The organism is Natronomonas amylolytica (assembly GCF_037031205.1).
Lineage (GTDB): Archaea > Halobacteriota > Halobacteria > Halobacteriales > Haloarculaceae > Natronomonas > Natronomonas amylolytica.
On the sequence record NZ_JAYEZM010000002.1, the window covers coordinates 1 to 115,343 of the forward strand.

Annotated in this window: 102 protein-coding genes, 1 other RNA gene and 1 pseudogene (1 of these 104 running past the window's edge); 51 read left to right on the plus strand and 53 right to left on the minus strand. The window is 62.0% G+C overall.

Annotation, left to right across the window (positions count from 1 at the left end):
• A pseudogene (locus U5914_RS03030) lies at positions 1-115 on the plus strand (IS6 family transposase); the annotation flags it as partial.
• Between the two features lie 183 nt (positions 116-298).
• The gene (locus U5914_RS03035; protein WP_336134072.1) at positions 299-2,659 is read left to right on the plus strand and encodes a DUF2298 domain-containing protein; all 2,361 of its coding nucleotides are present in this window, start codon (positions 299-301) and stop codon (positions 2,657-2,659) included.
• Positions 2,660-2,687: 28 nt separating this feature from the next.
• On the opposite strand, the gene U5914_RS03040 is transcribed toward U5914_RS03035, so the two are convergent.
• From U5914_RS03040 to U5914_RS03055, 4 genes are all read right to left on the minus strand, one after another.
• Positions 2,688-3,392 carry an SWIM zinc finger family protein gene (locus tag U5914_RS03040; RefSeq protein WP_336134074.1) on the minus strand — a complete coding sequence of 235 codons (705 nt, stop codon included), beginning with the start codon at positions 3,390-3,392 and terminating at the stop codon, positions 2,688-2,690.
• A 305-nt stretch (positions 3,393-3,697) separates the two neighbouring features.
• Positions 3,698-6,637, minus strand: a complete 2,940-nt coding sequence (gene uvrA / locus U5914_RS03045; protein ID WP_336134076.1) for an excinuclease ABC subunit UvrA — start codon at positions 6,635-6,637, stop codon at positions 3,698-3,700.
• 44 nt (positions 6,638-6,681) lie between these two features.
• Complete coding sequence (locus tag U5914_RS03050) at positions 6,682-7,731, minus strand: DUF7261 family protein (protein ID WP_336134078.1); 1,050 nt, start codon at positions 7,729-7,731, stop codon at positions 6,682-6,684.
• Positions 7,732-7,876: 145 nt separating this feature from the next.
• Positions 7,877-8,614: an SDR family NAD(P)-dependent oxidoreductase gene (locus U5914_RS03055; RefSeq protein ID WP_336134079.1), complete on the minus strand. Its 738-nt coding sequence runs from the start codon at positions 8,612-8,614 to the stop codon at positions 7,877-7,879.
• Between the two features lie 84 nt (positions 8,615-8,698).
• Between U5914_RS03055 and U5914_RS03060 the strand changes: the two genes are divergently transcribed.
• Positions 8,699-10,063: an LVIVD repeat-containing protein gene (locus U5914_RS03060; protein WP_336134081.1), complete on the plus strand. Its 1,365-nt coding sequence runs from the start codon at positions 8,699-8,701 to the stop codon at positions 10,061-10,063.
• Between the two features lie 64 nt (positions 10,064-10,127).
• Positions 10,128-10,519: RNase P RNA component (gene rnpB / locus U5914_RS03065), an RNA gene on the plus strand.
• Between the two features lie 48 nt (positions 10,520-10,567).
• On the opposite strand, the gene U5914_RS03070 is transcribed toward rnpB, so the two are convergent.
• The 4 genes from U5914_RS03070 to U5914_RS03085 all read right to left on the minus strand — a co-directional run bounded on the left by U5914_RS03070 (position 10,568) and on the right by U5914_RS03085 (position 14,795).
• Entirely contained in the window at positions 10,568-10,930 is a 363-nt protein-coding gene (locus U5914_RS03070) for a hypothetical protein (RefSeq protein WP_336134083.1), read from the minus strand.
• Positions 10,931-11,103: 173 nt separating this feature from the next.
• A complete protein-coding gene (locus U5914_RS03075; RefSeq protein WP_336134084.1) occupies positions 11,104-12,216 on the minus strand; it encodes an aminopeptidase in 1,113 nt (370 codons plus the stop codon).
• 381 nt (positions 12,217-12,597) lie between these two features.
• On the minus strand, positions 12,598-14,334 hold the full coding sequence (locus tag U5914_RS03080; RefSeq protein ID WP_336134085.1) for a nitrite/sulfite reductase: 1,737 nt from the start codon (positions 14,332-14,334) through the stop codon (positions 12,598-12,600).
• 116 nt (positions 14,335-14,450) lie between these two features.
• Positions 14,451-14,795 (minus strand): DUF8134 family protein, encoded by a 345-nt coding sequence (locus U5914_RS03085; RefSeq protein WP_336134087.1) that lies wholly within the window; start codon positions 14,793-14,795, stop codon positions 14,451-14,453.
• 305 nt (positions 14,796-15,100) lie between these two features.
• On the opposite strand from U5914_RS03085, the gene U5914_RS03090 reads away from it, so the two are divergent.
• The gene (locus tag U5914_RS03090) at positions 15,101-15,226 is read left to right on the plus strand and encodes a hypothetical protein (protein ID WP_336134089.1); all 126 of its coding nucleotides are present in this window, start codon (positions 15,101-15,103) and stop codon (positions 15,224-15,226) included.
• Positions 15,227-15,324: 98 nt separating this feature from the next.
• The gene (locus U5914_RS03095; RefSeq protein ID WP_336134091.1) at positions 15,325-15,981 is read left to right on the plus strand and encodes a DUF7119 family protein; all 657 of its coding nucleotides are present in this window, start codon (positions 15,325-15,327) and stop codon (positions 15,979-15,981) included.
• A 272-nt stretch (positions 15,982-16,253) separates the two neighbouring features.
• Here the strand turns inward: U5914_RS03095 and U5914_RS03100 are convergent, their stop codons facing one another.
• Entirely contained in the window at positions 16,254-16,421 is a 168-nt protein-coding gene (locus U5914_RS03100) for a DUF7331 family protein (protein ID WP_336134093.1), read from the minus strand.
• A 124-nt stretch (positions 16,422-16,545) separates the two neighbouring features.
• Between U5914_RS03100 and U5914_RS03105 the strand changes: the two genes are divergently transcribed.
• Positions 16,546-16,788, plus strand: a complete 243-nt coding sequence (locus U5914_RS03105) for a DUF8001 family protein (RefSeq protein WP_336134094.1) — start codon at positions 16,546-16,548, stop codon at positions 16,786-16,788.
• 77 nt (positions 16,789-16,865) lie between these two features.
• Complete coding sequence (thrC, locus tag U5914_RS03110) at positions 16,866-18,128, plus strand: threonine synthase (protein ID WP_336134095.1); 1,263 nt, start codon at positions 16,866-16,868, stop codon at positions 18,126-18,128.
• A 4-nt stretch (positions 18,129-18,132) separates the two neighbouring features.
• On the opposite strand, the gene mnhG is transcribed toward thrC, so the two are convergent.
• From mnhG to U5914_RS03160, 10 genes are all read right to left on the minus strand, one after another.
• Positions 18,133-18,528 (minus strand): monovalent cation/H(+) antiporter subunit G, encoded by a 396-nt coding sequence (gene mnhG / locus U5914_RS03115; RefSeq protein WP_336134096.1) that lies wholly within the window; start codon positions 18,526-18,528, stop codon positions 18,133-18,135.
• A gap of 61 nt (positions 18,529-18,589) precedes the next feature.
• Positions 18,590-18,880 carry an MrpF/PhaF family protein gene (locus tag U5914_RS03120; protein ID WP_336134097.1) on the minus strand — a complete coding sequence of 97 codons (291 nt, stop codon included), beginning with the start codon at positions 18,878-18,880 and terminating at the stop codon, positions 18,590-18,592.
• Positions 18,873-19,517 carry a Na+/H+ antiporter subunit E gene (locus tag U5914_RS03125; protein WP_336134099.1) on the minus strand — a complete coding sequence of 215 codons (645 nt, stop codon included), beginning with the start codon at positions 19,515-19,517 and terminating at the stop codon, positions 18,873-18,875. The genes U5914_RS03120 and U5914_RS03125 overlap by 8 nt, the downstream gene beginning before the upstream one ends.
• Entirely contained in the window at positions 19,514-21,103 is a 1,590-nt protein-coding gene (locus U5914_RS03130; protein ID WP_336134101.1) for a complex I subunit 5 family protein, read from the minus strand. Before U5914_RS03130 ends, U5914_RS03125 begins: the two co-directional genes overlap by 4 nt.
• The gene (locus tag U5914_RS03135; protein WP_336134103.1) at positions 21,104-21,445 is read right to left on the minus strand and encodes a sodium:proton antiporter; all 342 of its coding nucleotides are present in this window, start codon (positions 21,443-21,445) and stop codon (positions 21,104-21,106) included. It abuts the gene before it with no gap.
• Entirely contained in the window at positions 21,442-21,906 is a 465-nt protein-coding gene (locus U5914_RS03140; protein WP_336134105.1) for an MnhB domain-containing protein, read from the minus strand. Before U5914_RS03140 ends, U5914_RS03135 begins: the two co-directional genes overlap by 4 nt.
• Positions 21,903-24,245, minus strand: coding sequence for a hydrogen gas-evolving membrane-bound hydrogenase subunit E (gene mbhE, locus U5914_RS03145; RefSeq protein ID WP_336134106.1), 2,343 nt, complete (start codon positions 24,243-24,245; stop codon positions 21,903-21,905). The genes U5914_RS03140 and mbhE overlap by 4 nt, the downstream gene beginning before the upstream one ends.
• 85 nt (positions 24,246-24,330) lie before the next feature.
• A complete protein-coding gene (locus tag U5914_RS03150) occupies positions 24,331-26,706 on the minus strand; it encodes an alpha/beta hydrolase (protein WP_336134107.1) in 2,376 nt (791 codons plus the stop codon).
• Positions 26,707-26,838: 132 nt separating this feature from the next.
• Entirely contained in the window at positions 26,839-27,126 is a 288-nt protein-coding gene (locus tag U5914_RS03155; RefSeq protein WP_336134108.1) for a DUF7509 family protein, read from the minus strand.
• A gap of 54 nt (positions 27,127-27,180) precedes the next feature.
• Positions 27,181-29,682: an alpha/beta hydrolase-fold protein gene (locus U5914_RS03160; protein WP_336134109.1), complete on the minus strand. Its 2,502-nt coding sequence runs from the start codon at positions 29,680-29,682 to the stop codon at positions 27,181-27,183.
• Between the two features lie 182 nt (positions 29,683-29,864).
• Between U5914_RS03160 and U5914_RS03165 the strand changes: the two genes are divergently transcribed.
• Entirely contained in the window at positions 29,865-30,143 is a 279-nt protein-coding gene (locus tag U5914_RS03165) for a hypothetical protein (protein WP_336134110.1), read from the plus strand.
• Positions 30,144-30,241: 98 nt separating this feature from the next.
• Here U5914_RS03165 and serA read toward each other — a convergent pair whose 3' ends face one another.
• A complete protein-coding gene (gene serA, locus U5914_RS03170) occupies positions 30,242-31,825 on the minus strand; it encodes a phosphoglycerate dehydrogenase (RefSeq protein ID WP_336134111.1) in 1,584 nt (527 codons plus the stop codon).
• Between the two features lie 307 nt (positions 31,826-32,132).
• Between serA and U5914_RS03175 the strand changes: the two genes are divergently transcribed.
• On the plus strand, positions 32,133-34,751 hold the full coding sequence (locus U5914_RS03175) for an efflux RND transporter permease subunit (RefSeq protein WP_336134113.1): 2,619 nt from the start codon (positions 32,133-32,135) through the stop codon (positions 34,749-34,751).
• Between the two features lie 41 nt (positions 34,752-34,792).
• Positions 34,793-36,049: a hemolysin family protein gene (locus tag U5914_RS03180; RefSeq protein WP_336134114.1), complete on the plus strand. Its 1,257-nt coding sequence runs from the start codon at positions 34,793-34,795 to the stop codon at positions 36,047-36,049.
• Between the two features lie 2 nt (positions 36,050-36,051).
• Here the strand turns inward: U5914_RS03180 and mutS (U5914_RS03185) are convergent, their stop codons facing one another.
• Positions 36,052-38,646: a DNA mismatch repair protein MutS gene (gene mutS, locus U5914_RS03185; RefSeq protein WP_336134116.1), complete on the minus strand. Its 2,595-nt coding sequence runs from the start codon at positions 38,644-38,646 to the stop codon at positions 36,052-36,054.
• Between the two features lie 235 nt (positions 38,647-38,881).
• Here mutS (U5914_RS03185) and U5914_RS03190 point away from each other — a divergent pair, with 235 nt between their 5' ends.
• From U5914_RS03190 to U5914_RS03205, 4 genes are all read left to right on the plus strand, one after another.
• Positions 38,882-40,510, plus strand: coding sequence for a BCCT family transporter (locus U5914_RS03190; protein WP_336134118.1), 1,629 nt, complete (start codon positions 38,882-38,884; stop codon positions 40,508-40,510).
• A 75-nt stretch (positions 40,511-40,585) separates the two neighbouring features.
• Positions 40,586-40,885, plus strand: coding sequence for a hypothetical protein (locus U5914_RS03195; protein ID WP_336134120.1), 300 nt, complete (start codon positions 40,586-40,588; stop codon positions 40,883-40,885).
• Positions 40,886-40,936: 51 nt separating this feature from the next.
• Positions 40,937-41,512: a magnesium transporter gene (locus tag U5914_RS03200; RefSeq protein ID WP_336134121.1), complete on the plus strand. Its 576-nt coding sequence runs from the start codon at positions 40,937-40,939 to the stop codon at positions 41,510-41,512.
• A gap of 44 nt (positions 41,513-41,556) precedes the next feature.
• Positions 41,557-42,075 (plus strand): magnesium transporter, encoded by a 519-nt coding sequence (locus U5914_RS03205; protein WP_336134631.1) that lies wholly within the window; start codon positions 41,557-41,559, stop codon positions 42,073-42,075.
• Positions 42,076-42,095: 20 nt separating this feature from the next.
• Here the strand turns inward: U5914_RS03205 and U5914_RS03210 are convergent, their stop codons facing one another.
• From U5914_RS03210 to U5914_RS03220, 3 genes are all read right to left on the minus strand, one after another.
• Positions 42,096-42,251, minus strand: coding sequence for a hypothetical protein (locus tag U5914_RS03210; RefSeq protein WP_336134122.1), 156 nt, complete (start codon positions 42,249-42,251; stop codon positions 42,096-42,098).
• Positions 42,252-42,401: 150 nt separating this feature from the next.
• Entirely contained in the window at positions 42,402-43,067 is a 666-nt protein-coding gene (locus tag U5914_RS03215) for a hypothetical protein (protein ID WP_336134124.1), read from the minus strand.
• A gap of 241 nt (positions 43,068-43,308) precedes the next feature.
• Positions 43,309-44,517, minus strand: a complete 1,209-nt coding sequence (locus U5914_RS03220; protein ID WP_336134125.1) for a potassium channel family protein — start codon at positions 44,515-44,517, stop codon at positions 43,309-43,311.
• 111 nt (positions 44,518-44,628) lie between these two features.
• Here U5914_RS03220 and U5914_RS03225 point away from each other — a divergent pair, with 111 nt between their 5' ends.
• Positions 44,629-45,384: a PHP domain-containing protein gene (locus U5914_RS03225; RefSeq protein WP_336134126.1), complete on the plus strand. Its 756-nt coding sequence runs from the start codon at positions 44,629-44,631 to the stop codon at positions 45,382-45,384.
• A gap of 28 nt (positions 45,385-45,412) precedes the next feature.
• Here U5914_RS03225 and U5914_RS03230 read toward each other — a convergent pair whose 3' ends face one another.
• Positions 45,413-46,408: an ornithine cyclodeaminase family protein gene (locus U5914_RS03230; RefSeq protein ID WP_336134128.1), complete on the minus strand. Its 996-nt coding sequence runs from the start codon at positions 46,406-46,408 to the stop codon at positions 45,413-45,415.
• Positions 46,409-46,541: 133 nt separating this feature from the next.
• Here U5914_RS03230 and U5914_RS03235 point away from each other — a divergent pair, with 133 nt between their 5' ends.
• From U5914_RS03235 to U5914_RS03245, 3 genes are read left to right on the plus strand one after another with little or no spacing between them, the layout of a single operon-like run.
• The gene (locus tag U5914_RS03235; RefSeq protein ID WP_336134129.1) at positions 46,542-47,294 is read left to right on the plus strand and encodes a hypothetical protein; all 753 of its coding nucleotides are present in this window, start codon (positions 46,542-46,544) and stop codon (positions 47,292-47,294) included.
• 47 nt (positions 47,295-47,341) lie between these two features.
• On the plus strand, positions 47,342-48,457 hold the full coding sequence (locus U5914_RS03240) for a 60S ribosomal export protein NMD3 (protein WP_336134130.1): 1,116 nt from the start codon (positions 47,342-47,344) through the stop codon (positions 48,455-48,457).
• Position 48,458: 1 nt separating this feature from the next.
• Positions 48,459-49,523 (plus strand): class I SAM-dependent methyltransferase, encoded by a 1,065-nt coding sequence (locus U5914_RS03245; protein ID WP_336134131.1) that lies wholly within the window; start codon positions 48,459-48,461, stop codon positions 49,521-49,523.
• 174 nt (positions 49,524-49,697) lie between these two features.
• Here U5914_RS03245 and U5914_RS03250 read toward each other — a convergent pair whose 3' ends face one another.
• Positions 49,698-51,452 (minus strand): ATP-dependent DNA helicase, encoded by a 1,755-nt coding sequence (locus U5914_RS03250; protein ID WP_336134132.1) that lies wholly within the window; start codon positions 51,450-51,452, stop codon positions 49,698-49,700.
• A 139-nt stretch (positions 51,453-51,591) separates the two neighbouring features.
• On the opposite strand from U5914_RS03250, the gene U5914_RS03255 reads away from it, so the two are divergent.
• From U5914_RS03255 to U5914_RS03270, 4 genes are all read left to right on the plus strand, one after another.
• Positions 51,592-51,846, plus strand: a complete 255-nt coding sequence (locus tag U5914_RS03255) for a hypothetical protein (protein ID WP_336134134.1) — start codon at positions 51,592-51,594, stop codon at positions 51,844-51,846.
• On the plus strand, positions 51,843-51,989 hold the full coding sequence (locus U5914_RS03260) for a hypothetical protein (protein ID WP_336134136.1): 147 nt from the start codon (positions 51,843-51,845) through the stop codon (positions 51,987-51,989). Before U5914_RS03255 ends, U5914_RS03260 begins: the two co-directional genes overlap by 4 nt.
• The gene (locus U5914_RS03265) at positions 51,986-52,318 is read left to right on the plus strand and encodes a hypothetical protein (RefSeq protein ID WP_336134137.1); all 333 of its coding nucleotides are present in this window, start codon (positions 51,986-51,988) and stop codon (positions 52,316-52,318) included. Before U5914_RS03260 ends, U5914_RS03265 begins: the two co-directional genes overlap by 4 nt.
• Before the next feature lie 71 nt (positions 52,319-52,389).
• Positions 52,390-52,527, plus strand: coding sequence for a hypothetical protein (locus U5914_RS03270; protein ID WP_336134138.1), 138 nt, complete (start codon positions 52,390-52,392; stop codon positions 52,525-52,527).
• Positions 52,528-52,533: 6 nt separating this feature from the next.
• Here U5914_RS03270 and U5914_RS03275 read toward each other — a convergent pair whose 3' ends face one another.
• Entirely contained in the window at positions 52,534-53,766 is a 1,233-nt protein-coding gene (locus tag U5914_RS03275; RefSeq protein ID WP_336134139.1) for a DUF7405 family protein, read from the minus strand.
• A gap of 136 nt (positions 53,767-53,902) precedes the next feature.
• Here U5914_RS03275 and U5914_RS03280 point away from each other — a divergent pair, with 136 nt between their 5' ends.
• Genes U5914_RS03280 through U5914_RS03290 form a run of 3 tightly spaced genes read left to right on the plus strand, consistent with a single transcriptional unit; the run spans position 53,903 to position 54,521 of the window.
• The gene (locus U5914_RS03280; RefSeq protein ID WP_336134141.1) at positions 53,903-54,031 is read left to right on the plus strand and encodes a hypothetical protein; all 129 of its coding nucleotides are present in this window, start codon (positions 53,903-53,905) and stop codon (positions 54,029-54,031) included.
• A 3-nt stretch (positions 54,032-54,034) separates the two neighbouring features.
• Positions 54,035-54,307: a hypothetical protein gene (locus tag U5914_RS03285; RefSeq protein WP_336134143.1), complete on the plus strand. Its 273-nt coding sequence runs from the start codon at positions 54,035-54,037 to the stop codon at positions 54,305-54,307.
• Positions 54,300-54,521 (plus strand): hypothetical protein, encoded by a 222-nt coding sequence (locus tag U5914_RS03290; protein WP_336134145.1) that lies wholly within the window; start codon positions 54,300-54,302, stop codon positions 54,519-54,521. The genes U5914_RS03285 and U5914_RS03290 overlap by 8 nt, the downstream gene beginning before the upstream one ends.
• On the opposite strand, the gene U5914_RS03295 is transcribed toward U5914_RS03290, so the two are convergent.
• Entirely contained in the window at positions 54,514-55,161 is a 648-nt protein-coding gene (locus U5914_RS03295; protein WP_336134147.1) for a TorD/DmsD family molecular chaperone, read from the minus strand. The two genes, U5914_RS03290 and U5914_RS03295, sit on opposite strands and share 8 nt — an antisense overlap.
• Positions 55,161-57,305 (minus strand): hydrogenase iron-sulfur subunit, encoded by a 2,145-nt coding sequence (locus U5914_RS03300; RefSeq protein WP_336134149.1) that lies wholly within the window; start codon positions 57,303-57,305, stop codon positions 55,161-55,163. The genes U5914_RS03295 and U5914_RS03300 overlap by 1 nt, the downstream gene beginning before the upstream one ends.
• Positions 57,306-57,503: 198 nt before the next feature.
• Between U5914_RS03300 and U5914_RS03305 the strand changes: the two genes are divergently transcribed.
• From U5914_RS03305 to U5914_RS03320, 4 genes are read left to right on the plus strand one after another with little or no spacing between them, the layout of a single operon-like run.
• Complete coding sequence (locus tag U5914_RS03305; RefSeq protein ID WP_336134150.1) at positions 57,504-60,875, plus strand: molybdopterin-dependent oxidoreductase; 3,372 nt, start codon at positions 57,504-57,506, stop codon at positions 60,873-60,875.
• 12 nt (positions 60,876-60,887) lie between these two features.
• Complete coding sequence (locus tag U5914_RS03310) at positions 60,888-61,544, plus strand: 4Fe-4S dicluster domain-containing protein (protein WP_336134151.1); 657 nt, start codon at positions 60,888-60,890, stop codon at positions 61,542-61,544.
• Entirely contained in the window at positions 61,541-61,930 is a 390-nt protein-coding gene (locus tag U5914_RS03315) for a hypothetical protein (RefSeq protein WP_336134152.1), read from the plus strand. Before U5914_RS03310 ends, U5914_RS03315 begins: the two co-directional genes overlap by 4 nt.
• A complete protein-coding gene (locus U5914_RS03320; protein WP_336134153.1) occupies positions 61,927-62,937 on the plus strand; it encodes a cytochrome b/b6 domain-containing protein in 1,011 nt (336 codons plus the stop codon). Before U5914_RS03315 ends, U5914_RS03320 begins: the two co-directional genes overlap by 4 nt.
• 28 nt (positions 62,938-62,965) lie before the next feature.
• On the opposite strand, the gene U5914_RS03325 is transcribed toward U5914_RS03320, so the two are convergent.
• The gene (locus U5914_RS03325) at positions 62,966-63,367 is read right to left on the minus strand and encodes a hypothetical protein (protein WP_336134154.1); all 402 of its coding nucleotides are present in this window, start codon (positions 63,365-63,367) and stop codon (positions 62,966-62,968) included.
• 77 nt (positions 63,368-63,444) lie between these two features.
• On the opposite strand from U5914_RS03325, the gene U5914_RS03330 reads away from it, so the two are divergent.
• Both U5914_RS03330 and U5914_RS03335 read left to right on the plus strand, forming a co-directional pair.
• The gene (locus U5914_RS03330; RefSeq protein WP_336134155.1) at positions 63,445-63,627 is read left to right on the plus strand and encodes a hypothetical protein; all 183 of its coding nucleotides are present in this window, start codon (positions 63,445-63,447) and stop codon (positions 63,625-63,627) included.
• Positions 63,628-63,844: 217 nt separating this feature from the next.
• A complete protein-coding gene (locus tag U5914_RS03335; protein ID WP_336134156.1) occupies positions 63,845-64,909 on the plus strand; it encodes a DoxX family protein in 1,065 nt (354 codons plus the stop codon).
• A gap of 7 nt (positions 64,910-64,916) precedes the next feature.
• Here U5914_RS03335 and U5914_RS03340 read toward each other — a convergent pair whose 3' ends face one another.
• From U5914_RS03340 to U5914_RS03355, 4 genes are read right to left on the minus strand one after another with little or no spacing between them, the layout of a single operon-like run.
• Complete coding sequence (locus U5914_RS03340) at positions 64,917-65,606, minus strand: DUF7124 domain-containing protein (protein WP_336134157.1); 690 nt, start codon at positions 65,604-65,606, stop codon at positions 64,917-64,919.
• A complete protein-coding gene (locus tag U5914_RS03345) occupies positions 65,599-67,416 on the minus strand; it encodes an aldehyde ferredoxin oxidoreductase family protein (protein ID WP_336134158.1) in 1,818 nt (605 codons plus the stop codon). The genes U5914_RS03340 and U5914_RS03345 overlap by 8 nt, the downstream gene beginning before the upstream one ends.
• 55 nt (positions 67,417-67,471) lie before the next feature.
• Complete coding sequence (locus U5914_RS03350) at positions 67,472-67,678, minus strand: DUF7561 family protein (protein ID WP_336134161.1); 207 nt, start codon at positions 67,676-67,678, stop codon at positions 67,472-67,474.
• A 38-nt stretch (positions 67,679-67,716) separates the two neighbouring features.
• Complete coding sequence (locus U5914_RS03355; protein WP_336134162.1) at positions 67,717-67,983, minus strand: DUF8015 family protein; 267 nt, start codon at positions 67,981-67,983, stop codon at positions 67,717-67,719.
• 166 nt (positions 67,984-68,149) lie between these two features.
• Here U5914_RS03355 and U5914_RS03360 point away from each other — a divergent pair, with 166 nt between their 5' ends.
• The 3 genes from U5914_RS03360 to U5914_RS03370 all read left to right on the plus strand — a co-directional run bounded on the left by U5914_RS03360 (position 68,150) and on the right by U5914_RS03370 (position 70,729).
• The gene (locus U5914_RS03360; protein WP_336134163.1) at positions 68,150-69,013 is read left to right on the plus strand and encodes a YkgJ family cysteine cluster protein; all 864 of its coding nucleotides are present in this window, start codon (positions 68,150-68,152) and stop codon (positions 69,011-69,013) included.
• A 106-nt stretch (positions 69,014-69,119) separates the two neighbouring features.
• Positions 69,120-70,034: an NAD(P)H-binding protein gene (locus U5914_RS03365; RefSeq protein ID WP_336134165.1), complete on the plus strand. Its 915-nt coding sequence runs from the start codon at positions 69,120-69,122 to the stop codon at positions 70,032-70,034.
• The gene (locus U5914_RS03370; protein WP_336134167.1) at positions 70,031-70,729 is read left to right on the plus strand and encodes a DUF7530 family protein; all 699 of its coding nucleotides are present in this window, start codon (positions 70,031-70,033) and stop codon (positions 70,727-70,729) included. Before U5914_RS03365 ends, U5914_RS03370 begins: the two co-directional genes overlap by 4 nt.
• A 2-nt stretch (positions 70,730-70,731) precedes the next feature.
• Here U5914_RS03370 and U5914_RS03375 read toward each other — a convergent pair whose 3' ends face one another.
• Positions 70,732-70,905, minus strand: a complete 174-nt coding sequence (locus U5914_RS03375) for a DUF5786 family protein (RefSeq protein ID WP_336134168.1) — start codon at positions 70,903-70,905, stop codon at positions 70,732-70,734.
• A gap of 134 nt (positions 70,906-71,039) precedes the next feature.
• Between U5914_RS03375 and U5914_RS03380 the strand changes: the two genes are divergently transcribed.
• Positions 71,040-72,035, plus strand: coding sequence for a DUF5784 family protein (locus tag U5914_RS03380; RefSeq protein WP_336134169.1), 996 nt, complete (start codon positions 71,040-71,042; stop codon positions 72,033-72,035).
• A 347-nt stretch (positions 72,036-72,382) separates the two neighbouring features.
• On the opposite strand, the gene mutL is transcribed toward U5914_RS03380, so the two are convergent.
• Entirely contained in the window at positions 72,383-74,440 is a 2,058-nt protein-coding gene (gene mutL, locus U5914_RS03385) for a DNA mismatch repair endonuclease MutL (protein WP_336134171.1), read from the minus strand.
• A 150-nt stretch (positions 74,441-74,590) separates the two neighbouring features.
• On the opposite strand from mutL, the gene U5914_RS03390 reads away from it, so the two are divergent.
• Complete coding sequence (locus U5914_RS03390) at positions 74,591-74,893, plus strand: putative quinol monooxygenase (RefSeq protein WP_336134172.1); 303 nt, start codon at positions 74,591-74,593, stop codon at positions 74,891-74,893.
• 51 nt (positions 74,894-74,944) lie between these two features.
• On the opposite strand, the gene U5914_RS03395 is transcribed toward U5914_RS03390, so the two are convergent.
• From U5914_RS03395 to mutS (U5914_RS03410), 4 genes are all read right to left on the minus strand, one after another.
• Positions 74,945-75,535, minus strand: coding sequence for a DJ-1/PfpI family protein (locus tag U5914_RS03395; protein ID WP_336134173.1), 591 nt, complete (start codon positions 75,533-75,535; stop codon positions 74,945-74,947).
• A 113-nt stretch (positions 75,536-75,648) separates the two neighbouring features.
• Positions 75,649-75,894 (minus strand): helix-turn-helix domain-containing protein, encoded by a 246-nt coding sequence (locus U5914_RS03400; protein WP_336134174.1) that lies wholly within the window; start codon positions 75,892-75,894, stop codon positions 75,649-75,651.
• A gap of 118 nt (positions 75,895-76,012) precedes the next feature.
• Positions 76,013-77,362, minus strand: a complete 1,350-nt coding sequence (locus U5914_RS03405) for a DolP-mannose mannosyltransferase (RefSeq protein WP_336134175.1) — start codon at positions 77,360-77,362, stop codon at positions 76,013-76,015.
• Positions 77,359-80,001 (minus strand): DNA mismatch repair protein MutS, encoded by a 2,643-nt coding sequence (gene mutS, locus U5914_RS03410; RefSeq protein WP_336134177.1) that lies wholly within the window; start codon positions 79,999-80,001, stop codon positions 77,359-77,361. Before mutS (U5914_RS03410) ends, U5914_RS03405 begins: the two co-directional genes overlap by 4 nt.
• Before the next feature lie 190 nt (positions 80,002-80,191).
• Here mutS (U5914_RS03410) and U5914_RS03415 point away from each other — a divergent pair, with 190 nt between their 5' ends.
• Positions 80,192-81,292 (plus strand): sulfite exporter TauE/SafE family protein, encoded by a 1,101-nt coding sequence (locus tag U5914_RS03415; protein ID WP_336134179.1) that lies wholly within the window; start codon positions 80,192-80,194, stop codon positions 81,290-81,292.
• A 183-nt stretch (positions 81,293-81,475) separates the two neighbouring features.
• Here the strand turns inward: U5914_RS03415 and U5914_RS03420 are convergent, their stop codons facing one another.
• Positions 81,476-82,051 (minus strand): helix-turn-helix domain-containing protein, encoded by a 576-nt coding sequence (locus tag U5914_RS03420; RefSeq protein ID WP_336134181.1) that lies wholly within the window; start codon positions 82,049-82,051, stop codon positions 81,476-81,478.
• A gap of 161 nt (positions 82,052-82,212) precedes the next feature.
• Between U5914_RS03420 and U5914_RS03425 the strand changes: the two genes are divergently transcribed.
• The 5 genes from U5914_RS03425 to U5914_RS03445 all read left to right on the plus strand — a co-directional run bounded on the left by U5914_RS03425 (position 82,213) and on the right by U5914_RS03445 (position 85,038).
• Positions 82,213-82,572, plus strand: a complete 360-nt coding sequence (locus tag U5914_RS03425) for a hypothetical protein (protein WP_336134182.1) — start codon at positions 82,213-82,215, stop codon at positions 82,570-82,572.
• Positions 82,565-83,017, plus strand: coding sequence for a hypothetical protein (locus tag U5914_RS03430; RefSeq protein WP_336134183.1), 453 nt, complete (start codon positions 82,565-82,567; stop codon positions 83,015-83,017). Before U5914_RS03425 ends, U5914_RS03430 begins: the two co-directional genes overlap by 8 nt.
• The gene (locus U5914_RS03435) at positions 83,014-83,487 is read left to right on the plus strand and encodes a hypothetical protein (protein ID WP_336134184.1); all 474 of its coding nucleotides are present in this window, start codon (positions 83,014-83,016) and stop codon (positions 83,485-83,487) included. The genes U5914_RS03430 and U5914_RS03435 overlap by 4 nt, the downstream gene beginning before the upstream one ends.
• The gene (locus U5914_RS03440; protein ID WP_336134186.1) at positions 83,487-84,611 is read left to right on the plus strand and encodes a tyrosine-type recombinase/integrase; all 1,125 of its coding nucleotides are present in this window, start codon (positions 83,487-83,489) and stop codon (positions 84,609-84,611) included. Before U5914_RS03435 ends, U5914_RS03440 begins: the two co-directional genes overlap by 1 nt.
• Before the next feature lie 178 nt (positions 84,612-84,789).
• A complete protein-coding gene (locus tag U5914_RS03445; RefSeq protein WP_336134188.1) occupies positions 84,790-85,038 on the plus strand; it encodes a hypothetical protein in 249 nt (82 codons plus the stop codon).
• 197 nt (positions 85,039-85,235) lie between these two features.
• Here U5914_RS03445 and U5914_RS03450 read toward each other — a convergent pair whose 3' ends face one another.
• Together U5914_RS03450 and U5914_RS03455 are read right to left on the minus strand one after the other, a co-directional pair.
• Positions 85,236-85,871, minus strand: a complete 636-nt coding sequence (locus tag U5914_RS03450; protein WP_336134189.1) for a DsbA family oxidoreductase — start codon at positions 85,869-85,871, stop codon at positions 85,236-85,238.
• Positions 85,872-86,012: 141 nt separating this feature from the next.
• Positions 86,013-87,008: a hypothetical protein gene (locus U5914_RS03455; RefSeq protein ID WP_336134190.1), complete on the minus strand. Its 996-nt coding sequence runs from the start codon at positions 87,006-87,008 to the stop codon at positions 86,013-86,015.
• A gap of 172 nt (positions 87,009-87,180) precedes the next feature.
• Here U5914_RS03455 and U5914_RS03460 point away from each other — a divergent pair, with 172 nt between their 5' ends.
• The gene (locus tag U5914_RS03460; RefSeq protein WP_336134192.1) at positions 87,181-89,655 is read left to right on the plus strand and encodes a DUF262 domain-containing protein; all 2,475 of its coding nucleotides are present in this window, start codon (positions 87,181-87,183) and stop codon (positions 89,653-89,655) included.
• Positions 89,656-89,871: 216 nt separating this feature from the next.
• On the opposite strand, the gene U5914_RS03465 is transcribed toward U5914_RS03460, so the two are convergent.
• Both U5914_RS03465 and U5914_RS03470 read right to left on the minus strand, forming a co-directional pair.
• On the minus strand, positions 89,872-90,852 hold the full coding sequence (locus U5914_RS03465) for a PD-(D/E)XK nuclease family protein (RefSeq protein ID WP_336134194.1): 981 nt from the start codon (positions 90,850-90,852) through the stop codon (positions 89,872-89,874).
• Between the two features lie 394 nt (positions 90,853-91,246).
• A complete protein-coding gene (locus U5914_RS03470; protein WP_336134196.1) occupies positions 91,247-92,209 on the minus strand; it encodes a hypothetical protein in 963 nt (320 codons plus the stop codon).
• 488 nt (positions 92,210-92,697) lie between these two features.
• Between U5914_RS03470 and U5914_RS03475 the strand changes: the two genes are divergently transcribed.
• From U5914_RS03475 to U5914_RS16845, 6 genes are all read left to right on the plus strand, one after another.
• Complete coding sequence (locus U5914_RS03475; RefSeq protein ID WP_336134197.1) at positions 92,698-93,819, plus strand: hypothetical protein; 1,122 nt, start codon at positions 92,698-92,700, stop codon at positions 93,817-93,819.
• 6 nt (positions 93,820-93,825) lie between these two features.
• Positions 93,826-94,980 carry a hypothetical protein gene (locus tag U5914_RS03480; protein ID WP_336134199.1) on the plus strand — a complete coding sequence of 385 codons (1,155 nt, stop codon included), beginning with the start codon at positions 93,826-93,828 and terminating at the stop codon, positions 94,978-94,980.
• A gap of 5 nt (positions 94,981-94,985) precedes the next feature.
• Positions 94,986-95,630, plus strand: coding sequence for a hypothetical protein (locus U5914_RS03485; protein WP_336134200.1), 645 nt, complete (start codon positions 94,986-94,988; stop codon positions 95,628-95,630).
• A 439-nt stretch (positions 95,631-96,069) separates the two neighbouring features.
• Positions 96,070-96,486, plus strand: coding sequence for a hypothetical protein (locus U5914_RS03490; protein ID WP_336134201.1), 417 nt, complete (start codon positions 96,070-96,072; stop codon positions 96,484-96,486).
• A gap of 2,031 nt (positions 96,487-98,517) precedes the next feature.
• Positions 98,518-98,898 carry a hypothetical protein gene (locus tag U5914_RS03495; RefSeq protein WP_336134202.1) on the plus strand — a complete coding sequence of 127 codons (381 nt, stop codon included), beginning with the start codon at positions 98,518-98,520 and terminating at the stop codon, positions 98,896-98,898.
• Positions 98,899-99,059: 161 nt separating this feature from the next.
• The gene (locus tag U5914_RS16845; protein WP_418766738.1) at positions 99,060-99,698 is read left to right on the plus strand and encodes a tyrosine-type recombinase/integrase; all 639 of its coding nucleotides are present in this window, start codon (positions 99,060-99,062) and stop codon (positions 99,696-99,698) included.
• A 635-nt stretch (positions 99,699-100,333) separates the two neighbouring features.
• Here the strand turns inward: U5914_RS16845 and brxL are convergent.
• The 3 genes from brxL to U5914_RS03510 all read right to left on the minus strand — a co-directional run bounded on the left by brxL (position 100,334) and on the right by U5914_RS03510 (position 105,264).
• Positions 100,334-102,361 carry a protease Lon-related BREX system protein BrxL gene (brxL, locus tag U5914_RS03500; protein ID WP_336134204.1) on the minus strand — a complete coding sequence of 676 codons (2,028 nt, stop codon included), beginning with the start codon at positions 102,359-102,361 and terminating at the stop codon, positions 100,334-100,336.
• A gap of 105 nt (positions 102,362-102,466) precedes the next feature.
• Positions 102,467-102,754, minus strand: a complete 288-nt coding sequence (locus tag U5914_RS03505) for a hypothetical protein (protein WP_336134206.1) — start codon at positions 102,752-102,754, stop codon at positions 102,467-102,469.
• An 83-nt stretch (positions 102,755-102,837) separates the two neighbouring features.
• Positions 102,838-105,264 (minus strand): PglZ domain-containing protein, encoded by a 2,427-nt coding sequence (locus U5914_RS03510; RefSeq protein WP_336134207.1) that lies wholly within the window; start codon positions 105,262-105,264, stop codon positions 102,838-102,840.
• 138 nt (positions 105,265-105,402) lie between these two features.
• Here U5914_RS03510 and U5914_RS03515 point away from each other — a divergent pair, with 138 nt between their 5' ends.
• Positions 105,403-105,942 carry a TATA-box-binding protein gene (locus tag U5914_RS03515; protein ID WP_336134208.1) on the plus strand — a complete coding sequence of 180 codons (540 nt, stop codon included), beginning with the start codon at positions 105,403-105,405 and terminating at the stop codon, positions 105,940-105,942.
• 37 nt (positions 105,943-105,979) lie between these two features.
• Here the strand turns inward: U5914_RS03515 and pglX are convergent, their stop codons facing one another.
• The 5 genes from pglX to U5914_RS03540 form a co-directional block, all read right to left on the minus strand.
• A complete protein-coding gene (gene pglX, locus U5914_RS03520) occupies positions 105,980-109,690 on the minus strand; it encodes a BREX-1 system adenine-specific DNA-methyltransferase PglX (protein ID WP_336134210.1) in 3,711 nt (1,236 codons plus the stop codon).
• Positions 109,691-109,860: 170 nt separating this feature from the next.
• Positions 109,861-110,814 (minus strand): endonuclease NucS domain-containing protein, encoded by a 954-nt coding sequence (locus U5914_RS03525; protein ID WP_336134211.1) that lies wholly within the window; start codon positions 110,812-110,814, stop codon positions 109,861-109,863.
• Between the two features lie 116 nt (positions 110,815-110,930).
• Positions 110,931-114,575 carry a BREX system P-loop protein BrxC gene (gene brxC / locus U5914_RS03530; RefSeq protein ID WP_336134212.1) on the minus strand — a complete coding sequence of 1,215 codons (3,645 nt, stop codon included), beginning with the start codon at positions 114,573-114,575 and terminating at the stop codon, positions 110,931-110,933.
• Complete coding sequence (locus U5914_RS03535; RefSeq protein WP_336134214.1) at positions 114,568-115,137, minus strand: BREX protein BrxB domain-containing protein; 570 nt, start codon at positions 115,135-115,137, stop codon at positions 114,568-114,570. Before U5914_RS03535 ends, brxC begins: the two co-directional genes overlap by 8 nt.
• A protein-coding gene (locus U5914_RS03540; protein ID WP_336134216.1) for a BrxA family protein crosses the window boundary here: on the minus strand, positions 115,127-115,343 show its 3' portion. It continues 596 nt past the right edge of the window; the window shows 217 of its 813 coding nt (coding positions 597-813); its start codon lies off the right edge, out of view; the stop codon is at positions 115,127-115,129. Before U5914_RS03540 ends, U5914_RS03535 begins: the two co-directional genes overlap by 11 nt.

A 115,343-nucleotide genomic window follows, 5' to 3' on the forward strand; every position in this document is an offset into this window, starting at 1 on the left:
CTTTAGAGAAGTAAAACGGCGTACCTCTTCGTTTTCAAATACGTTCAGCCACGTGAAGCCGACGACTGCAGAATCGTGGCTTCAAGCCTTCGCTGTCTGGTGGAATCATGCCTAACTTAACACGACCAGCTGTTTATCCATTTCATGTGACGGCTTCCGCTTTCGGACGGCCACGTTTCGGGGGATGGAGCGCGGACGGTTCCTCGGCGGCCCACCGCGGTCGCCGTCGCCCCGCTTTGCCGACGCTCGCCCGAGCGTTCACAAAACACTTACCCGCAACTCGACATTCCCGGCAGACATGGAGTGGCTCCCCGTCCTCGTGTACCTCCTCGCGCCGGCGGCGCTGACGGTGCTCGGCGCGCCCATCGCCGCCCTCCTCTTTCGGTCCCTCCCCCGGAAGGGTGCCGCGTTCGCCCTCCCGACGGCGCTCGTCCCGTTCACGATTACCGTCTTCTGGGTCGGTCAACTCACCTTCGGCCTTCACACGCTCGTCGTCGGCCTGGGCGTCCTCGTCGCCGGCGCGATAGCCGCGACTCGCCTCGGCGCCGCCCCGGAGTGGCGGTCGGTCGCCGCGATGTACGGCGTCTTCGGCGTCGGCTTCCTCGTGATGGTCGCCTTTCGGGCGGCCGACCCCGGCGTCACGGCCGCCGGCGGCGAGCAGTTCCTCCATTTCGCCCTCGTCAACGCGCTCGAACGCGCGAACACGCTCCCGCCGGAGGACATGTGGTTCGCCGAAAAGCGCCTCAAGTACTACTACGGCACCCAACTGCAGGTCACCAGCCTCTCGATGCTCACCGGCACGCCGCTCCGCTACGGCTTCAACCTCGGCATCGCCGCCTTCTACGGCCTGCTGTTCGTCGTCGCCTACGGCGTCGCCGGCGCCATCGTCCACCGTCAGGGCTACTCCTACCGGCTCGGCGGCGCCTTCGGCGCGTTCTTCGTTGCCCTCGCGGGCCCGACGACGACGGCCATCCGCCTCGCGACGCCGTACCTGCCCGAACCCCTCGCCGACCCCATCGAACCGGCCGCCTTCGGTTTCGTCGCCGCCCGATTCAACGGTGGCGACCTCGCACGGACCGTCGCGGACCTCTCGAACCCCCTCGACTGGGGCTGGTGGTACACCCGCTATGTCGTCCCCGGGACGATTCAGGAGGTGCCGCTGTACTCCTTCGTCAAGGCCGACCTGCACGGCCACACCTTCGCCAACGGCTACGTCCTCTTCGCCGGCGCGCTCGCGCTCGCCTACTACGCGACGCCCGCCGGCGAGCGCACCCGCCGCCGCGCCATCGTCTTCGGCGGCCTCGGCGCCGTCGCCGGCCTCTTCGGCTTCATGAACACGTGGTCGCTCCCGACGGCGGCCGGCCTGACCGTACTGGCCGTCGCCGCGGCCGACTCGCATCCGGCGACCCTGCTTCCGGACCCGTTGGCCGAGCGCCTGCAGGGCTCGCCTGCCTCGCCCGAGGACCGAACCGCGTGGCTCGCCCGCGAACTCTGGCGGCTGGTCCTTGCCGCGTTCACCGGCGTCGCCGTGCTCGCCGTCGGCGTCGTCATCGCCGCCCCGTTCCTCGTCTTCGGGCAGGTGCCGACGAACGACGGCATCGGCTTCCTCCCGCCTCGGAGCCCGCTCGGACCCTTCCTCGTCATCTACGCCGGGCTGGTGGCCGTCTTCGCGCTCTACGTCGCGGCACGCGGGTGGCCGGCCATCGAAGACGTCTCGAAGCCGAAGGTGGTCGCCGGCGGCTTCGCCCTCCTCGCCGTGATGGCTGCGACCACCGGTATCCTCGATTTCGCCGTGTTGGCGGTACTCGGCCCGCTTATCGTCGCCGGGTGGCTACTGGTACGCTCCGGCCGGGGGGATTTTGCCCTCGTGTTGCTCGTCGCCGGTGCGGGACTGCTGCTCTCCTTCGAACTCGTCCACGCCAAGCTTCCGCTGGTCGCCAACCCCCGCTGGAATACGTCCCTGAAGGTGGCCGTCCAGGGGTGGACGCTCGGCGCGGCCGGCGCGGGCGCGGCGATAGCCGTCCTCCTCGCCCGCAGTTACGAGCGATTGGGCGAGGCGTTCGATTCGCGAGTGGCCGGAGGTGGTCCCCCATCGAACGGCGTCGACACGGCACGACTCCGGGCGCTGGCGCCCGCCGCCTTCATCGTCGTCGTTCTCCTCGCCAGCGCGGTGTTCCCGACGATGATGTTCGCGACCGAAATCGGCTCGGAAATCGACGGGAACCGATACAACCCCTCGATAGACGCCCATCAGGCCGCCGACCGGTTCCACCACGAGGAGTACGAGGCCCTGCGGTGGCTCGAGGACCGCCCGGGTCGGCCGACCATCGTCGAAGCGCCCGGCGACTCCTACGACTGGACCAGCCCTGCCGCCACCTTCTCCGGCTTGCCGAGCGTGGTCGGCTGGGACCACGAGGCCGAATACCGCAGTCCCGAGGCCTACGAGCGCCGCGTCGACCACGTCGACGAGATGTATACCGGCGAGTGGGCCACGGCGGCCGCCCATCTCGACCGCTACGACGTCACCTACGTCTACGTCGGCCCGAACGAACGCGAACGCTACGGGGAGGAGATGCGGGCCTTCGACCGCGAGGCGTTCACCGTCGCCTTCGAAGGCGGTGAGGTGACGATATACGAGGTCGACCGCTCCGAGCTGTAGTCAGTCGGCAAAACAGGCGCTTTTCGGCCTACTCGATGAGCATCTCGTCGCGTACCGCCAGCCGCGAGTAGGGGAAGGCATAGCGCGGGCGCTCGTCGAGGTCCGCGTCGGCGTCCGCTCGCGGGTCGGTCGCCTCCCCGCTCGCGCCTTCCGCGGCGCTCCGCGCCGCGCTACCCGAAAAGGGGTAAACCACTTCGACGACGGGGTCGTCGCTCGGGTAGCCCTCGTTCTTCGGGTAGTCGGCGACCGTCGAGTCGGCGGCCTCGATGTAGCGCTCGTGGGCCAGTTCCTCGGTCAGTCGGTAGACGACGACGGTGTCGCCGGTCTCCCTGTCGGTCGCGAGGTCGCCGCGTTCGAGCCAGCAGTCCCCGCAGAGTTCCGGGCCCGTTTCGGGGACGAACGACTCGTGGCCGCAGATGGTACAGTCGGCGCGCTTCTTGCCGGGCGGGGGGACCCGTCCCTCCGTCACCTCGATGGCGACTCGCCGGAGGTGTTTGCAGCGCTCGCCGCGGATTTCGTGGTCCGGGCAGGTGCAGTCGCTCCGCGGAAGGTTCACCATGTAGGTCGCCCCGGACTGGCTTTCGACCGCGTATCGACCGGCCCCGAGCGAGCGGACGGCCATCGCTTCGGTCCACGCGCGGGCCGAGCGGTCGTCGAGACGGCTGGTATCGGGTGCCAGCGGCCGCCGAGCGTCGGAGTCCGATGACGCGGATGTGTGTGCAGGATGCGTCATATTCCAGTTGAAACGTAGGTGTTCGACGCTTATGAGTCGTTCGGCGATTCAGGGTTTAAACGGGTTAAAAACGGCGTATAAAGGGTGTTTCAGGTCGGAATTAGTATCCGCCGAGCGGGGCGTTCGAAGAACGCCCCCGAGGCGGTTCCCGGCGACGAGGCGCGAAGCGCCGAGTCGCCGTAGCGCGCACGGACTGGAGGCGACCTGAAGGGTCGCCGGAAGGAGTACGCGCGCATATTTTCCCCATGTTTTTGCCCGACTGAGCGTGCCGAAGGCGCGCGAAGGAGGTGCAAAAAGTGGGTGGTCTAGTCGTCGTCGGCGCCAGCGGCCTTGCTTCGTCCGCTCCGCGGCCCTTCCAGTTCGACGGCGGGCAGCAGGTCACGGAGGTAGCGGCCGGTGTGGGAGGCGTCGGTCTGAGCGACGTGCTCGGGAGTGCCCTCGGCGACCAACTGGCCGCCCTTCTCGCCGCCCTCGGGGCCGAGGTCGACGATGTGGTCGGCGTTCTTCACGAGGTCGAGTTCGTGTTCGACGACGACGACGGTGTTGCCGTCGTCGGTCAGGCGGTGGAGGACGTCGATGAGTTTGCGTTCGTCCTCGCTGTGGAGGCCGGTGGTGGGTTCGTCGAGCAGGTAGAGCGTCTCGCCGGAGTCCTTCTTGCCGAGTTCCTCGGCGAGTTTGATGCGCTGGGCCTCCCCGCCGGAGAGGGTCGTCGAGGGCTGGCCGAGGCGCATGTATCCCAATCCGACGTCCTTGAGCAGTTCGAGGCGGCGGCGAATGCCGGAGTGGCCCTCGAAGAAGTCGTAGGCCTCGTCGACCTCCATATCGAGGACGTCCGAGATGGTCGCGCCTTTATAAGTGACGTCGAGGGTCTCGTCGTTGTAGCGGGCGCCGTCGCACTCCTCGCAGGGGACGTAGACGTCGCTGAGGAAGTTCATGTCGATTTTGACGGTCCCCTGGCCGCCACAGGACTCACAGCGGCCGCCCTTGACGTTGAACGAGAAGCGGCCCTTCTTGTAGCCGCGCTGCTTCGAGAGTTTGGTCTCGGCGAAGAGTTCGCGGATGTGGTCGAAGACGTTGGTGTAGGTGGCTGGGTTCGAACGGGGCGTCCGGCCGATGGGCGACTGGTCGATGAGCCGGACCGTCTCGATGTTCTCGATGCCCTCGATGTCGTCGTGCTCACCGGGGAAGACGTCGGTGTCGTTCATTCGCTTGACGAGACCCTTATAAAGAATCTCGTGCAGGAGCGTCGACTTGCCGGACCCCGAGACGCCGGTAATCGCGGTGAAACTGCCCAGCGGGAAGTCGACGTCGAGGTCCTTGAGATTGTGTTGGCGCGCGCCACGAACCGTGAGGTAGCCGTCGGCGTCGCGGCGGGTCTCGGGCACCGGAATCTGCCGTTCGCCCGAGAGGTAATCGCCCGTCACCGATTCCTCGGCGGCCATCACGTCCTCGACGTCGCCGTTGGCGACGACCTCGCCGCCGCGCTTGCCGGGGCCGGGGCCCATGTCGATGACGTTGTCGGCACGCCACATCGTCTCCTCATCGTGTTCGACGACGACGAGGGTGTTGCCCAGATCGCGGAGGCCTTCGAGGGTGTCCAGCAGTTTGTCGTTGTCTCGCTGGTGGAGGCCGATGGAAGGTTCGTCAAGCACGTAGAGGACGCCGACGAGCCCCGAGCCGACCTGTGTCGCGAGCCGTATTCGCTGGCTTTCGCCGCCGGAGAGGGTCGAGGCTTCCCTGTCGAGGGTCAGGTATTCGAGGCCGACCTCCTCCATGAAGCCGAGGCGGGCGCGAATCTCCTTGAGTATCTCCTCGGCGATTTTGCGCTCGCGGGCATCGAGGTCCGCATCGAGGTTCTCGAAGTGTTCGAGGGCGTCGCCGATAGAGAGTTGGTTGACTGCCGTAATCGAAGTGCCGGCGACGAGCACGGCGCGGGATTCGGGCTTGAGGCGCGTCCCCTCGCAGGCGGGACAGGTCGTCGTCGCCATGTAGTCCTCGATGTGCTCGCGGGTGGACTCCGAGTCCGTCTCGATGTACCGGCGGTCGAGGTTCGGGATGACGCCCTCGAAGCGCTTCTCCTTGCGTCGGGTGCCGTTCTTGGTCTGTCGCTTGAAGACGACTTCCTCGTCGGTGCCGTAGAGGAACTGCTCCTGTACCTCGGCGTCGAGGTCCTCGAAGGGGGTGTCGACGCTGACGCCGAAGTGCTCGGCGACGCTGTCGAGGCGCGTCCGGTAGTACGACCGGTTGTAACTCCACGGCTCGAAGACGTTCTTGATGGGCTTGCTCGGGTCTTTGATGACGAGGTCCTCGTCGACCTCCTTCGTCTCGCCGATGCCCTCACACTCCGGGCAGGCACCGTGCGGCGAGTTGAACGAAAAGGAGCGGGTCTCGATTTCCGGCAGGTCGATGCCGCAGTGGGTACAGGCCAACTCCTCGGAGAACTCGGCGACGAGGCGGTCGTCATCGTTGCCTGCGAGGTCGCCCGTGCTTCGGGATTGGGTCCCGATATCGGCGTCTTCGGGTGGGTCCGGGAGGATGACCTTCAGGACGCCCTCGGCCTCTTCGAGTGCGGTTTCGACGGAGTCGGTGATTCGGGAGCGAGCGTCGTCTTCGAGTTTGACGCGGTCGACGACGACGTCGATGGTGTGGTCGTAGTTGTCGTCGAGGTCCGGCGTCTCGACCGAGAGGTCGTACTCCTCGCCGTCGACCTCGACGCGGGTGTACCCCTCCGAGACGAGTTCGTCGAAGAGGTCCTCGAAGGCGCCCTTCTGGTCGCGGACGACGGGTGCGCCGATTTTCGCGCGGGTACCCTCCGGCAGTTCCAGCAGGCGGCGGACCATCTGCTGGGCCGATTGCTCGCCGACTTCGCGACCACACTCGGGACAGTGCGGCGTTCCGACGCGGGCATACAGCAGGCGGAGGTAGTCATGGAGTTCGGTGACGGTCCCGACCGTCGAGCGGGGGTTGTTGGCGGCGTTCTTCTGGTCGATGGAGATGGCCGGCGAGAGGCCCTCGACGTTCTCGACCTGCGGTTTGTCCATCTGCCCGAGGAAGTTACGCGCGTAGGCGGACAGCGATTCGATGTAGCGGCGCTGGCCCTCGGCGTAGACGGTTTCGAACGCGAGCGACGATTTCCCCGACCCCGAGAGGCCGGTGACGACGGTGAACTCCTCGCGCGGGATGGACACGTCGATGTCCTTCAGGTTGTGCTCGGAGGCACCGCGGACGACGATGTCGTCGGTCATTATCGGTTCGAGGAACTGGCCGAGTGAAACCCTGTCGGTTGCGGCTACGAGGTGTCTACTTCGGTCCCGGGGTGGACGCGCACGACCCGACTGTGGGTGATGTCGTCCCGCGAGTAGTGGCTCTCGACGCGGGCGTCGTAGATGATATTAGTGGCGTAAGGGGACTGGTCGTCGCTGGCGTCGTGGAAGTACTGGTCCTCGTAACTGGTGGTGCCGATGGCGAGTTCGTAGGTGCCGCCGCTGCGGGAACCGCTGTCGTCGTCGTCGGCGTTCTCATACCGGATGTCGACGGCGCTGTCGAGGACTTCCTCAAATGAGAGGGCTTCGCAGTCGTCTCCGTTCACTGTGTTATTAGTGATGTTTACGACGACCTCCTCGGTGTCGGTCGCGACATCGACCGAACAGCTATCCTTCGTCAGGTCGTCGAACCCACTCGCTCCGTCTATCTCTGCCTCCTGTCCGCCAAAAACAGTGACGTCATCGTCGCTCGATTCGTGGTATATATACACTTCCCAGACCACGCTGTTTCCGCCGGCGTCTTCGCCTTGAAACCGTATCCGGAACGTCTGATTGACGAGAGTGCCGAAGTCGGATTCCGATCCTTCATGGAGGAATCCACGCTGTGTAGCAATAGTGTACCCTCGGAGCTTCGGTATGTCCCGGGCGAGCGTCCAGTTGCCCTGCCCGGAATTCGTGCCACCGGCGACGAAGCTCTTCGAACTGTTGGTGTGTTTGAGGTGAGTGCCGTTGGTCCGGTCGGTCACCGTGAACTGATAGGCAGCCCCGCGTTTGGCGTGCTGGTCGGTGGTGCTGTTGCCGATGTCGCTGACGATGTCGTCGAAGGCTCGGTTCGCCTCGTCGTGCGAGGCGTTGTTGTGGCGGTTGACGTGGCGGATGGCCCGTTGGACTTCGGCCTCCCCGCCCCCGAGGGTGGTCGTCACCTCGGCGCTGTCGGTGCTTTGGCGGGTCGAGAGGTTCTCCGTGTAGATCGCCGAATTAAGCACTAACGCCAATCCGACCAGGATGATGGCGAGTGCGAGCGCCGTGATGATAAGCAGTTGGCCCCGCTCGTCCGCGGGGCGGTCACCGAGCATGTACGATAGCTGATTCGCTATCGGGACTAATCAATGTATTCGCCGGTTCACACCTCGTAGGGGTATCGTAGCCAACCGACCACTTCGAGGTCCGTCCTTCGGCGGCGTATCTCGGGGCCACATCTCCGAGGGGGGAGACTCCCTCTCAGACCGATTCGGGGAGCCACCCGCCGTCGATTTCGACGTTCTCGCCGCTGATGTACTCGGTCGATTCGTCGACGAAGAACAGCAGCGCGGCGACGATGTCGTCGGGTTTGGCCCACCGGCCGCGCGGGGCCTCCTCGGGGAACTCGTCGCTGGTCTCGACGACGTACGGCGACACCGCGTTAACCGTGATGCCGTCGTCCTGTGTGTCGGCGGCGAGCATCCGCGTGAACATGAGCACGCCCGTCTTGGCGACGAAGTAGGGGAAGTTGGTCGGCGAGACGGAGGCTCGTTCGGCCGAGGCGTAGCCGACGTTGACGATACGGCCCCATCCGGCCTCGCGCATCGGGCCCAGCGCGCGCTTCGAACAGAGCATCGTCCCCGTCAGGTTCGTGTCCATGACCATCCGCCACGCGTCGAGGTCGATGTCAGCCCAGTGGTCGGGCGCGAAGTTGCCGACGTTGTTGACGAGGATGTCGACGCTCCCGAGTTCGGCCTCTATCGTTTCGAACGCGTCATCGACGGAGTCGGGGTCGGTCACGTCGGCCTGGACGGTGATGGCGTCGACGCCGCGGTCGCGGGCCTCCTCGGCGGTGGCTTCAGCCTCCGCGTCGCTGCTGCGGTAGTGGACGGTCACGTCAGCGCCGGCGTCGGCCAACGCGAGAACGAACGCGCGGCCGACGCCCTTCGCGCTGCCGGTGACCAGTGCGACCCGGCCCGAACAGTCCGGTCGAATCATACCCCAGTTTCGGGTTGGTACGGGCAAATAGCTGTCCCGCGAGGGCCGGAAAGCATAGGCACTCCCACTCCTAACTTCGGCCGAATGCATCGTCGGTCGCTGCTGAAGGCCGGTGTCGCCGGAGCATCGAGTTTCGCCTTCACAGGCAACAGCGCCGCCCACGAGGGCCACGGCGGCGGCGAGGCCGCCGAGGACGGCGGTTTCGAACCGCTCGATAGCCTCTCGCTTCCCGGCGCCAAGGAACTCGTCGTCGACGACGGCGTCGCCTACGTCGCCACGACCGACGGCTTCGCGACCGTCGACGTGTCGGACCCGACCGACCTCACGGTGCTCGCCGAACGAGACGGCCTTCTTGCCGACCACCCTGACGGCCCCCTCGAAGGCATCTACGACGGCAAGGTGGGCGGCGAGTACTACGCCATCGGCGGCCCGCCGAACGGCCGTTCGGACGTTCCCTACGCCGCCGTCGTCTTCGACGTCTCGGACCCTGCGGCCCCCGAACACGTCCTGACCTACGAGACGGACTTCTACCACCACAACCTCGCAACCAACGGCGAGACGCTGTACCTCTGCGGCAACGACGGCGAGGGCAACCCGCTGGTCTGTGTCGACATCGAATCCGGCGAGGAGGTGGGCAGGTGGTCGATTCTCGACGCGGACGACCGCTGGGACGACGTCTACTGGAAGATGTACGAACTCCACGACGTGTGGGTCGAAGGCGGGGTCGCGTACCTCTCCTACTGGGACGCCGGCACGTGGCTCGTCGACGTCTCCGACCCCAGCGACCCGACGCCCATCGTCGACCTCCGGGGACAGGACCCGGCGGAACGCGCCCGACTCAGTGACTCAGAGGCGCTCGAACGGCGGCTCTATCTGCCCGGCAACGACCACTTCGCGATGCCCCAGCGGGGCGTCGATAGCGACCTCGTCGCACTCAATCAGGAGGCGTGGGGCGAGGAGGGCGACGCCCCGACGAGCGACCTCGGCGGCGTCGAGTTGTGGAACGCCGCCGACGAGGAGCGACTGGCTCGCATCGAGGCACCGGAGACGAGCGACGCTCGCTTTCGCGGGGGCGTCTGGACCACCTCGCACAACTTCGCGTTCGTCGGCGACCGACTCTACACCTCGTGGTATCGCGGCGGCCTGAAGGTCCACGACGTCTCGGACCCGACCGACCCCGAGGAACTGGCCCACTGGCGGGACGCGGATTCGACCAGTTTCTGGACGGCCCAGCAGGCCGGTGACGCCGTCATCGGGTGTAGCTGGCAGGACCACACGCTCGATTCGCCGGCGGAGGGGGCGGGACTCTACGCGCTTCCGGACCCCGGCGGGCCGCTTGATTCGTCGGGGACGGCCGGCGAGACTGACGGTGTCGGGGCTGGCCTCGGCGCGGCCACAGGGCTGTTTGGGCTCGGCGTGGCCGGGCTCTATCGATGGCTTCGGGACTGAGGACGAACGTCGGTCGTCCTCCGCCACCGAACGCCTTAAAAGCGCGACTCGTCTATTTATCAACGGAAGAGGATGCCCGGTCCCCGTGCCCCGCTTTCGACGGCGTTGCCGTCGCAGCGCGTGCATGAGGAAAGTCCCCCCACCGTCCGGGCAGGCGACCGGGCGCAAGCCCGGAGCGGGAGACCGCTGGCTCTGGAACAGAAACGAGACCACCCACTCCGACCGATGAGGCGCGTGGGCCGCCGATGGCGGCCCGCGGCGCTTGCGGTTTCGCCGCAAGCGCGCGAACCGACCCGCAAGGGAAGGGAGCTAACCCGCGGAGGGCAGACGAGTGGGAACGGATGGAACGGCGAATCCTCGCCGGTGCAAGCTCGTCGACCAAGGTAGCCCGGACACACAGACGAGTGCTCAGCCGAATGCCGGGTGGAAACAGAAGGGGGCTTACTATCCTCAGCCGATTTCGACCGCCCAGCGGCGCGTTTTGCCGTCGGCGCGTTCGGTTCCTCACTCCTCGGCAGACGGACAGACGCTGTCGACGGATTCGTCGACGAACTCGGCGTAGGTAGCCGACAACTGTCCCGTCGAGAGCAACGCCCGGAAGAACCGGTCTTCGGCCCGTTCGCTGGCGTTCTCGACGGCGTCGAAGCCGTCGTCGATGGCGCCGTGTGCGCGGTGGGAGGTGATACCCGTCGTCTCCTCGGCCGAGCTGAGGTTGAGATGTGTCATCGCCCGTGCCGCCGCGAGCGTCTCGTGGTGCATCGTCGAACCGGTCGAAACCAGTTCGAAGGCGGCGCTGCTGAGTTCCTGCTGGGCCTCGACCGCACTCGGGAGCGGGGAGAACCGCCCGCCGGGGAGTATGCATTGCATGGTGGCATCCCGTGAGTGTCGAACCGTCGCCGAGCCCGTGTTAACTTGGGCGGCGTTCAAAGTTGTATTCGGACTCGCGCTGATACGGCCTACCAGCGCGCCCTGTTTAGTAGTTGTGGTGATTGATGGTTCTCGATACCATTTATTACCAAGGAGTATCGGTCGGTCGTCAGTTATCCCTCGAAGCCGTCCTCGAAGCGGAACGTCCCGTTCCGCTGTACCACGTCGCCGTCGACCTCCATGCGGGAGGCTTCGGACATGTCCGTAATCATGTCGACGTGGACGGCCGACTGGTTGCCCTCCTCGCCGTCGGGCATGTTGGCGTCGTAGGCCCGGCCGACCGCCATGTGGACGGTGTCGCCCATCTTCTCGTCGAAGAGGATGTTGTCGGTAAAGCGGTCGATACCGCGGTTCATCCCGATACCCAACTCGCCCAGTCGGCGGGCACCCGCGTCGGTGTTCAGGATGGTTTCGAGTTCGTCCTCGCCCGTCTCCGCCGAGAAGTCGACGACCTCGCCGTCCTTGAAGGTGAGGTGGACGTTCCGCACGCGGCGAGCGTTGAGCGTCATCGGCACGTCGAAGAACACCTCGCCCTCCGTCGCATGAGGTGCGGTGAAGACCTCGCCGGACGGCAGGTTGTGGGAGTCGTAGGCAACCGAGGCCGCGGAGTTGACTGCCGTGCGACCCTCGATGGACATCGTGATGTCCGTCTTCGGTTGGTCGTCGCGTTCCTTGACGATGCGGACCTCCGCGCCGTCGTCGAGGATTTCCTTCATGTTGGCCATCTTCTCGGCCAGCGATTCCCAGTCGCGCAGGACGGCGTTGTAGACGAAGTCCTGATACTCCTCGTAGGCCATGCTGGCCTGCTGGGCGAGACTCCGGGTCGGGTGGACCGTCGACACCCAGTCGGTGTCCATCCGGGCCTCCCGAATCCCCTCGCGGGACTTCGAGTAGGCCTGACGCACGTCGCTGTCGAGGTCCGCGGTCGCCGTGGTGTTGCGGCCGCCGCCGATTCGCAGCACCGAGTCGGCGTTCTCGTAGAGGGCCAGTTCGTGGCTCGGGTCCGCCTCGAAATCGCCGTCGTGAGCCTTTAAATACGCCCGAGACACTTCGTCGGAGCCGTAGGTCGTCACGACGTTGGCGCCGACCTCGCCCAGTTTCTCCGCCACGGCAACCCCGAGTTCGTGGGCGTCCTCGGCGACCGACAGCACCACGTCGTCGCCTGCCTCGGTTCGTGCGCTCCACTCGACCAGTACCGCCGCGTGCTCGCGTACGCGCTCGTCCATCGCCCACCCATTCGCCGCGCGAGGGTTTATAAGTCGGCATTCGAGGTGAAACGGGGGGCGTCGCTATTCCAGACGAAGCAGAGGTTCCTCTACAGGGGTGGTGTTTCGGGTGGAGCTCACAGAAAGTGACCAACCGACTACCGAGGGTAGATATTAAACAACTTATAAAGAAAGCATCCGCCGAGTGGGGCGTTCGGAGAACGCCCCCGAGGCGGTTCGCCGGACGAGGCGCGAAGCGCCGAGTCCGGTAGCGCGCACGGACTGGAGGCGGCCGAAGGCCGCCGGAAGGAGTACGCGCGCATATTTTCCCCAAGTTTTTGCCGAGAACCGGGGTCGCGCCCGCTGCGGGCGCGACCCGTGTTCTCGTGCAAAAAGTGGGTGTTAGTCGTCAGCGGGAGTCGGCGACGCGTCCATCTCGGTGTCCTCGGCGTATGGATACCACGTCATCTTCGTGTTGCCGAGGTAGGGGTCCTCGTAGGAGGTTTCCTCGGGTTCGGCGAGGCCGTTGAGGTACTCCTCGTCGTGGCGCTCGATGTAGTCGCGGAAGGACTCGCCCTCGTTGCTCTCCTCATCGTAAATCTCCAGCAGGTTCTCGATGTAGCCGGGCACCTCGTCGGCGGCGACGCGCATCTCGATCCAGTCGGCGAAGCGGGGGTTCTCCCCCAATCCGCCGCCGAGGCCGATGTCGAAGGCCTCGACGGGTTCGCCGTCCTTGCGGGTCTTCATGCCGCGCAGGGAGATGTCGGCGATCTGGGGCTGGGCACACGAGGCGGTACAGCCCGACAGGTGGATGTGGAAGTCCTCGACGCCGCTGGGGAGTTCGACGTTGTTCTTGAGCCAGCGGGCGTAGCGGACCATCCGGTTTTTCGTCTCGACGATGGAGAGCGAACAGTACTCGGTGCCCGTACAGGCGATGGAACCCCGCATGAACGGGTGGGGGTCCGGCGAGTAGGTCTCCAAAAGCGGTTCGTCGAGGAAGTCGTCGAGGTCCGCCTCGGCGATGTCGGAGACGATGAGGTTCTGTCGCTGGGTGATGCCGACGATATCGGAGCCGTACGCCTCGGCGAGGTCGGCGAGTTCGATGACGTCGTCGGCACCCATCCGGCCGACGAGGACCGAGAGGCCGACGAAGTAGTCGCCGTCGACCTGTTCGTGGACGCCGACGTAGTCGCCGGTCTCGTCGTTGCGGCCCGAGTTGTAGGTGTACTGCTCGCGGAGGTCTTCGCCCGCGGTGGGGAGTTCGAAGTCGACGTAGTCCTCCTGGAGGACGCGGCGGAGTTTGTCGGTGCCCCACTCGTCGACGAGGAACTTGATGCGGGCGTTGAAGCGGTCCTCGCGGTCGCCGTGGTCGCGGAAGAGCGCGGAGATGCCGCCGGCGACGTCGGCGATGGTCTCGGTGGTGACGAAGACGTCGATGCTGCGGGCCATGCGGGGCTCCTTGCGGGAGAGGCCGCCGCCGACCTTCACGTTGAAGCCCTTCTGTCCGTCCTTGATGGCGGGCTCGAAGCCGAGGTCGTTGATCTCGGCCTGCCCGGAACCGCGGGTGTCGCCGGTGACGGCGACCTTCCATTTCCGGGGGAGGTTCGAGTGGTCGTCGTTGCCCTTGAAGGTGTCATTGAGTTCCTTGATGACCGGCCACGCGTCGATGTGTTCCTTCGCGTCCTTGCCGGCCATCGGCGAGCCGACGATGTTCCGCCAGGAGTCGCCGCAGGCCTGAATGGTAGAGAGGTCGTGTTCCTCGAGCGCCTCGAAGATGTCCGGAACGTCCTGCAGTTGAATCCAGTGCAGTTGGATGGACTGGCGGGTCGTCCAGTCACAGTAAGCGCCGCCGAACTCGGGGTTCTCGACCGGTCCGGTGGCGTACTCCTTGGCAACTTCGCCGACGACCCGGAGCTGTTCGGGCGTCAGGCGACCGTTCGGCGTCCCGATGCGCATCATGAAGTAGGATTCCTGGCCCTTCCGCTGGTGGTACAGTCCCCACCATTTGAACCGCTCGAACCAGGCGTCGCGTTCGTCCTCGGGGATGGAACTCCACCCCTCCTCGGCGAACTCCATGAGGTGGTCCCGGATTTCCGCACCGTAGACCTCGTCCTTCCAGCCTTCGACCTTGCTCGGCATACACGGATGCTACAGTCCGATACATATACGGCCGCTCTTGTCGTCAATCCTCCCCGCGGGTCACCTCTAGCGGAGAATAGTGCCTCTTTCTCTCGGACGGACGACCTCCGTCGATGTCAGTCCCCGTCGGCCTCGGCCAATCGGGTGCGCCGTTCGGGGACGTGGACGCTCGATGGGTCGACGGCGTAGAACTCGCCCTCGTCGGGGTCGACGACGCGGCCGAGGGTCAGCCAGTCGGTGACGCCGCTTTCGCCGCAGTCGATACACTGGCCGGCGATGCGGCCCTCGATGTTCGGGTGGTCGACGCCGATGGAGACGAACCCCTCCGCGAGGAAGTCGGCCATCTCGCAGTCGCAGAAATCGTGGCGTGCGAGCCACCAGAGGTCGCTGACGTTGACCTGTCGGCTGTCGTTGACGCTGAGCCACGCGCCGTCGTCCAGTTGGTGTACCGAGGTGGGCATACCCGCTCTCGACCCGCCGGCGGGGTAAGGCCGTCGGCGGGGACAGCGGTTGCCGGTCGTCACGGGATTCGGTGACGGCCGTCGCCGGTCGTCCCGACTTCCGTCGGCGGGTTCGGCTGAATTCCGGCGTCTCAGAAAGGGGAAAGCAGTTCCTGCAAACGGGAGCATGGGTAGGGATTACAGCAGAGGGCGGCGTTATACGGGTACGGCGGATACGGGTGAGTGATGACAGACCGTCAGCCGGTGGGCACCCGCCAGCATGCGCCTGCGGACGTCGCCCCCGAACTGTACGAGGAGGACGGACGATGAGTCGGACGGGTAACGAGCCGGACGAGGACATCGACACCAGCCATCTCGATGGCGTCGAGGACGGCTGCGGTTGTACCGAGATCTGGGAGCACATGTCGGACGAGCGAGACGCCGACGACTAACGCGATGGCGTCGCCATCGTCCCGCGCTCGGCCCGCTCCGTCGACGAACGCACACTGCGCCGAGACGCTTTTCACTTCGGTCGCCGTATCGGGATTCAATGACCCAGCGCCCTGACGGTGACGAACCGCCGGCGGACCGCGAGTCGCCGGTCGGCGAACCCGTCATTCGTGGCGACCCGCGGGTCGCCGGCGAGAGCGCGGTCCAGTTCGACCCGGACGACCCCGAAAGCCTCGCGCAGGCCGCCGACACCGTCCGGCGCTTCGCCTCGAACACCGTCGGGAGCGAGGACAACGTCTACATGCTCCGGGGAGCGGCCGCCTGTGCCGCGCTCGTCCGGGGTACCGGCTCGTATAAGGCCGCCGCCGAACGCGCCGACGGCGAGGCGACGGTTTCGTTCATCCGCAAGTGGGCACGGGTCCACGACCTGCCGCGCTCCATCCGTCGACACGTCGCCCTGGGCGAAATCGCGCCCACCGCGGCCAAACACATCGCCCGCGTCTCCGGGGAATCGCGCTTCCTGCTGGCGTGGGCGGCGCTGGACCACGACCTCACCGTCCGGGAGGTCCGGTCTATCGCCTCCCGCGTCAACGAGGGCATGAGCGTCGAGGACGCGCTGGCCGCCGAAAGCATCGACCTCGGGCAGGTGTCGCTGTCCCTGCCACCCGAGACGTATCGAGAGCTTCGGCGCCACGCCGCTTTAGAGGACACCGACCCCGAGAACGTCGTGGCCGACGCACTTGAGGAGTTTTTATAAAACATCCACACCACTCGGTCGGGAGGATGGGCCGGCCGCACGGCCGGCCATCCGACCCGGGGAAGGGCAGGGCTGTGCGGTTGTTGTTCCTGGTGGAATGAAAGGGCGAGGCCCGCTGGCGTTTATATAGTCATTAATCAGGCCCTATCCGAGCGAGCGGAGCGAGCGAGGATATCCTGATTAACGACCGCCAGCGGGCCGAGGGCTTTCCGGCTGTTCGTGGTCGAGTCGTCGCTAGGCTATACTAAAAAAGAATGCAGCATCACGCACGCCTAGGCCGCCGCTTCGAGGTCTACGGCGTCGTCGGATTGTATCCACGCCCGGTGGTTGTTCTGGTCGTAGATGACGACCTCGCCGGATTCGAGTTCCATCTCGACACACCGGTCCCCGCGGACCGGGGGGCTGACCTCGCTGCCGTCGTCTTCGAGCGGCGGTGACATTGGTGGTTCACGGGCGGTCTCGCCCTACACGAGGAGGTTGTCGGCCAATATTGATAAATGTTACCACGGCTCATGATTGATGGCTTTGCAAGCGGTGAAGTACCGCGGGTCCGTTCGAACGGGTATGAGTGGCCCGACGGTCATCGAATCCGGCGAATACACGGCGGGGGAACTGCTGGACCGGCTGCGGGAGGGCGAGCGGCTCGTCGTCCAGACGAAGGTGCTCGGCAATCCCGAGGAGATGACGCTCCGCTACGACGGGACGACCTATTACTGCGATTCGCCGACGACGCTCCACAAACACGACTCCCCCGAGGAGATGCGGAAGTGTATGCGCCACTACGGCTACGTCCGTGAGGGGCAGTAGCCGCCGGGTCGTTCCGGATGCCAGCAGCATCGGCGTGAAACGGCCCCTTTTTGCGACTCCGTACCGCAGGGCCACTAATGGCTGACCTCGCGCTCCCCGACGAGCCGACGGCGCCCGACGTCGCGACCGACGGCGTCTGGCTCCACTGCATCGAATGCGGCGAACAGTTCGCCCCCTTCGAGGACATCATCTACACCTGTAGCGACTGTGGCGGCCTGCTGGAGGCCCGCTACGACCGCTATCCGACCTTCGATGACTTCGAGGGGTCGGGCGTCTGGCGGTACGCCGAGTCGCTGCCCTTCGAGGAGGGCGTCACCCTCCCCGAGGGCGACACGCCGCTCCATCGCGTGCCCCGCCTCGAAGACGAGATCGGCGTCGAGGCGCTTCGGGTCAAACACGAGGGGATGAACCCCACCGGCTCCTTCAAGGACCGCGGCATGACCGTCGGCGTCCGCGTCGCCGAGGAACTCGGCGTCGGCCGTCTCGCCTGTGCCTCGACGGGCAACACCTCCGCGGCGCTCGCGGCCTACGGCGCGCGTGCGGCCCTCGAAACGCTCGTGTTGCTTCCGGCCGGCAAGGTCGCGGCGGGCAAAATCGCACAGGCGAGCCTCCACGGCGCGCGCATCCTCGAAGTCGACGGCAACTTCGATTCGTGTCTCGACATCGTCCAGGACCTCGCCGACCGCGGGGAGGCCTACCTCCTCAACTCGCTGAACCCCTTCCGGCTGGAGGGCCAGAAGACCATCGGCTTCGAAATCTTAGAGGAGTTCCACGCCGACTACGGCCGGTTCCCGGACCGCATCGTTCTCCCGGTCGGCAACGCCGGCAACACCGCCGCCCTTTATAAGTGCTTCCGGGAGATGGTCGCGGCGGGCGAACTCGACGAGGACGAGGTGCCCAAACTCACCGGCGTGCAGGCCGAGGGCGCCGCCCCGATGGTCGAGGCCATCGCGGAGGGCAACGAGGACACCCGCCGCTGGGAGGACGTCGAGACCATCGCGACCGCCATCCGCATCGGCAATCCCGTCAACGCGCCGAAGGCCCTGCCCGGCATCAGCGAGACGGGCGGCACGGCCGTCGCCGTCTCCGACGAGGAGATAACCGACGCCCAGCGCACGCTGGCCGGCGAAGGCGTCGGCGTCGAACCCGCTTCCGCCGCCTCGGTTGCGGGCCTCCGGAAACTCCGGGATGAGGGCGTCGTCGGCGACGACGAGGACGTGGTCTGTCTGACCACGGGCCACCTGCTGAAGGACCCCGACGCCGCCGCGAAGGCCGGCGCGGACCCCGAACCCGTCGCAAACGACACCGAGGCCGTGCTGGAACACCTCGCCGAAGAATAGGCGGCTACTCCTCGTTTTCGTTCGCGCCGTCGCTTTCGTCGTCGGGCGGTCTCTCCCGCTCGTTTCCGCCCTCCTTGCTCGGCCACGTCACGCCGCCGAGGAAGGGCACGCCCGTCTTCTGGGCGGCCCGCGAAATCATGTGCGCGCCGGTCGGCACCGTCAGAAAGAGGAAGACGATGCCGACGAGCGAGGTCAGGCCGGCCCCGCCCGGCCCGAAGTGGACGAACCCGGCGAAGAAGACGGCGGCCGTCCCCAGCGTCGTGGGCTTGCTCGTCGCGTGCATCCGGTTGTAGACGTTCGGAAAGCGCAGCAGGCCGACGGTCCCGACGGTGAGGAAGAAGACGCCGACGACGGCGAGGGCGGCGGTCGTCAGGGACCGCACGGCTTCGAGTTCGACCATCGCTATCGGCCTCCCGTGTGTCGGTTCGTCGCCAGTATCGAGTGGATTCGTGCCTGCATGGTTACTCCCGTCGGGTGATGATGTCGCCTTCGGTGACGTACTTCGCGACCGTGACCGTCGAGAGGAAGCCGATGATGGCCAACACGAGGCTGACGGTCACGAAGAGGCCGCGGTCGGTCTTCAGCGCGAAGAGGACGGCGATGGCGACCACGTTCGTCGCGATGGCGTCCAGCGCGACGACGCGGTCCGGTACCGTCGGCCCGCGGATGACCCGATAGCCACACAGCAGACACAGCGCCGCGGTCACGACGATGGCGGCGTCGATGACGTCGGCGGCGAGGGCTTCACTCATCGGTGGCCTCCTCCTCGCCCCGGTTGGCGAGGTGTTCCATCGGGTCGGCGGCGTTTTTCGGCTCCGGTGGGTAATCAGGCGGGTGGACCCGTATCTCCGGGGCCTCGTCGCCGGGGGCGAGCGGTTCGTCGAAGATGCGGAGCGCGTAATCCTCCCAGTCGCGTATCGGCTCGACGACGGCGTCGACGTCCCGACCGTCGATGACGTGGACGTAGAGGGCGTTCTCGTCGGGGTCGTGGTCCATCGTTACCGTCCCCGGCGTCAGCGTGATGCTGTTGGCGATGGTGGTCACGCCGAGGGCCGTCTCGACCCGCAGGGGGATGAGGATGACCTGCGGTTCGATGGCCGACCACGGGACGAGCGTCCGGTAGGCGACGTCGACGTTCGCGACGACGATCTCCTTGCTGAAGGCGAGGATGTAGAAGAGGACGTACGGGACGATAGTGACCGTTCGCGCGAGGTCGACCTCCTCCTCGTAGAGCCGCCGGAAGACGTAGGCGACGGGCATGCCGACCGCGAGGCCGAACAGGAAGCTCCCGGCCAACCCTCGCGGCGTCAGCGCCGCGCCGCGAACGAACATCCACAGGATGCCGAACAGCACCCCGGCGACCAGCCAGCGTCGGGTCGTGATGCTCATGTCGTGTCACCTCCGGGCGCGACCGCATCGACGTAGGCCTCCGTGTCGAGTGCCGCCTCCGCGGCGGCGTCGGCGAACGTGTAGACCGGTTCGAAGCCGACGCCGACGAGGACGACGAGCGCGGCGAGCGTCGCCACGACGGCGACCAGTCGCCGGTCGACGGGGTCGGTCTCGACGGCTTCGGTCGGCGTCCCCCAGAAACACTCGGTCCAGGCCCGCGTCGAGTAGACGAGCGTCAGGAACGCGCCCGCCAGCAGGACGGCCAGCAGGCCGACCGAGGCGACCGTCGGGGCCGCCGCCAACCGGACGACCGCCGCCTCGAAGACGACGAACTTGCCGAAGAAGCCGACCAGCGGCGGGACGCCGATAAGCGAGAGGCCGGCGACGAAGAAGGTCGCCGCGAATAGCGAGGAACGCTCGGCGAGGCCGCCGAGGTCCGCGATTCTCGTCGTCCCTGCCGTATCGCGGATGACCGCCGCCGAGAAGAAGAGCAGGCTCTTGGTGAGGGCGTGATGCAGCGCGTAGATTAGCGCGGCCACGATAGCGAGGTGTCGGAGGGAGTCGCTGACCGTCGCGGCGGCGACGGCGACGGGCGCGGCGATGAAGCCGACCTGCCCGATGCTGGAGTAGGCAAGGAGACCGTCGAGGTGGCTCCGACTGACCGCGCCGAGGCCGCCGACGAGGACGCTGGCGGCGGCCATGACCAGCAGAACGGGCGCGAGGAAGGCAAGCGGCGAGTCGCCGCCGAAGAAGGGCGTGGACAACGAGGCGTCCGCGAAGACGGTGAAGTACAGGCGGATGATGGCGTAGATGCCGACCTTCTTGGTCACGCCCGCGAGCATGGCCGCGATGGGTAGCGGCGCCGCGCGATACGCCGAGGGAACCCAGAACTGGAAGGGGACGAGGCCGGCCTTCAGCGCGAAGGTGGCGAGGACGAGCGCCGAGAAGCCGACGACCGGCGCCGTTTCGATTCCGGTGGGGTCGGCCAGCACGACGGCCATGTCGGCCATGTTGAGCGTGCCGACGGTCGCGTAGAGGCCGCCGACCGACAGCAGCATGAATATCCCGCCGAGGACGTTCAACACGACGTAGCGGGTCGCCGCCGCGGTGTGCTGGGCGTCGCCGTAGAAGGCGACGAAGACGTAACTCGCCATCAGCATCGTCTCGAACCACACGAAGAGGTTGAAGAGGTCGCCGGTGAGGAAGGCACCGGTGACGCCCACGAGCAGGAAGCCGAAAAGCGGGTGGTAGTAGACCTGCTGGTTTCGGGGGTCGATGAAGCGCACCGAGACGACGGCGGCAAACAGCGTCACTACGGCGGTCATCGACAGCATGAACGCCGACAGCGCGTCGACGACCAGCGTGATGCCGAAGGGGGCCGGCCAGCCGCCGATCTGATAGGCGACGGCGCCGGTCGCCTCGGGCGCGAAGACCGTCCGATAGGCCAACAGGCCGACGACGGCGGCGTAGACGGCCGCCCCGAGGACGGTCGCCCCGCGCTGGAGGCGGGCCCGTCCCCGAAGCAGGAGCGTTCCGGCGGCCATGCCGAAGGCGACGAGCATCGGTGCGACGACGAGGTCCGCCATCTATGCCCACTCCCTGAGGTCCATGCTCTCGTTCTCCTGATAGGCGCGATACGACAGCACCAGCGCGAAGGCGGTCATGCCGAAACTGATGACGATGGCCGTCAGCACGAGCGCCTGCACCAGCGGGTCGGCGGTCGTCGGGAACGGCGCGTGGTGGGCCTCGAGGACGGGCACGGTGTCGGCGGTCCCCTCCCGGATTCCGCCCATCGTGATGAGGTAGACGTTCGCCGCCTGCGAGACCACGGCGACGCCCCAGACGACGTGGACGATGTCGTCTCTGAGCAGCAGGAAGGTCCCGAGGGCGAACAGCGCGCCGACCGCCGCCGCGATGCCGACGGTCATTCGGCACCCACCACCGAGAAGATAGCCAGCAGGCCCCCGACGACGACACAGAAGATGCCGATATCGAAGACCAGCGCCGAGGCGAGTTCGACCTCGCCGTACAGCGGCACGTCGTGGACGTAGGTGTACGTCTGGGTGAGGAACGGTTCGCCGAACAGCATCGGGACGACGCCGCTGGCGACGGCCACGAGCAGGCCGAAGACGAACAGGCGGCGGTAGGCTCGAACGGTTCGGTGTTCGAGGATGCCGATGCCGGGGTCGACCTCGCGGTCGAGGACGCCGACCTCCAGATAATCGAGGCCGTAGGCGACGTAGACCAGCGCGAAGGCCGCCACCGTCAGGACGCCGCCGATGAAGCCGCCGCCGGGGGCGTTGTGACCCTGCAGGAACAGCGAGAGGGCGACGACTAGCACGATGGGGACGACCACCCGCGCCGTCGTCCGCATGATGGTCGTCGTCATTGGGTCTCACCCCGGTCGCGCATCTCCAGCAGTACCAGTACCGACAGCGCCGCCAGCAGGACGACGGCGGATTCCCCGAGGGTATCGAAGGCTCGGAAGTCGGTCAGGATGACGTTGACGACGTTCGACCCGCCGCCTTCGGGGACCGCGTTGTCGACGTAGTACCGACTCGTCTCGGTCAGTGCGGGGTCGGGACTCGCGATGAGTACCGAGACGAAGGCGGTCACGCCGACCAGTACCGAGAGGGCGATGTCCCTGACGGCGACGCTCGCCCGCAACTCGGAGTAGAAGGCGGGCAACTCCTCGATGACCAGCAGGAAGACCAAAAGGAGGAGCGTCTCGACGACCAGTTGCGTCAGCGCGAGGTCCGGCCCGCTGGCGAGGACGTAGAAGACGGCGACCATGAACCCGAGGATGCCGAGCGTCAGCACGCCCGCGACGTGGGAGGGTGCGATGGTCACCGCCAGCGCGGCGACGACGGCGACCGCCAACACGAGCAATAGCGCGGCCGGCGCCCGGGGGCCGGGCAGCGAGGGCTGGACGGCCGCGGTCCAGTAGCCGAACAGCGTCAGGCCGCAGGCCGTCGCGAGCGCCCACGTCACGTAGGTCCGCAGCAGACCGTTGTGGACGACGGCATCGAGTCGCGAACTCGCGGTATCGAGGCCCTCCAGCAGGTCGGCATACAGCGCCGCGGGTTCCAGCAGGGTCGCGCCTGATTCGACGCGGGCGATGGCCGCCCGAATCCGCTCCGAGAAGGGATACGCCCCGCCCCCGACGGCCAGCGCGAGGACGCTCATGAGGACCGGCCCCGAAAGCGAGGTCGGGATGCCGGCGTGGATATCGACCGGTTCGAGCGTCGTCGCGCTCGCGGCGTCGTTGACGATGAAATCGAGAGCCGTGCCGGGTGCGACGCTGACGACGGCCGCCGCGACCGCGAGGACGGCGGGCGGCGCCACCAGCAGGACCGAGGGCCGGTGGGCGACCGCCGCGGTCTCGGGCCGGTCGCCGAAGAAGATGCTCAAAAACCGCAGCGAGTAGAGGACGGTGAAGACGCTGGCGAAGACGGCGATGGCCGGGTAGAGCCACGCGAGACCGCCCGCGGCGACCGCCGTCTCCCACGCCGCTTCGAAGAGTATCTCCTTGGAGTAGAAGCCGTTGAACGGCGGGACGCCGGCCATGCTCAGGCCGGTGACGACGGCGATGGCGGCGGTGACCGGCAACTCGCTTCGGAGGCCGCCCAACTCGTCCAGCCGTCGGGTGCCGGCCTCGTGGGCGACGACGCCGGCGACGAGGAAGAGCGCGGCCTTGAACAGGGCGTGGTTCAGCAGGTGGAAGGCGCCCGCCTCCGCGCCGTAGTGGGTCGAGAAACCGAACCCGGCGACCATCAACCCGAGGTGGCTGGCCGTCGAGTAGGCCAGCAGTTCCTTGATGTCGGTGGCGACGACGGCGAGGACGGCGCCGACGGTCATCGTCAGGAGGCCGACGGCCGCCAGCAGTAGGGTCCACTCCTCACCGATGAACAGCGGGCGGGTCCGGCCGAGGACGTAGACGCCGACCTTGACCATCGTCGCCGAGTGGAGGAACGCGGAGACGGGCGTCGGCGCGACCATCGCGTTGGGCAACCAGAAGTGGAACGGGACCTGCGCGGATTTGGCGCCCGCGGCGACCGCGAAAAGGACCATCGCCGGCACGAAGAGGCCGGCCTCGGTCAGTTCCGCGCGCATCGCCTCGCGTTCGGCGAGCATCACCGCGAGGTTGAAGGTGCGGCCGCCGAGTGCCGGCCCGCTGGCGACCGAAAGCACGAGCAGTCCGGCCAGCAGACACAACCCCCCGCCGACGGTCACGAGCATCGCCATCCGGGCGGAGTACAGCGAGGTCTCGTCGTCGGTGTGGTAGCCGATGAGGACGAACGAGCAGACGCTCGTCAACTCCCAGAACAGAAAGAGGGCGACGAGGTCAGACGCGAAGGCGACGCCGAGAATCGACCCGAGAAAGGCCGACAGCGCCATATAAAAGCGGCCGAGGTTCGGCTTGCCGTGCATGTAGCGGCCGGCGTAGGTGAAGATGAGGACGCCGATACCGCTGGCGAGGAGGGCAAAGAGCAGCGCCCACCCGTCGACGTAGAACCCAAGCGAGATGTCCCGCGAAGGCACCCACGACACCGCGACGCTTCCCTGCCGGCCGTGTTGGGAGGCGACCAGAGCGAAGGCGATGGCGGCGGCTCCGGCCCCGACGTAGCCGGCGGCGTCGCCGACGAACCGGTATATAAGCGGCATCGCCGCGGCCGCGACGAAGGGCAGGAGAACTGCCGCGAGAACGGCCGGGAGCTGCGGGTCCATCAGTTGTTCGTCACCACTCGCGGCGGGGTTAAATTAGTACGCTTCCGCAGTCCGGCGGTTGCGTCCGGCCGGCAGCGGCCGATGCTCAGACCGGCCGGGCCTCGCGCTCCTCGTCGGCCGTCTCCGCTTCGAGTTCGTCCAGTCGAAGGTCGTGGACGGACTCGCCCTCGGGGACGTCGAGGGCGTAGGTGCCGAAGGCGCTGGCGAGGGTGACCGTCGCCGCCGCGTCGCTTTCGGCCCGGACGGTAATCTCGTCGTCGGGGTCCAGTCCCGCCTCCTCGACCCAGACGGTGGCCGACTCGACGCCGTCCAGTTCGATTTCGAGGGCGTTCTCGGGCGGCCGTCGAGCGTCGATAGGTGGGGTCTCCCACTGGACGCCGCGGGCGAAGTGGGGCCGCGGCTCCGTCCCGAGGTTCCGGAACGTGCCGACCTCCGGCGGCGCGTAGCCGTCGGCCAGCGAGGTGGCATCGACGAGGCCGGAGCGTTCGCCCTCGCGAGTGACGATGTCCGACACCCAGTAGGCGCCGTCGTGGACGAGGCCGACCTCGGGGTGGTCCAACTCCGGCATCTGCCGGTAGGTGACCCGGCGCGGGTTGCGGATGACCTTCCCGCTTTCGATGAACTCGGGGATGCCGTCCCAGCGGTCGTGGTGGCCCAACGAGAGGTGGGTGTCGGCCGGGAAGACGTTGAACTGGTAGCGGTAACCGTGGTTCTTGAGGCGACGGGCGTAGTTGTCCGGCGAGAGGACCGGGACCAGCGGGTCGCCGACGCTGTTCCACAGCAGCATCGGGACGTGCCGGAGGTTGTCGGCGATGTCCAAGGCGCTCTCGGGGTCTTCGGTGAACAGGTTGAGGAACTCGCCGCCGCCCTCGCCGCCGAAGAGGCCGTTGGTCAGGCGGGCGGGCGATTTCAGCCAGCCGTCGGTGACTGCCTCGATGGGGTCCTCGGAGGGCGGGCCGACCACGGAGAAGCCGCGGCCGAAGAGGTCCGGACACTGGGCGGCGAGCATGCAGGTACCGAACCCGCCCATCGAGTAGCCGCCGATGGTGACCCGCGAGCGGTCGATGTCGAAGCGGGTCTCGAGGTCGCGCCACGCCTCGAAGATGTCGAGTTCGGCCTCCCGCTTGTACCAGCGGCCGGGGCCGCGGGCCTGCGGCATCACGATGATGGCGCCGGTCTCCTCGGCCAGCGACTTCAGGAGATTGGGCGTGTAGACGGCATACTGCGTGTACGAGCAACTCAGCGAGTGAAGCAGGAGGATGAGCGGTGCCGGTTCTTCGAGGTCCTCGGGGAGGTAGACGTTGTACGGCTGGATGCGCCCCTCGAGGATGTCGTGGTCGACGTCGACGCCCTCGCCGAGGTAGTACCGGGAGGGGTACATGAACGAGCAGACGCCGGAGTCGGGCGTGTTCCGCTCCTCGACGCCCTCGCGGAGCTTTTCGAAGTCGATGTCGGCGCCGAACCCGGAGATGTCGCGTTCGGCCAGCGCCATCGCCTGTGCGTGCTCCCGCCAGTTGCCCTCGCCGAGGACGCGCGGCGAGCGGTCGAGGAACAGGTCCAGCAGGTTGTGGCCGAGGCCGGTGACGTCGACGAGGTCGAACAACCCCCGGCCGATGTCGACGGGACCGAGGTTCCGCCGGTAGGGCTCGTCGAAGCGGAAGCCGACGTTGAAGACCGGGGGCAGGTCGTCGCCCTTGCGGACGCCGCCGGGGGTCTCCTCGTCGGGGTCGACCGCGACCTGCTTGAACTCGCCGGCCGCTGCGTCCCAGAGACCGACGACGAGGTAGTGGCGCCACGTCTCGCCGTCCGGGTCCAGCGGCACCTCGACCTCTATCTGCCGCCGTCGCACGTCGACGTCGAGGCGGTCCGCATCGAGTGGGTAGCCGTCGAGTTCGGCGCCGGTACCCCAGGTGACGAGGCGGTGGTCGACTGGGGCGCCCAACTCGCCGAGGCCGTAGCCCCAGTCCGTGTGCCGGTCCGACGAGCGCGTCATGCTCGGGTCGGCTTTAGTGTCGATGCCGACGGCGACGGCGGCGGCGTCGGGTTCGAGCATCGTGTTGAGGGTGATGCGGTAGGCGATGCCGTCGTCGGTCGGTCGGGCGCGAAACTCCAGCAGGTCGGCGGCGTTGTACCCGTAGGTCTCGGGGTCGTTCGGATAGTGGTAATCGCCGGTCGATTGGGAGAGCACGCCCCCCAGCGAGGCCGAATCCGCCGGGGAGCCGCCGACCCACGAGCGGGCGTCGGCGCCGTGGTCGTCGTAGACGTAGTCCTGATAGAGATATTCGCCGTCGGCGTAGGCGTCACAGCCGGCGACCATCAGGGGGTCCGCCACCCAACCCGGGCCGTTCTCCAGCTGTGGCGGGGTCGGGTTGGCCCCGTACAGCGCGTCCGGCCCCGGACGGGGCGGGGAGGTGGGATGGTCCACCGTCCCCACCTCCCGGTCGCTCTGCTCCTGAGACATGGGTGCACACACGCCACCGAGGCGGAAACGTGTTATCCCTACGAAACAGGGGTGGTTTATATACGGTTGGCCCCTGCGTGCCGTCGATATTATAAATCGGTGGCTCCCTGCTGTCACCACGGTATCCGACGGCTACAGTTCCGAACGGTGTAGCAGGGGAAACACCCCGCCCTGTCCCCGACTCCGCTCGTCGACCGTATCGACGAACGCTCGGACGTTGCTCAGGAGGTCGTCGTAGTCGTCGTACTCGTACTCCTGAACGCCGTATGCTGGGGCCGCCTCCTCGACGGTCGCACTGGAGACGTTCGACCGATAGACCCGAAACCGACCCCGTGGCTTCAGCGGCCGCTTCGTTCCCCGCTTCCGAAGGCCGCATTCGCCCAGAACACCCGTGACCTCGCTCGCAACGCCCGTGTTCACCCCCGACTCGTCGAAGCGCTGGACTCCTGTTAGGACCCCGCGGTTCCGCTCGGCCTATGTGAGCGGGCCGACCGTCACCGTCGATTCACCGCGGTCGACGGTGACGTCGCGGGCGCCGAACGACCCCCGAAGCGTCAGCGTCGCCGCCGTGTCGGCCTCGGCCTCGATGGTGAGTTCCACCTCGGGGTCGAGGCCTGCAGCCTCTATCCATAGCGTCGCCGACTCGACGCCCTCCAGCGACAACTCAAGGGCGTTTGCGGGACCACGCTCGGTCTCGGCGCCGTGGCCGTCCCACTCGACGCCGCGGGCGGTGTAGGGCAGCGGCTTCGTGCCCGTCGCGCTGAACGTCTCGGCGTCGGGGTCGGCGTAGCCGTCGGCTAACGACGTGGCGTCGACGAGGGCGCTGCCGTGGCCGGCTTTCGCCTCGATGTCGGTCACCCAGTGGGCGCCGTCGTGGCGGATATCGAGGTCCGGGTAGTCGAACTCGGGGACGTACCGGAAGGTGACCCGTTTCGGGAACGCCGGCTGGTCGGTCTCGGCGAGGTACTCGGGCCCGCGCTCCCAGTAGTCCTGAATGGCGATGAGGAAGTGGTCCGCGGTCGGGAACACGTCGATTTCGTGGCGATAGCCGTGCGAGCGGAGCCGGTTGGCGTAGTTCGCGGGCCCCAAAAGTGGCACCAAGGCGTCGGTGCCGCCGTGCCACAGCAGCATCGGGACGTGCCGGAGGTTCTCCGTCAGGCGGAGGGCGTTCTCCGGCTGTTCGGTAAACACCGAGAGGAGGCGCCCGCCGCCCTCGCCGCCGAAGAGGTCCTGCATCAGAAGTGAGGGCGTCGCCAGCAGGTTGCCGGTCGGTCCTTCGAGTGGGTCCTCGGCGGGCGGGCCGACCACCGCGAAACAGCGCCCGAAGCAGTCCGGATGCTTCGTCGCCATGATGGTCGCGCCGAACCCGCCCATCGAGTAGCCCGCAACCGACACCTGCGAGCGGTCGATATCGACCCGGCGTTCGAGGTCGCGCCACGCCTCGAAGACGTCCAGTTCCGCGCGGCGCTTGTACCAGATACCCGGCCCCCGCGTCTGGGGCATGAAGACGACGCCGCCGGTCGCCTCGGCCAGCGCCTCAACGTAGCCCGGCATCCACACCCGATACTGGGTGTAGCAGTTGCCCAGCGAGTGCAGCGCCGTCACCATCGGCACCGGCTCGTCGGCCTCGATATCCTCCGGAATGTAGGCCCCGTAGGGCTGGATTCGGCCCTTTAGGACGTTGGCGTGGGGGTCGACACCCGCCCCGAAGTCGTGCCGAGAGGGGTAGAGATACGAGACGAAGCCCGACTCGGGGACGTTCCGCTCGGTGGTTCCTTCCCGCAACGTCGCGAAGTCGATGTCGGCGCCGAACTCGGAGATGTCCCGCTCGGCCAGCGCCTGGGCCTGTCGGTGTTCGCGCCAGTTGCCCACCCCGAGGACGCGGGGGATTCCCGCCACGTCGCTGAGCGGCCACAGCTCTTCGAGGTCCGAGACGAGGTCCGACACCGCCGTCGTTCCGAACGGGGCGAGGGGGTTGCCCAGCGGGTTCAGCAGGTCCAGCGGGTCCTCGAAGTCCTCGGCGACGTTGGCCGCCGCACCGAGTCGCTGGAGCGTCTCGAAGGGGCTCTCGAGTTCTTCGAGCAGTTCCCGTGGCGTGTTCGCCACCACCGTCGCCACCCGGGGTACAAGCGTCTCGAGGTCGACGTTCCGCGCCATCGGTTCCTGCTCGTCGAAGCGGAAGCCGACGTTGAATATCGGCGGCGCATCGAGGCCGCGCTTCCGGCCGCCCGGCACCGATTCGTCGGCGTCGGCCGCGACCTCCTGAAACCGCTCGCCGTCGGCGTCCCAGAGGCCGACGGCGACGTAGTGGCGCCACGTCTCGTCGGCGGGGTCCAGCGGCACCTCGATTTCTATCTGGTTGCGCCGGACGTCGACGTCGAGGCGGTCGTCGTCGAGCGGGTGGCCGTCGAGTTCGGCGCCGGTGCCCCAGGTGACGAGGCGGTGGTCGACGGGGGCACCCAACTCGCCGAGACCGTAGCCCCAGTCGGTCCGGCGGTCGTCACCGTCGTCGCTTCCCGTCGCCTCGGGGTCGGCTTCGGTGTCGATGCCGATTGCGACGGCGGCGGCGTCGGGTTCGAGCATCGTGTTGAGGGTGATGCGGTAGGCGATGCCGTCGTCGGTCGGTCGGGCGCGAAACTCCAGCAAATCCGCCGCGTTGTATCCGTACGAATCGGGGTCTGAAGGGTAGCGGTAGTCCCCGGTCGCTCGACAGTAGAACCCGCCCATCGTGTTGCCCTCGGGCGGTTGGTCGAACACCGACCGCGTGTCGGCGCCGTGGTCGTCGTAGACGTAGTCCTGATAGAGATACTCGCCGTCGACGTAGGCGTCACACCCGGAGACGAGCAGCGGGTCGGCGTCCCAGCCGAACCCGTTTTCCAACTGTGGCGGCGTCGGGTTCGGACCGTACAGCGCGTCGGGGCCGGGCCGCGGCAACGAGGGCCCACGCTCCCCGCGTCCGGTCGACTCGTCGCTCATTGCCGGCGGTTTGGAGTCGACTGCGAAAGGCGTTCCGCCGGCTATGGGACGGTCTTTTTAACTCGAACACCGTGTTACCTCCCCACACAGCTAGTCGATAACGGGGGTCTCACCCCGATGTCTGACGTATCGATGACCGATGTTCGACTGAACTTTTTAAGTACAGATATCCAACCGGTAGTATGGCCAGCGCATCGTCCGAACCCGTCGAGCCGGGTGTCGAGGGGAGCCGAGTCGTCGAACTGCGCGCCCGACTGGAACACAGCGAGCGCCGCCGCGAAGCCGCCGAGGAGTGGGCCGAGTTCCTCGAAGCCGAACTCGAAGCCCGAGACGCCGAACTCGCCGCCAAGGAACGCAAACTCAACGACATCATCGAACAGTACGAACGCCAACTGGAAGCGGCCACCGAACCCGAAGAGAGACCGGGCCTGTTCGGCCGCCTCTTCGGCTGGCTCGCATAACGACCCGCGGTCCGGCTTCCCCACCCTGTCGACGGCCCTTCTCGCGACTCCGTGAACTGCCGGTCCTTGCTGAAGCCGAAACGGCTCCGACGACCCCGTCAGTCGCCGTTCAGGCTGATGTACTTCGTCTCGATGATGCGGCTGTCGGCTTCGAGTTTCTCGCGGGCCTCGTCGGGCACTTCCTGGTCGACGTTGTAGACCGTCAGCGCCTCGCCGCCGTCGGTTTCGCGGGCGTTGAACATGCCGGCGATGTTGACGCCGAACTCGCCCATCACCGACCCGATGTGGCCGATGACGCCGGGTTCGTCGGTGTTGCGCGTGATCATCATCTTGCCGCCGGGGATGGCGTCGACGCGGTAACCGTCGACGCGGACGATACGGGCGTCGTCCTCGGCGAAGAGCGTCCCGCAGACCGCGATCTCCCGCTCGCCGTCGCCGACGGTGACGGTGACGAGGCTCTGGAAGTCCTCGGCCTGCCGGCGCTTGGTCTCGCTGACCTCGATGCCGCGCTCCTCGGCGATTTGCGGCGCGTTGACGGCGTTGACCTGCCACTCCAGCGGCTGGAAGACGCCCTTGAGGGCCGAGGCGGTGAGGAGGTCGACGTCCTCCTCGGCGATGTCGCCCTCGTAACTGACCTGAACGGTCTCCAGTCGGCTATCGAGCAACTGGACGGCGATCTTGCCGGCCGTCTCCGCGAGGCTGATGTACGGTTCGATGCGCGGGAACGCCGACTCGTCGACCGAGGGGGCGTTCAGTGCGTTGATGACGGGTTCGCCGTTGAACGCCGCGACGACCTGTTCGGCCGTCGAGGTGGCGACGTTCTCTTGGGCGGCCTCCGTCGAGGCGCCGAGATGCGGCGTGACGATGACGTCGTCGACGCCGAGCAGGGGGCTGTCGACCGGGAGCGGCTCCTCGGCGAAGACGTCGAGTGCGGCGCCGGCGAGGATGCCGTCCTCGACGGCCGCCGCGAGAGCCTCCTCGTCGACGATGCCGCCGCGGGCGCAGTTGACCAGATAGCCGCCCTCCATCTGGGCGAGTTCCGCCTCGCCGATCATGTTCTCCGTCTCGGGCGTCAGCGGCGTGTGGATGGTCAGCACGTCGGCGGCGTCGAGCACGTCGTCGAGTTCGGCGAGTTCGGCGCCGAGCTGTTCGGCCCGCTCCTCGCTGATGTAGGGGTCGTAGGCGACCAGGTCCATCCCCAGCGAGTCGAGTTTCTTGGCGACCTCCTGGCCGACGCGGCCGAGGCCAACGACGCCGAGGGTCTTGCCGTTGAGCTCCGTGCCGAGGAACTCGCCTTTGGCCCATTCGCCCTCGACGAGGCGGATGTGGGCCTGCGGAATCGAGCGGGCGGTCGCGAACGTCATCGCGACCGTGTGCTCGGCGGCGGCGCGAACGTTGCCCTCGGGGGCGTTGGCGACGATGACGCCCTCGTCGGTGGCGGCGTCGATGTCGATGTTGTCGACGCCGATGCCGGCGCGGCCGACGATGACGAGGTCCTCGGCGGCCTCCAGCACCTCGCGGGTGACCTCAGTGCCCGAGCGGACGATGAGCGCGTTGGCGTCCGCGACGGCGTCGAGGAGGTCCTGCCCCTCCGCCTCGTAGTTCGTGACGACTTCGTGGCCCGCCTCGCGCAACACGTCGAGGCCGGCATCCGCAATCGGATCCGTGACGAGTACCTTCATGGACGTATCGTCCCGCCCGTCAGGGATAACGCTTTCCTCATCGCCGCGTTTTGCTGGCGTCGAAACCCGGTATTATATACATAAATGTGGGTATTCTATACGGATTTGTTCTCATGATACACATATAAGTGCGGTTGTACCGCCGTTCGACGCGCCGGGCCGGCAATCGCGGCACGACCCCCGGCGCGACGACCGGCCTCGGCTTGGAGGCGCTGGCGTCTTGAAGCGCCGCAGCACCCCGGCGATGGCTATATGTACGCATCCCCGCCATCGTCTGTGAACCCGTGCCGCCCTCCGGTGGTCCCCAATGAAACTGGACGCCCTCGCCGAGGCCATCGTCGTCGGCGAGCATCGCCGCAAAGTCATCGCTATCGTGCTCGCGGCGGTGTTCGTGCTCGGTCTCGGGCTGCCGGGGCTGGTCGTCGACACGACGCTGGAGGAGTTCCGCGGCGGCACGCCCGAACACGAGGCCAACGCCTACATCGAGAACAATCTCAGCGGGCAGGCACCCAACTCGACGGGTGCGTTCGTCGTGATACGCGACGACGAGAACGTCCTCACCAAGGAGCGGTACGCCCAGCAGTTGCGCGCCCAGCAGCGGCTCCTGAACGACCCCGTCGTCTCCGAGACGCTCGTCGACGACCAGCCGCCGCTGGGCATCGCCAACGTCGTCGCCATCATCGCCATCGAACGCGAGAAGGGCGTCCCGCCCGAGGAGATAACCGTCGAACCGCGGCCGCCCCTCGACGAGCAAACCGAGGCCATCGAGGGGCTGTCGCCGGTCGAAACGGAGCTGTACACCGCCTACGCCGTCGGCCTCGTGATGGACGACGTCGACCACACGTGGCCGGAGGGCGGCCCCTTCGCGACCGTGCCGACCAGCTACGAGGGCAACGGCAAGACTGCCGAATCGACGGCCATCGTCGTCTCCCACGAGGAGTCGACGTCGCCCGAAGAACTCGCCGACGCCCAGACCCGGATGGCCGATATCGTCGACGAGGAAGTCGAGGGCGAGGCCATCGTCCTCGGCGACGGTGTCATCGACGACGAACTCCGGCGCTCGTCGTTCGACAGCCTCGGCATCGTCGGCCCGCTGGCGTTCCTCTTCGTCCTCGTCGTCCTGCTGTTCGCCTACCGCGACCTCTACGACGTGCTGCTCGGTCTCTTCGGGGTCGGCTGTGTCCTCGTGTGGACGCTCGGCTTCATGGGACTGGCCGGCATCACGTTCAACCAGCTGTTCGTCGCCGTCCCCGTATTGTTGATGGGGCTGTCCATCGATTACGCCATCCACGCCGTGATGCGGTATCGGGAGGCCCGGCCGCCGGAGGAGGGCGGCTTCCAGTTCGGCGACGCCGACGGCCGTCGGTCGGTCCGCGGGGCGATGGCGACGGCCCTCGGCGGCGTTGCGGCCGCCTTCGCCCTCGTGACGGTGACGACCGCGACCGGCTTCCTCTCGAACCTCGTCAGCGAGGTGCCGCCAATCCGACGGTTCGGCCTCGTCAGCGCCGTCGGCATCACCGGCGCCTTCGTCGTCTTCGCGTTCCTTCTACCCGCCCTCAAGGTCGAACTCGACGAGTGGCTCGAAGCCCGCGGCACGGACCGCCGCCTCCGCGCCTTCGGCACCGAGGGCGGCCGCCTCTCCCGCTTTCTCGCCGCTCCCGTCGCCGCCGCACGCGTCTCGCCGAAGGGCGTGCTCGCGGCCGCCGTGGTCGTCACGCTCGTGGCCGGCGCCGGCGCCGCGACGGTCGATACGACCTTCGAACAGGAGGACCTGCTCGTCGAGGAGGTGCCCGACTGGCAGCAGGAACTCGGCCCCCTCGCGCCCGGCAACTACACCGTACAGGACAACATCGCCTTCGTCAACAACGAGACCTACGTCTACGACGGCACGACGGCCCAGATTCTCGTCCGGGGCGACATCACACGGGACGACACGCTCGAACGGGTACAGCGGGCTTCCGACAGGGCCAACGGGACCAACGTCGTCCTCGTGATGCCCGACAACGAACCGGGGACCCGAAGTCCCGTGCGCGTGATGGAGAACCTCGCGGAGGACGACGAGTCCTTCGCCGAGACCTTCGAGGCGGCCGACACCGACGGCGACGGCGTCCCCGACCGGAACATCGAGGGCGTCTACGACGCCTTCTACGAGGCCGCACCCGACGGGGCCGAAAACTGGGTGCAGCGCGAGGACGGAGAGTACGTCGCGCTCCGTCTGGTCGTCCCAGTCGACGGCACCGCCGGCGAGGCGAAAATCGCCGACGAGATCCGGCCCGTCGCCGAGCCGGTCGACGGTGACGGCCTCGACGCCACCGCGACCGGCCAACCGGTGATGAACCAGGCCGTCGCTGAAGGGCTGCTGTCGACAGTCATCGACAGCCTCGCTATCACGCTCGTCGTCGTTCTCGGCGTCCTCGCGGCCGTCTATCGCCGACTGGAGGGCTACGCCAGCCTCGGGGTGGTCACCATCACGCCCGTCCTGCTGGCGGTGGTCTGGATTACCGGCTCGATGGCCGCCCTCGGTATCCCGTTCAACGTCATGACCGCGCTCATCACGAGTTTCACCATCGGGCTCGGCGTCGACTACTCCATCCACGTCGTCGAACGCTACGTCTCCGAGTTGAACGCCGAGGTCGGCACGGAGACGGCGCTCGAACGCGCCGTCTTCGGCACCGGCGGCGCCCTGCTGGGGTCGACCGCCTCCACTGCCGGCGGCATCGCCATCCTCGGACTCGCGTTGCTCGTCCCGCTCCAGCAGTTCGGTATCATCACCGCCCTCACCATCGTCTACGCCTTCATCGGGAGCGTCGTCGTCCTGCCGAGCCTCCTGCTTCTGTGGACCGACTGGGCCGACGCGGACCCGACCGACGTGCCCGAACACGTCGAGCGTCGACGCCAGCGCCGGGGCGTCGAGGGTGACGACTGAGGTGGGGCAGACGCTTTGAGGGTGGCGGCCGAGGACCGCCCATGGCTCTCGACCCCGGACTCACCGTCGCCGGCAGTCTCGCGATACTGTTTCTCATCGGCGCCAGCGCCTTCTTCTCCAGCAGCGAACTCGCCATCTTCTCGCTGGCCCGCCACCGCATCGACGCGCTGTCGACGACGGGCGCGGCCGGCCGAACCCTCGCCCGCCTCCGTGAGGACCCACACAAACTGCTCGTGACGGTCCTCGTGGGGAACAACGTCGCCAACATCGCCGCCGCCAGCATCGCCACCGCGTTGCTCATCCAGGTGCTTCCGCCCGGCGAGGCGGTTCCCGTCGCGACGGTCTTCACCAGCGGGTTCGTCCTCGTCATCGGCGAGATTGCGCCGAAATCCTACGCCGTCTCCAACGCCGAACCGTGGTCCCTCCGGGTCGCCCGTCCCCTCGCTTTCGTCCAGAAACTCATGTCACCGGTGGTCTACCTCTTCGAGATTGCCACCAACGCCGTTACCAGCCTCATCGGCGGCAGCGCGGACTTCGAGACCTACCTCACCCGCGAGGACATCGAGACCATCGTCGTCTCGGGGACCGAAACGGGTGCCATCGCCAGCGAGGAGGGCGCCATGATTCGTGGCGTTCTCGATTTGAGCGAACGGCCTATCCGCGCGGTCATGGTTCCACGGGTCGACATGGTCGCGCTCCCCCGCTCGTCGGACCTCGATACCGTCGTCGAAACCGCTGCCGACAACCACATCACCCGCGTCCCGATATTCGGCGAGAACCGCGACGACATCGTCGGCGTCGCCGACCTCCGGGATGCCATCAACGCCCGCAAGGAGGGTGGCGACCTCTCGGCTATTCTTACCGACCCGCAGTTCGTCCCCCAGTCCAAACCCATCGACGAACTGCTCGCGGAGATGCAGGCCGGGAACCTGCGGATGGTCTTCGTCGTCGACGAGTTCGGGTCGGTCGTCGGGCTGGCGACGCTGGAGGACGTCGTCGAGGAGGTCGTCGGCGAAATCCTCGACCACGGCGAGACGGAACCGGTGCGCGTCCTCGACGAGACCACCGCCGTCGCCCACGGCTGGACCACCGTCGCCTACGTCAACGAGGCGCTGGGGCTGTCGCTGCCCACCGACGCCGACTTCGAGACGCTCGCCGGACTCATCCACGCCCACACCGGCCGACTCCCCGAGGAGGGCGACCGAATCGTGGTCGGCGGCGTCACGCTGACGGTCCTCGATGCGACGAATACGCGCATTCGGCGGGTGCGCGTCGAATGGCAGAAAAGCGACGGATAGCCCTATTCGACCTGCGATTTGAGCCGCGACAGCAGATTCAGCGCCTCCAGCGGCGTCGTTTCGGCGAGGTCGACCGCACGGAGTTCCGCGAGGATATCCGCGGGGAGTTCGCCTCCATCCGTCGAGGCGGGGACTTCGACCATCGTGCCGTCGTCGTCCGCAATCGCCGCTCGCCCCTCGGTTTCGTCGGCCAGCACCGCCTCGGCGCGCTGGACAACCTCGGCTGGGACGCCGGCGGTATTGGCCACCTCGACGCCGTAGGAGGCCTCGGCCGGCCCCTCTCGGAGGTCGTGCTCGAAGTCGACGCCGTCGGGCCGCCGTTCGGCCGAGAAGTGGTAGTTGCGGGCGCGCGGCAACTCGGCCGCGACGTCGGTCAGTTCGTGATGGTGGGTCGCAAAGAGGGTGTAGGCGCCGACCTCGTCGTGGAGGTACTCGGTGGCGGCCTGTGCGATGGCGTAGCCGTCGGTGGTGGAGGTGCCGCGGCCCACCTCGTCGAGGACGACCAGCGAGTTCTCGTCGGCCGACTCCAGAATCGTCGCGAGTTCGGTCATCTCGACCATGAACGTCGAGCGGCCGCCGGCGATGTCGTCGGAGGCGCCGACCCGCGTGAAGACGCGGTCGATGACGGGGAGTTCGGCGCTCCGGGCGGGGACGAAACTCCCCATCTGGGCCATCACGGAAAGCAGGGCGACCTGTCGCATGTAGGTCGATTTGCCGGACATGTTCGGGCCGGTGATGACCGCCATCGACCGCTCGCGCGGGAGGTCCGTCGGGTTCGGGACGAACGCCTCCTCGGTGCGCTCGACGACGGGGTGGCGGCCGCCCTCGATGTCGATTCCCTCGGCGCCCACCTCGGGCCGACAGTAGTCGTACCGGGCGGCCACCGTCGCCAGCGAGCAAAGCGCATCGAGACGGGCGACGGCGCTGGCGGTTCCCTGAATCCGCTCGGTCGCCTCGCCGACCTCCTCGCGGACCTCCTTGAAGAGGTCGTACTCGCGTTCGTCGGCGCGGCCCTCTGCGCGGATGATTTCGTCTTCGCGTTCCTTCAGTTCGGGCGTGTAGAACCGCTCGGAGTTCTTCAGCGTCTGTCGGCGCTGGTAGTCGTCGGGAACCGCGTCGAGATTGGGGTTGGTCACCTCGATGTAGTAGCCGTGGACGGAGTTGTGGCCGACCTTCAGCGAGTCGACGCCCGTCCGCTCGCGTTCCTGTGCTTCGAGGTCGTCGATCCACGCCTTGCCCTCGCGTTCGGTCTGTCTGAGGTCGTCCAGCGTCTCGTCGTAGCCGTCGCGGATGACGCCGCCCTCGGTAATTTCGACGGGCGGCGACTCGACGATGGCGCGGTCGATGAGGTCACGCACGTCGGGGCAGTCGTCCAGTTCCTCGTGAATCTCCGCGAGCAGGTCGCTGTCGTCGGTCGAATCGGCGATGCACTCCCGGAGGTCGGGCACGACAGAGAGCGTCGACTCCAGCGCTCGGAGGTCGCGGGCGTCGGCGCGGCCTCGGGAGACACGGGCCACGAGGCGTTCGAGGTCGTAGACATCGGCGAGGAGTTCGCTCGCCCGCTCGCGGTCGCCGACGCTGGCGACGAGGGCTTCGACGGCATCGAGGCGGTCCTCGATGTGTCCTTCGTCCAGGAGCGGCCGCCGGAGCCAATCCCGGAGTTCGCGGCCGCCGAGCGCGCTCGCCGTCTCGTCGAGCGTTTCGACGAGCGCGGCACCTTCGAGTCCGTGAACGTGCCGCGGTTCGAACACCTCCAGCGAGCGGAGCGCGACGGCGTCCAGCAGCATGTACTCGCGGGGGTCGTACCGCGTGAGGTGGTTGAGGTAGTCCAGTCGCTCGGTTTCGCCGTCGGTCGTTCCGCCGCGGGCGTATTCGGCGTACGAGAGTAGTGCGCCGCAGGCCCGGAGTTCGGCCTCGCTGGCGAGCGTGGCGTCGCCGAAGTATTCGGCGACCTTCTCGCGGGCGTTCTCGATGTCGAACGCCGACCGCTCGTAGGGCGTGACCATGCACCCGGAGGCGAAGGGGTCGGTCGGCGCGTCGGGGCCGACGACGGCCTCGGCGGGGTCGAACCGCTGGAGTTCGTCCTCGACGGCTTCGAGGCGGTCCAGTTCCGTCGCGTAGAAATCGCCCGTCGAGACATCCAGCAGGGCGAGGCCGTAGCCGTCGGTGAGACAGGCCACGAAGTTGTTGTCCTCCTCTTTGAGCAGTTCCGTCTCCGTCAGCGTGCCGGGCGTGACCACCCGCGTGACCGCGCGGTCGACCAGCCCCGAGGTCTCCTCGGGCTTTTCGACCTGGTCGGCGACGGCGACCCGGTAGCCGGCCTCCAGCAGCGTCTCGATGTACGATTCGGCGTTGTCGATGGGGATACCGGCCATCGGGTAGGTGCCGGTCGAGTCCTCTCGCTGGGTGAGCGTGATTTCGAGGATGCGCGCCGTCGCCTCGGCGGCCGAACAGAAGGTTTCGTAGAAGTCGCCGACCTGAAACAACACCAGTGCATCGTCGTAGCGCTCGCAGAGTTCCAGATACTGCGAGAGCATCGGCGTCAACTCCTCGGCCTTCTCGGCCATCGCGGGCGGCGGCCCCAGCGCCTCGTCCATGTTTCGAGGTACGACTCGCCGCTCAAATACCCACCGCCTCGGACGGGATGTGCGACCCTGACGGCGGTTTCCCGTCCGTCGAACGATTCTATTCCACCAGATATTTTCCCACCAATCCGCTGGCTGCCGGGCACATGCAGGAAACTCGCGCTGTCCAGTATGTTCCCGACGCGAGCGCGCTCGGTACTGGCGTGAAACCGGCCCCGTCCGCCGACAACCGCGCTCCGAACGATTCATGACCGCGATCGAGTCGCTCAAACGCGAATCCGACCTGCCCGTGTTCGCTCTTTCGGTCGGGTCACTGCTCGCGCTTATCCTCGGCATCGTCGCCTGGCCCGACGCCGCCGCGTCGAAACTGGCGGCGGCCAACGAATTCATCATCGGCAACCTGGGGTGGCTCTACCTCTGGGTCGTCTTCTTCTCGTTCCTCTTCGTCCTGTACGTCCTGATGAGCCCGTGGGGACGCATCAAGCTCGGCGGCCCCGACGCCGAGCCCGACTTCTCGTTTTGGCAGTACCTGGTGATGACCTTCACCGCCGGGCTCTCCTCGGGCGGACTGGAGTTCTGGGGCCCGGTCGAACCGCTCGTCCACTACGAGAGCCGGCCGCCTTTCTTCGCGTCCGACGCCGGCTCTTGGGCGCGGATGGCCGACGCGCTCCAGTATGCGATATTCCACTACGGCATGTCCGCGTGGGCGACGTACCTCGTCTTCGCCGTTGCCATCTCGTATTTCGTCTACCGGAAGGACGCGTCGTTCCGGCCGGCCGTCATCCTCGCGCCGTTCGTCGGCGCGGACAACGTCGGCGGCTGGACGGCCAAACTGATCGACTGGATGGTCGTCGTCGTCACCGTCAGCGGCATCACCGTGTCCTTCGGTCTCGGCATCAGCCAGTTCGTCTCCGGGCTCGGGTTCAAGTGGGGCATCCACCTCGGCGACGCCGGCCGCATCGGCCTCATCCTGCTCGTCGGCGCGCTGTTTTTACTCTCCGTGGTCGCCGGGATTCGGGAGGGCATCCGCCGGTTCGCCGACCTCAACGTCGTGTTACTGCTCGGGCTGATGGTCGTCACGCTGGCGTTCGGCCAGCTTTCGACGCTCGCCAACCTCGGGACGCAGGCCCTCACCGGCTACGCGACCGACTTCGTCGGCATGAGCCTCTTTTATGCCCCCGGCGACGAGGCCGCGGGCTGGCTCGGCTCCTGGACGCTGTTCTTCTGGCCGTGGTGGCTCACGTTCGCGCCGATGGTCGGCATCTTCATGGCGCGCATCTCTCAGGGGCGGACGCTTCGAGAGCTCGTTTTCGCGGGGCTTTTGGGCTCGTTCGGCCTCACCGTCCCCTGGTATGTCGCCACCGGCGGGTCCGCGCTGCTGTTGCAGACATCGGGCGCAGCCGACCTCTACGGCGTGTATTCGACCTCCGGCCTCGAAGCCGTCGGGTTCGCGCTATTCGAACAGCTTCTGCCGTATCCGGGCGTGTTCTCGGCTGTCCTCCTGATGCTCGTCGTCAGCTTCCTCATCACGACGCTGGATTCCTCGACGCTCAGCATCGCGATGATCGTCGTTCAGGGAGACGAGTCGCCGTCCGCGCTCAACCGCGTCATCTGGGGAGTGATGATGGTGCTCCTTACGGTCTCGCTCAGTCTCGCCGGCGGCATGCCCGTCCTGAGGTCATTTACCATCCTCGTCGGCCTGCCGACTGCGATCCTCTGTATGGTCGCCATGGTCGGCATGGTTCTCGAACTGGAACGCGAGTTCCCGATCCTCGGTGACGCCGACGCCGACGAGGGCGGCGACGACGTTCAGGCGTCCGCCGCGCAGGCCGGTCCGACGGTGCAGGAGCCGTCCGGTGACCTCTCCGATACCTGAAAGAGAACCGGCGACGCGAAGCCGCACGCGGTGGACGTCCGCGGTTTATTTACCACCAGACCGAAATATCCCGGCATGGCCGACGACGACAGGGAAGCGACTCCTCTCTTCGACCCCCGGCTGTTCACGCCGACCGAGTTCCTCGGCGAGGACATGGAGCACAACGTCGACGTGACGGGCGATACGAGCGTCGAGGTCAACCACACCCTCGACCTCGACCTCCCCGTCCGACGCATCGAGGCCGGCGTCATCTGCTTTGCCGTCCTCGTGGTCGCGCTCGGCACGCTCACGCCGGTCGGGCCGACGGTGCAGGTCAGCGCGGCGCTGGGTGCCGTCGTGGTCGGCAACGTCCTCGCGCGGGCCGCAGGCCGATAGCCGGCCGGCATCGCCGCCGATTTTATACCCCGACCACGAGAGGTTTCCAGTATGGATGTCCGCGAGGAGGTCACCCGCATCTACCGGGAATCCATCGGCATCCTCTCTGTGAGCCTCCTCGGCGGCCTTTTCGCGGGGACCGTCCTCGGCAGCGAAGCCATGCGCGAGGGCTTTCGGCAGTTCCCCGGCCTCCTCCTGTTGCTCCCCGCCTTCCTCGCGACCCGCGGCAACGTCTACGGCGCCTTCGGCGCACGCATCTCCTCGGGGCTCCATCAGGGCCTTATCGAACCCGACATCGACTGGGACCGGCGTCTCGTCAACGCCGTCGTCGCATCATTTATAAATGGAATCGGCATCTCGGTGGTCATCGGCGGCCTCTCGTGGGCCATCTTGCAGGCGCTCGGCCGCGAGTCCGCCCGCCTCGTCGAACTCGTCGGCATCACGTTCCTCGCGGGCCTGCTCACCTCGGTCGTCCTCGTCTTCGGCCTGCTGATTCTGGTCTTCGGGAGCTACGAACGGGGGATGGACCCCGACAACCTCATCGGCCCCATCGTCACCATGCTCGGTGACGTCTTCGGGGTCGTCTTCCTCTATTTCGCCATCGTCACCATCGGGGTGGTACTGTGACCGACGACCTCGGGTCGTGGCGAACGCGTCACATCGTCCTGACGATGTTTCCGCTCTTGCTCGTCCTCTCGATGCTGGAGATGGGGTCGGGCTACGTCCTCGAAGCTCTGGAGGCGACGTATCTGGACAACCCGACGCTGCTCGTGTTGGTGCCGGTGATGATCGGCATGGGCGGTAACCTCGGCGCCATCCTCTCCTCGCGGCTCTCGACGCGCCTCCATCTCGGCCTCTTGGAGTTCGACCTCCGGGATACCGTCCTGTGGACGAACATCTTCGCGATACTGGGGCTCGCGGCGACCGTCTTCACGCTCTTGGCGCTGGCGGCGTGGGTCATCGGCCGGTTCGTCACCGGCGCGCCGATGGCGCTCTCGGATTTGCTCGTCATCTCGCTCGTCAGCGGGATGTCACTGGCGGTGCTGGCCATCCTGCTTTCCATCGGCGCCACCTACGTCTCCTACCGACTGGGACTGGACCCCGACGACACGACCATCCCGGTCGTCACGAACGTCGCCGACATCTGTGGCGTGCTGATTCTCTCCGGTGTCGCGATTCTCGTGCTCTGAAGGCGCCAGCGTCCGGTCCGTCATGACCAGTACGCGTAGAGGGACAGCAGGAAGACGACGAACAGGGGAAACACCCAGACCACGGCGTCTAACGGAACCAGTATAGCAACGACCGCGGCCATGACGACGAACTCCACGGCGATGAGCACGCTGAGAGTTTCCCAACCGTCCGCCATTACGTCATGTCTCTCGTCGCGAACGGTAGAAACTACTGGGTGGGGATATGCTCTTCAGCCACGTTAGCCGCGCCGCTATCGAATGTAAAAGCCGTGTGAAGGATATGGGACCGATGGCCGCCGTCGGGCAGCGTCGAGGGGTTGCCGGGCTTAGGCCGCGGCGTCCTCGTCAGCGTCGGCGTTGGTCGCGCTCTCGGCGGCCTCGGAGACGTTCTCGGTCACGTCCTCGACCTGATTCTGGAGCGTTTCGGTCTGCTCTTCGATCTGCTCCTGGATGTCGTCGAGTTGGCCTTCGACTTGGTCGCGGAACTCCTCGCCGCGCTCCTCCAGTTCATCGCGGACGTCGTCGATCTGAGTCTGGAGGTCCTCGAGGGCGTCGACGGTCTGGTCTTCGAGGTCCTCGTTGGCCTCGAGGACGGCATCGACCTGCTCGTCGAGCTGGCCGAGGAAGTCGTCGAGGAACTCGTCGACGGAGTCGCTGCCGTCCTGAAGGCCGTCCTCGATGCGGTCCAGCGCGTCCGTGCGGTTCTCCTCGAGGGTGTCGAGCTGTTCGTCGACCGACTCGCGGAGGTCCGCGACGGCGTCCCGGTCGCCGGGAACGGTCGCCTCGATGGCGTCGAAGTACGTGTCGAAGCCGGTCCGGACGAGGTCACCGCTGCGCTCGGAGACGTCGCGGGCGGGGTCGAAGCCGCCGATGAGGGTCTCGTTGATGCGCTTCTGGAACTCGACGCCGCTCTCGATGGCGTCGCGGGTGCCCTCGATGGTCGTTCGCTGGAACTGGAAGACCGCACTGACCGGGGAATCGTTCTCGCTCATTGTATCTGAATAGATGGTTCCAAGGTATATAAATTTGTCTCTAAATGGTGTTGAAATCCATTCTATGGTATCAAGTGGTTCAAAGAAACGATTCGATACCTCCCAGTACCGACGGCTCGTCGACCGAGGGTGTGGCCGAATAGCCACGACTGGTCGCACGCGCGAATGAAATAACAAAGGACTGCGAACCAAGCGACGAACCACGAACGAGAGTCTCCAGCGGGACGAAAGCGGTGGGGAATCAGACCTTCGCCAAGGATTCGAACTCCTCGGCGGAGGTGCGGGTCCCCTTTGCGATGAGCACGTCGCCGGCCTGCAGGGTCAGGTCGGCGTCGGAGGCGATAATCCAGCCCTCCTCGGGGCGGCGCACCGCGATGACGCTCATGCTGAGTCCCGTCTCGGGAACGCCCGCTTCGATCTCCGTGCCATCGAGTTCGCTGCCGGCCTCGATTTCGGTCCGCGTGATAATCTCGTCGGACTCCTGAACCGCCAACTCGACGACCGGGTGGATGTCGAGCCCCCGGAGGACGCCCTCGCTGATTTCGAGGGCGGCGTCGCTTATCATCTCGGTGCTGACGCCGAGATAGATGAGGCCGCGCAGGGAGACGGGGTCGTCGGCGTCGGCGGCGGCGCCGAGAAGCCACGCCTCGAACCGCGAGCGGAGCGCGTCGACCTCGACTTCGAGGTTGCGGACCTCCTCGGCCAGTTCGGCGTTCTCGAAGAGGATACTTCCGTACGCGAGGTCGACCGCCAGCTCCGAGAGGTTCTTCATCAGGATGATGGAATCGACCGCGCGTTCGAGGTCGTCGACCTCCGAGTCCGGCGGTTCCGGCGACTCGTAATCGTCGTCGGCCGCCGTCTCGTAGACGTCGGCCAGCGCCTCCTCGGGCCCGCGCATCAACATCACGTCGTCGGCCTCGATGGTCGTCTCGGGGCCGGGATTGAGGATCCACTCGCTGCCGCGCCGGATGCCGATGACGCGAACGCCGGTCTCGCTTTCGAGGTTGATATCCAGCAGCGTTCGGCCGGCGTACGGCGAGTCGGCCGTGACCTCGCCGCGAACGAGCGCCTCGACGGCCTCGGGAAGCGCCGCCCGCATCGCCTCCGGCAGACCGATGTCTTCGAGGACGATTTTGGCGATGTCGGCAGCGGCGTCGCTGATGTGGTCCGCGCCCGCGGCGATGCCCAGCACGGGCGCCAGCGTCTCGACCTCGCTGGGGTTGCGCGCGGCCATCATGAGGCTCATCCGCGCGCGCATCTGGAGGACGTCCATCTTCTCTTCGAGCGTCAGCACCTCGCGGGCGAGGGCGTCGCTCTGGTGGAGGACCGCCGAATACGCGAGGTCGATGAGTAACTCGGAGGTGTCCTTCATCTCGACCAGGAGCTCCTTGACGCTGATCGGCTCGTAATCCACCGACCGCGAGACGGAACTCCCTTCGAACCCGACCATGTGCTCTCCTTCCGGAGGAGGCGATAAAAAGCCTTGTTCCGCCCGACACCGCCGATTTCGCCCCCGCTTCGGCGCGCGTCTTTTACGTCGTCGGCCCGAAGCCGAAAGCCAATGAGACGGCCGAGCACCCTCGAAGTGGATTTTCACGTCCACAGCGAGGCGTCGTACGACGGGCACGAACCCGTCGATCTGATTCTGGAACACGCCGCCGACATCGACCTCGACGCCGTGGTCATCACCGACCACGACACCATCGGGACCTCCGTCGAGGCCGCCGAGAAGGCCGCCGACTACGGCCTCGTCGGCGTTCCCGGCGTCGAGATATCGACCGCCGACGGCCACCTCCTCGGTATCGGCATCGATGACATGCCCGCGCCCGGCCGGCCGATGGACGAAACCGTCGAGGCGGTCCGCGAACTCGGCGGTGCCGCCGTCGTTCCCCATCCCTTCCAGCGTACCCGCCACGGGGTCCGCAAGCGCCGCCTCAAGCGCGTCGACCCCGACGCCATCGAGACGTACAACGCGTGGCTCTTTACCGGCTATCGCAACCGCCGCGCCCGGCGCTACGCGACGAAATACGGCTACCCCGCCGTCGGCGGCAGCGACGCCCACTCGCTGCTGACGGTCGGCCGCGCCTACACCGAACTCACCGTCGACAAACCAATTTCCGAGGTCGACAGCGACGATATCGTCGCCGCCATCACCAACGGCGACACCGGCGTCCGCGGCCAGCGCGCACCCATCAAGCGCGCGACCGGCCACTACGCAAAAGCCGCCGCCCGCAAGACCGCGTGGGGCGTTCGGACCGCCCTCGAAAAGAGCGTCTGGGGAGCCAAGCAGACCGGGTCGGCGGTGCTGTCCTGGTGACATCCGAACCGACGATGCCTGATTCCGCTTACTGAACCCGCGTGTCGACGAGGTCGAAGGCCGTGCCGTTGTTCTGTTCGTTCGCGCGCTCGTAGACGACGTGGGCGGTCGCCACGTCCTGAATCGCGAGGCCGGTCGAATCGAAGACGGTGACGCCGTCCTCGGGGGTCCGCCCCGTCTTGCCGCCGGCGACGATTTCGCCCAACTCGCCGTAGAGGTCCTCGTCGTCGAGGAGGCCACGACTCCACGGGACGTTGATCTCCCCGGAGTGGGTACACTGCTCGTAGTCGTCGATGACGAGTTTGGCGTTGGTGACGATCTCCTCGTCGAGTTCGTTCTTGCCCGGCGCGTCGGCGCCCATCGCGTTGATGTGGGTGTGCTCGCCGACGTCAGCGGCGTCGACGATGGGCGATTCGACGGGCGTGACCGTCGAGAGGATATCACACTGGGCGGCCTCGGCGATGGAGCCACCGCGGACGTCGAACTCGTCGCCGAAGCGGTCGATGAACCGCTGGACGGCGTCCTCTCGCTTGTCGGCGACGACGACCGTCTCGATGTCACGGACGACGCTGATGGCCTCCAGTTGGGTGTAGGACTGGACGCCGGCGCCGACGATTCCGAGCGAATCGGCGTCGGCGACCGCGAGGTGGTCGGTGGCGACTGCGGCCGCGGCGCCTGTCCGTTTGCGCGTCAGCGTCGTCCCGTCCATAATCGACAGTGGGAAGGCGTTGGTCGGGTCCGAGTATATCATCGTCCCCATCACCGTCGGCAGGTCGTACTCGCCGGGGTTGTCCGTGTGGACGTTGACCCACTTGATGCCCGCCGCGTCCCAGTCGCCCGCATCCATGTAGGCCGGCATCGACCGGAAGTCGCCGTTGTACTTCGGCAGGTCGATGTACGACTTGGCCGGCATCTGGACGTTGCCGTGCTCGTAGGCCGCGAAGGCCTCCTCGACCGCCACGATTACCTCCTCCATCCGGGCGTTGTCGCCCACGTCGTCCCGGTTCAACAACAGGGTCTCCATGTGGCAAATTTTGCGCGCGACCCTACTTATGTCCACCCACTTTTGCGGCGCCCCCCGCTCGCAGTTGCCAGTCGGTGAAACGGCTGTTTGAGTCTACACAAGACCCTCTACGTGGCGGTCCGTTCGTCCGGATATGCCCGCCACGCTGCACCGGCGAAACCTGCTTTCGGCGGTCGGCGCCGCCGCCCTCGGCGGGTGTCTCGACTCGGACCCTCCGGCGGTCGGCGATTCGACGGCGGACCTCCCCGAGGACTGCCCGGCCTCACAGGGCTACGACGTCGAGTGGCCCGCCGAGTTCGACGCCGAAACCGCCGAGACGTTCGTCGAGGACTACGAGGCCGTCCACTACCGGGAGTCGGTCGTCGAGTACGAACCGGAGACGCGACTCGATTCCTACGACTTGGGCGTCCACTCGGAGGGCGTCCAGAGCGCGGACGACGGCTACGAGGTCGAGGTCTCGGGCAACGGCGGCATCTATCGACCGGACCTGCTGTTCGAGGCTCACCACGAGGACGACCCCACCGACGCCGAGCGGGTGGCGGCAAGCGAGGTGGCGGACGACCGGCTCCGCGAGTTGCTGGAGACGGCCGCCGCCGAAGGGCGCGCCGACGCGAACGTTCGACACGGCCCCGACGTCGACCGGTACATCGACCTGTTCGACTCCCACTTCGAGAGCTACGACCCCCACGAGAGCCGCGGGGATTCGAGGACGCTCTACTTCAGCGTTGACGGCACACCCGTCGAAGTCGACGTGATGGCGTCGACGTTGCACGGCGACTACTGGTGGTCGGCGACCTACTACGTCGACGACCACGTCGTCTACCGGGCCGAGGAGGACGGCGACCCGAAGGACGGGACACTGCTGGAGTGCCGAACCGAGGTCTGACACCCAGTGCGCGCCGCTTAAAAGGCTCCATCGGCTACCCTTCGACAATGAGTTCCGGTTCGCGCTCCGAGGAGTTCTGTCCGCGCTGCGGTGACGCCATCGAACGGCCCCCGGAGGTCGACCTCCCGACGGGACCGCGCGACCCGGATTCGGTGCTGTGCGACGACTGTTACTTCGAGGATTTCGACCTCGTCGACGCCCCCGAGCGCATCGAGGTTCGGGTCTGTAGCCAGTGCGGTGCGCTCCACCGCGGCAATCGCTGGATCGACGTCGGTGCCCGCGACTACACCGATATCGCCATCGAGGAGACCGCCGAACGGTTGGCGGTCCACGTCGACGCCCACGACGTCGACTGGGGCGTCGAACCCGAGCAGGTCGACCAGAACACCATCCGGATGCACGCGGTCTTCACCGGCGTCATCCGCGACACGCCGCTCCAAGAGAAGGTTACCGTTCCCGTCTATATCGCCAGAGAGACCTGCGACCGCTGTGGTCGCATCGCGGGCGACTACTACGCCTCCACGATTCAGGTCCGCGGGACCGAGCGCACGCCGAGTAGCGAAGAACAGGACCGCGCCATCGAAATCGCCGAGGAGTTCGTCGCCGACCGCGAGGAAGACGGCGACCGCGAGGCGTTCATCACCGAGACTACGGAGATGAAAGACGGCGTGAACATGAAGGTCTCGACGAACAAACTCGGCCAGACCATCGCCGAGCGCATCGTCCGCGAGTTGGGCGGGGCCGTCTCCGAGGCGCCCACGCTCGTCACCGAGGACGGCGACGGCAACGAGGTCTATCGGGTCACCTTCACCGCCCGCCTGCCGCCCTACACGCCCGGCGACGTCATCGACCTCGAGGACGGCGACGGCCCCGTCCTCGTCACGAGCGCCCACGGGAACCTGAAGGGCACCCGCCTCGAAAGCGGCGACCGCTACGAGGCCGACTTCGAGGAGGGAATCGCGCCCGACGCCCGGAAACTCGGCACCCGCGAGGACGCCGAGACGACGACCGTCGTCGCCATCGAGGACGCCCACGCCGTGCAGGTGCTCGACCCCGAGACCTACGAGGCCAAGACGATTCCGCGGCCCGACTACGTGGACCCGGATGCCGACGAGGTACCGGTGCTCAAACACCGCGACGGCCTCCATATCCTCCCCGAATAGCGTGTCCGACCTCGCCGCGCTCGTCCCGAAACCGCGCGCGCAGGACGCTATCGACGCCCTGCGTGCGGAGGGCGTCTACGACGCGACCAGAAGCGTTGCTGAATACGACAACGAACGGGTGGCGATTCCCGTCGTCGAAGCGCCCACGGAGACGGCCGTCGACGGGACGCGCGACGTCGACCTTCCGACGCGGGAGCGCGGCCTCGACGACGTCCTCGCGGTACGTGGCGCGAGCGACGAAACGATTGCGGCGGCTCCTTCCTCGTGGGCCGTCGTCGGAAGCATCGTGTTGGCTGATTTCGGCGACGTCTCCGCGGAGGCGGCGCTCGACGCCGACGAACGCGAAACCGTCGGCGAGGCCCTGCTGGAACTGCACGGCAACGCCGACACCGTCCTCGCCCGCGGCGGCGTCTCGGGGACGCGCCGGGAGCCCTCACCAGAAGTCGTTGCAGGGGCGGGCGAAACCGAGACGGTCCACGTCGAACACGGCACGAAGTACGCCGTCGATTTCTCGCGAGTGATGTTCTCGCCGGGCAACAAGGCCGAACGCGCGCGGATGGGCGAGGTGGTCGCCCCGGGCGAGCGCGTCTTCGACATGTTCGCCGGTATCGGCTACTTCACCCTCCCGATGGCCCGGGCCGGCGCCGCGGTGACCGCGGCCGAAATCAATCCCGAGTCCTACCGCCTCCTCGTCGAGAACGCGCGATTGAACGGTGTGACCGACCGCATCGAGGCGGTCCTCGGTGATTGCCGCGACGTCGAGACGACCGCTGACCGGGTCGTGATGGGCTATTACGACGCCTCCGAGCCACGCTCGGAGGGCAGTCGGGCGGAGTCCGACCCGTCCTACGAATACCTCGACGCGGCGCTGGCGGCGCTCGTGTCGGGCGGCACGCTCCATCTGCACGAGGCGACGCCCGAACCGCTGTTTCCCGACCGTCCCGTCGACCGTCTGGAGGCGGCCGCCAACGATGCGGGCCGGCCTGTCGACGTGATGGAAACACGCGTTGTGAAAAGCCACAGCGAAGGCGTCGTCCACGGCGTCGTCGACGCGGTCGTCGAGTAGGAGCGAGTCGCCTACGACGACGTCCGACACGACGAGGGACTTATACGACGGCAGGGGTAATCACGGCGTATGCAAATCGGCGACGTCGAACTCGACCGACAGAAGATCATGGCCCTGCTGTTCGCGTTCCTGATGGTCATGTGGATGGTCGCGGCCGCGGCCACCGTCCTCTAATCACTCGTCGGCCCAGACGTCCGACAGCGGGTGGTCGTCCAGAGAGCCGGAGCGACGGCCGCCTTTCGAGGCCGACCCGTTCCGTGATGTCGTCGTCGTCCCGCCCGTCGACCCGCTCGTACTCTTTGCGACGCCCTGCGGGTCGAACGGCGGCAGGTCCGGTTCGGACATCCGGTCGACCTGTGCCTCGAACCACTCGGGCATGTCGTGGCGCGCCCGCTCGAAGAGGTCCAGAAGCGATGAATCGGCGAGATACGTCGCCCCGTAGTCGTCCGGCGACCGGACCACGCGACCGCAGGCCTGAATGACCGTCCGCAGGGCAGTCCGGTAATACCAGCCCCACTGGCCGTCTTCGAGCCGTTGGGCGACTCGCGAGTCGTTCGTGTTCGGGTACGGCGCCTTGCAGAGGACCTGCCACCGACAGAGGTCGTCCTTCAGGTCCAGTGCCTCCTCCATCTTCACCGAGACGAAGACGTCGGCGTCGTCCGAGCGCTTCCACCCCGATAGCGCCGCATCGCGGTTCTCCTTGTCGTGGCCGCGCACGCGGTCGGAGACGCCGAAATCGTCCAGCAACTCGTAGAGGCGGTCGGCGATGTCGTAGGAGTGGGCATGAATCAGCCCCTTCTCGTCGGGGTGTTCGTCCATCAGGCGGACGACCGTACGAGCGACCTTCGGCAGGGTCTCCTCGCGGTGCTCGTAGGTCATCTTCCCCCGTGTCACGTCGTAGAGCGGGCGGTTCTCGACGGGGAACGTGTGCGGCACGTCGACCAGCGCGACGTTGTCGGGGTCCAGTCCCGCCGACCGGCAGAAGGCGTCCTTGTTGAGGATGGTCGCCGACAGGAGCGCGAACTTGGTACCGCGGTCCCAGACCGTGTGGTGCAGATACCGCGCGGGGTCCAGCGGCTTGACGGAAATCGCCCGGTTGCGGCCCTGGTCGGCGACCCACGTCGTCGGACTGTCGGGGTCCCGCAGGTCCTCGAGGAACCAGCCCAAATCCCGGACCAGTTCGGCCAGTTGGTCGCGTTCCTCGGCCTCCTCGGGCGTGAGCTCGACCTTGCTGCGCAGTTCCTCCTGTCGGCGCGAACAGACCGTCGTCAGCCGCTCGGCGTAGTCCTCGACGTCGCGCAGGTCGTCGATTTCGGGCGGTTCGCAGGCGTCCCAGACCGGGATTTCGGCCGGCGAGAGGTCGATGGTCGCGTACATCTCCGCCCACTCGGCGAGGCCGTGAGCCTCGTCGACGACCACCACGTCGCGGGTGCCGAAGACGTCGCTGCCGGCGGTCTGCATGAAGTACGCCAGCGTCATCGCCGCGATTTCGCGATTCGAGGCGATAGACCGGTCCGAGAAGTACGGGCAGCGATGTTTGACGGGGCAGTTGAATCCCCGTTCGCGGGCGCAGGGCGCCTGATTCACCGGCGTCGAGGTCTCGCCCGGCAGGATACACGAGTAGTTGGCCTTCCCACGGATGACGCTCAAATCTTCCAGCAACTCGTCGCCCTCGACGTCGTCGAGTTGGGAGACCTGCGGCGTCGTGTAGTAGGCGCCGACGGGTTTGGCGGCCTCGCCGGAACCGGCCCGACGGGCACATCCGGCGATGGCGCGGGCGAGGAGGGACTTGCCGCTACCGGTCGGCGCGCGCACGAGCACGACGTCGTTGCCGGCCTCGAAGGCGGCGCGGATGTCGCTGAGGGCCTGCTCCTGTGCGCCTCGAAAGGAGGGTGCGGGGAACTCATCGACGATACGCGACGGGTCCACAGCGAACCGAACGCCGTCGCCGACCTAAAGTCCTCCTCTCGAAGAACGTGATGGTCGACCAGATGGCCAATCCGGGGGTGGCCGGGGGTGGAATACATTTTTGACCCTCCCCCTCTCAACTTTAGTGTGGGTAGTTAACATGGGTATCAGAACTTCGCTTCAACAGACGCGGTGGATAACGCTCGGGGCCCTCGCGGTCGCCATCTGGGCGGTCGTCGTCTGGTTCGAGGTGTTCGAACTGATAGAGTGGACGTCGATGGACTACATCGGCCGGTCGGCACCCAGCGGGGTCGTCGGGCTCATCGTACTCGCGGGGTTCATCGGGCTGATGGTCGCCATCTTCGGCGAACTGGGTGAAGAAGAGCCGGCCCCCGAGAGCTGGCCCCCGGAATGACGTACTTCGAGTGCACCGAATGCGGACAGATGGGTAACTTCACGCGGATGGAGCGGTCGGAACTCCGCCAGCGGTGTCCGGTCTGCGAGGAGGAGACCGTCTGGGAGACCGCCTTCGAGGCCGAGGAGGGCGTGTCGTTTTGATAACCTTCGAGGTCAGCGACCGCCTCGCCGCGGCCGCCGAGGAGTGGGGCGAAGCCCGACTGGAGGACGAAGCCGAGGCGCTCGAAACCAAGGTCGAGCAGGCCCTGCTGGAGGTCGAACACCTCGTCTCCGGCGCCCACGAGGTCGACTTCGAGGTCGACGACCGGACCGTCCACCACGACCCAACCGACGCGCTGGCGAACTTCCTCGAACAGCAGGCGACGGCGAAGGGCATCGACGAGTCCGAGGTGCTCGCCCTCTACGTCGACCTGTTCGCGCGCGTGTTCCTCGACGACGAGGAACGACCCTCCAACGCGCCGCCGACCTGATGCGGTTCCTCCGTCGGTCGACCGGCGGGCGCCACACAAACCTTAAGACTACGTCCCCAGTATGTGGTAGTATGTCACACAAGGATGGCGAGTGGCGCCCCAAGGGCGCGACCGAGACGTTCAACGGGTTCGAGGTATGGGACCACGGCGTCTGGCCGAACGAACTCCACACCGGCGAGGTCGACGGCGACGTCTCCCTGGACGAGTAACGGTTTTTACGGCGAGAACGCCGGAAACGCGCGGCTGTAACGAGGTGGCACGTAGAAGTTCGCCCGTGATTGCACCTCGATGAAGTTCAACAGGCCGTTGTTCTTCCTGTCGGTCACCCGGTCGTGTTCGTTCCGGAGGAACCAGCCGTTCATGGCTTTCCGCGTCGCGACGAAGTCGTCGAGCGACGCCTGTAACGACAGGAAGTGAACGCCCGCTCGGTCCCCGTCGGTCGTGTTGAAGTCCCGTCTGAGGATGACTGGACTCCCGTCTTCGCGTGCGCGGGCCACCTTCTCGTGGTGGCCGACGACGCCGAACTCCTCGGCGTGGTCGAATGCCTGGTCCAGAAACGGCACGTCGTCGGTAAAGGAGTCGATGTCCTCCGGGGAGAACTCCGGCGAGAACATCCGGTCGACCCGGCCCCCCTCGTCCATGTTCCACCACGCGTCGAGCGATTCGCTCAGATGCGAGAGATGCATCGTCGTGCCGCCGTCGAACCGGCCGTCCTCGAGGCGGCCGCTGTCGATGGTGACGCGGTCCTCGCTGGCCTGTGTCCCCCGGCGCATCGACATGAAGCCGGTGAACATCGGCGCATCCCGGGGAACGTCGTCGGGGACGCCCTCGGCGTCGGTGTGTTCGGCGGGAAGGCCCTCGCCGTGGAACCCCGTTCGGCGGGCAGCGACCGAGAACACGTCGTCGAGTCTCGCCTCCAACTGTCGGCCTTCGAGGGGTTCGGACTCCGAGAACAGCGCCGTCTCGGCGCGGACGAGGTGTGAAGGGACGTCGGCGGCGAGGACGAGCGCCGCGTCGTAGGAGAGCAGGTCCGGGTCGTCGGTCCGCGAGAGCACTTCCGGGTGGCGAATCGGCGAGGCCTCTAGCTCCCCGAGTCGTTCGAAGTAGCGGGTCCCCCACGCCAGCGTGTGCAGGAGTCCGTCGGGGGACCACTCGTAGGTGGCCTCCAGTTCGCGCATCGCGGTCTCGACGGTGTCGGCGGCGTCGGCGGAGGGTTCGACGTCCAGATTCAGCAGGAGAACGCGGTGGTGCCGCGGCGGGTGATGGTTGCCGTGGGCGTCCGTATGCAGGGCCGCGTCCCACGCGTGCTGTCGGTCGGGGACCTCGTGGGGGTTCGGCGGCAGCGAGACAGGGTCGCCGCGGTCCCCCGAGAGTAGCGTCGAACACCCCGGTATCGCCGCGAGTCCGGCGGCGGCCAACCGCCCCAACAGCCCGCGTCGCGAGGTCATGCACTGGTGTACGTCTGAACAGTCAAAAACGTTTCTCGCGGTTCTGCTCCGGGGATTTCGACGTCTCCGCGTAGCGACCTGACGGCGAAGCGTGAGGTTCCACAAGGGTTTAGACCGCCGACTCGCAACTAGAACCGTGACAAGTGGTATCGCACACCTCGGAACCACCCCCGAAACGTCGATGACCTCGTTGGCGGTCCTCGGTCTCGGCCTCGTCGCTCTCGTCGTCGTCACCTACGACGCGTACAGACAACACTGGTCCTGAACAATGGCCGTCGAAACGAACTCACCGACCGATTCCGACCTGACCCGAGCGCTCGGCTACATCCGTGTGGCGGTCTACGTGGTTACGGCACTGATCGGCCTCTCGCTTCTCCTCGTCGGCACCATCGCCGTCATCGCCGGACTGAAAGGGACGTGGCACTGGTCGATTCATCTCGAATCGACGATTCGATACATGTCGACGGTGGTGCAGTACCTGCTCGTCCTGCTGGTGCCGCTTTTCGGAGTCCTCCTCGTCGGCCGGTGGTACGATGGCTGACCGCCTCGGTACCGCGGTGCTGGCCTCGGCGGTCGGGTCGCTGCTCGCGGTCGTCGTCGGTATCGGCCTCGTCTCGCTGTTCGCCGAGTGGCGCGGCGTCTGGAGCAGTTACTTCCTGATGGAGCGGACCATCGACGCCGGCGCGCCCGTGGTGGCCGCCCTCGGCGTCCTCGCGCTGCTGTCGGGATTCGTCGTCGTCTACGGGGCTAGGTAGGCACCTGCTGGGCGACGAGTTCGTCCTCGAATGCGACGAGGCCGACGAACACCTCCGACGCGGCCAAAAAGAGGTTCGCCTCGGCTTCCGCCTCGTCGAACTCCTCCCGAACCGTCTCGAGGAACTGCTCGTCCCACCGCCCGAGGTGCTCGTCGAGGAAGACCCGTTCGTAACTGAAAGCCGCCTCCTCCCCGCCCCGCTGGCGGTCGACCAGATTGCGGAGGAACGCGAGTTCGACGGCGATGTGGTCGTTCTCCTCGGGGTAGTCCTCGTGGGGCTTCCAGCCGGCCGCCGAGTAGTCCGCCTCCAGTTCCGCGAGTCCCTCGCCGATGAACTCGGTGTCCTCCCGGTAGTAGGTCTCGTGGGGAAGCGCCGGCGGACGCGGCCCGACGAACAGGCGGGTGTACGCCGTCCGGAGTTCGTCGGCGACGTCCTCGACCGACCGCGACTGGTTGGCCTCGATGAACGCCTCGAGTCGCTCGAAGCCGCGGTCCATCGGGTCGTTGATTTCCCCCTCGGGGACGGCTACCTCGTCGGAGAATAGCCGCCCGAGGAACTCCTCGCTGGGGGCGTCGTAGAACACCTCGATGAGGAAGTCGATCACTTCCAGTCGTGCCTCGTATATTTGGGTTTCGTCCATCAGTTTTCACCTCGTTCGAACAGCAGGTGCGTCCGACAGTCGCCACAGTACTCGAAGACCGAATGCGGCGACTCCGGCGCGATACCCTCGACCGCGTTGCCGACCTCCCCGCGAACCTTGTCGACGGTTCCGGCGGAGGCGAACGGCTTGCCACAGCGAACGCACTCCTGCATCTCGCCCTCGTAGACGCGGGACCACGCGGCGGTCGGCACGTCCTCGGGGGCCTCTTCGCGGTTCTCGGGAAGCAGCGACAGGTCGAGTCCGTCCTGCATCGTGATGGCCGTCTCCGGACACCCCTCCTCACAGAGGCCGCAGTTGACACAGCGTTCGTGGTTGAAAAGCAGGTCGCCGTCGTTCGTCCGCTGGACGGCGTCGGTCGGACACAGGTTCGTACAGGTCGGCGTGAGGTTGCAGGCGTCCGAGACGTCCATCCAGCCGAAGTCCTTCAGTCCACGGATGACCTCCCGGTCGGGGTCGACGTGTTCGAGGAGCGTGCGCACGGATTCGAGCGTCCACGCGTGGGAGGCAAACGCCGGCCGGTCGATGTCGCCCTCGATGGTGCCCTCGGCCTCGTGTTCGCCGGCGGGGACCGGCGACTCGTCGAGGCGCTCGACGACGAACCTGGAGAGTTCCTCGACGAACTGGCCGGGGTCGTCGGCCCCGGGTGCGAAGAAGCCGACGCGCTCGCCCAAACCGAGGTCGGCGGTCGCGCGGTTCAGGCGCTCGACCAGTTCGGCCTTGGGGTCCGGTCCGGAGTGCAGACAGTCGCCGCCGCAGCCGACGATGGCGACGCCGTCGGCGCCCGCCGCCAGCGCGTGCATGACGTGGGCCTCCCCGACCGTGTCGGTGCAGTTGACTTCCACGGGGAGAACCGGCGGATAGGTGACGTCCTCCTCTACTGCCGCCCGGCGGCCGTACTCGCGGAGGCGGTCGGCGGCCCGCTCCGAGCAGACGAAGGCGACGACCGGCTGGTCGATGCCGCTCGACCCCCGGTTGAACAGCCAGCCGCCGTCGTCGTTTTCCGCCTTCAGCAGGGCCTCGACTTCGCGAGCGATGCGCCGGTTCGACGGCTCTCGGAGCTGTGTGGCACCGGTCGGACACGCGGAGGTGCAGGCCCCGCAGTCCTGACAGGCCACCTCGTCGAACTCGACGGAATCGACCGACGGTCGACCCACCGCATCGTGGGGACAGGCGTCCGTACAGGCCGTACAGCCCTCTTGGGAGGAGGCGCCCGCGGCACAGACGTCCATCTCGAGGTCGAGGAACGCGGGTTTCTCGATGCCGCCGAGTTGGGACTCGACGGCCGCTACCGTGGCCGCGTCGACGTGGCCGGTGTAGTAGCCCACGCGACCGCCGCGGGTATCTTGGTCGGCGTCGGGGTGGATGACCTGGTCGGCGGCGATGCGGTGGGTCGTCCCATCCATCTCGATGGCGTCGGTCGGACACACATCGGTCCACTCGCCGTCGGGTGCGTTGGCCGGAATCTGGACGGGCCGTGCGGTGACGCCGTCGGGGCCTTCCCGGACGCACTCCATGCAGTCGATGCAGGCTTCGGTGACCCGCGATTCGAGGGTGAGTTCGAACTCGCCGAACCGCCCGTCGACGTCGACGACCTCCCCGCGAGCGATGTCGACGTCATCGAGGTCGACGTCGACGTTCGCGAACTCGCGGCCGTCGGCGACGAGCGTCACCTCGGCAGACTCGGCGAGGGCGGCCGCCGTCTCGGGGTCGCCCACGACCGCGACCTCGTCGCCGGCCTCCCGGGAGACCGTTCTGGAGACTGCCTCCTCCTGGAGGCCGGCGTGGGTCGCGTTGAGCAGTCGGGCGGTCTTGTCGGTCGCGGCCTCCTCGTCGTGGACCCACGCGGCCCCCTCGCGGTGGTCGACGAAGGCCGCGGCGTCCGGGTGGAGCCCCTTCCGGTCGACCAACTCCCGGAAGGTCCGTTTACACCGGTCGTCCGAGGCCGTCACGATGAGTTGGTCGAGGTCGTACTCGTCGATGACGTGTTCGACGCCGTCGAGGCCGCCCCCACAGAGCAGTTCGGAGGATGCCACGACGTCGACGTCCCGAACACCCTCCCGGACCTCCTCGAGGTCGAGCCCACAGGTTCCGCCACAGCCACAGACGAAAGCCCCTACGTTCATCGACTGTGTTCAATGCTACCATGAATATAGGCTTTGCGACGGTCCGGGCGGTAGCGGATTTCAGTTTACGTAACTAGATCGGGTATCTTTTGTCGACATTTTAAATATCCGTCCACCAACGGCCCCGTATTTAATATAGGATGATTCCTAATGTGCTAGGGAATCGCAGTCAAACGACGACGTAACACGAAAAATGGCATGAGCACGGAACCAGTCTCCCTCGACCTCGACCGTCGGTCGTTCATGAAGGCGAGCGCGCTGACAGGTGTGGTCGCACTCGGGGGCGGTACCGCGGGACAGGTACTCGCCCAAAGCGATGACGAGGTCGATGGACAGGATACGGACGGGGAGTTGACAAAGACAATCTGTAACTACTGCTCTGTCGGGTGTGGGTTCCATGGCGAACGAAAGGGTGACTCGTTCGTAGGCATGGAACCGTGGGAAGACCACCCGATAAACAACGGGGCGCTCTGCTCGAAGGGCGCAGGCATCTACGAGACCGAACACTCCGAGAAGCGTCTCAAACACCCGATGATTCGGGAGGACGGGGAGTGGCAGAAGCTCTCGTGGGATACGGCCTACGACCGCCTCGCGACCGACATCCGGGCGCTGTGGCCGGACTCGGACGTCTCGCCGAGCGACGCGGTCGACGTCGACGAGGAACACAGCCGCGAGAGCGTGATGTTACTCGGGAGTGCCCACCACTCCAACGAGGAGTCCTACGCCATCCGAAAGCTCGCGGCGTTCATGGGCACGAACAACGTCGACCACCAGGCGCGCATCTGTCACTCGACGACGGTCACCGGCCTCGCGAACACGTGGGGCTACGGCGCGATGACCAACACCGTGCCCGATTACCGCAACTTCGACCTCGACATCATCATCGGGCAGAACCCGGCTGAGGCCCACCCCATCGCGATGCAGCACATCCTCGAGGGGCAGAAGCGTGGCGGGGAAATCCTCGTCCTCGACCCACGGTTCACGAAGACCGCGGCCCACGCCGACGAGTTCATCCGGTTCAGGCCCGGGACCGACGTGGCGCTGATGATGGGCGTCGTCAAGGAACTCCGCGACGAGTACGGGCTGGCGCTGGACCCGGACGCCGACGATACGGGCCAGAACATGCTCTCGGACCGCGTCCAGGGCTGGGAAGACGTCGACGTGGAACTCGACCAGTACGACAAGGAGACGGTCTCGGACATCACGTGGGTCTCCGTCGAGGACATCGAGCGAATCGCCGAGATGGTCCACGAGAACCGCCCCCACGTCCAGATCGAGTGGGCGATGGGCGGCACCCAGCACAACAACGGGACCCAGAACATCCGCTCGTACGCCATCGCGAGCCTCGCCTCCGGGAGCGCGGCCCGCAGCGGCGGCGGCCTGCAGGTCATGCGCGGCCACGCCAACGTTCAGGGTGCGACCGACCTCGCGGTGGCGAGCCACATCCTGCCGGGCTACTACGGGCTCACGCCCGGCGGCTGGTCGTGGTGGGCCGAAATCTGGGACAAGAACCCCTACACCAGCGGGTCGACCTCGTTCGAGGACATGTACGACCGCTTCGAGTTGATGCCGCCGGACAAGTACGTCCGACAGAGCGGCAACGAGGAACTCGAGCCCGATTCGCTCCCACCCAACGAAAACCACGGCCCCGAGGAACCGGCCGCGAACTCGATGATGTTCCAGAACGGGCTCACGGTCGCCCGCTGGTTCGAGGCGGCCCTCGACCAGGATGACCGCTATCAGGAGACGCCGATCTACCAGCCCGACCAGGTGAAGATAGCGGTGTTCTGGGGCCACTCCGCGAACTCCATCAGCGAGATGGAGCAGATGAAGGAGGGCATGGAGAACCTCGACCTGCTGGTCGTCATCGACGTGTTCCCCTCGGTCGCCAGCGTCCTGCCGGACTACGAGGACGGCCCGCCCGTCCTGCTGTTGCCGGCGTCGAGCCAGTACGAGCACTACCGCTCGCTGACGAACACGAACCGGTCGGTCCAGTGGTCGGAACCGGTCGCCAAGCCCGCACACAACTCCCGGCCTGACCTCCGTATCATGCAGGAGTTGGCCGACGAACTCGGCTTCGGCGAGCACTTCGACTGGGGCAGCGGCCCCGAGATGCACAACGGCAAGTCGTCCTACGAGAACGTCATCCGGGAGTTCAACCTCGGGACGAACACCATCGGCTATCGGCAGACGCCCGAACGGCTCCAGCAGCATCTGGAGTACGACTACGCGTTCTCCAGCGAGGACCTCAAAGGCGCCGAGGGGACGCCGGTCGAGGGCGAATACTGGATGCTCCCGTGGCCCTGCTGGGGCGAGGGACATCCGGGGACACCCATCATCTGGAACGACGACATGGACCCCAACAACGGGGGACAGGACTTCCGGACTCGATGGGGCGTTCAGGCCCCGTCGCCGGCGGATTGGGACGCGATGCCCACCGACGACGACTACCCGCTTCAGGAGACCGTCGACGCCCACGACGATATGGAGGAGGCGCTCGACCTGACGCGAGCACCGTACGTCCCCGACTGGGCCAGCAACCGTGATCTGGCCGAGGACGGTCAGATTCACGGCGTGCCGGAGTATCCGGGCTGGAAAATCACGCCGCCACAGAGCCTCATCGACCCGACGCAGTCGACACAGTCCGACGAGCTGACGATACCGCAGCAGTACGCGCTCGACAATCAGGAGTCGGTCTACACCGCCGCACAGGAACTCAACGACCCCGACACCGGTAGTCCGGAGTTCGACGAGTACCTCCGGACCATGATCGGTGAGGGCGTCGACCCCGAGTTCTACGAGGAGTACGACTACAACCAGCCCGACGCCCCGACCGGTCGGGGCCGGGCGCGGGCGGTCGTCTGGAGCTTCCTCGACAAGATTCCGGTGCATCGCGAACCCATCGAGAGCCCGCGGTCGGACCTCGTCGAGGAGTGGCCGGCGAACGGCCAGCAGCGGAACCACTACCGCCTCGACCAGAACAACGCGGCCGAACAGCAGACGGCGATGGACATCATCCACGGTGATGGCGACGGCCCCGAGCTCGACACCATCATGACGACCGGCCGGCAGGTCGAACATCAGGGAGGCGGCGCGGAGACGCGGTCGAACATCCACACCGCCGACCTGCAGCCCCACATGTACGCGGAGATAACGCCCGCCAAGGCCGAGGAACTCGGCGTCGACGGCGGCGACCTCGTGGTCGTCTCCTCGACGGACCGGGGGTCGGTGCTCGTGAAGGCGCGGGTGACCGAACGGCCCAACGACGAGGAGGTGTTCCTCCCGTTCCACTGGGGCGGGGTGTTCAAGGGCAACAGTCAGGAGGACAAATACCCCGACGGGACCGTCCCGTACGCCATCGGCGACTCCGCGAACGCGATCACGTCACGGGGCTACGACGTCGAGACGCAGATGCAAGAGACGAAGGTGTCGATGGTGGCCGTCCGGCCGGCCACCCAGGACCTGCTCGAGGAACTCGGGATGGACACGGACCTCGAGTTCCCGCAGGACCGCGACGGCATCGGCCAGCAGAAGAGCTTCGACATCCGTGACAGCGAAACGGTTCAATGAGGTGATACAAACATGTCTCAATCGAACAAAGAAATAATGGGCGATGGCGTGATGAGCGTCGGCGAGGGAACGCGGATATTCCCGGACGTCGGCGCGTGCATCGACTGCGGTGGCTGTGTCGTCGCCTGCAAGCGAACGTGGGACGTGCCCCACGACGAACAGCGCATCAGCATCTCGACGATGCTGGAGGGCCAGGAGGGCGACGGGGGGTCCGCTGCGAACGCGCTCGCAGCGGGCGACTCGCCCGGCGAGACGTCCATCCCGATGCAGTGTTACCACTGCGACAATGCACCCTGCGTGTCGGTGTGTCCGACCGACTCCCTCATCAAGACCGACGAGGAGTTCGTCGACGTCCGGGAGGACCTCTGTGTCGGCTGTCAGTACTGCCTGTCGGCGTGCCCGTTCGGGGCGCCGCAGTTCCCCGAGGAAGACGACGGCGCCGCGCAGGTGTTCGGCACCGGCGGCAAGATGGACAAGTGTACGATGTGCGAGGAGCGTCAGGACGTCGGCAAGGGGCCGGCCTGCGCCGAGGAGTGTTCGACCGACGCCATCCTCGTCGGCCAACCCTCTCAGATCGCCGACGAACTCGACCGACGCGAGGAGGGTCCGTTCTTCAACGACGTGGCGATGGACATCGTCTTCGGCGACGACGCCGGTGAGTTCCAATGAGCTACGAGACGCCCGACGTCGAGGGCTATTCCCCGATATCCGTCTTCGTCGCGGCGCTGGTCGGCATCGTCGTCGCCGTCCTCTCGGTGTGGTGGGCCAGCGGCTTCGGGCCGTTCTACGAGACGCTTTTCCGCGTCAGCCCCACCGTCGAAGGCGGCGGCGTCGGCGCCGACTGGGTCGCCGGTAACACGATTCCGGCCTTGGACTTCCTCATCGCGCTGATTCACGCCGCCGACGTCATCATGGGCGTGTTCATCCTCTTTATGGTGTTCCTCCACTGGGCGAGTTTCCGCCGTATCGCCGCTCGGATGCGGCATCCCGGGGACGAGGAGGCGTCCGAGACGGTGATGGCCGACGGCTCCGGTGACGGGGGTGAACACGAATGACGAACCTCGACCACGGCAAGTTCACGCGGGTGACGACGCTGTTCCACTCGCTGCTGGCGCTCGACGTGTTCCTGCTGTTCTTCACCGGCTACGCCATCATGTTCAACTCCGAACTGTGGTGGATGATGGAGTTGATGGGCGGCGCGACGGGCGTCACCGCGCTCCATCGTCTCGCCGGGGTCGGTCTCGTCGCGCTCATCGTCTTCTGGATGGTGCTGATGGTCATCAGCCCGACGGGCCGGAGCAACTTCGCGGAGGTACTCCCGGCGAAAGAGGACATCGACGCGTTCCTGCAGGACGTCCAGTTCATGCTCGGGCGAGCGGACGAACGCCACCCGCACGCCCGGCAGTTCGCCGGCTACGAGTCCGACGAGGTGCCGCTTTTGTCCTACGTCGGCAAGGGTGTCGTCTACATCTTCGCCGTCGAGCTCCTGTTGCTCACCATCTCGGGGCTGCTCATCTGGTCGAAGACCGGCCTCATGTCGTACTTCGCGACGAGAACCGCCGCCATGGCGTTCGTCATCTTCCACGGACTGCTGGGGGTTATCATGCTGATGGGGGTGATGTTCCACATCTTCGAACACGGGATGCATCCCGCCTTCTACCCCGTCGAGACGAAGGCGTTCATCCCCCGGAGCATGATCCCCGAGAGCCACGACGACGACGACGACCACGACGGGACGGGCATCGAACGGCTCGACCTCTCGCCGAGTTGGCACTCCGTCTCGACGATATTCGGCTCGCTCGTCGTCGTCGGCATCGTCTCGGTGCTGATGGGAAGCATCATCCGCGAGGGGTACCCGGTTCCACGGGAGTTGGTCGTCAGCGGCGACGTGACGAACCTCCTGCTCACGGTCGGCATCAACATCGGGATGTTCGTGCTGTTCGTCGGCCTCGCGCTCTCGATGTACGGCAACGTGATGCGGGTCCGCTGGGAGAAGGAGATGCAGCGCCGAGGGGAAACCGAGACGGTCGCGGACGGCGGCGAACTGCAGTCTGACGACTGACCTCCCGTTTCGGCGTTTTCACCGTTTATTAGGCCGTCAGTAGCTCTGCGCCCTCCTGAGATAGCTCCACGGTCGCGTCCTGCCGCGTCTGTTCCTGAATCTGGTCGATGTTGCGCGTCAGCACTTCGAGGATGTCCTTCGGCTCCGGGTACACCAGCATGTTCCCGTCCTCGTCTTCCATCACCAACTGCGTATCCGAGAGGGTCACCTGGTCGTTCTCGATGCTGGCGACGATGGCCGGCAGCGCCTCCGCCCCGCCGGGGTCGCCCTCCTCGACTCTGGTGATGTAGACCGAATCGAGGCCGATGAGGTCCTTGTACTCGCGGACCCGCTCGGCGCAGTTGACCATGTCCCTCGTGACCGCGGTCTTGCGCTGGTTCCCGTGTTCTCCCTCGTAGCAGTGTTTGCACACCCGTAACTCGATTCGCATGCGTCGGTGTATCGGTGTGGGACGTAATGACGGTTGCGCCGGCAACGTTTTTATACAACCGGGGTGTGTGTTAACATATGGCTGGTGTGCTGAACGTCGCGTACGCCGTCATCGTCGCTTTGGTCGCGATCGTCGGATTCGGCTACGTGCTGACACAGTCCGACGACGGTACCGGCAAGGAGACGCGGTTGAGCGACTGGGGGACGATTGCGGCGGTCGCGCTGTTCGTGGTGGCGCTCGTGTGGGCGACCATGTTCTGACCGTCGCCCCAACCGTCCGCGCGCCCGCGTCCGTTCAGCCCTGACTCCACGAGGAGGTCGTCCTCCATCTCCCATGGAACCCGATATCTCATCCTCACCGGGGTGTGGAGCGTGGCGGTTCCACCCTCGTTTGATAGTGTGTCTTTTGACGCTCGCTACGAGAACATCGAATATAATGAACTTCCACTCAAAACCTCTCTCACGCGCATTGGTCGTTATGGGGGTCGTCTCCGTGGTCTATTCGGGGGTCGCGGCCGCCCACGTCCGGTTCGTCACGAACACCGAGCAGGCGGGCGAGGGGCTTGCCTTCCTCGCCGACGCGTTGACCGACCCGGTCAACGCCGCCGTCCTCGGTGGCGGCGGTCTCGCCACGCTCGGCGTACTCGGCCTCTATCTCCGCGTCCGGCCGTTCCAGCGGGACATCTCGGTGTTCCGTGACGTGATGACCGGCTACCGGGACCTGTTGCCGTGGCTGTTGCGCCTCGGGTTCGGCCTGCCGCTGGTCGGCGCCGGCTTCGCGGGCTACCTCTTCAATCCCATCGTCGAACCGGCCACCGCTCCCGGCCTCGCCCGACTGTTCCAGATCGGGCTGGGGTTCGCCCTGCTTTTCGGCGTCGCCACGCGGGCGGCCGCGATTATCGGATTGCTGGCCTATCTGCTGGCGCTTTCCGCCCAGCCGCTGTTGCTGTACTCCTTCGAGTGGGTTCCCGGCTTCGTCGCCATCGCGCTGGTCGGCAGCGGCCGGCCCAGCGCCGACGAGGTCCTGCAGAAGGTCGCCGCCGCCGACGGGACCGCCTACGGGCAGGTCGACCCGGTTCACCGCGCCGCGACGTGGCTCAACCGCGTCGTCGACCCCTACGAGCGGTTCGTCCCGACGGTCATCCGGGTCGGGATGGGCCTTTCCTTTGCCTTCCTTGGCCTCTTCGAGAAACTGCTGGCCCCCGAGATGGCCCTCAGCGTCGTCGAGCAGTACAGCCTCACCGCGCTGCTGCCCGTCCCCGCCGAACTGTGGGTGCTGGGTGCCGGCTTCGCCGAACTCGGCCTCGGTTTCGCCATCATGGTCGGCTTCTTCACCCGCGTCTCCGCGATAACGGCGCTGAGCGTCTTCGTCCTCACGCTGTTCGGCATCCCGGACGACCCCGTCCTCGCCCACATCGGCCTGTTCAGCCTCGCCTCGGCGCTGCTCATCACGGGCGCTGGCGCCTACGCCCTCGACAACCGCATCGGCGCCGACAAGCCTGCGGCGACACACGACGGGGTCGCTGCCCCGGCCGACGATTAACTCCCGTCTATTCTTCTTCGATGTCCCAGTCGGCCTTCTCGGCGGCCGTCTCCAGCGGGACGAACTCCCAGCCGGATTCCTCGGCGATCCACTCGTCGTCGGGCGTGCCGACGACGGCCAACCGCTCGGCGTAGAACATCGACGTCTTGCCGATATCGGCGAGTCGTTCGGCGGGGCCGGTGCCCGTCCCGTTGAAGAAGTCGGCGTCGATGCCGTGTTCGCGCTGGAACTTGGTTATGACCGGCGCGCTCACGTCGCCGACGATGCCGACCCAGTCGGCCCACTCGCGGGCCGAAACGACGACCAGTTGCGGGTCGGCCAGTTCGGTGACGGCGTTGTAGGTCAGCGCCATCGTCATGTCGTCGACGCCGCCGCCGTGGGGGCCTTCGGCCATCGGCTCGGCGTCGTCGGGGGCGTTGCTGACGGTCGCGCCGGCGCCCGAGCCGCCGTGTTCGGTCGGCACGCCCGCGGGCTTGTCCTCGTTCTCCCGGGGGACGCGCGGGACGGGGCCGTCGGCGTCGGCGGTGTCGGTCGCGCCCGTGTCGGTTCCGCCACTCTCGGCGCTCGCCGTCGGCGTCGGCGCTTCGGGCTCGTCGTCGGGGTCGCCCTCCTCGCGCCACAGCCAGTCGCCGCGGTTGGCCTCCGGTTCGTCGTCATCGTCTGTTTCGATATCGTCGAGGTCGATCTTGTCAGTCATCGTCGTCGGTTTCGGTTCGCGGGGCGGTTTCAGAGGCGTTGCCGGCCGGCGCTTCGGTGTCGATGTCGTCGAGGTCGAGCCGTTCGAGCGTCTCGCGGGTCGGCAGTCCGTCGCGGTTCCAGCTGCGGGCCGCGTAGTAGGCGTCCAGCAGGGCCTCGAAGCCCTCCGGGTCGATGCGGGCGCCCTCGGCGGGCCCGTCGGGAATCGGGTCGGTGAAGGCGGCGGGCAGTTCGTCGCTCGCGCGGTCGAAGCCCTCGCGAGCGTTGAACAGGCGGACGAGGGTCCAGACGCGCTCGCCGACCCGGCGGAGGTCGGCGGCCTCGTAGTCGTAGCCGAGCGCGTCGAACCACTCGGCGCCGAAGTCGTCCCACAGCGGCTCGCCGGCGAAGTCGTCGGCGACGAAACTCCACAGCGCCGAGCGGGTGTTCTGGGCGACGATGACCGCGGCGACCCGCCGACTGGGGTCGGCGTCCTCGGCGAATGCCTCCCACTCGATTGGGCGGGCCCGGCGGTGGCAGCCGCCGCGGTCGCTGGTCGCGTAGGCCAGCGCCATCCCGACGGCCGCCCGCGGGTCGTAGGCCGGCAGTTCCATCGACTTGACCGTCGGGATGGCGTCGTCGGTGCCGTAGGACTCGGTCGCGGCGTCGACGCCGTCGGCGAGTGTCTCGGCGACGCCGGCCTCGCAGGGCCCGTCGCCGCCGGTCGCGATGGCCTCGATGAGCGCGCGGGCGCCGTCGGCGTCGCCGAAGGAGAGGTCGCAGTCGATGCGGCCGGCCTCGGCGGCCCGAATCGCCCACGCGACGGCGTTACCGGCCGAGATGACGTCGATACCGAGGCGGTCACAGAGGCCGCCCAACGCCGCGACGGCGTCGAACTCCTCGACCCCGAGGCCGGCGCCGAGGGTCATCGGGGTCGCGCCGCGGGGGACCGACGTGCCCTCGTCGGTCTCGATTTCGAAGCCGCCGGGCACCTCGCGGTCGGGGTGTTCCCGGCCGACGGCGGCCTCGGTGGCGGCTTCGATGCCGATGTCGTCGGCGGCCTCGAACTGGTCGCGCTGCCAGCCCTCGGTGGCGAGAGCGCCGACCTCGTTGGCGAAGTCGATGCTTTCGAGCGTCTCGCCGGCCGCTTGCCACCGGCCCGTGTCGCCCTCGGCGTATTCGCGCTCGTAGCGCTCCCTGAGGTCGGCGAGTTCGGGCGGCGTCTCGGGGGTGTCGTTCCGGACGATGACCGCTTTCAGGCGTTTCGCGCCCATCACCGCGCCCGCGCCGCCGCGGCCGGCGTGGTGGTCGCCGGCGTCGGAGGCGATAGTCGCGTACGCGACGCCGCGCTCGCCGGCGGGACCAATGCAGGCGACGCCCGAATCGGGGTATGCCTCGGCGGTCGAAACCGTGTCCTCGCCCCACGTCTCGGCGGGTTCGATGCGGCCGTCGCCGTCCTCGATGACGATGCGAACCGGCTGGTCGGCTTCGCCGGTGACGAGCAACGCGAGACAGTCGTCCAGCGACCCGGCGAGGCGGCCGGCGAAGGCGCCACCAGCGTAGGAGTCCAGAAAGCCACCCGTCAGCGGTGATTTCGTCACTGCGGCGTAGCGGGTTTCGCCCGGAAGATAGCCGGAGAGTGGGCCGATACAGAACGCCAGCAGGTTCTCGGGGCCGAGCGGGTCGGTGCCTGCATCGAGTTCCTCGTAGAGGTAGCGCGCGCCGAGGCCCTTCCCGCCGAGGAAGCGGCGTCGCCACCGCTCGGGGACGCGCTCGCGGCTGATGGTCCCCGTCGAGAGGTCCGCCCGCAGGACGTACTCGCGTCCGGCCATTCCACGAGTCCTTCGGGATTGGTCGTCAAAAACTATGGGGTACCATACCACACGGTCAGGTTTCGTCCAGCGCCGCGACGTCCTCGCTGCTCGGCTCGTCGGGCAGCGCCTCGATGCAGTCGAAACAGAGGAAGAACTCGGTGCCGTCCTCGAACTCCAGCGTCATCCCGCCGGTGCCCTCCGGGTCCGACGACCAGATGCCGGAGATACCGCCGCCTATCGACACGTCGTCGCCACAGCCCTCACACGGTTCGCTGGCCATAGCCGGCGTAGGCGACAGAGGCTCAAAAGGGACGCGACCTACCGGGGCGGGTTGACCGCCAGTCCGTCGGCCACCAGCGGGAGCACCGCGAACGCACTGGCCGCGAGCGCGGCCCAGACCGGAACGCCCGTCACCTGTCCGACCAGCCAGCCGACGACCAACAGCAGCGGAATCAACGCGAGCAGGAGGTCGTACCGCGAGAGTTCGGAGATGTCGAGGGAACGCAGTTCGTCCGGCCCTGCCGGACGGGCCATCCGAGAGATGTCACTACGTGGCTGTCGCTCCGACATCATCACTACCTCCACTCGATACTGACAACGGACTGCGACTAAAATCTTACTCCGAAATTATCGAGCTGTCGAGAGATTATATTTATATATTATTTTTAAATGTGCCTCCGAACAACCCTGTTACGTCACGGGCGGTTTTTGCGGTGGACATACCGTCTTCGAGTGCTAACGAGGCACACGCATGAACGTCGACTGCAAGGGGTGTGCAGGTTGTTGTATCGACTGGCGGGGCGTTGCCCCGTCGTCGGTGTCGCTGGACCACGAGCGCCGGGGTGGCCCAGTTCCGATAGACGACACCTACAATCTCGTGCCGCTGTCCAGCGACGAGGTGCGGCGGTTCCTCCGGGACGGGTTCGGCGACGTGCTGACGCCGCGGCCCTTCCTCGACCCCGACGCCGAGTCGGCGGTAACCGTCGACGGCCACCGGCTCGCGGCCATCGACGGCCGGCCCGCCTTCCTCGTCGGTCTCCGGAAGGTACCGAAACCGGTTGGTCCCTTCGGGCTCGACCCCGAGTGGCTGCCGAGTTGTGCCTTCCTCGACCCCGAGACCCTCCAGTGTCGCATCCACGACGACGAGCGCTACCCCGACGCCTGCGGAACCTACCCGGGCGACAACCTCGCGCTCGACGCCGAAACCGAATGCGAGCGCGTCGAGGGGGCGTTCGGCGGCGACCGCCTGCTCGACGACGACCCCGAGGACGCCGAACCCCTGCTCGGGGTCGGCGCCCTCGGTGCGACGGTTTTCGCCCATCCGGACCCGGAGGCGCTGTCGGGTTGCATCGAGCGCATCGCTGCGGGCGAGCCGACCGACGCGGACCGCGCGGAGTTCGTCGCCGTCGCCGCCGCCTCCCGCCCCGGGACGCTGGCCATCGACGGGGACCGCTACGAGGCCGCCTACGAGCGGGCGCTGGCGGCCGATTCGTGGGCCGGCCGGGCGCGCGAGGAGTGGATACGGCGGGCCGAGACGGGCGAGGCCGCCGACCCGTCGCTCGGCGAGACGGTCGAGGACGACCGCGGCGCGCCCACGACGCCGGGGTGGGATTGATACGGATGGTTGTAGCGAATAGCCGACGAGCGTCTGGAGGGGCCCGGCGCTCGCCGGGAACGGAATACAACCATCCGTATAAGGGCGTGGCCGGCAATCCGTAGATATGCGCGTGCTCGTGACGGGAGCGACGGGATTCGTCGGCAGTCGGCTGGTGCCAGCCCTGCTGGAGCGCGGCCACGACGTGGTCGCACTGGTCCGGGAGGCCGACCGCTACGACGGGCCCGCGGGCGTCGACCTCGTCGAGGCCGACCTGCTGGAACCGCCCGTAACCGTCCCGTCGGTCGATGTCGCCTACTATCTGGTCCACTCGATGGGAACGGGTGGGGACTTCGAGGCCCGCGACCGGCTGGCGGCTCGCACCTTCGTCGACGCCGTCGACGCCGCGGGTATCGAGCGGACGATCTACCTCGGCGGCCTCGGCGACGACCGCGACCAGCTCTCGGCGCACCTCCGTTCGCGCCGCGAGGTCGAGCGGGTCCTCGCGGAGGGCGAGGCCGACCTCACGACGCTCCGGGCCGCCATCATCGTCGGCGAGGGGTCGGCGAGTTTCGAACTCATCGCCCAGATGGCCGGCCGACTGCCCGCGATGGTGACGCCGAAGTGGGTCCGCACCGAGTGTCAGCCCATCTTCGTCGACGACGTCATCGCGTATCTGGTCGGCGTCCTCGATGCGCCGGAGACCGCGGGCGAAACCTACGAGATCGGCGGGCCGGACGTGCTCACCTACGAGGGAATCCTGCGACGGACCGCCGAACTGCTGACCGGTCGGTCGCCGCTCATCCTCCCCATTCCCGTCCTGTCGCCGCGGCTCTCGGCCGGGTGGCTCTCGCTGGTGACCGACGTCTCGCCGAGCGTCGCCCGGCCGCTGGTCGAAGGAATGCGCAACACCGTCGTCGTCACCGACCACAGCATCGACGAGCACGTCGACGTCGAGTTGACACCCTTCGACGAGGCCGCCAGACGGGCGCTGGATGACCGCGCCGTGCTGGCCGAAGCGGAGGGGGTGCCCGAGGCGTGAGGCGGCCGGAGTACGGCGAGACGTGGGCCTACGAGAGCATCATCGGCGCGCTGCCCGGCGTCAACATCTCCCGCCGGGCGGCCATCGCAATCCAGTTGGTCGTCTTCGAGGTCGCCCTGCTGGGGCTGGCGTGGTACTACGCGCTTCCGGACATCATCGTCCCGGGGACGGCCGCCGTCGCCGTCGCCGCGGCCGGCAGCGCCGAGATGCTCCGCATCAGCGGCGCCGCCCGGGCCCCCGAGACGCCGGAGGCCTACCGCCGCCTGCTGTTCGGTTCCAGCGTCGAGGTCGTCCTCTCGGTTCTGGCCTTCGTCGCCTTCGTCACCCACCTGTTCGTCTTCGACCCCGGCGGCGGCCCGCTGGTCGAGCGACTCTTCGGCACGCGACCGCCGACGCTGGTGGTCTACCTGACGCTTTTGGTGATGTGGGACCTCTGCTATCGGCTCGGAACGGGGTGGTGGGCCGCCATCGTCGCGCTGTGGCGGTCGGCGACCTACCGGTTCGACCCCGAAACCGCCGCCACCCTGCGGCGGGCCGACCGCGAGACGCTGCTGTTCGGCGTCATCCAACTCGTCCTCGTGCCCTTCATCCTCGATTTTCCGGTGCTACTGGCGGCCCTTATCGGTCACGTGACGGCAGTCTTCGTCGTGACGACGGCGTCGCTGGCGCTGCTCCGTTGGCGAGAAACAGGGTGAGTCTACTGGGACTGCATCCGCTTGTACTGGTCGAGCAGCGCTTCCGTCGAGTCCCCCGAATCGTACTCTATCTTCCCCTCGTAGTTGGTCCGCTCGTCGTCGAAGGCGGCATCGACGGTGGACGTCTTCTCCTCGCGGCGCTCGTGCTCGTCTTCGTCATAGGCACCCATTGACATGGTAAGTACACTCTCACTTTGCAGTTGTACATAATCAATGTAACGGGGCCGATAGACGTACACTTATAAATGAGGGGTTGCGTTCACGCAACGTCGGACGAAACGGGTAAACCCGCCGGCCGACTACGGGTAGTGTGGCCGGCCCTCTCCGTTTCCGACGTTCGAACGAGACGTGGACCCGCGACCGGGTCCGCAAGCAACTCCTCGCCCCGCTGGAGTCGTCCTTCGGCGCCCGCATCGAAGACCCGTGGTTCGCCGTGGGAGACGACCGCTACGATGCCGTCCGCTTCGAGATGGACAACGGCGACATCGCCCTCTTTGCGTTCCGCCCCGGCCGGGCCTACTGGCTCGGCAACACCGAAACCCCCGAGCCGCTGTGGCGAACCGACAAGGAGACCTTCGACGAGGCGCCCTACGCCGTCTCCCGGTGGGCCCAGCGCGAACTCACCGCCCGCATGGAACTCACCGACCCGTGGCTGACAGACTACGAACACCTCTCGTGGTTCTTCCTGCCCGTCTTTTGCTCGAAGGACGGCCGCGACTCGACGCGCCGCTTCTTCGAGGAGGACGCCGCCGGCTTCCCCGACGCGACCCGCGAGGATGGCCTCGAATTCTACGAGTCGCTTCTCTCGACGGGTGCCCTCGACGAGTACCGCTACACGATGGCCTCGAAACTCGGCACCTCGCCGGGCTACGACATCGGCCGGATGCGCGCGACGATGGCAGAATTTAACGTTGCTAAAATCCTCGCCGACGCCGGTCTCGACTTCGAACCCGAAGTCGAACAGGACAGCGGACACGCGCTGGATTTCGCCGTCGACGGCCGACTCGTCGAGGTCACCCGCCCCGAACCGCCCGCCCGCCGCTCCCACGCCGACCACCCCGTCGCCGCGGTCCGCGAAACCGGGCGAGCCAAACAGGACGACCAACTCGCCAAACACCCCGAGGCCGCCCTCTTCGTCGACTGCACCTCCTTTACCGAGACCGAGTGGGCCGCCGTCAAAGGCGAGCAACCGAGCGTCAACCACGAACCGACCGTCGTCTTCCGGGCCCGCCCCGACGGACACATCGAGGGCTACCGCTACGGGAAACTCCCCTTCGACCTCGATGGCGCCATCGAGTGGGTCTGAAGCGGGCGAGCCTTCGGCTTTGTTTATAAACTAGATTACGGCACGTCTATCGATATTTAAATACGAACGCGGTTTCTGTCGGTCGAGCAACCGCCGTCCTGGCGGACTGAAAGGGCGAGGGCCGCGAGACGCGAACGGAGTGAGCGTCTCGACATGGCGAACGGGGAGCGAAGCGACCCGTGAGCCTGCTGGCGTTTATATAGTCGCTGAGGGACCACTATCCGAGCGAGCGGAGCGAGGAAGGATATGTCCCTCAGCGACCGCCAGCGGCCAGAGGGCTTTCGGGTTGTTTGCGGTCAGGGAGTCGCCACGCTCTGTTTATAACGAAACGAGTACGAATGTAGCGTCTAGCCACCATGACCGGGATAGTCCCGCTCGAAGCGGTCCTGAATCTCCTCACGTGAGAGTTCGATAATCGTTGGTCGGCCGTGCGGACAGGCGTAGGGGTTCTCACAGTCGTCGAGCGCCGATAACAGACCAGCAACGGTCCCCTCCCGAAGCGAGGTGTTCCCTTTAATAGACGGATGACATGCTAAGTCGCCGAGCAGGTCGTCGACCACGGATTCGACGGTGCCCTCGGGGTCCCCATCCACGAACTCCGCGAGCAAATCCCGCGCGAGTTCGGGCGCCTCGTCGCCGATACGCTCGGCGACCAGTGCCGGCACCGTCGTCACCGCCGCGGTCCGGTCGCCGGTTCGCTGGACGCGGAACCCGAGGCGGGCCAGCGCTTCCTTATAATCGCCCAACAGGGCGGCTTCGCGGGCGGTGAGGTCCAACTCGACGGGGTCGGCGAGCGCTTGGGTCGTCACGTCGTCCGCGAAGCGCTCCTGCAGGCGCTCGTAGTTGACCCGCTCGTCGGCGGCGTGCTGGTCGACCAACACGAGGCCACCGTCGGACCGTCGGTCCGACGAGGGTCGTCTCGCTCCGCTCGACTCCCTGCCGTCGATTTCGGCGACGATGTAGGTGCCGTCGAACTGCCCGAGGACGCGCATCTCCGGCAGGCGGTCCATCTCCTCGGGGGTGCCGGTCGTCTCCTCGCCGTCGAAGGTGCGCTGGTCCGGGCTCTCGCGGAAGCGGTCCTCGCGGTCCGATTCGGGGGTGGAACCGACCGATTGCGAGGTCGTATTCTCTCCGACATTCTCCTCGTCGCTCCGTGAACTGTCGGCGTCGCCCCACGCTGGCGACGGGTCGTCCCTCCGGGATGTTTCGTCCGTTCGGCCCGTTCCACGCGAAGCGTCGGTGGGGTTCGAACCCGCCCCCGTTTCGGGTCGAGCGCGGTGGCCCGATTCGGTGAGTTCGGGGTCTTCGTCCTCGCCAGTATCTGGCGAAATCTCGGTCTGTTCGGGGGCCGACCGTCCGCGTGGTGCCCGCGAGCGGAGCAGGCCCTCCTCCAAGAGCGCCGCCTCGATGGCCTCGCTGACCGTCTCGCGGACGCCCTCGTCGTCGGCGAACAGGACCTCCAGTTTCCGGGGGTGGACGTTCACGTCGACGCCGCCGGCCGGCACGTCGATGTCGACGACGGCGAAGGGATAGCGGTCCGGCGCGAGCTGGGTGCCGTAGGCGTCGACGACCGCCTCCCGGACGACGTTGGCGGTGACGTAGCGGCCGTTGACGAGCGTCGTCATGTACTCGCGACTCGCGCGGTTCGTCTCCGGGTGGCTGACCAGTCCCTCGACGCCTGCCAGCGGGCCGGCGGCAGTCTCGGCGTCGCCGTCCGCGCGGGCGTCGCCGACGGGAATCATCGACGCGGCGACCTCGCGGCCGTACACCGAGAGGACGGCGTTGCGGCGGTCGCTGTCGCCGGGCGTGGCGAAGGTCTCGCGGCCGTCGTGTTCCAGCGTCACCGCGACGTCGGGGTTGGCCAGCGCGTAGCCGGCGACGACCTGCTGGATGTGGTCGAACTCCGTGGCCGCGGTCTTGAGGTACTTCCGGCGGGCCGGGACGTTCCCGAAGAGGTCGGTCACCTCGACGGTCGTCCCTTCGGGACAGCCGACGGGGCCGCACTCGATTACGTCGCCGCCGTCGACGACGAGTTCGGTGCCACGGGAGCCACCGCGGGGTTTCGTCCGAATCGTCAGGCAGGCGACCGAGCCGATGGCGTGCAGCGCCTCCCCCCGGAAGCCGAGGGTGCCGATGGCATCGAGGTCGTCGATATCGCGGAGTTTGCTGGTCGTATGCTCCCGGACGGCCTTGCGGGCCTCGGTTTCGGACATGCCGAATCCGTCGTCGGCGACGACGACGCGGTCTTTGCCGCCGGCCTCGACGCGGACCTCGACGCGGGAGGCATCGGCGTCGAGGGCGTTCTCGAGGAGTTCCTTGACCACCGAGGCCGGCCGCTCAACCACCTCGCCGGCGGCGATCCTGTCCCGCGTCGTCTCGTCGAGTTCCCTGATTTCCGGAGCCATGAGGAGCCGTACTTACGGCGTTGGCCGCCGGCTACACCTAACTCTTTCTCATGGTCGACCGGGAGTCCGCGTCGACTCTCTCGCCGGAACTCGACGCGAACGCGGCCGCGGCACGAAGGCTTTTGGTCGCGGTGGGCGTTGCCAACGTGCATGATAGTGATGCACGCCGAGCTACCTGTCGCACCGGACCACCGCGAGGAAGCACTCGAACACGTCGAGGAACTCGCCGTCGAATCCCGCGCCGAAGACGGCGTCATCGATTACCGCGCTACGACCGACATCGAGGACACCGACACGGTCCGCATCATCGAGCAGTACGAGGACGACGACGCCGTCGAGGCTCACATGAACAGCGACCACTTCGAGGCCTTTCAGGCCGCCATCGCCTCCTGTCTCGCCGGCGAACCGGAACTCTACCGGTACGAGGTCGACTCGAAGACGCAGGTGATGTAGGGCAGTCGCCCGGGCCGTTCCGGGCGATACCGGTTCCCGTCGTCTCGGGTTTCAATCGTCGGCCGCGACCGGCTCGCCGTGGCTCACCTCGTCGCCGAGCAGGTCCATGAACGCCGCGAGCCACTCGGGGTGGTCGGGCCAGGCCTGCCCCGTCACGAGGTTTCCGTCACGGGTGACCTCGTCGACCCACGAGCAGCCAGCGGCCTCGCACTCGGCTCGGACGGCCGGATACGACGTCATCTCGTAGCCGTCGAGGACGTCGGCCGCCGCGAGAATCTGCGGGCCGTGACACAGCGTTGCGACGGGCTTGTCCGCCTCGAAGAAGTGCTGGACCGCCTCGATGACCTCGTCGTAGGTGCGGAGATACTCCGGCGCCCGGCCGCCGGGCACACACAGCGCGTCGTACTCTGTCGGGTCCACGTCGGCCATCGTCGCGTTCAACTCGAAGTCGTGGCCTCGCGACTCCATGTAGGTCTGGTCGCCCCGGAAGTCGTGGATGGCCGTCTTCACCGTCTCGCCCGCCTCCCTGTCGGGACAGACGGCATCGACGTCGTGGCCGACCATCTGTAACGCCTGAAACGGCACCATTATCTCGTAGTCCTCCCCGAAATCCCCGACGATCATCAGGATGTCTTTGGTCATTGGTATCACCCTACACTACTTGGGCTGGTGAGCACAAAAAGCCGAGCATTCGTCACTCGAACGGCAGGAACCGGGCGTTTCGCGTCGGGCGATTTCCCAGAAACCGGCGGCAGTCAGGGCGCGAGCAACCGCTCGGCCTCGCTCTCGGAGAGCCGTTCGAAGTGTCGCCGTCCCTGCGGCGTCAGTTTGTATACGCCGCCCGTCGCCGTCATCGTGATGTGGCCCCCGGATTCGAGGTCATAGCAGTGTCGGTCGACGGTGACTGGATGGCGGTCGAGCCGTTCGGCCAGTTCGACGGCGGGTGTGGCGCCGCGGTCCGCGAGCAGCGCCAGGATCTCCTTCTTGGGGTCGGTGGGCATGCATAGCCGTAGCGCATCTTCGGAGGTAATGCCTCTGCTGGCTACTGCTGGTGGATTTAAATACCACTCAGAGGCGCTATGTGGTTTTAGACGTCACTCTCTCGTGTTGCGGTTGGAGTCAGACCAGACCGCCCAGCAGCCACTCCCGCGGCGGCTCCTCGAAGGGCCACTGCCCGCACTCGGATTTCGTCAGGTCGCCGCCGGTCTGGGCCATGAACGCCCGCTGTTTCTTCCCGAATCGGTAGTGGCACATCTCGGGCTGTCGCTTCTCCCAGTAGATTGTCTCCATCGACGGCGCGCCCTCCGGAACCGGCGGCAGCGTCTCGTATTTCGGCCCGTCGAGTTCGGCCTGTGTCTCGGTGAGTTCGTCCTTGAGCGGCGTCACGGGGCCGGCGGCCCAGTAGCCGCCGGCGACGGCCAGCACCGCGACGACGGCGACGATTCGCCACCGGCGGTCCGGCGTCGGGGCGTGGGCGACGAGCACCCCGACGCCGACCGCGAGGAACAGAAAGAGCAGTATCAACTCGATGGCACCCTGCATCTCGAGGAATATCTGGCCGGCATAGCCGAGGCCGCCCAAAGCGACCCACCAGTAGCGTTCGCGGTCGCGGGCGAGGCCCCGAAACCAGCCGTAGGCGCCGACCGCGCCGAAGGCCACGCCAGCGATGCCGATTTCGACGACGACGGCGAGCAGGCGGCCGACGAGGGTGTACCCCTCGACGCCGTACACCGGCGCGATGACGGCCTCGACGAACAGGGGGACGGCGAGGCCGGCGGCGACGAACGGGGCGACGACGGCGGCGGCGGCGACGATGAGGCCGCCGGCGACCGTCCGGCCGGCCGTCCGCCACCCGCCGCGCTGGAGGCCCATGGCGACGACGAGCAAGGTGAGGCCGCCGCCCAACTGCCAGAAGCCGGCGCTGGCGGCCGCCGCGGCACCGCTTGCGGCCGGGCGGTCGTCGACGGCCAGCAGTAGCGCGGCGGCGCCGAAAGAGAAGGCGAAGTACTTCGGGCGGATGCCGGAGGCCGGGAAGGCGTAGACGGTCGGCACGACGAACATCGTCAGGCCGGCGACGACGGCGGCGAAGCCGTCGTCGGTGAGCCGGTGGACGAGAACGCCGACCAGTACGACGCCGGACCAGACGGCGCCGACGGCCGCGCTAACGCCGAGAACGTGCAGCACGGCCATGTTCCCGCCCGAGAGGACGGCCAGCACCGTCGTCACGGCGTAGATGAGCGGCGGCTTGAGGTCCCAGAAGTCGACGTAGGGCGTCGCACCCTGCGTGATGTACCAGCCGGCGTGCTGGAACAGCGCCGAGTCACGGTTCACCTCGAAGGGGTCGAGGGCGAACTGGACGACCGTCGCGACGACGAGGACGGCCGCCGCGGTAACGGCCAGCCACCGGAACCACTCGCGGTCGATTCGATCGTGGAGGTCCCGCAGCGCCGCGGTCGGTTCCCCGGTCATCGGTCCGTCAACCGCTCTTGCCATTCTTGGACGCGGGCCATCAACTCCACCGGCGGCACCTCGTTGACATCGGTCTCCCGGAGGTCATCCAGCACGTTCTCCGTTTCGGCGTCGAGCGGCTCGGGGCCGCCGTCTGCTTCGGTCGCGGCGGTTCGCTGGCTGGCCCCGTCGCGGAACTCGCCGCTGCTCACGTCGAAAACCGCCTGCACGGGCTCGCCCGACCCCGAGGAGCCGCCGCCCTTGGCCTCGATGGCGCGCTCGTTCCGCAGGCGGTCCAGCACGTCGCGTGCGCGGCCGACCACGGGGTCGGGAACCCCCGCAAGGTCAGCCACGTGGACGCCGTAGGAGCGGTCGGTCGGCCCCTCCTCGATGGTCCGCAGGAAGGTGACCTCCCCGTCCCGTTCTTCCGCTGCGACGTGGACGTTCTCGACACGCGGCAACTCGTCGGCCAGCGTCGTGAGTTCGTGGTAGTGGGTCGCAAAGAGGGTGAAGGCGCCGACCTCGTTGTGGAGGTACTCGGTGGCGGCCCACGCGATGGAGATGCCGTCGTAGGTGGCGGTGCCGCGGCCCACCTCGTCGAGGATGACGAGCGACTCCTCGGTCGCCGAATGGAGGATGTTCGAGAGTTCCTGCATCTCGACCATGAACGTCGACCGGCCCTGTGCGAGTTCGTCGAGCGCGCCGACGCGGGTGTAGACGCCGTCGACGAGGCCGACGCGGGCGCTGTCGGCGGGCACGAAGGAGCCGACCTGCGCGAGCAGGGAGATGAGGGCGGCCTGTCGCATGTAGGTCGACTTCCCCGACATATTCGGCCCCGTCACGAGCAGGAAGCGGCGCTCGCGGTCCAGATAGAGGTCGTTCGGAACGAACCGGGTCTCCGTTTCGACGACGGGATGCCGGCCCGCCTCGACGTTCAGCACCCCCTCGTCGGTCAACTCGGGCCGCGCCCAGTCCTGCTTGGCGGCGTGGGCCGCCAGCGAGCAGAAGGCGTCCAGTTCCGCGAGCGTGCGGCCGACCGCCTGCAGGAGGTCGGCCTCGGCTGCGACGGATTCCCGGAGGCGGCAGAAGGCCTCGTACTCGCGGTCCCCGCGTTCCTCTTCGAGGCGGAGGATTTCGCGTTCCTTCTCCCGTAACTCCTCGAAGACGTACCGTTCGGCGTTCTTGAGCGTCTTGATGCCCTCGTAGTGGTCGGGCACCTCGTCGGCCTCGCTCTTGCCGACCTGCACGTAGTAGCCGTCGGTCTTGTTGCGGCCGACGGTGACGTGTGAGAGGCCGTGCTGGCGCTTCTCGCGTTCTTCGAGCGTCTCGAAGAACTCGACGGCCCGCTCGTGGCGGGCGACCAGTTCGTCGAGGTCCTCGTCGTAGCCCCGCTTTATCAGGCCGCCCTCGTGGAGCGTCTTCGGCGGGTCATCGGCCAGCGCCTCCAATTCCTCCCGGAGGTCGGCGACAGCCTCGCGGTCGAGGTCCGCAAACAGGTCCGCGACCGGTGAGTCGGCCAGTCGGGGCGCGCCCTCGACGGATTCGGCGAGGTCGGGCACGAGCGCCAGCGTCTCGCGGGCCCGCAACAGCGCGTCGGCGTCGGCGCTGCCCGACACCGCGCGACTGGCGACCCGTTCGAGGTCGTAGGCCGCAGCGAGCGTCTCGCGGAGGCCTTCCCGCACGAGCGCATCGTCGGCCAGCGCCGCAACGGCGGCCTGCCGTCGCCGGAGTTCGCCTTCTCTGCGGAGCGGCCGGGTGAGCCATTCCTTCAGCAGGCGGCCGCCGGCGCTCGTTTCGGTGTGGTCGATGGTCTCGAACAGCGTCTTGCCGCCGCCGGTCATCGTCTCGGTCAGTTCGAGGTTACGCTGGGTCGTCGCGTCCAGCGAGACGTGGTCGTCGGGTGCGTAGGCCTGCAATCGCGTGACCGAGGCTAAGGCGCCGACGCCGGTTTCGTCGATGTAGTCGATGGCCGCACCGGCGGCCGCGACCGCCGCCTCGCTGTCGAGGCCGACGGTTTCGACGGCGTCGCCGAACTGCTCGACGAGGGTGTGGCGGGCACGTCCGAGGGCGAACGCTTCCGTGTCGTGAAGCGTCGTCCGGCCGTCGATGCGCTCGCGCAGGGTGGCGAGGAAGTCGTCGTCGGTCCGCACCTCGGGGCCGGGAACCACCTCGACCGGCGCGAAGCGGTACAGTTCGGTGAGCGCGCGACTCGCCGCATCCGGGCCCGAGACGGCCGTCGCACGGAAGGTACCGGTCGTGATGTCACAGAAGGCGAGGCCGTACTCGTCGCCGTCGCGGGCGACCGCCGCGAGGTACTTCGCGTCGGCGTCGTCCGTCTCGATGAGTGTCCCCGGCGTGACGACCCGGGTTACCTCTCGGACGATGTCGCCGTCCGCCTCGCGCTGGTCGGCCACCGCGATGCGGTAGCCGCGCTCGGCGAGCGCCTTTAAATAGGGTGTGAGGTCGTCGACGGGAACGCCCGCCATCTCGTAGTTCTCGCCGCCGGAGGAGCGTTCGGAGACCTTCAGATCGAGTTCCTCGCCGACGAGGCGGGCGTCCTCGCCGAAGAACTCGTAGAAATCGCCCATCTGCATCGCCAACAGGTCCGCCTCGCTGTCGGCCTTCAACTCGAAGAACTCCCCGACGATACCCGAAGCCATGTCGCTATCGCCGGCCGCAGTGGGGTAAAACGCTACGGTCGGCGGGGCGGGCCGCCGGGGTGGGCTCCGACGAGTGTCCGGTGCTGATTCTTTCCTTATTGATAGGGAAAGATATGTGTGAAATCGACGCACGGAAGCGGTTCGAGAACGCCGCCTTTTTATACACAAACCCACACGCTTCGCCAATCCCGTGACGAACACGTTGTCGCTGGACTCCCTGACCAAGACGTTTCTGAAGTATCAGCACGTGCTGGTGTTCCTCGCGCCTGCGCTGTTCGTGGCGCTCGTGGTCACTGCGGCACCGACCCAATCCGCAGAGCCCGGACTCGACTACTGGCTCGAGTACTGGTGGCTCTTCCCGTTCTTCCTGCTGGGGGCGACCATCGTCAACACCGTCGGCATCAGCGGCGCGGCGCTGTTCGTTCCCTTCCTCATCTTCATCTTCCCGCTGTTTGCCTTTCCGGTGGCATCCGAGACCATCGTGAAAATCAGCCTCATCAGCGAGTCGTTCGGCCTCTCGAGTTCGACGCTGGCGTTCATCTCCTATGGGTTGGTCGACCGCCGACTCGCGGTGGCGCTGGTCGGCGGGGCACTGCCCTTTGTCGTCGGCGGGGCGCTGCTGTCCTTCTTCATCCCCGAAGTGATCTTCCAGTTCCTGCTGGCGCTCCTGCTGTTGCTGTCGGCATACACGCTGGTGGTGACCGACGTCGGCCACGAGGAACCCGGTGGCGACGACCACGACGCCGCACCGACCGCGGCGGCCGACGGCGGCCCGTCGGGTCCCCTCCCGGACGACGACGCGAAACTCGGGCCGGCGGGCGTCGCCACCGACGGCAGCGGCGACGTCACGCGCGTCGACCGCGACGGCAACGACTACCGCTACGACCGCGGCGGCTACCTCGAACGCTTCGGCGTCTACGGCTTCGGCGGCGTCTTTCAGGGGCTGGCCGGCTTCGGCATCGCCGAAATCGGCATCGTCTCGATGCTCCGGTCGGCCATCCCCGTCCGCATCGCCATCGGCACCAACCACGTCGTCGTCGCCACGACGGCCATCATCGCCTCGCTGACCCACGTCTTCGGCGGCGGCATCGTCGGCGGCCACGAAATCGACCTCGCGTCGACGCCGTGGAACATGGTCGTCTTCACCGTGCCCGCGACGGTCATCGGCGGCCAACTCGCCCCCTACGTCGCCGCCGCTCTCGACACCGGGACGCTCAAGCGATTCATCGCCGCCGTCTTCGGCGTCATCGCCACCGCGCTGTTCGTGCTGGTCGGACAGGGTCTGCTGTAACACGCCGGTGATGTACGGGCCCGCCACACCGGGGACGCCCTTTTAAACGGGCCTCCCCGATTACGGGTATGAGCGAACCCCAACAGAGTCCGACCGTACAGATATACGCCGACTACGTCTGTCCCTTCTGCTATTGAGGATGAGATGTACTAGTGGTTTGAGGGGATGCTGTTAAAAATGGGGCTATGTGTCGCCACCCTCTTCCTCCGCTAACCGGGCAAAGAACTCCTCAGAACCGTATTTCTCGTAAACATCCTGTATGCCGAGCGCCGTTTCCCCCCGCTTGGACAGAATATATTCCCTCTCGTCTTGCTCGACCAGCCCAAATTTGAGTAGCCGGTTGAGCGCCTGCTGGATTGCCTCTTGATCGAATAGGTCATCATCCACGTCGAGACCGGTAGAACCCTTCTCAACTTGGGTTAGTAGCCCCCATTCCAGTTCCGAAAATGGCCCTTGGTACTCACCTCCTTCTACTCCATGGATTTCCACGAGTCGCGTCTCCCCTGGAATGTACTCCTGACCCTGTTCCGTGAGACGGTAGTAACCCCCCTCGTAATCGACCTTCTCCAGTAAGCCGAGTTCTGCTAGCTTCTGCATGCGGCGAGCAATCGTATCTGAGCTCTTCTGGACTCGATTACGCTGTTCAACGAGATTGTACCAGACGACGTTTGGAGGCAATACTAGCGATTCGCGTGCAGACTCCTCCTGAAATAGCTCAAGAATCGCATCGTCAACGTCATCCAGTTTCCCAGAGGCCATCTGTTCGGTACCTTTGGCTACCTGATTTCCTCGACAACATATTTCTCCCGACTTCCGATTCAGATGTTGAGGCATCGGTTATCAGTTGATTGAGGGGGTAGTATATAAACTTGCGCCATATGGAGAAAGTATATAAGTAAACGTCGAGAAGATTTTGATACATGGAACCAGCCGCAATCGTTGCTAGCGACATTAGACATATTGACGAGGCAATCGTTCTCGTCGAGAATGCAGTATCAAAAAGGTACAGCGTCAAAGGAACAGAATCTCGTCTGTCAGCTTTCGATGGCGTCTATATCGGTAAAGAGGACATGAGCTACCAATGGTCACTTAATTTCGGATACCGAGGTGAACCGGAGATCGTCCTCATACCGACGGGTGACCAGACAACCACTTACCACTACTACCTTGACCAAGCGGTTGAGTTTTTCCAGCGAGACGACGTCCTGCCGGTGGTCATCCAAGAGAATGGGAACGTAATTCGTGGCGAACAGATGGATGGCGAGGAAAATAATGAGTGACTCCGTAGTCGCTACCTCTTATCCCAAAACTCAGGAGTACGAGAAGTGGGCCGACCATGCGGACGAGCTCGGGATGACGATTAGTGAGTACATCCAGTCGATGGTTCGCGCTGGCCGCAAGGAATTCACTATCGACGTTGATCCAGACGAGACAAACCAAGAACTCCGCGAATCACGGAATTACTACCGCCAAAAGCTGGAGGAGAAACGGCGAGAGAACCAGAAGCTTGAGAATCAGCTCCACGGTGGGGAGGCCGAAGCGATTGAGTCGTTCGTTGAAGCGAACCCCGGGGTGACCTACCAAGAAATAGTAGAGCACGTTAACAATACTGCCTCGGAACGGGTTAGTTCCCACCTGGATTCGATGTCAGGAAATGACGTGTCGAAAGATGGTGACGAGTACTACCCAATCAAGAATCAGGAGGGGAAGGAGGAAGAGCCGTGAGTGGTCTCTCAACGCGCCCCCACAAACGTATGGGTGTATACAAAAATATCCACCAAGTTCCAGATCATCATCGACTCGAAGAACACGAAACAGCCTACGTCGACAAAGATGTCTGGGAAGACTATCTTGACTGGTATCTCGTCCCACCGCGGAACTCAGAAAGCAAGCGAGAACAAGCCAATCGTTCGTTCCGACTCTGGAATTCTTTCATGCAAGAGCGTGGACGGCATTACGCGCTCGCCGACCCTTCTGATGTTGAGGTCTGGTCACAGCGTCTTCTTGACGAGTACGCACCTGGATATGCGTACACGAACTGGGCACAGATCGAACGGTTCTACTCTTGGCTTCAGACAAATCCGGATTACATCCATGTGTATCAACCATTCTGGATGGCTGCAGCGAATCGTACCGAAGCGGCAGACGAACTTTGGAATATCAAGGTGACTCGCCACTGGGAGGGTATGGACTGATGACTTCTGACACCCCCGAAATAGACGAAACACGTCAACTGGCGGCTGACCAGTTCGGGAAAGACCTCGACCCGCTCGAAAAATACGAGTCTGACTTTCGTCAACTGGAAAAAGACGGCTTTGACGCTTTCGAGATCATGCATTCGAAGGTTTTTGACAAACAGGACTTGAAGGAGCGAACTCTCGAAAGTTATGGGACGGTATTCAAGCAGTGGAAGGAATATATGGATTCCGTAGGGCGGCATCCAGCTTGTCCAAGCGGTAGGCACGTCCGTTCCTTTGCTGATTACCTTCAGACGAAAGATCATCGCCCAAACAGCCCCAAGACCGTTAAAGACAAACTTATACTTCTAAATAGGACTTTCCAGTATTGGCAGAGTGACCCTGCACTTCCTCACGAAGATGATTTCAACCCGTTCGACTTGGTGCTCCAAGAAGGCGGATTCGAGTCGAGCGAAAAGAAAGACCCCTACAACATACCTCGGAGTGAATTAGGGGAAATCGTCCGAGGAGTAAAGCACGTCCGCGATCGAGGAATCATCGCATCGAATCTTAAACTGGGGATGCGGGCAACGGAAGTCTGCAATATCGAGTTGTCACATATCTCGTTACAGAATGAGGTATTGCGTGATCACTATCCTGAACTCGGCTCTGATCCCCAGCTCAAGGGCCATGAAAACGCGATCCTCATCCCCCACGATATTGAAGGGAACAAATCGCAACGCCCCCGTATATTGCCTCTTGACGAAGAAATGCGCCAAGTCCTCACCCAGTGGCTTCTCGTCCGGCCAGATAACGGTGAACCCTATCTTTTCCTCTCTCACTCGGGGCACTCCCAGATGGAACGGGGAGTCATCAATCGAGTCTGGAAAAAATGGTTCCCCGAGGAGTATCTGGAGGAGACTGAGAATCGCCAATCCGTAACCAGCCATTATGGCCGTCATCGGTTCACGACCTACTGGGAGCACCAAGGCCTGTCACGTGAATTCCTGAAATACATGCGTGGGGACACGACTTCCAAAGATTCAATCGACGATAGCGAGGCAGTCAATGACTACATCCACACCTACTACGAGGATATTGAGGAAACATACCGGAAGCAGATCTTCAAACTCGGGCTTTGATAGGCAACGGGGGCCTGCTAGTCGTATGATTTACCGGGCGAGTGCCCGTCGCTGTATCGAACCAGCTGAAGTTCCAGATACAGTAGGATCGGAACCTATTGGGACTGCCTTGCTGAACGGATAGAAGAAAATGAAGAACTATAGGAATAAAACATAGGGGGAGGATTAATTTGAAAGCATGAGTGATGAGTACCAGGACGCTTTAGAGAATGCATTCGGTGAACCACAACGGGCAGCACGCGCAGCTGCGATGTTCCATGAGATGCGACAGAGCAATGGTCTTGAGTATCTGAACGATTGGTCTCCGGGAGAATTAGCGAACAAACTGAAAAGTTTCGCTGATGGAGGCAGTATCAAAACAGGGTGGAACAGATGGGCGGCTATTCAAGGAGGATCGGGCGTTGATACATCCGAATATAAGTTCTGATTAGCGGACAGCATCTATCTGAGTCGGGGTAATACTTCGAAGCGATAACTACGCCCGATATACCCCTCTTGATGGACGAACTGGTTCGTGAGTCCCCTGCACCCAGGGGTGGTACGGTGAAAGATAAACGGCTAATCTTTCAACAGAGCCTTTCGATAGTATATGATCCGTTGTCATTACTCACCGATAGACGGGAGTCAGGCGCCTTCAACGAGCCGTTTCAGCTGTTCTGGTGGGACAGCTCCTCGGGCAGCATAGCCTTCATACGCGAATGTCGGAACTCCGGTGATTTCCTGCTGATGGGCCTCTCGGAACTTCTCGTGAATTTCACTACGGAGTTTTTCATCGTTAAGCGCCGACCGTATTTCATCAGCCTCGATTCCAGCCTCTACGGCGAGTTCCGTTAGAACATCTGCCTCACCAATATCCCAACCCTCCTGCCAGAGAGCATCAAAAATGGCGATATCGAACTCCAGCCACGTTTCGTAAGGATAGTGCTGCTTTACGTAATACGAGGCAATCTGAGCATCGAGTGAGTCGATATCCTTCGTGAGATCGAGAGTCATGTCGACGTCGTACTTTTCCTGTAGTCGGCGGACGTTCTCTTTTGCTTGCTCGTAGTACTCCTCGTCCTTTCCGTCGTCAACAGATGTGTCGATCTCCCCATCCGGGCCCCGTTTCTGTGCTCGAAGATCGAACGGGTGCCATTCGATTTTCAGTTCTTCTTCACGAGACTCTTGATACTGGCTTAGTGACTCTCTACCAAGGTAACAAAACGGGCACACATAGTCCGAAAAAACGGTGATCGTGCTTTCCGACTGTTGCTGACTCATATAACGATATTGGCGCGGGAAATACAAAACAGGATGGTTCTAATGCAACAACGGTACACAAGGGAGAGCGAGAACCGTCTCTGGTGAATGGGGCTTGATTGGAAGAACCACATCCCAGTCTATCGATTGATAATCTGTTAGTTAGTCAAATAGCGAACCGATATCGGGGGTGAATACAGCCTCTAACTCTTCCTCCAGCAATTGTTTCGCTTCGCTAATAGCGCGGAGATAGACTGTCTCTGGATGTTGGATGTCAATTCCAGCATCATAATCAAAGACATCCGAGATTGGTGGAGTAGTTTTGAACTCAAGGAAAGACCCTGATTTGACGATGCCATCGATTCCGTAGATTTCCTCGTCATCTTCCCACTCAGCGGTCACAACGCATCGAATCTGTGCATCGATTGGAGAAAAGCGACCGGATGTTTGAGCGAAGTAATCTTCAAAACCCCAACCTATGGACTTAACCGACGACATTTCGCCCGTCTCTCTAAACCAGACCTGAGGGATGCCGTCCTCTCTAAGCTGAACCCATATTGGTGTGTATTTGGATTTGCCAAATCGTGAGATACAGCCGTTAAGGTAGGGTGTTGTCTCCTCCGGATATTCGTTTGATGATTCTGAAACGTCATCGACATCAATTCCCCACTCAGACAGTTGCGATAGCGATTCATCTGATAGCTCAACACCTGTGTTAGAGGTGTTCGAACCTGCCGTGTGGTGATCTCGATCGATTGGTTCGACGAGTGTTGTGAGTTCCGCAAGCTGATTGGCACCTGTTCCTGAGTATGACTTGATGAACGATCGAAGCGTATCTAGGTCAGCGTCTGATAGAGTGGCTTGGGCATTTGATTCTTGGAAACTTTCTCTCAACTCATCCTTCGAGAGGTCGTTGATCCCTGAGCTTGGACTATCTGTTTCGAGAAGGCCTGCTTGGTACATTCGCCATGTGAGCTCTCCAGGTATGCTGTCACCTTCTGTCTGTTCGAGTCGTCCAGCTTCGTAGTTTAGCTGGTCAAATAGACGGTTGGCTGCCGGTGTTGTCTGGAGATTGAAATACCCACTACTTGGCGAGAGTCCCCGAAGAAAATACCCTGTTTTCTCGTTAGAGGGGGCGTATCTGTAGAGATTTGCCACAGATGGTCTTACATCGGTTCCCGTATCTTATTTTCGGACTTCTGATGGTATCTACTCAGTCTTGAGACCTTGATGGTCACGTGAGTGTATCCGACGCGCTGCTAGCATTTGCTCTGATTCCTGGCTTTGTAGCAGCAACAGTAATATAGGGCCTGTTGATGACTTGGGATGTATGCCTCAGGACTCTCCCAATCTGTATAATACATATATTGACTACGAACACGACGAGGATTGGGATATCAATAAAATCGCAGATTATCAGGCAATGCAGCAGATTGCGGGGGAAGATTTCAGTATGCGGAAGCGGAAACTCGGTGAGGTACTTCGTGACCGGACATTCAATGTCCCAGAGTACCAGCGGCTGTTTTCATGGAAGACGAAACACCACCGGCAATTGTGGTCTGATCTTCAACAGTTCATTGACGCTGAATTAGAGGTTGGGAAGTCCAATATCTCAGACGTGTTCTTTAGCTCCATGTACTTCGCTGTTGATAAGGAGAGTGATACGTACGAGATTATTGACGGTCAACAGCGCCTCACCTCCATTCATATCCTACTGCGAACGATCTTGGAAAAACTCCAAGAAATCGATGCTGACGATATCGATAGTGGAGATATCCGCAAATTACGAAGCGGGGTTATCACGCAGATTGAAAGGATACTATACAAATTTGAGTCTGTCTCGAAGGGGGAAGTGCCACGGCTTTCCTTGAACAAACACGACGACGATGGTGAGGCTGATATCGGGTTCTTCGAGGCGTTGATTTCCGGATCTGAAAAGCAACTTTCGTACCTCTGCTCGGACGAGCGTGAGTATATCGATGGTCGGCGTGGCGACGCGACACAGATCTCGGATCTTATCAATGAATTCGGGATTAGTGATCGGGTGGTTGATGAGTTGAATCCTGATCGGTCGAAATTTTCGAGCTACATACCGATTTACGACTCGAACGAGCGGCTACTTGATGCATACAATTTCTACCGAGAGAGGGTTGCGGAAACCGTGGCCGAGCAAGAGGACTCGGATAGTAGTGCCTTAGCGCTAATCAACCTCAGCAACTATATCCAGCAATCGTACCATATTGGTGAGTTCATTATCGAAGATGCGGCGCCTGATTTCCGGATGCAGATATTCGAAATTCTCAATGACCGCGGGCTTGAACTCACCAAGATCGATCGAATCCGAGCCGCTGTTGTAAATGCTTTCTTCGACGCTGACGATCGAGATGAATACATTCGGAAGTGGGAGGATATTGTCGTCGCGTTTGCAACCAACGACAGCCAAATCGATGAGTATCTTTCTGTCTATCTGAGTATCATTGACAGCAACATCGATACCGTCGGTGAGGCGAGTTCAGAACTCACCCACGCGTTCGGAACCCGGAATATTGAATCAAATGTCCGGCCAAGGCTAAACGACTTAGACGAGGCTCGGGATTTCTTAGACCACGCCCACGAACTGGTCTCCTATTACAAGGACATCACGAACTCGGAATTGGAGTCTCAAGACCTCAAGCTGAACGATTACTCCAGGCGTTGCCAAGAGGTTCTGGTCAGGCTGAACGACCAGCAAATGAATCAGTGGCGTCCGTTCATTCTCGCGCTATACCACCATACGGTCACGACATCAAGTGGAAACGAAGCTAAGTTCTATGAGACCCTGGACACGGTCGAGAAACTCAACTTCCGCCGACTCTTAGTGGGCGAAGATCCGAACATTTTCCAAGAGATATTCATTGAGGCGGTTCACAGGCTCTTCCTCGCACAAAAGGAGGATGTCGAGGAAGATCCGTACGAACGGTCACAGCAATATCTAATCAGCGAGATGCAGTCAACGACTCCGGATTTATTTGCTGATCGATTCTTGGACACCATTACGCAGGCTCAGTCTTGGAATCCTCCACACGCAAAGTTGCTGTTCGGGAAGATTGCCAATCAACGATTCCGTGATGAAGGAACTATCGTTGATAGGCGACTGAATATGGGCAGCATCCATCTCGAACACGTGTTCCCACAGAGTCTCGTCCACGATACTGACGACCCGGTGTGGCTGACAGAATTCTTCAAGCTGGACGACGCTGAGGTTGAAATCGTATCCGAGATTCAGCGGTACATTAGCCTCATTCAGCAAGAAGATACTGAGCTCGATGAAGAAGATAGGCAGCTTCGAGACAACATAGAGGAGTTCATCACGCAACGGTTCATCAACGATATCGGGAATTTCGTCCTACTCCGCGATAGCGACAACATTAGTGCCAGTAACCGACCATTGGCCGAGAAGATTCCTCAGTATTTCAATGAACGAGACGACTTCACGAGCATCTATCCCAACCGGTATTTCACATCAGATTACGGGCCGGTTGACCGAGACCGGCTCGAAGAGCTACTCAGACAGTATGATGCCGTTCGGAATGGTGAACGAGACGCGGTTGACACAGAGCTGGTGAAGTATTTCAATTCGATGTGGACTTACGAGTCGTTACAAGAGCGGCGGGTCGGCCTTCTCGTCGATATTCTCGAAATTGTCGGATTTGATCAGCTCAGCGATGAGTTCGGCTTGAAATCCGAACCCGAACGAGTCCGTGAACAAATCCGCACCCAGACAGAACAAGAGTTCGAGAAACGACTCTCGATGCGATCTCTTTGAGCCGGGCGAGAGGCAGAGCTCCTTTCAGAGATTAGGCTCTGTTGAAATTCTCAGAGACTGATAGGTACTGGTTGCTGAATGTAGAGGCTGCATACACCAGTGACATATACTAGGAGTGGTATTCCAGTTCAGTCAGGGAAATAGATTCTTGAGAGAGCATCGTCTTCGGTGAAGTCGCGTTCACTCACTGCCTCAAACGGAAGGCGGCCAGCAGCCCTATGCAGGCTCTGTAAGCACTTTATGGCCTAGCGTAACCAATTCTGCATATCGCTCTGCCACCTCGTCGAGAAAGCTCTCATCGTCCAGATCGCTGGCATCCACACCCTCCCAGTAGTCATGGACAACACCAAATGTTGAATTTCCGGTATATTCGAACCCTTCTTGCTCGAATCGAACCGCCTTTGCTTCTACCTCACCCGAAAGGTCTGCATCGCTCTCGATATCCAATCGTACCTCGACATCACCCGGGGTGATCGTTCTTTGATCCTGTTCCAACTGGATTTTGAACTGGTACCTAATCGCATCTGGATGACCTTCGGCCTGTGATTGCAGCCACGGGCTCCGAGTATCGATTTCATAGTTCGGCGTAGCAGACGTTTTATCGGAGACGAGATGGCGTATCTTGGACAGCGCGCGATCCATGATACGCCCATTGAGATTTGCATGCAACGGATACGAGTTCAGCTGCTGTTCGTGACGTTTCTCGATTGCCGATTCGAAGATGGTCTGGAAGTACGGTACCCCATCGTGGTCAATCGAATCAAGATACGAAACCAGCTTTTCGTACGTCACAACACTATCAAACGCCTCTCGTTCTGCGTCGTTCACATACTGGGTAGGAGCGATCAATCCGACGGTGAAAGCCTCGCAGTCGCCGTTCGACACGTACTGCTCCCCCCGTTCGTAGTAGCGTTCTATCTGCTGGTCTTGGAATGACGCGGTGATTTTGTTTTCGATGAGAATGAGCTGGCTGTCGCCACGGTCTGTTTTGAACCCAAGTTCGATGTCCGACTCGCCGTTGGGTGTCACGACGGAATGACTGACACCAATGAACCGTGACTGGTCTGTGTTTGGTGCGAGTTGCTCACGGAACCACTCTCGGAAAGGTTGAGATGTCTGTACAAGCTGGACAAGAACCAGATCAACATCTCGTTCCCGGACAGAAGCGGAAAGTAACGGACGTTCCTCGATGTCCATGGTGACAAACAGTACCAATTAATTTCTGATGAATCTTGTGTCGACCTGTTCGACCAGAGCAGTTGCTGTCTCCAACGTCGGAACGGGTCGAACCGTCGTGACCGATACGGCCCTATATTCAGCACGAACTCACCAAACTATCAGCGGCTGAGGATCTCAACAAAGCTAGAGAGTACTATCTTGGACAGATATCCTGCTTAGACGGTCGATGGGGGACTACAGATGACGATGCCGTCGGCTGGATCTCTGGAGATGGCCGAAGAAACGACTTCTATCTCTACTACCCCACGTATCACGCGAGTATAGAGCATCCCCACATCCGTCTCGGGGGTCTCGCTTCTAATTTCCGATAGATTAGTGATTGATATGTACTGACGCAACGGATATTTGAATGTCAGCGGGGAGTCGGGAACTGTTCGGTATGGGGGGTATTGATTTTGTAGTCGTTGAAGTCGTCAAAGAACGAGTGAATAAACGGGATGAACTCGATTTTTTCGTGAAGGTGTGCGTGGTGATCCTCGATAGTAGGTTCATACGGCTCTTTGTTTTCCATAGCTCGAACGTCGTTATCGTCTACGTCGAGTGTCCAGTCGTGGATGTATCCATCCGTAATTTTCACCGAATGTGAGGTCTCTTCCAGCCACTCCACTTCTCGATTGCTTCTGAAGGAGAGTCTGAAGTCGTAGTCGGTTGAGGATTCAAACCGACAATCAGAGATGGAGCAGCTACCTCCACCGTCTATATTAATGGTATACCATAGGTGTGTGGAGGCTGAGAAACGCAAGATATGTGCCGGGTGCCGGACGAAATCTGTGAGTGATTCTTTTGCCTTAGGAACGTCGTGTATGTCTTCGACGGTCACCCCAAAGAATGGCATTCGTTCGTGTGTGTCGAGCCAATCTTCGACTGTCTCTCTAACATCGTCAGGCAGGTCAAGTGAATCGACCGTAATAGTGGGGTCAGGGTCTATGTCGAACGTGGTGGTGCCGTCGGTATCGGGGTCGTTCAAGAAGCGTGAGAGTTTTTGCTTTTGGCTAGGCGACAGATTGAGATTATGAAGATAGTCGCTGAGTATGTTTCTCTGTCTTGTGGTGAGAGAAGGAGTGCTGATGCCAGTAAGGTCGATATCGCTCTCCGAAATCTCTGGATCGTATTCCTCGTTTTTGGTGTACAGGTGCCCGATGACACGGAGTGGGCGAAGGAGCTCCCAAGGGAGTTTGCTTTCGTCTTCGTATCCGAGATCTTCAAACAGGGTTGCTGCTTGGTCGTTCACTTGGTACGTGAACGGTTTTTCGCCCGGGATAGCTGCGGATATATAGTAGCCTGATTTGTCGATGTATCGATGGAGAACGGGCACAGTATATTGGTTGCTGGGTGTGCCCATAGGTGTTGTCGTGGGCTACACCGGCCCTATTCTCCGAAGTCGGTGCCCCAGTTGGCGAGTGGCCGGGGGAGTATTTCGTCTTTACAGATGGAATTGAACATCTACGCGAGGTCGTTGAGTTGGGAATGAACGGGAATTGGCGAGGGTTTGAGATTCACATATGGCCGGGAAACATCCCGGATTATGAAACCGACTCAAACTTGAGGCCCATGCCCCCGAATGACATCCCTAATTCGACAATATACCTGGTTCCACTTTCAGTCTGGTTTACTCAGATATAACCACGTTCAGGGGAGACAATAGGACATGACCCTGAGTGCAGCAGCCGACCCACACGATAGAAGTCGAATACGATCCCGGAGCCAGAGGTAGGAGGTAGAGGGAAAGATACATTAAACGATCCATCAGAAAGGAATAAACGGTAAACAGCTCTCCGCTCAGGTTCACCAACAAGGTGAAGGATGGAAAAAACAGGAACACTGCTCGATTTCGAACATATCGACACGCTTTCTAGGCTGTCGCAGTACACCGAGCAGCGACTACACCATGAGGATGACCCTGTTAGAGCGATTACGTTCGTCTCAGAACAATCTCCTGTCGAAGTTTTCAACGATTTTGATCCTACTGGATTTCGAATTGAGATAGAAGAAAGAGAGGAATTCATAACTGCATCTCTGACCCGTCGATTAGAGGGCCAGGGAGAGGAATACGATGAGGACGGATATCGGTATATAAATGGTGAATTCTACCTTTTCCCACACGATAATCCTGGGGTCTATACTGCTTACACGGTCTCTAGTAGTGATTTCTACAAGCACGGGCTCAAACGCTATCTTCAAGCTCTCCCACCAGATGTTTCTCTTTCGTTCATGGGAAGCGGGGATCTTCGGCGTCTGTTTGAAGCACTAGACGACAGCATTGATGGCCAACTCATAGCAACGCGAGCAGTCATCAAGTCCCCTGGAGCTAACACAGACGTCCGGTACTTCGACGACACCGACTACTTTGAGGTGTTCAACTCCTCCGAAGTCGCCGAAGAGGACTACTACGTGGACAAATTGGAGTTCGAAATCAGGCAGTCATCCCGCGAGTTCAGCGGCCAAGTCTCTCGAAAGGGTGAATCTCGGTTCGTTGACGGTGAAAGCACAATCTACTTCCAGCTCTTGTTAGAGAACATCGCGTCACTAATCTCTGATAAGAGTGACCTCTTTTCTGACCGATCTCGTGAATACGGTTCCAGAGAGGCCGAACCAATACAAATCACCTACCGAGATGGTGCTATTGAAGGACGCGAAGAAAACTATCGATTGATTCGGGCACTTGATGGCCTGAGTAAGTCCTCTGTTACTGTCTATCACGACAACCCGTATATGCACGCCTCTGTTCTCGACTTTAATGATGGAACCACAGCTGACGTATTCCTGACCTCCGACAGTAATGTGTCCATCATACCTGGATTTAACGCGTCACAACGGGCGCTCTCTCGAATAACAGATCAAATACTGGAGGGCTTTCGTGAAGGAGATATCTCCGTTGGTCGCGGGTCTAAGCGGGAATTTGACGACTATTTCTCGGAGGGCTAGATTCGCATGGGAGAGGAAGAGTATCGAGAGTGCGTTGACGACACCTTCGAGAGTTTTCGAACCTATGATCAATACGTCGACGTAGTCTCCTGCTGGGAACACTTCCTCACCGAGCAATACGGAACCAACGACACATTCCATTTCGACCGATTTCCAGCCTATTTTCCAGAGGATTCGGATGACCCATTAGAACCGAGTTTCTCGGTGCTTTTCAACGAAGACTATGGCATCGTATTCGACGTAAACCAAGAGCTGCCGTCAGTAGAAACAAAGTTCGAGTCCAAGCTTACCGAGTTGGAACGATATGATCAGGGGGTGGAGTTCCATACTGGAAACGGTGGCAAGGCCAGCCCCTCGCAGTACGATATCGCACTTCTAATCCACGGCGATAACTTCCAGACTGAAAAACTTCGACTCAAGAAGGCATTCGACGATGGTAAGTTGAATGTCGATTCGAATCTGGTGTTGCTGAGCTACAAGTACATCGACCAGGATACTAATCCAAAATACCAATTTCAAAGGGCTTCGATGGTGGGGGACAATTTCGGGGATGATCCCCTACCGGAGCAGGTTCGAATGAGTACTCGGATGTCGATGGAGGGTGGCACGTTCGAGAATATCGACATCCCTGCAGATGTCTTCTATGACCGGAAGGCGACTGGAGTGTTGTTCAATAGTGAGCCCCCATCGCTGTATCTTGCTTGCTATATCTGGCACACGGTGTTCTATGATTTTTTGGACGATGACCAGCGAATTGTCTGGCAGCGGAGAGACCCTAACAAAACCCTTGACATAGTCGTTGACGTCGATGATCTCACCGAGCGCTTGAATAGTGACTACATCCCTGACGGCGGTGTACATGAGGACTGGGTAGACAATACGTTAGAGTACATGTGCGTCGCCGAGACCGCTGAGAAAGTCTCGGAAGGCGAGTACTACGTGAAGTTTCGAAATCTCCGAGATAAGCGCAGAGAGTATAATGACACGCTTAGTGACCGAAGCGAGCACTCGGATCTAGCCCACCTCTTTGCTGAGTGGCACTGTGAAAACACAGTTGAAATGGGGAGTGGGGAACTCCAAGAGCTGGTGAAAGCAGATACGTCGAATGGCCCCGACAAACCGCGAGATGATCTCACTCAACCTGAGCTTGGAGAGTTCTAATACCGATGGGGGATGAGGCGGGTATCGGCGAGATAGACGGGAGCTCTGTAAAAGAGGACTTGGCCGATCGGTATCAGGCTATGCTTGATAGCCAACTGTCTGCGATTGAAAATTTTGATACAAAAGCTTGGAGAGTCGCTCGGTTAGTCGGTGTGCTGATAGGGGTGCTTTTTACTGGCGTATCGGTATTTTCAGCGGAGGTGTCTGTAGAGCTGACTGTGGAGTATCTCCCTGTGATTGTAGCAGTTGGCGTCGGGATTTCGGCGCTGGTCGTGTCCCTGATTTTCTCAGCACTATGTATCTTAAGCACGGTAGCCGGATTCGGTCTTAAAGTGGAACTCGCTGATGCTCTGAATGAGGGTGACGTCGACGAAGAGGACTACCCAGGGTTGGTGATGAAGAGCTACTCGAAGAATATCGAGAACAATATCAAGGTGATGCAAGCGAAGGGGCGTCGCCTCCGATATGCCCTCGCAGCACTAGTTGCTGGTGTACTTAGTCTCTCAACCGCAGGGTTTCTCCTGTTTACAACGCCGATCTATCGGATTCAGCTTGGTGTTCTTGGCATCATCGGGATGCTGACTGCCGGGATTGTGTACTACATCTTGACAATGCGGTATTCAGTATTGGAAAACGAGAATAGTGATTAGGAGTAGTATTCTCCGTGGTTGGTAGTATGATTTCTTCATTCAGCCTCGTCCTCAAACCAATGTGCGACAGAATCGGTCGATTCACCGAGCTGCTCGACGGCCAAAAAGAAAACTGATAGGGTTATGGGGGTCGCCCCGAGCACTGTCTCCATTGTTGCAAGCCATCGCACCCACGCGCAAGTTGGGAGTCACCATTCCAGATTTTCCCCCGTGTATGTGTGTGAATCAGGCTTGTAAATGTTCTCTGTGAAGGTTACTGTGGGAGTTCGTAGTGAATTTTCCTTGTGAATGCTTACTGTGAAGGCTCGCTGTGACCTGTGATTGTGAATAGTGACTGTGACCTGTCGTTGTGAAGGCTCGCTGTGATCGGTGTTTCACTCGTCTCTGTCACATGTGAAAGGGTCGTAGAGTTATCCGTTAGCGTCTCTATACGCCGATAATGACTAACGACCACGGCGGTGAGAACGACGGGCCAGATGAATACCCGACGGAGGTAGAGTTGCCGGACGCCCCCGCGACAGTGGACGATACCGACCCATTCATCGTTGAGTACGATGCCTTCGACTCTATCGATGAGTGGGCTACGGCAGAATGGTTAGCGCAGCGGGTGGCACGGGCATCGAGCAACGACGACGGTAAGGAACCGTACCCTGATGGTGTCGAGAAAACCGAAGGCTGGCCAGACGACGACGTCGAGCTGCCGCCGAATGACACGGTACCGAACCTGAATATCGGTGATATCATCGACACTCCGTATGGTCGGATGCAAATCACGGATATCGAGACACACAACTACGACCATCCACACGCGCACATCGATACAGTACTCATCGACGGCGAAGACGACATCGAATAACTGCTGAACATCTCGATAGAGGGGTAGGGTTTAACCGGTAAAGCACGGTATGGGAGAGTATCGAAGACTTACTGATTCAGTAAACCAGCAAATTGAACCCTCTCACAGAGGAAACACATTCCAGAGATAACCCGATGGATATTGATTCCACACTCCAACTCCTTCTGTTTGCAGGTGCGGTTATCCTCGGGTCGCTGGTTGGTATGGCGATTCTGTACCTCGCTTTTGCGTGGTATATTGAACCGTACCTGCTTGCTGTGTCCCTATCCTTCGGGGCCGCCTGACCGATAGTAACTGACCGTCGCTATCAACGTCCCGATGATTACGGAAATGGGGTACACAGCGAGTGTTGTTAGCCCGAATATCCACGCAATCGCTTTCCCGTACGTTTCTCCCTTTTTGTACGCATGATAGGGGGATTTGAGACCCCACATGAACCCGTACCAGAGTGCGATTATTATTGACCGAACACCCATGCCCTCAATTTGAGGGTGGTTCGTTCATAATTCCCATCCTGCCGCGGTGAAAGTGAACGTACTCCGTGTCCGTTCACCATCTGTTTTCAGCAGAACCCGGGTAGTATTATCCCTCGACTCTATTAGAGGATATAAATGCTGTTCCATACGCTTCATACTCCGAATGAAAAGCACGAGGTCATTTTCATCATCGGTAAAGCACATGAGCATGGGTTGAAACGTACCGATGTACGTCCGTATACGTGCGAGTGTGGGTGCGAGTTAACGCCTGAGCGTCTTGATGAAGGCGATCGGGAGAAGACGTCTTGGCCGAACTGTAAGTCTTGGCGAGATGGAGGGAATAAGCGATGTCCTGAGTGTGATTCTCGATTCCATATGCCACCTCGGGAGCAGATGGGTCGGACGTTTGGGTACGAGGTGCGTCCGAAGGACGATTATAGTGATAGTGTGACGGATGCCCGGAAGCGGCGAGCATGCGAGAAGTATGGTGAGTCGTGTTTGTTGTGTGAGGAGAGTGGGAACCTTGGGTTCGTAAAGATTGTTCCGCAGAAGTTCTATGGGATTGCTGATCCGCCGAACTTAGTCCCGTTTTGTAGCAAGCATAAGCCCCGCCATCATGTGTTTCTGGATATTGCGCATCCAGGGAAGTGGATGCGGTTTGAGCAGATTGATTGGGAGGAGTACGTAACGAAGTTTCGGGAAGACACGATCGCCTCTGGTGGGGAGGGTTCGGACTTTGTCGAATTTTTGGATTCGTTGCTTGAGCGTGGGCAGCGTCCGCCTGATGATCCGTATTGGCGAGCGAAGAATCTCGACGAGTAGGGTATGGTCGTTCTGTTGAAGCACCATCATTTACACGTTGTATGAGATGAACCAGCCGTAAGAATGAGCGTGCTTACGGAGAAGTTTGGCGGACACAATCTCTATGAACAACGATTAAAACACCACCGATTACCTATTCATTATTATAGCTTGGTTCGTCTACCCCGTGTGTCCAGTCCGACTTTCCACCGGGTCTACAAGGGTGATGTCTCTGAAGTCAGCCGGTCAGGGAATCCGATTATTCATAACGACGATTGGGATGAGATGGTCGTCATCGTGACGAGAGAGGAAGATGAATTCTCAAAAGGGGATACTGTCGAATTTGTTGTGAAACAACAGAAAGGAGGCCACTATCAAGCGCTACTGAGCCACCAAGCCCCAGTCACAAAACCAAAATACCGATCAAAAGCTGTCATCCCCATTCACCATGACGGGAAGCATAACCAGTCTGTTGGAGATACTCGATCTGAGAGTCACGCTACGCGATCCGTAGAAGACCGGTCATAAGCGATACTTAGTCCACCTGTCACACCCGCATGTGGTTGATGGTGTAGGCTTGATGATTTTCCTCGCTTCTTCGTCGACGTCGAAGTCGCCCATACCCGATAGTAACTTACTCGATTACTTAGACTACCTCGCTACTCACAACGAGGGGCGTGCCTCAACGCTTGGGTAACCTCTCAAGAGAAAGTTCACAAATACATTGATAAACCTGCTTTAGGTACTTCGTGTTATGTCTACAGAGAACACCGATGAAACGATAGAGGAGTTCTGTACGCGTGTTGAAGAAGAAACCGGAAAAGAAGCTCTACCAGACCCGTCGCTAGGGGACGATCTTGGTTGGTTCATGATTCACTCTCCGGTTGAGTTTCAGGATGAGACGTTTGTTGCTGAGTTTGATATCAATCTCTCTAAGGAGGACGTGACTTTACAGTGGGGAGAAATTTGGATTGATATCCCGGACGAAGATCGTGAAGCGATATTAGATGACGTGGCCTCGCGGATTGACTGGGCTGAAGGGGAAGAAGCGCTCTATGAGTTTCGAGCGTCTGAAGATCAAGTCCCGGTGTTGATGCAGGATCTGCGTAAGGTACACGCGGAAATGTTCGGGTGATACGTTCACCGACATACTCAGTTTGGGTTTCTGGTAACAGAAGCCAAAACTGAGGTGTGTTTTCGTGCTTATAGAGAGGAAAAACCGGGGGTAATTCCCTCCGTTTTGCAGATTCCAAAACTGACCTGGCTAGTTAAGTCGTTTGAAATACAACATATTGTATGGCCAAACAAGGGACAGTACACAGGTACATCGACATTAGCCAAGTAGACTCACTCCGAGACGCAGCACACGACCGCGCCCTCAGATACGACTCACTCGGTCGTCGCCTCCGCGACGAAACACTCGTCGTTGTCGGAACCGACCTGGGCTTGCGAGCCAATGAGCTGCGGGGATTGAAGGAATCGATGTTCCGGCTCAACTCGGATGAAGTCCAGATCCCGGGCCATGTGCAGAAAGACTACCCAAACGAAGACATCAGCCCCGGTAGTGTCACGATGCGACTAGACCCGTTCGAGCACTTCGGAACCGTTCGTCTTCTCCGGTCATATTTCAACAGCGAATGGTTCCAAGAACGAGGTAGCGAGTATGCCTTCCCGTCGCGGCAGTCAGACCAGATGACGACGGAGTCAATGCGCAACGTCGTTGAAGCCCTGGCTGTGCATGCGGACATTACCGTGCACCGAAGTGACGGGGAACCAGCCGATCCGTCAGAACTTCACCCACACGCACTCAGACACTCACTGTCGAACTATATGTTAGGTGACCCAGATACTCGGCTTATCGATTTGAGAAACAGGCTTCGCCACCGCAGCATATCGACGACAGAACGTATCTACGACCACTTTCAGCGGCGGTAACATACTCAAAGCGCGGCGAAGAACGTACTGATGAGTAGCTATTTGATTTAATCCCGTTCCTTCACCGCCGTGTAGGTTGTGCCGAAGCGCCGGAGAACAACAGGAGACTGACGACCGGTAGGGGTCATAAGTGCAAACCTCTCTAAGACATTTGGCCGGGGATTCTGAGACACTACTAGATTTGTCATGTTGTCTGAGCAACATCAGACACACACAGTGTATCAGTTCCAGTCCGCGGGCTAAGAAGGGAGGCGGTCATAATCAGCAGGAGTTCTCGGGACAGCCAACGAAATTAATCACACGACAAGTCGTGTAATTAATGCTATTCTGGTTCCACTACGGTAAAATAGATTGTTTGTTGTAATAAGCTCTTTGCCCACCTAAGCCAACTCAAACTGACCCCACCCACCCCTCAGGACGAGCGGACTGGAAGTGGCACTCTGTGTGTGTTTGTTAGAAATCAAATATGTTTGATTCCTGAATTGTGAATATGATTCATCCCTCTTGGCGAGGCTCTTTCACCGCTAATTAATAGACCTCTCAGTTTGTAGGAGATACATTCCGCCATTATTGGGAAGAGATGGGGGGGTGTTCCGAGTCCCTCCTGAAAGAGTAGTTGACTATCTCATCGTGGTTTATTCCAGTTCAATCGCCTTGCTGGCGGCGTCAAGTGGATTTGTGTAGAACACGAGCTGAAGCTGATCCAGAAGCTCATCCGGTATCTTTGCGAGATCCTCTTTATTCTTCGCGGGCAGTAATACCGTTTTAGCCCCCGAGTCAGCCGCCAACTGTAGCTTATCGACTAAAGAACTTACTGCCACAAGTTCCCCCATCAAACTCATGGCTCCCAGCACTACCGCTTGGGAGCGAACAGGTCGTTCAAGAATACCTGAGACGATACCGACGAGGAGTCCAACACTCGTCTCACCACCTTCACTGGCATCAGATGGATTGAGTACTTGCACGTTGATATCGTACTCATCCAGCGTTTCGTCACGGCGAAGCTCCCGCATATTCGCTTGAAGATAGTCGCAGGCCGTCTCGAATGACTCCTTCATTCCGCTACCGGGGGTTCCGGAAATGTTCGTCTTTCCCGAACCTGGAAGCGCCTGTGTTTCGATTCGGAAGGGTGCATGCCGACCCTCACTTTCGCCAATCGTGTAAACCGTCCCTGGTTGCTGCGTGCCTGGCGGGATAAGCGCCTCATCTGCTTCCTCCGGAACTTGAATATAGGTCTCCTCCTTGGTCTCCAAATCAAGGTACGAGAACTCTACTGCTCGGTATTCCATTCCACCCATTCGTTTCAATTGTTCTTTGACGCGACGGCGCCCCTCCATGGCGAATTCCAAGTATTCGCGGAGTTCTTCCTTCGTGTATTCTCCATTCGGGTGGAGTAATTTGAGTAGACCTGATACTGTTTTCCGAACGGCCTTTTCGTCCCGCTGGTTGAGATGGTCACCAAATGCAAACTCATCGTTGATGACGTCGCTGTACGATTCCTTCCGTAGTTCGCGTGCAAATTCGGCAAAGTAATCGACAATAAATCCGAACTGGTCACCGAAGAATTCGGATTGCAGCTTCGGGACTTCCCAGCCCGGAAGGTAGTAGTGGAAACGGTCTATGAGTGCGAGGTCTTGCATTTCCTCTGGGAACGGCTCGAACAGGTGTGAGCTCTTAAGAACTCCTTCAATGTCCAAATCGATATTCCCGACATATACCATTGAGGCCTGCGCCGTGAGCTCCTCAGTACCACGAGAGAAGCTTCCAGACTCCATGTAGTCCTTGAGCATCTGGATGGCTTCCGAATCGGTGAATTGGAGCCCCCCGACTTCGTCGAAGGCAACGACGTCCCAGCGACCGACGAGTCCGATTCGACCGGTATTGAGATTCAGGAAAAGCTTTGCAACGGTTGTCTTCCCACCAGAAATGAGGATCGAGTGGGGGCTGATTTCCCGATACAGGTAGCTCTTCCCTGTTCCGCGTGGCCCCAGTTCGACGTAATTGTAGTTCGATTCAACGAGCGGGATACAGCGAGTTAAGAAGAGGAACTTCTCACGGTCACTAAATGAGGATGGGTCATATCCTACGCTCTGAAGGAGGAGATTCAGCCACTCATCTCGCGTGAATTCTCCTCGTCTCTCCTTCAGCTGGTCGAGGTCGAGATTCGATACCTGAATCGGTTTGAATGAGTCGATGCCGAACAGGCTTTTCGGGCTGTTCGCGTTGTCTGGAAGGTATTCTAAGTCGATGATTGCCCAGACACCGCCTCCCAGTAGCTTCGGGTGTTTACTGACGAGGTGTTCGTTGATTTCGACATCGCTTAGGCCGAGGTTCACGAACGAGCCGATATAGGCGTCCTGCTGTTCGTCGAGCCTGACGGTCACCTTGTCGATAACTCGATACCGCCCCCGCTCCCGTACTTCGCTTTTGACGAATTCTGCTTCATCAGGGCGGACATAGTGCTTCGACAGAATCTGCTTGACCTTTTCGAGTCCCTCCTCAAGAGATTCCTCATCGTCAGTAGCACAATATTGCCCGATGAGGTATTCAAGCACGTAGGTAGGTACGTTTACCCCAGATTTGATATCCTGAACGAGATCCTTCCGGACAACGCGTCCGGGAAAGACGTCGAGAGCTTTCTGGTCGACGTCCTCGGTAGTCATTGTATATGGGGAGTAGAGCCGGGGGCATATTGGTGTCGGTCATTCTGAGCAGGCACCACTGGTGACGGTTGATAAAGCCATTCCTATTTAGTAAACGACAAATATTCACTCGCCTCTTTCTTTTTGTGTTTGGTCAACAACGTAGGCCGCTTTCTCCATCCCTTCAATTTTCCCCGTTACATAGTAGATCCAGTCATCAGTAGACATCTGATTCTCTTCTGCTCCAGATAGAGTATGATATGCCCCTCGCATTGGGTTCGATCCTTCCCCCTCTTTCTCTAACTGGGGCATCCATGGCTCTCGTCGAAGTTCTCTGAACAGCTGATTTACTTCTGTTTGGATTTGACCGAGTGCATCTTCGATAACGGGATCTGTGTCGTCATCTTCGACCATGCTTAGAAGAAGTCAGACAGGAACAATCAAATTATCGCGTGATTAGAGAACCGATCTGCGTCTGACAGCTAGGTGAGTCCTATTCAGACATCAAATCCCATATCGTCATCTCCGAAGAGCAGATCGAGCTGGGCCGTCTGTTTGGCTATCGTCTCTCTTGTATCAGTATCTATAACTTCGAATTGTACCGTGTCCTCTCCGGAAATAGCTCCTTGTTTGAGGCGGACACGAGCACTATTATCTCCAGGTGAGATTTCAATCGAAACAGGGTCTGCGACTGGTTCATCATCGATGTTCGCCCTGATCTCCAGAGTCGGGGCGGGGTCGAACGCCACTTGGCCACTCTTTGCCTCAATTTCGACGGAGATAATCGAATTCGTAATCGGATCAGGGATGGAAACGTCGTAGCTGATCGATGCGCTTTCTTCGATTTCGCCAGTCGTCACGGTAAGGCAGGGCACGAGCAGTTCCTGAAGTGAAATCCCGCCGTGGAAGTAGCGCATATTCCCACCTGGTGCTTTGAAACACGCGATACTCCGGGGGAACAGCAGCTTCAGGTCGGGAGCGTTGATTCCCAAATCGGACAACGCTTCATGGTCGATTTCGATGAATTCGTCTGTGTCGACGAGCGGGGTATCACTACTTGCTGCAGCGAATCGGCGTTTCACGACCGGTGCGAGGTCGGGGGATTCGACCTTGTGATCATCTGTCAGCTGATCCGTGTAGAGGAAGCCGTGGTCGCTCGTGATTACGAACCGAGTGTATCCTGCCTGCTTCAGTCGTTGGACTGTTCGTTCGACGTCGTCGACGTGCGAGGAAACCTGGCTGAATGCAGCATCGTCGTCGAGACTCTCTCCGAGTTTGTCTATCGTCCCAGAGTAGACGATTCGTGGAACCGGGTCGGATTCGGTCAGTTCCTCTAACGAGATATTGCTTACCTCGTCCATATCCACGACTTCGAAACCCGCGGCGCTAAGTCGGTCAACACGATCCGATTTACCACTCATCTCCTCACCGCCACTAGTCACGACAAGGTCGTCGTCTTCGAGTGAAAGCCCGAGTTCTCCGGGGAGGTGTGCAGCCATGCCGACTTCGGTAATCGACGGGAGTGCTGCACTAACCGCGCTCAAATCCTGCTCGAAATCAGTCCGCAGTCCAAGATTCTCTTTGATCGCTTCGGCGAGTTCATAGCGAAGCCCGTCACAGATGATAATTGCAGTCCCTTCCTCAAGGTCGGCAAATTCCTCGTAGAAGGATGTTTGCGGTGTACCGAGTGTCGGGTCGTCACTCAGGATGTCGGCGAGGGGTCGGTTCACGCCCTGTAGGAAGGACATGTAGTGCTTGGTGACCCGCTGTTTCACCGTGGTCTCGTTGGGGTATGGGAAGGTGGCCTCTTGTGTCGCGTTGATGTAGCTTCGATAGGCCGCATCGACTTGCCACCAACCGTCGTCATTCGTGTATTTCTGGGCGAGCTCCTCCGAGGTGAGAGTCTTTGCCTCGTCCGTGTCGATGGTTCCGATTCGTTGTAGTGTTTCGACCGCTAAGGCAGGAACCGACCAATCGACGAGATCTTCGTTACTCCAGAAGCTGTTCTGGCGAGTTTCTACGGTCTGTACGAGGTCGGAAGCGACGTCGGGAAGATCAGCATAGGTCCGTTCGGCGAGGCGATCCATCACGAGCCGAATGAGACCCATGTCGATGCCTTTGAACGCCGTGGCGTCCCAGCGAACCCGGTCAGAATCGATTACAGCCTCTGCCAAGTCGTAGTCCTCCTCGATTTGCTCGGCATAGCGTGTGAACTCGGCAGGAGCGTATTGCTGCCATTCGTCACAGAACTCAGCCGCAGCACGAGCATCGTCTGGGGCAAGCTCGTCGTATCGTGTTGTCGGGGCGCGGCTCGCAACTTCGCCGAACAGGAGCTGTGTCGCCAGCTCCTTCGGGTCGAGCCCAGCGTCGATGCCGTACTCCTCACGGAGTTGTGCATCCCAGGCATCAGCCATCGCATTGTCTTCGATTCGTTCTCGGTACTCCCCGGGGTTAGCGAGATAGGTACGAACCCAGTCGTCGGTAGCTGGGCCAGGGGTATCGAAGAGGACGCAGAAGAACGCAAGTCGTTGGTACTCACGGTTCTGTCCCCAATCCTCGTACGCGTCGGGGATCTCTTCGTCGTGCTCGACGAGGAATTGGGTTACGGGCGTGTCGTCGATATCTTGGCCGACACGGTACTGCCGACCGAGTGAGTGGATGTCCCGAAACCACTCTGCCTCGTTTCTGGACTCGGGGATGTAGAACAGCCAGTTTTGCTCGTAGTCCGGATCTTCATCTCTGAGACGTCGCTTCAGTTCGAAGTAGCTGTCGTCGTAGCGTGCGAGCGTGACATTGTTAAGTTCGGCTTCGACTTCATCCAGAACGCCCTTATATTTCTCTTGGGCGTCGTACCACACCCAGACGGGATGCCGGTCGAACTTCTGTCGGAGTTCCGTGATAATGCTATCCGCGAGATCTCCCATTGTTATTACCCAGGAAGGCTGACCTGATTTTTGTTTCGGGTATGTGCTTGTGTGAATCCTATCTACGAACCCTCCAACTCAAATGACTACAGGACATACTGATAAATCAAACCGAATAACTGCTAAACAACAATATACATGATAAATAGTGAATTAGAGTTAGTCAATACTGTAGCAGGTGGGCAAATAGATGCAGAAGTTGATTTACAGGCGCTTAAAGAAGATCTTCCTTTTAAAACATGTTATATAAAGGGCCCTGGATTATATTTTAAATTTGATGATAGCGGCCCAACAATTGTACTTGCTCGGTCAGGAAAGTACTTTTTCACTGGAGCGAAGTCTCTCCAAGAAGTTGACCGAACAAGAGATGCAACCTTAGATTTGTTTTCAGAGCGAGGAATCATTGATACTGCCGAAGATGATAGTTTCTCGGTGAAAAATATGGTCTTTACAGCAGATATAGATCGTTCTATGAAGCTCTCTCATCTATCCATAATCTTAGGCTTAGAGTCAGTAGAATATGAGCCAGAACAGTTCCCCGGCCTAATATACCGTCCAGATACATACAATTGTGTACTGCTAATATTCGCTAGTGGGAAGGTAGTGATAACAGGAGCTACAAGCCGAGAAACAGCTGAGATGGCTTTCAATCAACTTCTTAATACTATCTCTGAATAGTGTTGTATCAATTGGTATATGGAATGGCAGATATCCGTTATCTCGAATAGCTTGATTTCAGTTTAGGGAGCCCCGTCTCAAGTACATCGAACTGATCCCACTCCTTGATGTTTTCCCATATTCCATCATCCACATTAACGGTGACACCATCGTCAATCATTTTGTCGATAGTATCTCGGAATTCTCTGATATCGTCGAGAGCGTTTTGAACCTCTTCTTTCCTGTTTAGGAGTTGCTTATCAGGGTTCTCACCGTTCGCTTGTGCATTTAGGGTTTCGAGTTCGTTTTCAAGTTCGTTGATACGGGGGTCGAGATACTGCCCACGAAGTTTGGGAAGCGTATTTGAGTCAATATCATGGTAGTAGACAAAGCAACTGAAAGCGCCTTCACGACTTTCTAACTGCCAATAGATTGGGATTCGCTGACCTCTGCGCCGATACTTCTTACAGTGGTGATATCGGAAGAAGTCATCGAGTAACCAATCTTCGGGGGTTTTTCCTAGAATATCTTCTAACTGTTTTCGGGCCTGACGTGGGTCAACAAATAGAGATTCCAGCCCTTTTTTAACTAATTCATCGCCCTCCCCAACACTTGAGGAACCGAACACCATAATCTCATCCGAAGTTCCTGGGATATCAGTATCCCATCGTCCGAATATACTTCCGAGGAGGAATGATAAGACATCCCCTGCAGTTTCCTCTAACTCATCTTTCCCATACAACTCATACTCATATCTCAATTGGGCCACAACAATAGGACTCAAACCAACTTTTTCAGATAAGGTTCTCAGGTTGGTTTCGTCAGAGTCTGAAATGATAGCTAACTTTTCCTCGAACTCAGAGTCAGACAATTCCATAACTGGGACATCATACTCTTTCTGGCCACCATCAACTCGTTCAATATGGGGGAGTTTAGATAGATTCGATGGGAGATTCTCGTACATCTGTTCAACAGTTTTGGTTATTTCATATTCATCAAGGATAATATCATCAATTACTCCTTGAATGATTTCAACATTAGCTTTGTCTAAGTCCTGTTCAAACAGAAGCTGATAGACTCCCTCAGAAGTCACACTAGAGAACTTCTCTGGGCTGAAGTCCGAGCCCAACTCATCCAGCTTTGCGATCTCTTTACGTGATTGAATTCCGGATTCAACCTGCTCTACAACTTCTTCTTCATTGCGTGGTTCCGTTTTTATCGGGAACCGCTTTCCATCACCCGCCTCAAAGTGAAGTCCAGGGTTAATCCCGTTAGCGATGAAACGGTACAAAATCGAATTTAGAACTCCTATGAGATATTTACTGTTGATGTCCTCAGATTGGACGTAGATTGCAGTCTGACTAAATATCATCTCTTCCGTGAACGATCTCGCCACTAGATAGTTGCCAAAGTTTCTATAGGTTAGACCTGGCGTAAAGTAGAATTGTTCGTTTGGCGTTCCGTTTCCGCCGTCTGAATTTCTTATTTCTTCACCGTCATTTTCCCAGAGGAGGAAATCATCAGCGATATCATAGAACGGCTCTTGAGAACCACTTTTTTGATAAAGAGCGTATTTTTCCTCAAGGTCTCCTTTGCTTACTTCCCACCATTTTCTTAGGAATCTTTCATCATCTCCTGTCGCTAACCCTTGCCTCACATCTGCTACATCCTCTAATTTCGGATAATCCGTGAAGAGTCGAAGCGTCTCCTCTCCAAACCAATAGACAAATGGCCGGCGACCGATATCCTTGAATCGTTTTTGCGAAAAAGTATAAACATCCTTATGTGATGAACCGTTTCGTAGAGCGTCTGATATCAATCTCAGTCCCTTGATTGTTTTTTCATGAGTATCGTACTCGTCCTGTTCGTGAGTCATTCGATAGAACCGGGACAGTTCCCCTTCGTCAGGAGTGTCGGGCCTCAGAACGAATGGGATTGTAAATGGCCTGTCCTTCATTGAGAAAGAATGTCCAGACAGATGGGCGGCCTCGATAAAGTAGCTCTCGTTCAATAATTTCTTACGGAGCCCCCGGAAGTAGTACAGGAACATGAAGTTCTCAGGAGTGACCAAAGTGGCATGACCATTATCCCTTGCAAACGATAGACATCTTTCGATGAATGCACCATAGACATCTGATTTCCCCTTGTAATTGTCTCTCAGGAACTGTTTCAGCGTGTCCCCCATCTTCTTACTCTGTAGATAAGGAGGATTTGTGACGACAACGTCATACTCGTCAATTAAAACATCCAGGATCTCAACGGTCTTTCCAACTTCCTCAGCGAACATCTCCTCAACCGGGTCATTACGCTCTAAAGCTGATGTAGCTAGCTCTCGGACATTCTGTAACAGACGGGTTTTGAGTTCATCCCAAGTCTCTTCCCGGCCTTCTGAGACGAACGTAGATTGAGTAGTTAGGTTACCATCGTCAGTAAACTGGGCTTGGCCTTTCGACTCGAATGTTTCCCGATATTCTTCCAAAATATCGTCTATCCGGTCTTCAATTTCTACAAGGCTCCCCACCTCGCGGATATTATCAAAGCTTCTCCAGACTTGCTCTAAAATCTCTTCCTCTAGTTCGGAGCGAGCGCGGTCTAAAACATCTTGCTTCCGGTCACCATTAATCAGCACTGCGTCTGCGGATACAATATTCAGTTGAGGAATCGTTACTTCTGGTGACTTTTTCTTTGCCTTCAGATATAGTGAAAGGGCCGCAATCTGTGTCGCTCCAGAATCAATATCGATTCCATAGAGATTGTTTCGAAGAATTTCACGTGGGATGTACTCTTCAGGAATCTCACCTTCCTCCAGATACATTTGATAAAGTACGTCAAAGGCATAGAACAGCATATGGCCGCTGCCACAAGCAGGGTCAAGCACCGTAATGTCCTCGACCGCTTTTACCTCTCGATCAATTAAGGAGTCTTCCAACGGGGCAAGGTAGAAGCAATTCTCTTCATCGTCGATATTTGTCTGTTCGCCGTGCATTTCGAGCCATGTCCGGCCCAGGGAATTATCGACCATCCACTCGACGATGTATCGAGGAGTAAACAGTTGGGTCTTCGTAGCGATGTCGGTTCCCGCGATTTTGTAGTTTTCTTCGTCAACGCGCTCGTCGATTTCCTCGCGTTCCTCCTCACCGAAGTACTGGTATACCCAACCCAATGCTTCGTCGCTCTCCCAAGCTTCGTCGTCGATCGCATCCAGTTCGTCAAGCACTTTCTCACGCACCTGTGAATCAAGGTCGATAGCGGTGTGTTCGGATTCCTCGAATATCATCCGAATCTCTGCACCGATTTCTTGGTACGCGAGGTCAAGTGCAGCACCGAAGCCGTCATCAGGGGCGTTGGTAAGCTCGCCGGCAATCTCGGCCACAGTATGATGTATATATGACCGATTGCCGTACTCCGGACGCTCAGTAATAGTCTCCTCAACCAGTCCACGAACCTCGATCGTCTTCAGCGCGACAAATCGGTTGAGATAGGTCTTCGTCGCTTCACGGACGTAGTTGGATATCGACCGCTCTAGATCACCTTCCGTGGATTCGAGTTCCCGCTCGATAGCCGCATCCAGCGTCCGTCGGGTGTGGCGCCCTTCAGCAGAGAGGTGCGACAAATCTTCGAGGGGAAGCCGTTTGCTCTCGTAGATACCGTACTTTTCGAGTTGTCGACGGAGCTCGTCTTCGAGCGTGTTCCGCGTGCTTAGGATGGTGCTTCGAATCGTCGAGCGTCGCTCCGAGGAAAGTCCTGGTTGACCGTGTGTTGTGGACATGGGTTTAGAGGGTCACGTACCGCTGGGAGACGGGCGGGACGACAGTACGCTGTGTCGTGGTTCCCACCCGCGATGACATACCACCTGAAAGTACGCGATGTGTCTTATAATTGTGGGAGACGTAAGGGTGGTACAGGGGTACGGTGAATCCACCCATGACCACCCAGAACCTAATCTAATGACACCTTGTCGTATTCGAGTGCCACCTGGTATCTGTGCAGCGTTATGTCGTAATTCTCGATCTCCGATCGGATGGTATCGTGATCGTAGAAATCTTCAGCGACCAATTTCCCTCGGACAGTCCCCTCGTGTTCGTTCTGTATATTGTCGATATAGCGACGGAGTTGTCTAGCTGCAGTCGGGCCCGCCGCGTCGATCTTCGTTTCGACGACAGTGATACCATCGCCATCGGAAAGGAAGACGAAGTCAGCGAATCCACCGTTTTCCGTCTGATATTCCTGTTCAACCGTCCCCGGAACGATTTCAGTATCTGCTTGGAATTTGTCGGGATGGTCAGCGATGTGTTCTTGAATTACCCGCTCGCTAAATTCAAAATCATACGTTTTGGGGTGAATCGATGGCGCTGCGTGGAGTTGGTCAACGAGTTCCTGTAACGCCGAATGTGTTGTCTCCTTAGGGTTCCACTGTTGGAGTGTACTGGGAAGATGAGTCGAGGCGCTTCCACCCATCTGGAACTTTTCAGATAGCTCTTTTCGTGCAACGGGGCCGTCGTTATAGAGCCATTTTGTCACATCTCGATGAAGAAGATGACCAAAGTCGTCCTCAACCGGTGCATCCCATCGCTTGAGATCACCAACTTCGGCAACACCTCGAATTACACTCTTTCCCCGGATGTGTCGCTGCCCGATGACGATGACGATGTCTCCATCTTCCATCGGCGCTCTAGTTCCACCTTCCTTCCCAGCAAAACAATTCAGTACACCCAGGGTGTATCCGATATCTTGACCATACTGTTCTTCGAGCACGTCTTTGATTTCGCCTTCTGGTGCTCCCTCGTCTACCATCTCTGCCACTTCACTCCATCCGACGGAGACGATATCTTCCTGATCCCAATACGGGAAGAATTCTCGGTGTCCTGACTTCAGCAAGTAGTAGTCTGTCATTCTACTTTCAGACGATAAAGTTCCAATAATAAAGATACGGTCCCATTTTCGACTACTGAATTATTCAGTAGTCGAAAACAAGGCGCTGTAGGCTCCTCTTCTATTGTCGAAACAGACTATCTAAAGCGGATTTCGACATCTCCCTCTTGATCGAGGAGTTCTTCGACCTTCTCTCGGAGGTCAGCGATTGGCTCGTCGATGTCATTCGGGTCGGTTACAACGGTACTTCCGAAGATAGCGGACGTGTCTACCTTCTCGCGGATTTTTCCATCGCCGCCATCCTCTTCGAGGTCGTCGATCTCATTCTTGGCCGAACTCTCGTACGCATCAACGGTCTGGATATGTTCGATGAGCCGCGTGAGAGAGGGGCTCGGGTTGATATGCTCCTCGTTGGAGATATCCAAATCCACCGACGCGTCGCCCTGTCGTTCCGTCAAATCAGAAATTGCCGAGTTGAGGTCGGCGTCTTCGATGTCATCGCCAGCGTAGGCTTTGACGGTCTCGATTGAGTTAGTGTATGTCTCATACCGTTTCTCATACAGGGTTTCGTACGTGGAGGCGAAGGCTTCGGCTGCCTTTCGATAATCCGTTTTGACGTCGTTCCATTGGTCTATGACGCCTTCTGTATCCAGCGTGTCCTCCACACGGGTGGCAGCTTCGCGGGCCTCATCACTCACGTCGACGAGTGTGGGATGGTCACCGGCCTCGTCGATGAGAGAGTCCCATTCGGTCGACATGAACCGCTGAATCGTCTCGTACTCCTCAAGGTGATTTTCGCCGCCGGTCACACCACAGAAACCGGAGACGTCCTTCGCTGTCTTGGCGAGTCCTTCCAGTTCGTTCTCGAACTCGACGAACTTCTTGATACGCTTGGCTGATGTGGGTTGTTGAATCAGATTATTAAGCCGAGTTTGGAATTGTTCGACATCGTCGGCTAGCGGGAAATCCACCCGTTTAAGCTGCGAGAGGAGGGTACTCGTCGTCGATTCCCACTCGTTTGCCGCCTCTCGAATGCCTTCATCGACCGCTTGGTCGGTGGACTTGACCTTGCGATCGAACAACCGGTCGAGCAGCTGCTTCGCGTCTGTCCGTGTTTCTACACCGACGGTTTCCCGCTCATCGAACGAGGTGGATTTGAATTTCGTAACTTGGGTGAATAGCTCCTGTGCCCCGTCTTCTGTGTACGTTCCGTATGTTCGCTCCTTGTAGGTCGGGATAATCGAACCATTCCGGAAGAGGACGGCAGCAGCGAGCCGAACGACTTCTCGGCTCCACCCATAGGGTGGCTCTGCGAAGTGGTCAATCAGGTCACCGCCTGTACGGTTTTCACCTGCTTTTTCGCGGCGCTGAATCTCGTCTTCAACCTCAGAGGCAATTCGGGCCTCTGCGATGAGTTCTCCATCCTTAACTACACCCAGCTCAGAGAAGACCGATGGATTCGACGAGCCTTGGAGGTCACCGAAAATCTCCGAGATGTGGCGATCTTTGACAGACGCAGAGCCGTGTTTGAAATCGGTGAAGACTTTCGGAATGGCGTTGTCAGCCTTTCGCGCAACGAGAGAGCTAAGTGAGGTGTTAGTCGCGTCGAATTCGTCAGTATCGCCGTTGTAGATTAACGTCCCTTTCTGGAAGCTACGCTTGAACTCGCGTTCGACTTCATCGCGGAGGCGCTGGAGATCCTCCTGCTTCTGTCCAAGTGCTTCCTGTTCCTCTTGGCTGAGTTCGTCCCCGCGTTTCGTCTTGACAACGGTGTTAATCTGGAATATGGACTTGAGCTTCTCGTAAATGTCGTGTTGCTTCTCATCGTCAGCAATCCAATATAACGTCCCATCCTCGCTGAAACTCTGGGTCTTCAGACCATCTGGGTCGAGATCTTCGTATCGCTGGAAAATCGGGGAGTAGGTTTTCAGGTCGATATACCCCTTCGAACTGACCTCTTCACCATCTATATTGAGATTTAGTTGGAACGTCTGGCCCTGATAATTGACACGCGACGTTTCGTCAAGAATGTCGTTCAGGAATCGTTTGGATGAACGTCGGATATCGCCGGGGCCGACTTCGATTCCCTTGATTTCGTTTTCAAGCTCCCGTTCGGTTTCCCGGAGGAATCGGTAACCTTCCTCGCTACGACCGACGTAACCGGCATCAACGAGGGCATCGAGCGTGTCTTCGACCTCGCCTTCTAGCACTTGGGTCGGGCCGAGCTCCCGCTGGAGTGACGTCGCAATATTGTCTGCAGTATTCGGAATCCAAGACAACTGTTGGAGGAGATAGAGTGATTTGAGGACGCGCCGTGAAATTTCCGGATCTGCGTTCTTCGGTCTCGCTTCCCGGATCGATTTGACGTCACTACTGGGGATGTCATTACTGATCTCATCGAAAATCATGTCCAGCGTAACGAGGGCCCCAAGTTCGTCGTTGTATAGGTACTCCTCGTCTTTGAGAACGCTTTGAGTGACGTCGATTAGCGTTCGCTCGCTCCCGGCGAGCTGGTCGTCTGATCCCTTCCCGAGGGCCTTGAACATCTCCGGAAGGATATCGAGTTGATAGGGTAGGAATGGGTAACAGTCGATGAAATTCTCCTGATTAATCGGCTTTAGACTCTGGCTGGAATCTAACTTGTACCGGGCCGAAAGGATGCCCTCGTGCTCATCATAAAGGTCGCCGATTATGCCTCTGAACTCGCCTTTCTTGCTAAGGACACGATCTCGAACGACCTTGTCGAGGTTTTCGGAGGTGAGGTCAAATCGGTGAGGGAAGCGATCGATGACCTTCGACTCCTCTGCTTCCTTCTCCAAAACGCCAGGAATCAGCTGTTGGAGTTGTTCTTGGGAAGTGACGCCGAGGAAGACCTTCCCGTTCCCTTTGAGACCGAATTGCTCAACGATACTCTGCAGTTCGAGGAGAAGTTGGCCATCGTCGCCGATGAATTGGGAAATTTCGTCGATGAAGACGAAGTAACGGCAGTTGTTCCCAGTCTCTTTTTCTCGTTGTTCGACGTGATCAACTATGTCACCAGCAAGTGTTGAGGCATCGATTCGGACGTTATCTTGGACATCGTCAATCGCGCGGGCAGCGTCCTCTTTGCTGTCGAATTCGTCGGTTCCCTCAACTAACGCAGTCTCCATGTCCGAGCGGACGAACATGGCATCTTTGCGCGCCTCTGTCCAGTCTTTCCCAGTATTTGCTTCGATAGTCTCGACGAAGTCGTCAAAGACGCCCCGGGATTCGAGTTCTTGTTCCATCTCGGCCACCCAAGGCATCGACGCGTAGCCACGTGAGATGTTGAACTCGCGGTGGATAATCTCGGTAATGGATTCGCTGCCCGATGCATCGGCTTTTGCGCCGATCTGGAACATCAACACCTCAGAATCGAACTTCTGGGTGACAGACGAGACCGCCCCATCGAGCATTTCGTTGCCCTCGATGCGGTCTCGGAACATGTCCGCAGCTTGGGTATCCTCGAATTCTCGGTTTTCCAGGACATGGCCGAGAATCTTCATGAAGTGGCTCTTACCAGAGCCGAAGAAGCCCGAGACCCACATGCCGACATCCTCTGTCTGCGTATGCTCGGTATCGATGACGGCTTCCAGAGCATCGGAGAAGTGTCGCTCAAGTTGTGGCGTGAGGATGTACTCTTCGAGCTCTTTCTTGACTACGCTCGGATCATCGTTGTCGACTTTGACGACCCGATCGATTTTCCGGTTGATCGGTCGATAGAAAATCTCGTGGATTTGGCTGGAGGTTGTAGTGTCACTCATGTCCGATCACCCTTGCGCGGTAATATGTTCCTTCAGATTCATCGAGGAATCTTAAACTCTCGTTATCGACTTTTGCCGGATAACAGAATACGATTGGGGTGTCGTCTGGTGTGTTCATCTCTAATTGCCCCATCAATGTGGAAGCGCTAGCGAATGGGTAGAGAATCCCCATTCGGTAGACGATTACAGTATCAGCCTCTTCTGCTCGTGTTGCAATCGTCGAAGCCAACTCTCCCATTTTCCCATCATCGAGCAGCGATGATTTCAGTCCGTCAAGTAGCTGATCTCTATCGCGGCGTTCGAGGTCGATGACGTTCTCCAAGATACCGCGATCTTCGAGGGTTGCGAACACCAACTCGCGCATGTCGATTCCGGCAACGTTCTGGTCGTGATATTCTAGCTTGTCAATGAGGTTTCTGACCTCCTCATCGACCTCGATCTCGTCGGCAGGGTCGTAAGTGAATACGATGAAGGGAACGCCCGCTCGTTTCCCGACCTCGTCGCGGTCAGCTCGAACGAGTCGCTCCACCTCTTCGAGCCGTTCTTGGAAGTCAGAAGGCATCGATCAACTCCTCCATACTGTCGTACTTTCGCACCAAGCGTTCCGTTGAACCGCGCTTTTCGTAGGACACATATTCGGGTGAGATATCGCGGAGCCGCCGCTGGACTTCGGATTCGTTCATGAGTAGTAGCTTCCAGTCCTCGTGCTCGATGATTTCTGATGCGGATTTCGCACCTTTCTGGAACAGTCGGTAGACGACGTACGCG

Coding starts and splice junctions, on each gene's coding strand:
- U5914_RS03035 (WP_336134072.1), top strand. CDS start 299: ATGGAGTGGCTCCCCGTCCTCGTGTACCTCCTCGCGCCGGCGGCGCTG.
- U5914_RS03040 (WP_336134074.1), bottom strand. CDS start 3,392: ATGACGCATCCTGCACACACATCCGCGTCATCGGACTCCGACGCTCGG.
- uvrA (WP_336134076.1), bottom strand. CDS start 6,637: ATGACCGACGACATCGTCGTCCGCGGTGCCTCCGAGCACAACCTGAAG.
- U5914_RS03050 (WP_336134078.1), bottom strand. CDS start 7,731: ATGCTCGGTGACCGCCCCGCGGACGAGCGGGGCCAACTGCTTATCATC.
- U5914_RS03055 (WP_336134079.1), bottom strand. CDS start 8,614: ATGATTCGACCGGACTGTTCGGGCCGGGTCGCACTGGTCACCGGCAGC.
- U5914_RS03060 (WP_336134081.1), top strand. CDS start 8,699: ATGCATCGTCGGTCGCTGCTGAAGGCCGGTGTCGCCGGAGCATCGAGT.
- U5914_RS03070 (WP_336134083.1), bottom strand. CDS start 10,930: ATGCAATGCATACTCCCCGGCGGGCGGTTCTCCCCGCTCCCGAGTGCG.
- U5914_RS03075 (WP_336134084.1), bottom strand. CDS start 12,216: ATGGACGAGCGCGTACGCGAGCACGCGGCGGTACTGGTCGAGTGGAGC.
- U5914_RS03080 (WP_336134085.1), bottom strand. CDS start 14,334: ATGCCGAGCAAGGTCGAAGGCTGGAAGGACGAGGTCTACGGTGCGGAA.
- U5914_RS03085 (WP_336134087.1), bottom strand. CDS start 14,795: ATGCCCACCTCGGTACACCAACTGGACGACGGCGCGTGGCTCAGCGTC.
- U5914_RS03090 (WP_336134089.1), top strand. CDS start 15,101: ATGAGTCGGACGGGTAACGAGCCGGACGAGGACATCGACACCAGCCAT.
- U5914_RS03095 (WP_336134091.1), top strand. CDS start 15,325: ATGACCCAGCGCCCTGACGGTGACGAACCGCCGGCGGACCGCGAGTCG.
- U5914_RS03100 (WP_336134093.1), bottom strand. CDS start 16,421: ATGTCACCGCCGCTCGAAGACGACGGCAGCGAGGTCAGCCCCCCGGTC.
- U5914_RS03105 (WP_336134094.1), top strand. CDS start 16,546: ATGAGTGGCCCGACGGTCATCGAATCCGGCGAATACACGGCGGGGGAA.
- thrC (WP_336134095.1), top strand. CDS start 16,866: ATGGCTGACCTCGCGCTCCCCGACGAGCCGACGGCGCCCGACGTCGCG.
- mnhG (WP_336134096.1), bottom strand. CDS start 18,528: ATGGTCGAACTCGAAGCCGTGCGGTCCCTGACGACCGCCGCCCTCGCC.
- U5914_RS03120 (WP_336134097.1), bottom strand. CDS start 18,880: ATGAGTGAAGCCCTCGCCGCCGACGTCATCGACGCCGCCATCGTCGTG.
- U5914_RS03125 (WP_336134099.1), bottom strand. CDS start 19,517: ATGAGCATCACGACCCGACGCTGGCTGGTCGCCGGGGTGCTGTTCGGC.
- U5914_RS03130 (WP_336134101.1), bottom strand. CDS start 21,103: ATGGCGGACCTCGTCGTCGCACCGATGCTCGTCGCCTTCGGCATGGCC.
- U5914_RS03135 (WP_336134103.1), bottom strand. CDS start 21,445: ATGACCGTCGGCATCGCGGCGGCGGTCGGCGCGCTGTTCGCCCTCGGG.
- U5914_RS03140 (WP_336134105.1), bottom strand. CDS start 21,906: ATGACGACGACCATCATGCGGACGACGGCGCGGGTGGTCGTCCCCATC.
- mbhE (WP_336134106.1), bottom strand. CDS start 24,245: ATGGACCCGCAGCTCCCGGCCGTTCTCGCGGCAGTTCTCCTGCCCTTC.
- U5914_RS03150 (WP_336134107.1), bottom strand. CDS start 26,706: ATGTCTCAGGAGCAGAGCGACCGGGAGGTGGGGACGGTGGACCATCCC.
- U5914_RS03160 (WP_336134109.1), bottom strand. CDS start 29,682: ATGAGCGACGAGTCGACCGGACGCGGGGAGCGTGGGCCCTCGTTGCCG.
- U5914_RS03165 (WP_336134110.1), top strand. CDS start 29,865: ATGGCCAGCGCATCGTCCGAACCCGTCGAGCCGGGTGTCGAGGGGAGC.
- serA (WP_336134111.1), bottom strand. CDS start 31,825: ATGAAGGTACTCGTCACGGATCCGATTGCGGATGCCGGCCTCGACGTG.
- U5914_RS03175 (WP_336134113.1), top strand. CDS start 32,133: ATGAAACTGGACGCCCTCGCCGAGGCCATCGTCGTCGGCGAGCATCGC.
- U5914_RS03180 (WP_336134114.1), top strand. CDS start 34,793: ATGGCTCTCGACCCCGGACTCACCGTCGCCGGCAGTCTCGCGATACTG.
- mutS (WP_336134116.1), bottom strand. CDS start 38,646: ATGGACGAGGCGCTGGGGCCGCCGCCCGCGATGGCCGAGAAGGCCGAG.
- U5914_RS03190 (WP_336134118.1), top strand. CDS start 38,882: ATGACCGCGATCGAGTCGCTCAAACGCGAATCCGACCTGCCCGTGTTC.
- U5914_RS03195 (WP_336134120.1), top strand. CDS start 40,586: ATGGCCGACGACGACAGGGAAGCGACTCCTCTCTTCGACCCCCGGCTG.
- U5914_RS03200 (WP_336134121.1), top strand. CDS start 40,937: ATGGATGTCCGCGAGGAGGTCACCCGCATCTACCGGGAATCCATCGGC.
- U5914_RS03205 (WP_336134631.1), top strand. CDS start 41,557: ATGTTTCCGCTCTTGCTCGTCCTCTCGATGCTGGAGATGGGGTCGGGC.
- U5914_RS03210 (WP_336134122.1), bottom strand. CDS start 42,251: ATGGCGGACGGTTGGGAAACTCTCAGCGTGCTCATCGCCGTGGAGTTC.
- U5914_RS03215 (WP_336134124.1), bottom strand. CDS start 43,067: ATGAGCGAGAACGATTCCCCGGTCAGTGCGGTCTTCCAGTTCCAGCGA.
- U5914_RS03220 (WP_336134125.1), bottom strand. CDS start 44,517: ATGGTCGGGTTCGAAGGGAGTTCCGTCTCGCGGTCGGTGGATTACGAG.
- U5914_RS03225 (WP_336134126.1), top strand. CDS start 44,629: ATGAGACGGCCGAGCACCCTCGAAGTGGATTTTCACGTCCACAGCGAG.
- U5914_RS03230 (WP_336134128.1), bottom strand. CDS start 46,408: ATGGAGACCCTGTTGTTGAACCGGGACGACGTGGGCGACAACGCCCGG.
- U5914_RS03235 (WP_336134129.1), top strand. CDS start 46,542: ATGCCCGCCACGCTGCACCGGCGAAACCTGCTTTCGGCGGTCGGCGCC.
- U5914_RS03240 (WP_336134130.1), top strand. CDS start 47,342: ATGAGTTCCGGTTCGCGCTCCGAGGAGTTCTGTCCGCGCTGCGGTGAC.
- U5914_RS03255 (WP_336134134.1), top strand. CDS start 51,592: ATGGGTATCAGAACTTCGCTTCAACAGACGCGGTGGATAACGCTCGGG.
- U5914_RS03260 (WP_336134136.1), top strand. CDS start 51,843: ATGACGTACTTCGAGTGCACCGAATGCGGACAGATGGGTAACTTCACG.
- U5914_RS03270 (WP_336134138.1), top strand. CDS start 52,390: ATGTCACACAAGGATGGCGAGTGGCGCCCCAAGGGCGCGACCGAGACG.
- U5914_RS03275 (WP_336134139.1), bottom strand. CDS start 53,766: ATGACCTCGCGACGCGGGCTGTTGGGGCGGTTGGCCGCCGCCGGACTC.
- U5914_RS03285 (WP_336134143.1), top strand. CDS start 54,035: ATGGCCGTCGAAACGAACTCACCGACCGATTCCGACCTGACCCGAGCG.
- U5914_RS03290 (WP_336134145.1), top strand. CDS start 54,300: ATGGCTGACCGCCTCGGTACCGCGGTGCTGGCCTCGGCGGTCGGGTCG.
- U5914_RS03295 (WP_336134147.1), bottom strand. CDS start 55,161: ATGGACGAAACCCAAATATACGAGGCACGACTGGAAGTGATCGACTTC.
- U5914_RS03300 (WP_336134149.1), bottom strand. CDS start 57,305: ATGAACGTAGGGGCTTTCGTCTGTGGCTGTGGCGGAACCTGTGGGCTC.
- U5914_RS03305 (WP_336134150.1), top strand. CDS start 57,504: ATGAGCACGGAACCAGTCTCCCTCGACCTCGACCGTCGGTCGTTCATG.
- U5914_RS03310 (WP_336134151.1), top strand. CDS start 60,888: ATGTCTCAATCGAACAAAGAAATAATGGGCGATGGCGTGATGAGCGTC.
- U5914_RS03315 (WP_336134152.1), top strand. CDS start 61,541: ATGAGCTACGAGACGCCCGACGTCGAGGGCTATTCCCCGATATCCGTC.
- U5914_RS03320 (WP_336134153.1), top strand. CDS start 61,927: ATGACGAACCTCGACCACGGCAAGTTCACGCGGGTGACGACGCTGTTC.
- U5914_RS03325 (WP_336134154.1), bottom strand. CDS start 63,367: ATGCGAATCGAGTTACGGGTGTGCAAACACTGCTACGAGGGAGAACAC.
- U5914_RS03330 (WP_336134155.1), top strand. CDS start 63,445: ATGGCTGGTGTGCTGAACGTCGCGTACGCCGTCATCGTCGCTTTGGTC.
- U5914_RS03335 (WP_336134156.1), top strand. CDS start 63,845: ATGGGGGTCGTCTCCGTGGTCTATTCGGGGGTCGCGGCCGCCCACGTC.
- U5914_RS03340 (WP_336134157.1), bottom strand. CDS start 65,606: ATGACTGACAAGATCGACCTCGACGATATCGAAACAGACGATGACGAC.
- U5914_RS03345 (WP_336134158.1), bottom strand. CDS start 67,416: ATGGCCGGACGCGAGTACGTCCTGCGGGCGGACCTCTCGACGGGGACC.
- U5914_RS03350 (WP_336134161.1), bottom strand. CDS start 67,678: ATGGCCAGCGAACCGTGTGAGGGCTGTGGCGACGACGTGTCGATAGGC.
- U5914_RS03360 (WP_336134163.1), top strand. CDS start 68,150: ATGAACGTCGACTGCAAGGGGTGTGCAGGTTGTTGTATCGACTGGCGG.
- U5914_RS03365 (WP_336134165.1), top strand. CDS start 69,120: ATGCGCGTGCTCGTGACGGGAGCGACGGGATTCGTCGGCAGTCGGCTG.
- U5914_RS03375 (WP_336134168.1), bottom strand. CDS start 70,905: ATGTCAATGGGTGCCTATGACGAAGACGAGCACGAGCGCCGCGAGGAG.
- mutL (WP_336134171.1), bottom strand. CDS start 74,440: ATGGCTCCGGAAATCAGGGAACTCGACGAGACGACGCGGGACAGGATC.
- U5914_RS03390 (WP_336134172.1), top strand. CDS start 74,591: ATGATAGTGATGCACGCCGAGCTACCTGTCGCACCGGACCACCGCGAG.
- U5914_RS03395 (WP_336134173.1), bottom strand. CDS start 75,535: ATGACCAAAGACATCCTGATGATCGTCGGGGATTTCGGGGAGGACTAC.
- U5914_RS03400 (WP_336134174.1), bottom strand. CDS start 75,894: ATGCCCACCGACCCCAAGAAGGAGATCCTGGCGCTGCTCGCGGACCGC.
- U5914_RS03405 (WP_336134175.1), bottom strand. CDS start 77,362: ATGACCGGGGAACCGACCGCGGCGCTGCGGGACCTCCACGATCGAATC.
- mutS (WP_336134177.1), bottom strand. CDS start 80,001: ATGGCTTCGGGTATCGTCGGGGAGTTCTTCGAGTTGAAGGCCGACAGC.
- U5914_RS03420 (WP_336134181.1), bottom strand. CDS start 82,051: ATGGCCTCTGGGAAACTGGATGACGTTGACGATGCGATTCTTGAGCTA.
- U5914_RS03425 (WP_336134182.1), top strand. CDS start 82,213: ATGGAACCAGCCGCAATCGTTGCTAGCGACATTAGACATATTGACGAG.
- U5914_RS03430 (WP_336134183.1), top strand. CDS start 82,565: ATGAGTGACTCCGTAGTCGCTACCTCTTATCCCAAAACTCAGGAGTAC.
- U5914_RS03440 (WP_336134186.1), top strand. CDS start 83,487: ATGACTTCTGACACCCCCGAAATAGACGAAACACGTCAACTGGCGGCT.
- U5914_RS03445 (WP_336134188.1), top strand. CDS start 84,790: ATGAGTGATGAGTACCAGGACGCTTTAGAGAATGCATTCGGTGAACCA.
- U5914_RS03450 (WP_336134189.1), bottom strand. CDS start 85,871: ATGAGTCAGCAACAGTCGGAAAGCACGATCACCGTTTTTTCGGACTAT.
- U5914_RS03460 (WP_336134192.1), top strand. CDS start 87,181: ATGCCTCAGGACTCTCCCAATCTGTATAATACATATATTGACTACGAA.
- U5914_RS03465 (WP_336134194.1), bottom strand. CDS start 90,852: ATGGACATCGAGGAACGTCCGTTACTTTCCGCTTCTGTCCGGGAACGA.
- U5914_RS03475 (WP_336134197.1), top strand. CDS start 92,698: ATGGAAAAAACAGGAACACTGCTCGATTTCGAACATATCGACACGCTT.
- U5914_RS03480 (WP_336134199.1), top strand. CDS start 93,826: ATGGGAGAGGAAGAGTATCGAGAGTGCGTTGACGACACCTTCGAGAGT.
- U5914_RS03485 (WP_336134200.1), top strand. CDS start 94,986: ATGGGGGATGAGGCGGGTATCGGCGAGATAGACGGGAGCTCTGTAAAA.
- U5914_RS03490 (WP_336134201.1), top strand. CDS start 96,070: ATGACTAACGACCACGGCGGTGAGAACGACGGGCCAGATGAATACCCG.
- U5914_RS03495 (WP_336134202.1), top strand. CDS start 98,518: ATGTCTACAGAGAACACCGATGAAACGATAGAGGAGTTCTGTACGCGT.
- U5914_RS16845 (WP_418766738.1), top strand. CDS start 99,060: ATGGCCAAACAAGGGACAGTACACAGGTACATCGACATTAGCCAAGTA.
- brxL (WP_336134204.1), bottom strand. CDS start 102,361: ATGACTACCGAGGACGTCGACCAGAAAGCTCTCGACGTCTTTCCCGGA.
- U5914_RS03505 (WP_336134206.1), bottom strand. CDS start 102,754: ATGGTCGAAGATGACGACACAGATCCCGTTATCGAAGATGCACTCGGT.
- U5914_RS03510 (WP_336134207.1), bottom strand. CDS start 105,264: ATGGGAGATCTCGCGGATAGCATTATCACGGAACTCCGACAGAAGTTC.
- U5914_RS03515 (WP_336134208.1), top strand. CDS start 105,403: ATGATAAATAGTGAATTAGAGTTAGTCAATACTGTAGCAGGTGGGCAA.
- pglX (WP_336134210.1), bottom strand. CDS start 109,690: ATGTCCACAACACACGGTCAACCAGGACTTTCCTCGGAGCGACGCTCG.
- U5914_RS03525 (WP_336134211.1), bottom strand. CDS start 110,814: ATGACAGACTACTACTTGCTGAAGTCAGGACACCGAGAATTCTTCCCG.
- brxC (WP_336134212.1), bottom strand. CDS start 114,575: ATGAGTGACACTACAACCTCCAGCCAAATCCACGAGATTTTCTATCGA.
- U5914_RS03535 (WP_336134214.1), bottom strand. CDS start 115,137: ATGCCTTCTGACTTCCAAGAACGGCTCGAAGAGGTGGAGCGACTCGTT.